Annotated in this window: 76 protein-coding genes, 1 tRNA gene, 1 other RNA gene and 25 pseudogenes (1 of these 103 running past the window's edge); 12 read left to right on the top strand and 91 right to left on the bottom strand. The window is 50.8% G+C overall.

The features are described 5' to 3' along the window. Positions 1-35: 35 nt before the first annotated feature. Genes JCM12539_RS01860 through JCM12539_RS01850 form a run of 3 tightly spaced genes read right to left on the bottom strand, consistent with a single transcriptional unit; the run spans position 36 to position 1809 of the window. Positions 36-371, bottom strand: a complete 336-nt coding sequence (locus JCM12539_RS01860; protein WP_054648811.1) for a hypothetical protein — start codon at positions 369-371, stop codon at positions 36-38. 11 nt (positions 372-382) lie between these two features. Beyond that, positions 383-805 carry a hypothetical protein gene (locus tag JCM12539_RS01855; protein WP_054648809.1) on the bottom strand — a complete coding sequence of 141 codons (423 nt, stop codon included), beginning with the start codon at positions 803-805 and terminating at the stop codon, positions 383-385. Then, on the bottom strand, positions 805-1809 hold the full coding sequence (locus JCM12539_RS01850) for a hypothetical protein (RefSeq protein ID WP_054648807.1): 1005 nt from the start codon (positions 1807-1809) through the stop codon (positions 805-807). The genes JCM12539_RS01855 and JCM12539_RS01850 overlap by 1 nt, the downstream gene beginning before the upstream one ends. A 506-nt stretch (positions 1810-2315) precedes the next feature. Here JCM12539_RS01850 and JCM12539_RS01845 point away from each other — a divergent pair. Then, positions 2316-2588 (top strand): hypothetical protein, encoded by a 273-nt coding sequence (locus JCM12539_RS01845; protein ID WP_054648805.1) that lies wholly within the window; start codon positions 2316-2318, stop codon positions 2586-2588. Positions 2589-2669: 81 nt separating this feature from the next. Next, positions 2670-3167: a universal stress protein gene (locus JCM12539_RS01840; protein WP_054648803.1), complete on the top strand. Its 498-nt coding sequence runs from the start codon at positions 2670-2672 to the stop codon at positions 3165-3167. A 143-nt stretch (positions 3168-3310) separates the two neighbouring features. On the opposite strand, the gene JCM12539_RS01835 is transcribed toward JCM12539_RS01840, so the two are convergent. The 25 genes and pseudogenes from JCM12539_RS01835 to JCM12539_RS01720 form a co-directional block, all read right to left on the bottom strand. Beyond that, positions 3311-4177: a helix-turn-helix domain-containing protein gene (locus JCM12539_RS01835; RefSeq protein WP_082405279.1), complete on the bottom strand. Its 867-nt coding sequence runs from the start codon at positions 4175-4177 to the stop codon at positions 3311-3313. Between the two features lie 243 nt (positions 4178-4420). After that, entirely contained in the window at positions 4421-5122 is a 702-nt protein-coding gene (locus JCM12539_RS01830) for a methionine ABC transporter permease (protein WP_305068934.1), read from the bottom strand. Further along, positions 5112-6175: pseudogene (locus JCM12539_RS01825) on the bottom strand (methionine ABC transporter ATP-binding protein). The gene JCM12539_RS01830 and the pseudogene JCM12539_RS01825 overlap by 11 nt, the downstream one beginning before the upstream one ends. Before the next feature lie 161 nt (positions 6176-6336). Then, positions 6337-7160: pseudogene (locus tag JCM12539_RS01820) on the bottom strand (MetQ/NlpA family ABC transporter substrate-binding protein). Between the two features lie 697 nt (positions 7161-7857). After that, a pseudogene (locus JCM12539_RS01815) lies at positions 7858-9019 on the bottom strand (FtsW/RodA/SpoVE family cell cycle protein). A gap of 97 nt (positions 9020-9116) precedes the next feature. Beyond that, positions 9117-9338, bottom strand: coding sequence for a DUF2969 family protein (locus JCM12539_RS01810; RefSeq protein WP_054648799.1), 222 nt, complete (start codon positions 9336-9338; stop codon positions 9117-9119). Beyond that, positions 9338-9607, bottom strand: a complete 270-nt coding sequence (gene yidD / locus JCM12539_RS01805; protein WP_054648798.1) for a membrane protein insertion efficiency factor YidD — start codon at positions 9605-9607, stop codon at positions 9338-9340. The genes JCM12539_RS01810 and yidD overlap by 1 nt, the downstream gene beginning before the upstream one ends. A gap of 23 nt (positions 9608-9630) precedes the next feature. Further along, positions 9631-9792: a DNA-directed RNA polymerase subunit beta gene (locus JCM12539_RS13005; protein WP_225350170.1), complete on the bottom strand. Its 162-nt coding sequence runs from the start codon at positions 9790-9792 to the stop codon at positions 9631-9633. A 15-nt stretch (positions 9793-9807) separates the two neighbouring features. Further along, complete coding sequence (locus tag JCM12539_RS01800; protein WP_054648796.1) at positions 9808-10797, bottom strand: rod shape-determining protein; 990 nt, start codon at positions 10795-10797, stop codon at positions 9808-9810. An 81-nt stretch (positions 10798-10878) separates the two neighbouring features. Next, a complete protein-coding gene (locus JCM12539_RS01795) occupies positions 10879-11094 on the bottom strand; it encodes a DUF1146 family protein (RefSeq protein ID WP_054648794.1) in 216 nt (71 codons plus the stop codon). A 1065-nt stretch (positions 11095-12159) separates the two neighbouring features. Next, entirely contained in the window at positions 12160-12600 is a 441-nt protein-coding gene (locus JCM12539_RS01790) for a F0F1 ATP synthase subunit epsilon (protein WP_054648792.1), read from the bottom strand. 11 nt (positions 12601-12611) lie between these two features. Continuing rightward, positions 12612-14036 (bottom strand): F0F1 ATP synthase subunit beta, encoded by a 1425-nt coding sequence (gene atpD, locus JCM12539_RS01785; RefSeq protein ID WP_054648790.1) that lies wholly within the window; start codon positions 14034-14036, stop codon positions 12612-12614. Positions 14037-14069: 33 nt separating this feature from the next. Beyond that, positions 14070-14987 (bottom strand): annotated as a pseudogene (locus tag JCM12539_RS01780) (F0F1 ATP synthase subunit gamma). A gap of 11 nt (positions 14988-14998) precedes the next feature. Next, positions 14999-16530 (bottom strand): annotated as a pseudogene (gene atpA / locus JCM12539_RS01775) (F0F1 ATP synthase subunit alpha). Between the two features lie 21 nt (positions 16531-16551). Then, the gene (gene atpH, locus JCM12539_RS01770; RefSeq protein ID WP_054648789.1) at positions 16552-17097 is read right to left on the bottom strand and encodes an ATP synthase F1 subunit delta; all 546 of its coding nucleotides are present in this window, start codon (positions 17095-17097) and stop codon (positions 16552-16554) included. Next, a pseudogene (gene atpF / locus JCM12539_RS01765) lies at positions 17098-17603 on the bottom strand (F0F1 ATP synthase subunit B). A gap of 36 nt (positions 17604-17639) precedes the next feature. Beyond that, positions 17640-17852: a F0F1 ATP synthase subunit C gene (atpE, locus tag JCM12539_RS01760; protein ID WP_054648787.1), complete on the bottom strand. Its 213-nt coding sequence runs from the start codon at positions 17850-17852 to the stop codon at positions 17640-17642. Between the two features lie 22 nt (positions 17853-17874). Further along, the gene (gene atpB, locus JCM12539_RS01755; RefSeq protein ID WP_054648785.1) at positions 17875-18594 is read right to left on the bottom strand and encodes a F0F1 ATP synthase subunit A; all 720 of its coding nucleotides are present in this window, start codon (positions 18592-18594) and stop codon (positions 17875-17877) included. A gap of 493 nt (positions 18595-19087) precedes the next feature. Beyond that, complete coding sequence (upp, locus tag JCM12539_RS01750; RefSeq protein WP_054648783.1) at positions 19088-19717, bottom strand: uracil phosphoribosyltransferase; 630 nt, start codon at positions 19715-19717, stop codon at positions 19088-19090. 83 nt (positions 19718-19800) lie between these two features. Continuing rightward, positions 19801-20817, bottom strand: a complete 1017-nt coding sequence (locus tag JCM12539_RS01745) for an L-threonylcarbamoyladenylate synthase (protein ID WP_054648781.1) — start codon at positions 20815-20817, stop codon at positions 19801-19803. A gap of 27 nt (positions 20818-20844) precedes the next feature. Next, positions 20845-21675, bottom strand: coding sequence for a peptide chain release factor N(5)-glutamine methyltransferase (prmC, locus tag JCM12539_RS01740; protein WP_054648778.1), 831 nt, complete (start codon positions 21673-21675; stop codon positions 20845-20847). Then, positions 21668-22746, bottom strand: a pseudogene (gene prfA / locus JCM12539_RS01735) (peptide chain release factor 1). The gene prmC and the pseudogene prfA overlap by 8 nt, the downstream one beginning before the upstream one ends. Positions 22747-22749: 3 nt before the next feature. Beyond that, positions 22750-23337: a thymidine kinase gene (locus JCM12539_RS01730; protein ID WP_082405278.1), complete on the bottom strand. Its 588-nt coding sequence runs from the start codon at positions 23335-23337 to the stop codon at positions 22750-22752. A gap of 1014 nt (positions 23338-24351) precedes the next feature. After that, positions 24352-25017 carry an ABC transporter ATP-binding protein gene (locus tag JCM12539_RS01725; RefSeq protein WP_054648774.1) on the bottom strand — a complete coding sequence of 222 codons (666 nt, stop codon included), beginning with the start codon at positions 25015-25017 and terminating at the stop codon, positions 24352-24354. Between the two features lie 12 nt (positions 25018-25029). After that, entirely contained in the window at positions 25030-26487 is a 1458-nt protein-coding gene (locus JCM12539_RS01720) for an ABC transporter permease (RefSeq protein ID WP_054648772.1), read from the bottom strand. Between the two features lie 284 nt (positions 26488-26771). Between JCM12539_RS01720 and JCM12539_RS01715 the strand changes: the two are divergent. Next, positions 26772-27751: pseudogene (locus JCM12539_RS01715) on the top strand (choloylglycine hydrolase family protein). Positions 27752-27899: 148 nt separating this feature from the next. After that, entirely contained in the window at positions 27900-28610 is a 711-nt protein-coding gene (locus JCM12539_RS01710; protein ID WP_054648770.1) for a hypothetical protein, read from the top strand. A gap of 210 nt (positions 28611-28820) precedes the next feature. Here JCM12539_RS01710 and ssrA read toward each other — a convergent pair. Continuing rightward, positions 28821-29185: a transfer-messenger RNA gene (gene ssrA / locus JCM12539_RS12485) on the bottom strand. Between the two features lie 202 nt (positions 29186-29387). Here ssrA and JCM12539_RS01705 point away from each other — a divergent pair. Further along, entirely contained in the window at positions 29388-30104 is a 717-nt protein-coding gene (locus JCM12539_RS01705; protein WP_054648768.1) for a response regulator transcription factor, read from the top strand. Further along, entirely contained in the window at positions 30101-31540 is a 1440-nt protein-coding gene (locus tag JCM12539_RS01700) for a sensor histidine kinase (RefSeq protein WP_054648766.1), read from the top strand. The genes JCM12539_RS01705 and JCM12539_RS01700 overlap by 4 nt, the downstream gene beginning before the upstream one ends. A 549-nt stretch (positions 31541-32089) precedes the next feature. Here JCM12539_RS01700 and JCM12539_RS01695 read toward each other — a convergent pair. The 4 genes from JCM12539_RS01695 to JCM12539_RS01680 form a co-directional block, all read right to left on the bottom strand. Further along, complete coding sequence (locus JCM12539_RS01695; RefSeq protein ID WP_082405277.1) at positions 32090-32824, bottom strand: GH25 family lysozyme; 735 nt, start codon at positions 32822-32824, stop codon at positions 32090-32092. Between the two features lie 14 nt (positions 32825-32838). Beyond that, positions 32839-33366 carry a GNAT family N-acetyltransferase gene (locus JCM12539_RS01690; protein ID WP_054648764.1) on the bottom strand — a complete coding sequence of 176 codons (528 nt, stop codon included), beginning with the start codon at positions 33364-33366 and terminating at the stop codon, positions 32839-32841. An 18-nt stretch (positions 33367-33384) separates the two neighbouring features. Then, positions 33385-34383: a DUF2325 domain-containing protein gene (locus tag JCM12539_RS01685; RefSeq protein WP_054648762.1), complete on the bottom strand. Its 999-nt coding sequence runs from the start codon at positions 34381-34383 to the stop codon at positions 33385-33387. 212 nt (positions 34384-34595) lie between these two features. Then, complete coding sequence (locus JCM12539_RS01680) at positions 34596-35030, bottom strand: MarR family winged helix-turn-helix transcriptional regulator (protein WP_054648760.1); 435 nt, start codon at positions 35028-35030, stop codon at positions 34596-34598. 131 nt (positions 35031-35161) lie between these two features. Between JCM12539_RS01680 and JCM12539_RS01675 the strand changes: the two genes are divergently transcribed. Further along, the gene (locus JCM12539_RS01675; RefSeq protein ID WP_054648758.1) at positions 35162-35473 is read left to right on the top strand and encodes a DUF2316 family protein; all 312 of its coding nucleotides are present in this window, start codon (positions 35162-35164) and stop codon (positions 35471-35473) included. A 78-nt stretch (positions 35474-35551) separates the two neighbouring features. Here the strand turns inward: JCM12539_RS01675 and JCM12539_RS01670 are convergent, their stop codons facing one another. The 3 genes from JCM12539_RS01670 to JCM12539_RS01660 are packed head-to-tail and all read right to left on the bottom strand — an operon-like array spanning position 35552 to position 37107. Next, the gene (locus tag JCM12539_RS01670) at positions 35552-36439 is read right to left on the bottom strand and encodes a PfkB family carbohydrate kinase (RefSeq protein ID WP_054648756.1); all 888 of its coding nucleotides are present in this window, start codon (positions 36437-36439) and stop codon (positions 35552-35554) included. Between the two features lie 34 nt (positions 36440-36473). Next, entirely contained in the window at positions 36474-36755 is a 282-nt protein-coding gene (locus JCM12539_RS01665; RefSeq protein WP_156301981.1) for a hypothetical protein, read from the bottom strand. After that, complete coding sequence (locus tag JCM12539_RS01660) at positions 36715-37107, bottom strand: TetR/AcrR family transcriptional regulator (protein WP_054648752.1); 393 nt, start codon at positions 37105-37107, stop codon at positions 36715-36717. The genes JCM12539_RS01665 and JCM12539_RS01660 overlap by 41 nt, the downstream gene beginning before the upstream one ends. Positions 37108-37324: 217 nt before the next feature. Here JCM12539_RS01660 and JCM12539_RS01655 point away from each other — a divergent pair, with 217 nt between their 5' ends. Together JCM12539_RS01655 and JCM12539_RS13740 are read left to right on the top strand one after the other, a co-directional pair. Continuing rightward, complete coding sequence (locus JCM12539_RS01655) at positions 37325-38497, top strand: DHA2 family efflux MFS transporter permease subunit (protein ID WP_225350169.1); 1173 nt, start codon at positions 37325-37327, stop codon at positions 38495-38497. A 47-nt stretch (positions 38498-38544) separates the two neighbouring features. Further along, positions 38545-38742 (top strand): hypothetical protein, encoded by a 198-nt coding sequence (locus JCM12539_RS13740; protein WP_225350168.1) that lies wholly within the window; start codon positions 38545-38547, stop codon positions 38740-38742. Positions 38743-38833: 91 nt separating this feature from the next. On the opposite strand, the gene JCM12539_RS01650 is transcribed toward JCM12539_RS13740, so the two are convergent. The 23 genes and pseudogenes from JCM12539_RS01650 to JCM12539_RS01545 all read right to left on the bottom strand — a co-directional run bounded on the left by JCM12539_RS01650 (position 38834) and on the right by JCM12539_RS01545 (position 60400). Continuing rightward, positions 38834-39130 carry a DUF1648 domain-containing protein gene (locus JCM12539_RS01650; protein WP_225350177.1) on the bottom strand — a complete coding sequence of 99 codons (297 nt, stop codon included), beginning with the start codon at positions 39128-39130 and terminating at the stop codon, positions 38834-38836. A gap of 121 nt (positions 39131-39251) precedes the next feature. Continuing rightward, positions 39252-40613, bottom strand: a pseudogene (gene rlmD, locus JCM12539_RS01645) (23S rRNA (uracil(1939)-C(5))-methyltransferase RlmD); the annotation flags it as partial. 182 nt (positions 40614-40795) lie between these two features. Next, positions 40796-41833 (bottom strand): diacylglycerol kinase, encoded by a 1038-nt coding sequence (locus tag JCM12539_RS01640; protein WP_054648748.1) that lies wholly within the window; start codon positions 41831-41833, stop codon positions 40796-40798. A 61-nt stretch (positions 41834-41894) separates the two neighbouring features. Beyond that, a complete protein-coding gene (locus tag JCM12539_RS14995) occupies positions 41895-42356 on the bottom strand; it encodes an Asp-tRNA(Asn)/Glu-tRNA(Gln) amidotransferase subunit GatB (RefSeq protein ID WP_369396036.1) in 462 nt (153 codons plus the stop codon). 168 nt (positions 42357-42524) lie between these two features. Then, positions 42525-43000: pseudogene (locus JCM12539_RS15665) on the bottom strand (Asp-tRNA(Asn)/Glu-tRNA(Gln) amidotransferase subunit GatB); the annotation flags it as partial. Continuing rightward, positions 42898-43262, bottom strand: a pseudogene (locus tag JCM12539_RS15660) (hypothetical protein). The pseudogenes JCM12539_RS15660 and JCM12539_RS15665, both read right to left, overlap by 103 nt. Before the next feature lie 59 nt (positions 43263-43321). Next, positions 43322-44779, bottom strand: a complete 1458-nt coding sequence (gene gatA, locus JCM12539_RS01630) for an Asp-tRNA(Asn)/Glu-tRNA(Gln) amidotransferase subunit GatA (RefSeq protein ID WP_054648746.1) — start codon at positions 44777-44779, stop codon at positions 43322-43324. Between the two features lie 3 nt (positions 44780-44782). After that, complete coding sequence (gene gatC, locus JCM12539_RS01625; protein ID WP_054648744.1) at positions 44783-45079, bottom strand: Asp-tRNA(Asn)/Glu-tRNA(Gln) amidotransferase subunit GatC; 297 nt, start codon at positions 45077-45079, stop codon at positions 44783-44785. A 175-nt stretch (positions 45080-45254) separates the two neighbouring features. Beyond that, the gene (locus tag JCM12539_RS01620) at positions 45255-46409 is read right to left on the bottom strand and encodes a CamS family sex pheromone protein (RefSeq protein ID WP_054648742.1); all 1155 of its coding nucleotides are present in this window, start codon (positions 46407-46409) and stop codon (positions 45255-45257) included. A gap of 7 nt (positions 46410-46416) precedes the next feature. Continuing rightward, positions 46417-48447 (bottom strand): annotated as a pseudogene (ligA, locus tag JCM12539_RS01615) (NAD-dependent DNA ligase LigA). Between the two features lie 515 nt (positions 48448-48962). Next, positions 48963-51262, bottom strand: a pseudogene (gene pcrA, locus JCM12539_RS13735) (DNA helicase PcrA). 486 nt (positions 51263-51748) lie between these two features. Further along, positions 51749-53046: pseudogene (gene purB, locus JCM12539_RS01605) on the bottom strand (adenylosuccinate lyase). Between the two features lie 161 nt (positions 53047-53207). Further along, entirely contained in the window at positions 53208-53675 is a 468-nt protein-coding gene (locus JCM12539_RS01600; protein ID WP_082405275.1) for an ATP-grasp domain-containing protein, read from the bottom strand. 332 nt (positions 53676-54007) lie between these two features. Further along, positions 54008-54280: pseudogene (locus JCM12539_RS15450) on the bottom strand (ATP-grasp domain-containing protein); the annotation flags it as partial. 88 nt (positions 54281-54368) lie between these two features. Continuing rightward, positions 54369-55660, bottom strand: a pseudogene (locus JCM12539_RS01590) (nucleobase:cation symporter-2 family protein). Between the two features lie 27 nt (positions 55661-55687). Beyond that, positions 55688-56276, bottom strand: a pseudogene (locus tag JCM12539_RS01585) (xanthine phosphoribosyltransferase). Between the two features lie 186 nt (positions 56277-56462). Beyond that, complete coding sequence (locus JCM12539_RS01580) at positions 56463-57125, bottom strand: glycoside hydrolase family 73 protein (protein ID WP_225350166.1); 663 nt, start codon at positions 57123-57125, stop codon at positions 56463-56465. 32 nt (positions 57126-57157) lie between these two features. Further along, a complete protein-coding gene (locus JCM12539_RS01575) occupies positions 57158-57571 on the bottom strand; it encodes a GNAT family N-acetyltransferase (protein WP_054648736.1) in 414 nt (137 codons plus the stop codon). A gap of 149 nt (positions 57572-57720) precedes the next feature. Then, complete coding sequence (locus JCM12539_RS01570; protein WP_054648734.1) at positions 57721-57921, bottom strand: cold-shock protein; 201 nt, start codon at positions 57919-57921, stop codon at positions 57721-57723. Between the two features lie 281 nt (positions 57922-58202). After that, the gene (locus JCM12539_RS01565) at positions 58203-58514 is read right to left on the bottom strand and encodes a hypothetical protein (protein WP_054648732.1); all 312 of its coding nucleotides are present in this window, start codon (positions 58512-58514) and stop codon (positions 58203-58205) included. Positions 58515-58626: 112 nt separating this feature from the next. After that, a complete protein-coding gene (locus tag JCM12539_RS01560) occupies positions 58627-59091 on the bottom strand; it encodes an aromatic acid exporter family protein (RefSeq protein WP_054648730.1) in 465 nt (154 codons plus the stop codon). An 85-nt stretch (positions 59092-59176) separates the two neighbouring features. Beyond that, positions 59177-59782 (bottom strand): ECF transporter S component, encoded by a 606-nt coding sequence (locus JCM12539_RS01555; protein ID WP_054648727.1) that lies wholly within the window; start codon positions 59780-59782, stop codon positions 59177-59179. Positions 59783-60316: 534 nt separating this feature from the next. Continuing rightward, positions 60317-60400: transfer RNA gene (locus JCM12539_RS01545), tRNA-Leu, on the bottom strand. Between the two features lie 133 nt (positions 60401-60533). Here JCM12539_RS01545 and JCM12539_RS01540 point away from each other — a divergent pair. Then, complete coding sequence (locus tag JCM12539_RS01540) at positions 60534-61001, top strand: GNAT family N-acetyltransferase (RefSeq protein ID WP_054648723.1); 468 nt, start codon at positions 60534-60536, stop codon at positions 60999-61001. Here JCM12539_RS01540 and JCM12539_RS01535 read toward each other — a convergent pair. The 8 genes and pseudogenes from JCM12539_RS01535 to JCM12539_RS01500 form a co-directional block, all read right to left on the bottom strand. Beyond that, on the bottom strand, positions 60990-61439 hold the full coding sequence (locus JCM12539_RS01535) for a SprT family protein (protein WP_054648721.1): 450 nt from the start codon (positions 61437-61439) through the stop codon (positions 60990-60992). The genes JCM12539_RS01540 and JCM12539_RS01535 overlap by 12 nt on opposite strands. Positions 61440-61534: 95 nt before the next feature. Next, a complete protein-coding gene (locus JCM12539_RS01530; protein ID WP_054648719.1) occupies positions 61535-62293 on the bottom strand; it encodes an ABC transporter ATP-binding protein in 759 nt (252 codons plus the stop codon). Next, positions 62286-63185, bottom strand: coding sequence for an ABC transporter permease (locus JCM12539_RS01525; protein WP_054648717.1), 900 nt, complete (start codon positions 63183-63185; stop codon positions 62286-62288). The genes JCM12539_RS01530 and JCM12539_RS01525 overlap by 8 nt, the downstream gene beginning before the upstream one ends. Beyond that, positions 63186-64200, bottom strand: a pseudogene (gene trpX, locus JCM12539_RS01520) (tryptophan ABC transporter substrate-binding protein). A gap of 316 nt (positions 64201-64516) precedes the next feature. Beyond that, a complete protein-coding gene (locus JCM12539_RS01515; RefSeq protein ID WP_054648715.1) occupies positions 64517-64951 on the bottom strand; it encodes a hypothetical protein in 435 nt (144 codons plus the stop codon). Between the two features lie 117 nt (positions 64952-65068). Then, positions 65069-67723: pseudogene (locus tag JCM12539_RS01510) on the bottom strand (cation-translocating P-type ATPase). 252 nt (positions 67724-67975) lie between these two features. Continuing rightward, on the bottom strand, positions 67976-68263 hold the full coding sequence (locus JCM12539_RS01505) for an SH3-like domain-containing protein (RefSeq protein ID WP_054648713.1): 288 nt from the start codon (positions 68261-68263) through the stop codon (positions 67976-67978). A gap of 16 nt (positions 68264-68279) precedes the next feature. Continuing rightward, complete coding sequence (locus JCM12539_RS01500; RefSeq protein WP_054648711.1) at positions 68280-70772, bottom strand: GW dipeptide domain-containing protein; 2493 nt, start codon at positions 70770-70772, stop codon at positions 68280-68282. Between the two features lie 439 nt (positions 70773-71211). Between JCM12539_RS01500 and JCM12539_RS01495 the strand changes: the two genes are divergently transcribed. Continuing rightward, positions 71212-71814 carry a hypothetical protein gene (locus tag JCM12539_RS01495; protein WP_054648709.1) on the top strand — a complete coding sequence of 201 codons (603 nt, stop codon included), beginning with the start codon at positions 71212-71214 and terminating at the stop codon, positions 71812-71814. 357 nt (positions 71815-72171) lie between these two features. On the opposite strand, the gene JCM12539_RS01490 is transcribed toward JCM12539_RS01495, so the two are convergent. The 9 genes and pseudogenes from JCM12539_RS01490 to JCM12539_RS01445 form a co-directional block, all read right to left on the bottom strand. Beyond that, entirely contained in the window at positions 72172-72972 is an 801-nt protein-coding gene (locus JCM12539_RS01490; protein WP_156301979.1) for a putative glycosyltransferase family protein, read from the bottom strand. Between the two features lie 774 nt (positions 72973-73746). Then, positions 73747-74574, bottom strand: coding sequence for an NAD(+) synthase (gene nadE / locus JCM12539_RS01480; protein WP_054648703.1), 828 nt, complete (start codon positions 74572-74574; stop codon positions 73747-73749). A 14-nt stretch (positions 74575-74588) separates the two neighbouring features. Next, positions 74589-76065: pseudogene (locus JCM12539_RS01475) on the bottom strand (nicotinate phosphoribosyltransferase). 436 nt (positions 76066-76501) lie between these two features. Then, on the bottom strand, positions 76502-76930 hold the full coding sequence (locus JCM12539_RS13730) for a sulfatase-like hydrolase/transferase (protein WP_225350176.1): 429 nt from the start codon (positions 76928-76930) through the stop codon (positions 76502-76504). Continuing rightward, a complete protein-coding gene (locus tag JCM12539_RS14985; RefSeq protein ID WP_225350164.1) occupies positions 76876-77322 on the bottom strand; it encodes a sulfatase-like hydrolase/transferase in 447 nt (148 codons plus the stop codon). The genes JCM12539_RS13730 and JCM12539_RS14985 overlap by 55 nt, the downstream gene beginning before the upstream one ends. A 41-nt stretch (positions 77323-77363) precedes the next feature. Then, complete coding sequence (locus JCM12539_RS13000) at positions 77364-77819, bottom strand: hypothetical protein (protein WP_156301978.1); 456 nt, start codon at positions 77817-77819, stop codon at positions 77364-77366. A 43-nt stretch (positions 77820-77862) separates the two neighbouring features. Then, entirely contained in the window at positions 77863-78351 is a 489-nt protein-coding gene (locus JCM12539_RS01455) for a hypothetical protein (protein ID WP_156301976.1), read from the bottom strand. Next, on the bottom strand, positions 78348-79040 hold the full coding sequence (locus tag JCM12539_RS01450; RefSeq protein ID WP_156301975.1) for a hypothetical protein: 693 nt from the start codon (positions 79038-79040) through the stop codon (positions 78348-78350). Before JCM12539_RS01450 ends, JCM12539_RS01455 begins: the two co-directional genes overlap by 4 nt. Positions 79041-79386: 346 nt before the next feature. Beyond that, positions 79387-80049 (bottom strand): sugar transferase, encoded by a 663-nt coding sequence (locus JCM12539_RS01445; RefSeq protein WP_054648691.1) that lies wholly within the window; start codon positions 80047-80049, stop codon positions 79387-79389. A 327-nt stretch (positions 80050-80376) separates the two neighbouring features. Between JCM12539_RS01445 and galE the strand changes: the two are divergent. Then, positions 80377-81372: pseudogene (gene galE / locus JCM12539_RS01440) on the top strand (UDP-glucose 4-epimerase GalE). Positions 81373-81446: 74 nt separating this feature from the next. On the opposite strand, the pseudogene JCM12539_RS01435 reads toward galE, so the two are convergent. The 15 genes and pseudogenes from JCM12539_RS01435 to JCM12539_RS01370 form a co-directional block, all read right to left on the bottom strand. Next, positions 81447-82372, bottom strand: a pseudogene (locus tag JCM12539_RS01435) (glycosyltransferase family 2 protein). A 27-nt stretch (positions 82373-82399) separates the two neighbouring features. Continuing rightward, positions 82400-83770: a YfhO family protein gene (locus JCM12539_RS14460; protein ID WP_082405272.1), complete on the bottom strand. Its 1371-nt coding sequence runs from the start codon at positions 83768-83770 to the stop codon at positions 82400-82402. Continuing rightward, a pseudogene (locus tag JCM12539_RS14455) lies at positions 83685-84828 on the bottom strand (YfhO family protein). The gene JCM12539_RS14460 and the pseudogene JCM12539_RS14455 overlap by 86 nt, the downstream one beginning before the upstream one ends. A 267-nt stretch (positions 84829-85095) precedes the next feature. Next, a pseudogene (locus tag JCM12539_RS12475) lies at positions 85096-85505 on the bottom strand (GtrA family protein). A gap of 112 nt (positions 85506-85617) precedes the next feature. Then, complete coding sequence (locus JCM12539_RS01420) at positions 85618-86367, bottom strand: beta-1,6-N-acetylglucosaminyltransferase (RefSeq protein ID WP_054648685.1); 750 nt, start codon at positions 86365-86367, stop codon at positions 85618-85620. Between the two features lie 197 nt (positions 86368-86564). Then, on the bottom strand, positions 86565-87779 hold the full coding sequence (locus JCM12539_RS01415) for an oligosaccharide flippase family protein (protein WP_369396034.1): 1215 nt from the start codon (positions 87777-87779) through the stop codon (positions 86565-86567). Continuing rightward, the gene (locus tag JCM12539_RS14975; protein WP_369396033.1) at positions 87739-87990 is read right to left on the bottom strand and encodes an oligosaccharide flippase family protein; all 252 of its coding nucleotides are present in this window, start codon (positions 87988-87990) and stop codon (positions 87739-87741) included. Before JCM12539_RS14975 ends, JCM12539_RS01415 begins: the two co-directional genes overlap by 41 nt. A gap of 4 nt (positions 87991-87994) precedes the next feature. Further along, positions 87995-89095: pseudogene (gene glf, locus JCM12539_RS01410) on the bottom strand (UDP-galactopyranose mutase); the annotation flags it as partial. 22 nt (positions 89096-89117) lie between these two features. Next, a complete protein-coding gene (locus JCM12539_RS01405) occupies positions 89118-90143 on the bottom strand; it encodes a glycosyltransferase (RefSeq protein WP_156301971.1) in 1026 nt (341 codons plus the stop codon). A 64-nt stretch (positions 90144-90207) separates the two neighbouring features. Further along, positions 90208-91239: a glycosyltransferase family 2 protein gene (locus tag JCM12539_RS01400; RefSeq protein WP_054648681.1), complete on the bottom strand. Its 1032-nt coding sequence runs from the start codon at positions 91237-91239 to the stop codon at positions 90208-90210. A gap of 74 nt (positions 91240-91313) precedes the next feature. Further along, positions 91314-91742, bottom strand: a complete 429-nt coding sequence (locus JCM12539_RS01395) for a hypothetical protein (RefSeq protein WP_162203982.1) — start codon at positions 91740-91742, stop codon at positions 91314-91316. A 67-nt stretch (positions 91743-91809) separates the two neighbouring features. Continuing rightward, positions 91810-92286, bottom strand: a complete 477-nt coding sequence (locus tag JCM12539_RS01390; RefSeq protein ID WP_054648677.1) for a hypothetical protein — start codon at positions 92284-92286, stop codon at positions 91810-91812. A gap of 427 nt (positions 92287-92713) precedes the next feature. Further along, entirely contained in the window at positions 92714-93607 is an 894-nt protein-coding gene (locus JCM12539_RS01380) for a glycosyltransferase (RefSeq protein WP_162203980.1), read from the bottom strand. A gap of 12 nt (positions 93608-93619) precedes the next feature. Further along, positions 93620-94411: a DUF4422 domain-containing protein gene (locus JCM12539_RS01375; RefSeq protein ID WP_054648673.1), complete on the bottom strand. Its 792-nt coding sequence runs from the start codon at positions 94409-94411 to the stop codon at positions 93620-93622. A 261-nt stretch (positions 94412-94672) separates the two neighbouring features. Next, a protein-coding gene (locus JCM12539_RS01370; RefSeq protein WP_054648672.1) for a hypothetical protein crosses the window boundary here: on the bottom strand, positions 94673-94780 show its final stretch. It continues 297 nt past the right edge of the window; only the last 108 of its 405 coding nucleotides appear in the window; its start codon lies beyond the right edge, outside the window; it ends in the stop codon at positions 94673-94675.

Raw genomic sequence — 94780 nt, 5'->3', positions numbered from 1 at the left:
ACGCCGCGTGTACTTGTACCCGTTTTTTCTGTGCATTATTTTGCCAAAGCCGCTGCTAATACTGCCGGCGCAAAGTCATTACCGTCCCCAATCGTAGGGCGTAAGAAACTCACCAAGTCCGGTGTCGCGTCCACACCGACCACTTGCGCCAACTCCGCCTGGTCCTCGCTGTAGGCGATAAAACCGTTGATGACGGCTAGGTCAACCGTACAATAACGTAACCCCAACGCCGTCGCGGCCTGAACGGCAACCACGTCATAACTCTGATCGAGACTTGCGCGATCATCCCAATATTCTCCGGCTACAAACGCCGCCGTATCCCGGCCGAGGTACACCTGGGTGCCCCGCGGAATCACGCTCGCCGACGTCACGTTTTGCCGTGCTAGCCTGCGGTGACCCCGGCATCCAGCGCCAAAGTCGGTTGACCAGCCGCTGCCCGTCGAGTGCGTTTAGCCGCCAACAGAGCAGCCACGTCATGGCGACCGTCACCCACGACGTACGCATAATCTCGCGCCTGCACGGCTAAAACTTTGCCATCCAGCACTAGGCAACGGTACAGGCTACCCGGGGCCAGCAGTTGCACCATGATATCGTCACCCAGTGCACGCACCACCTCGGCAAACCGCTCAGGGGTCGGTGGCACCGGCATGGCCACGCTGCCAGAACCGGGGCCCTGGGTATCGGTACCGCCAACAAAAATACTTTTGTGGCCAAAGCTACGGTCAAAATCCGCCACCGCCGCATCAGCGTTGCGGTAAGTATTACCGCGGGGTACGACCAACCCATGGGTGCCGAGGAAGCGCATCAGGCGTCCCGATTACGGGTCAACGCAACGGCCGCGTCTGGGTTCAGCCCCACCTGCTGCCCAGCAATAATGACGCTTTGCTGTTCCCCGTCCAAAGACCACAGCTCTGTGCCCAACGGCGTCACGCCCATCCCTGCAACCAGTCCTGCACGGAGGTAGATTTGTTGCGTCAAAGCTTCGTGCTCAAATCCGGGTAGAATCGTTCCTGCGGGCTGCCCGGCTTCCTGGGGCATCGCGGATAATCCGCTCCACCCATCGCCCTGGTCACCCGCCACATTCGCGAACCCTCGAGCCAATTCAGGCAAAGGCGCCGTTTCATCGTCGTTCACCGCCAACGTCAACCAGCACAGGTCGCGTAGGGCTGCCAGGTGAGCCGCGTCCGGGATACAATCAGCAGGCAGGTCAAGGTCAACCGTCAATACCCCGCGCTCGGTCAAACGGACGCCAGCCAACGTGACGGTACCGGGAACCGCACCAATTGTTGGTTCGCCCACCGTTTGTTGGTAACGCCGCAGATTAGTGAAATCCACCCCAGCCGGTGAAAATTCTGGTGCGGAGGGCCGCAACAACTGCGCGATGCCGGGCAATCGACGCTGCAGGCGTTGGGCCCAGCGCAAATACCAACCGTTACGGTAAGTAACATAGCCCTGAGCCTGTACCTCTTTGCCGGAATCCGTAAACAGGTCGGTAAAAATGGCCTCGGGCAACGCTAACTGCACGCGCACCCCCGCGTTGGTCGGCGTCCAAGCGCTCACCCCCACCATGTCTGGGGCGGTGTCCACGGCGGCGCGCCAACTCGACCAGGCCAAGTGGGTGTCGACCGTTTGCGCACCCATAATAATGGCCGCCGCGTCACTGATTGGGTAGAGGTACGGACTCATTCGTGAGTCGGCGGCGGTGGGTTGATTCCATCCACCGAGTCGCAAGATTCGTACCGGCAGATCGGTGCGGAGTGCGCCCATTCCGTGCGCGAATATTTGTTGCATGTCGTCCGTCATTTGCATGATTGTGATCCCCCATTTCTTTACCTACAATACCACGATAATGGGCAAAGACGCGAACGGACAACTGGTCAACATGACCCCGACGTTAAGCTTGAATAACGTCAGGCTCAGTTAACACCGCTTCAGCATCTTGCAAACGTTGTCAATGCCGCACTCCCGCGCTTTAGACAAATTTTACCAAGAACAAAGTATTGTATCTGGTGGTGGATAATGCTATATTATTGATGAAGCCACTAAGGTGTTCGCTCTTCCCTCTAATCAGTTGACCGAACATTCTCATTACATTGGGAATATGGGACTAGCACGACAATTGTGCTATATCACTTAGCACACACGAGCGCGCTGCATATATTCCCACCTGCTTTATCGCGGGTTCACAAGAATTGGGAAGCTACAACGGCACCATTTAGTCCTTCAAATCAAAAGACAACTTTTGGCTGGCCTCGCGCCAGTTTTTTTGTGGTTAAAATGAGCACGCAACTACGCTCACCCTTAAGGAGACAATAATGTTAATGATTCTAATGCTTCTGTACGCCGTTATTCTAGCCGCCATTGCTTGGTACCTACTTAGTCACCGGACCAAACCATTTCTCACCTTTACTCAACCCAGCACACCGCTAGCCCAAGCTATGGGTCTGACTGGGTACAGCCTCATAGTGGCGGCGGTTTTGTCGTTGGTGTCAGCTTTTGTGAACATTGTGAATCTAGCCCTAGTCGCACTCGTTCTGGGGGCAGCAATCATGGGTCTGTTTGCGCTATCATTTACGCGCTACCTATGATTCCAATCACGCTCTCATTGTCATTGAAAAAGCTTTCACAACATTGTATGCTTAAGGTAACCTAATGAAGGAGGTGGGCTTATGCTTCAACAATACAAACACATTTTGGTCGCCGTCGACGGTTCTTACGAGGCGGAGATTGCATTTAAGAAGGCCATCGCCGTTGCCCAGCGGAACGATGCGGAACTACTCTTGGTACACATTGTGGATACCAGGGCATTCCAAAACGTCTCCAGCTTTGACTCAGCAATGGTTGAACAGGTAACGGCGGCCGCCAAAAAGACCATGGCCGACTACGTGCAGACCGCGCAGGACGCCGGCTTGCAGGACGTTAGTTACACCATCGAGTATGGTGCGCCTAAGACTGTGATTGCCCGCGACATCCCGAAGGAACGCCAAATTGATTTGATCATGATTGGGGCCACTGGACTGAACGCGGTTGAGCGGCTACTGATTGGGTCTGTTACTGCTTACGTCACTCGTGAAGCACCTTGCGACGTACTCGTTGTCCGGACGGATTTGGCCAATAAACCAGTCCTGGCCACCACTAAGCAGCCATCACCAGATAATGAAGAATAGTGCACAAGCACACCACCTTTCCACATCGTGGTGTCTGTGTTCTGACAAAAATAACACCGACAGAGTAACGCTTGACGTTACGACCTGTCGGTGTCTTTTTTTACCCAAATCATTTATTGATAAATAACGTTGCAACTTTTGACTTAACTAGCTATTTCCGCTTGTAGACTCGCCGCTAAGTCGTGGTTTTGATTAACACTAGCCAGGGAGATTGCGACCGTATACGCCTCGGTGGTGTTCTCAGCGCGTAGTTGCACAAGGCAGCGTGCCCGTAGCGCGTAGAACTCATCGAGTAAGAACAAGCGTTCATTATCCACGGCTAGGTTAATTGCGTCCTCGGTACGCTCCAACACTTCTTTGTGGTCTCCCAGTTGGAACAGCGCTTTACAAATATACCACCTAATGAGTAGCGCGCTATCTAAGAACGTATCCCCTTCCCGGTGAATGTCCTGCAGCAAGGTTAGCGCCTCGGTAACATAGATTCGCGTCCGTTGTAGGTTATCCATGTCTGCGTACGCCAACGCTAATCCCAACACGGCCATGACCGCGTATACATCCGCATCCTCACCGGCAAAGAGTTGCAGGACCCGGTTGAAGTAGAAAATTGCTTCCTCGGGTTTGTGGTTACCGATGAGTTCGATCATTCCACGAACATAGTAGAAACGTTTGTGGTCGTCAACAGTCCGCAAATCAGTTTCATCTTCCAAAACCTCAAGCTCCTGTGCGGCTTGCTGTGGCTGACGCTGACGAATTGCACTAATGGCGCGGTTCAACGCTATTTGCACCGTGTTTTGTGGTTCAACCACCACATCAGTCATTTCTACCCCTAATCGTCTGACAATCCGTACAAGAATTTTCATACTCGGAACTTTGTTCCTCTTTTCAACGAGGCTAATCGTCGCCTGGGTACAAATGCCTTCCGCGAGCTTACTCTGTGACATCCCCCGGAGCTTACGAAAATAACGTACCCTGTCGCCTAAAATCCGTACTTCCTGTCCATCATTTACCATATACAGACACCCCTCTGGCGGTCACAATCGTGTCCACCAATTCTCTGGTACAAATACTGCCATACCAAGCAACAAACAACTATAGGTTAATTATATCCATAAAAAGAAAGCCCCTGCACTAAAATATTTTTAGCGCGGGGGCTTATAGTAGGATTAAATGACAGTCTCGATAAGCGGTTAGCTTGCTCAATCATTACACAAAGCAATAATTAACCGGCCGTACAACCGTAAATAGATATTCGTCTAATGGTGAGTCTTACGTGCAAGTAAATCGCCGATAAATTGCACAATGAAGACCATGACCAGAATGAAGATCAGGCTGACCCAGATGACGTCGTTTTCGTAGCGTAGGTAACCAGTGTTAATTGCCAAGTTACCCAAACCACCACCACCAATGGCACCGGCCATTGCCGTTAAACCAATGATACTGATAATCGTGAGTACGGAAACCCGAATCAACTCGGACAAGCCTTCGCGTAGATATACGCGGAAGATAATACCGACTGGCGATGTCCCCATCGCCTGGGCCGCTTCCACCACGCCTGCGTCAACGGTTAAAAGCGCATTCTGTACCTGCCGGGCGTAAAACGGTGCGGAACCCACAATTAACGGTACTAGGGCGGCGGTAGAGCCAATCCCGGTCCCCACAATCACGCGGGTAACCCCATTCAGGATGGCCAGCAGGATGACGAACGGAATGGAACGAAACACGTTGACCACTTTGTCCAGAACCGAATAAAATGGCCGGTTCTCCAAAATACCGTGTTCGTCAGTCACAAGTAGTATAATTCCCAGCAAGAGGCCGATAATGCCCGCTACTAAACTGGTCCAAAAGGTCATGTAGAGGGTTTGGTTAATCGCGTCAACCACCCCATCATCACCATTCCACAACGGGACAACGTTCGGGAAAAACTTTTCAAAAAAAATTGCATCATTAGTCCTCACCCCCAACTGCCTCCAGGTCCACATCCGTAACGGTGACATCGTTTTGCTTGAGGTACGTCAGCGCCGCCTCAACCTGGTCCGCTGCACCGGTGAGTACAACGATCAAGTTACCAAACGGTGTGTTCTGCAGGCTCTGAATGTCCCCAAAGAGGATGTTGGCGCTCACCCCGTATTCAGCGTATAGGGTCGCCACCAGTGCTGATCCGTGGTGTCGCCCACATACGTCAGGCGGACGAGCCGGTTACCCGGTCCGAGGTCCTGAACGGCCGGCTGGAGCTTCAAGGCAGTCAAAGTTGCATCCAACTGAATGGTTGTATCAATGAAGTCCTTGGTCAACTGCTTTTGCGGGTGGGCGAAGATATCCACCAACGAACCCCGTTCGATAATCTTCCCGGCATCCATCACGGCGACGCGTGTACATACCTGCTTCACGGCCTCCATTTGGTGGGTAATCAACACGATGGTCAGCCCCAATTTCTGGTTCAAACTCTTCAACAACGTCAAAATGGATGACGTCGTTTTGGGGTCCAACGCACTAGTTGCTTCATCAGAAATGAGGATTTCAGGGTCAGACGCGAGTGCGCGGGCAATACCAACCCGTTGCTTTTGGCCCCCAGATAGCTCGGCAGGATAGGCTTTAGCCCGTTCGGAGAGCCCGACCAACTCCAGTAGCTCATCGACTTTGCTCTTAATCTGATCCTTCGGCATGGTTCCACGTAACGGAAAGGCCACGTTGTCCGCAATCGTCCGGCTTGCCATCAGGTTGAAGTGTTGGAAAATCATGCCGATTTTGTGCCGTTTGTCGCGCAACTCCTTAGCCGATAACTTAGCCATATCGTCACCCAAAACGGTCACGGTCCCACTGGTTGGCCGCTGTAACCTGTTAATGAGCCGCACCAGGGTGGACTTACCGGCACCAGAGTAACCCACAATACCGTAGATTTCGCCCCGGTTAACCTCCAAGTCGACGTGATCCACCGCGTGGACCTCCTGCTTCTTTTCTTCGAATAACACGTCAACATCCTGCAACGTGATGATTGGTGCATCGCTCATCGCTGTTCCTCCTACTATCCTCACGGTTCATTTGAGTGCACTGGCCATATCCATATCGGACAAAAGCACCATCGCTTAAACCCAAAGCACGGGTTTGAGTAACGGTGCCCCTGCCGTCCCGCAATCATGCCGGGCGGTGATCCTCACTCAAGCAGTACTGGCTACTTAAAGGACAAGTCCCATGCAGCTCGGTAGAACCATTGTACACCTTCTTGATGACCTTCTTAGTGGCCTCATTCTGGTAAGCCTTCACAACCTTCTTGTAAACCTTGTTGTTCTTGTTTTTGTTGGTAGCCGCAACCACATTCACGAACGGCTTGCTGGCCTTAGTAATCTTTTCCACGTAGATAGCGCTACTTGGCTTGAGCTTAGCGTTCAGCGCGATATCGTTGTTAACCACGGCCGCGTCAACCGAGGTCAGTGAACGCGCCGTCTGGGATGCATCTACGGGCGTAATGTTCAGGTTCAACTTGTTGCTGGTGATGTCGCGGGTGGTTGGGAACGTCTTGTCTGGGTTCAACTTGATTAAACCCGCCTGCTGCAACAGTTCCAGGGCCCGAGCTTCGTTGGTCTGGTCGTTTGCAATCGCCACTTTGGCGTCCTTCTTCAACGCACTAAGCTTCTTAACCTTCTGTGAGTACAGACGAACCGGTCCGATGTACGTGTTACCGACATTCGCGATGTTCGACTTGTGTGCCTTGTTCCAGTTATCCAGGAATTGGATGGTCTGGAACGCGTTCAGGTCGATATCCCCGTCCAGCAAAGCCTGGTTAGGTTTGTTGTAGTCGGTAAACTCAACTAGCTTCAAGTTAATGTTTTGCTTCTTCAGGCGCTTAGCCACTGGCTTCCAAACGTCAGCGTCAGAACCAATCACACCAATCTTAACGGTGGTCGTCTTGGTGCTGGAACTACTACTACCACATGCGGCCAGGAAAACCGGCAAAGCAGCGACCAATGCTGTGAGTGCAACAAACTTCTTCTTCATGTGTAAAACCCTCCATAATTGAAATCGTATTTTTTTTATTTGCGGTTGGACGTACCACCAAACGTAAAAAAAACTCCACCCCTAACCAACTGTTAGAAGCGGAGTCCCGCGGTACCATTCTAAATCGCTCGTGCTGCAGTCACGAGCCTTACTAACGAGTCAAACAACCCGTGTGCAAGATAATGGATGCCAGCCATTGCCACCTAATCCCCATACGGGAACTCGGCGCACCGATCAGTGAGCCATTCTCTGGGCACCGTACCTCCCATTCGCACCATCCGGGGTCTCTGTTAGGTCGTATGCACCATCTCTCTCACGTCACTCGTTTACGTTTGATGATTTAAATATAGGGTACGCGGAAGCAGGGGTAATGTCAACCCTAGAATGAGTCGATTGTGAATTTTTGGTGTGAGTCGCTGTTATTGAACGACGCCTCAATTGGGTTGGTTGCAGCCCTATTCAGCAAGGCTGACCGCTATAAATGGGCTATGCTGACCAGAAGACGTTCTACTCCGTGCCCTACAAAAAGGGATTGTGACAGAAGCCTTTGGCACACGAACGATACATCGTGGTCGCGCGCCAAAAGGCAACTCCCTAACATACAAGACGGCATCAGCAGAAATCCTAAGTTCGAGATTTCCGCTGATGCCGCCTTGTATACCGGGAACTGACCGCCTTTTGGCACAGCCCTTCACCATTATTCATTGCGTTTGGGCGTTAATTGTACCTGACTGAAGTCTTCCCGATCGCGGCTGAACATGTAGCTCTGGTAGTGGTAGCGCATCGACAGCACCATCCCCACAGACAACATGTTCGCCAGTAGGAATGACCCCCCTGAACTAATGAACGGCAACGGAATCCCCGTTAGTGTAGTAACCCGATGTTCATCCCGACATTTTCAAAAACGTGGAAAATGATCATCATGATGACCCCAGTTGAGATGTACGCGTAAAACTCATTTTTGGTATCAAACGTCACGCGAATCATCTGGTAAATCAGCAGGAAGTACAACAGTATCAATACCCCAGACCCGAGGAACCCGGTCGTCTCGCCAATAACCGAAAAGATCATGTCGGAAGTCTGGACGGGCACCGTAACCTGCAAATTGCCTAACCCACTACCGGTCAGACCGCCAGAACCGATGGCCTTCATCGCTTGCCATAGCTGATAGCTATTCCCTGACGTAGCTCCAGACGGATCCAACCACGAGTCAATCCGCGCAAATTGTAGGCTTCAAACCCTACCCGCTCCAAAATCACGCGTCCCCAGGATTGGGTAACCAAGAGGATGGTCCCCCCGCCGACTACCACCGCAAAGATGGCCACCGGTAGGATAATCTTCCAGCTAATTCCCGATATGAGCACCACCCCGGCAAAGATGGCCAGGAATACCAACGTACTACCAAAGTCGTGCTGCAAAATCATCAGGACGACCACGGGTAGGGTCCAAATTAGCATCTGACCCAACAACCGAAAGTCGTTGCGCACTGAGTGACTAACCTGAGCATTGTGTAAAGTGACCACCCGCGCCAACATTAAAATGTAAGCTGGCTTCATCACTTCACTGGGCTGAAACGTAATCGGCCCAAACTTAAACCAGGACTTGGCCCCGTTAGCTAACGCCGTTTGCCGGTCGTACAGAAACAGGACGGCAATAAGTAGGAAGATGCCGACCCAATAAAGTACGGGGGCAATCCGCCATAACTGTTCGGTGTCAAACCGCATGACCACCGCGATACCAGCAGCCCCAATCGCATACCAAACTATTTGCATAATGACGGCTTTGATTGCCGCCCCCGTGCTACTGGCATTGGCAGTTGCCATAAAGATGGCTGCGCAACCGACCAACGCTAACAGCATGATGGTCAGGATGATCCCGTAGTCAATACGGTCCCCCTGCTGTTGTTGCTCTTTTTCGTTATCAGTGGCCACGCACTGACCCCCTTTAACTTAAAACCTAGTGCTGGTGCAGGTGAAACGTTGCAATTAGAAAGCTTACAGCGTCATCTTCGGTCTTAAACCGGTCTGTCTCTTCACTACCACTCACAACCGCCACGAACCGGTCACCATCAGTACGGATGTAGCCCAATTCCTGTCGGCCCATGTTTAAGACGGACACGGTCTGACCACCACGTTGTTCATCCGCCATGGTCAGTTTCACCTTTTGTTCTTTACTCATTACTTAACCCCACTTGCCTGATTGTCAGTTGTTGCCGGGTTACGGCGTAAACTAAAGTGGTCCGGTACATAATCAATACCACCGGGTACCAAAGGATTACACCGTAATATCCGCGCCGCCGCCATTAACGATCCACGGAGTGCACCGAAGCGGCCAATCGCGGTGATGGCATAGTGGCTACAGGTGGGGTAATATCGGCACGAAGCCGGTAGTAACGGCGAAATAAACCGCTGGTATCCCCGAATCAACTTTGTCAGTAACCACCGCATAACCAACACCTCACTCTAAAAACTTACCGATGTGCGTCCAGGTGCTGGGCAAAAAAAACGGCGAACGGATTACTACCGCCGATGGCAAAGCCGATCATGGTCCCCAATATTAACAAAATTATGCAGATACCGGCACCAATTAGCAGCCGCGCACCAAACCGTTTAATCGCATCAGTCTTTAACAAAGATAATCACCTAGATTAGTACTGCTTGTGGTGCTGGATGTTGTCCAACAACACACCCGTTCCCAAAGCCACGGCATCCAGCGGGTCTTCCGCTGTCAGCACCGGCACGTGTAGCTCGGACGCAAACAACTGCGAAATACCGTTCAGCAGCGCCCCACCACCGGTCAGCATAACTCCGCGGTCAATAATATCCGCAGACAGCTCTGGTGGCGTCATTTCGAGCACTTCCTTAGCTGCCGCAATGATGGAAGCCATCACGTCACTGAGCGCTTCCTGCAACTCTGTAGCGGTCACCTCGACCTCACGGGGCAGCCCGGTGGCGATATCGCGACCGCGTACCTGCATGGTCTGCTTTTCGTCAGCTTCGTAAACCGCACCAATGTTAATCTTTAGTTGCTCAGCGGTGTGTTCACCAATCAGCAACTTGTGCTTGTTTTTGACGTAACTCACGATAGCGGCATCCATCTTGTCACCGGCCAACCGTAAGGAGCGGCTCGTTACAATCTCACCCATGGAGAGAACGGCAACGTCGGAAGTACCACCACCGATATCAATAATCATGTTACCCTGAGGCTGGAAGATATCGAGACCGGCACCAACGGCAGCCACTTTGGGTTCAAATTCCAAGTATACCTTGCCACCACCGGACTTTTCAGCTGCCTCAATGATGGCCTTCTGTTCGATGGACGTAATGTTGGTGGGCGCGCAGATCAGAATACTAGGCTTGCTCATGAAGCCCTTAACGTTCAGTTTGTTGATAAAGTACTCCAGCATTGCCTCGGTAATGTCAAAGTCGGCAATGACGCCGTCCTTGAGCGGGCGAATGGAGCGGATGTTGCCGGGAGTCCGGCCAACCATCTTGTACGCCTCGGTACCGACCGCAACGACCTTACCGGATTGCGTGTCAACGGCGACCACGGATGGTTCGTTCAGGACAATGCCTTTGCCCTTGACGTTGATCAGGACGTTAGCCGTCCCCAAATCAATCCCAATGTCTCTTGCCATGAAAAATGTTCTCCCCTCAGATGTTTACTCGTCACATTATAACATAGGTTGCGTGGCGACTTTTATAGTAAGTAAAACAGGTTACGCGCCGCCTGGACTAGTGATAGAAAGCATGATGACACCAGGTATCCCAAAGCTACGGCGATAAAAAAACAACAGTAACCGCGATTCATTCACGCGGTTGGGTTTGAGAATTTTATCAAAACGCAACACAATCAGCAGTCGCCAAGACATGATGATAAACACTAGGTGTGACATGAACGTGAAAGCGGCGCTGAGACCTAAAGAAGTGTCCATTATAAAATCCTCCGCGTACCATAATACCAAAAACGGGACCAACACTAAAGCGTTGCACACCCCGATTGCATAAATATTCCGTTAAGTTACGAGGTGCATGCCTGCAAAGCAATGGTGGGGTTGCGGCAATAGTGGTTGCCGGCCGCGTTAGTCGGGTTGGCGAGCTACGGCTTACGTGGGGTGCTCCGCGGTAATCCACTGCTAGGGCGAAGCTCCAACCCGCCAAAACCCGGCGTGTTTCCGCCGCGATTTCAAGCCCGTCCGGAAACCCGCCGGCCGGTCTCGAAACTCGTCGCGTTCTAATGGCTAAAGCCATAAGAACGTTGCACCCCGGCAGTGGTTACCACTCCGACCCCACACGCCTACGCTCACCAACCCGACCGACGCGGCCTCACACTACTGTCGCCGCAACATCGTCTCCTGCCGGCTCGACGCCTCCACCAAACATTTGCCGGCATCAGCCAGTTCATGAACGGTAGTCCATCATGCATATAATCACCACACATTGGCCAACGAGAACATTCCTATGAGAAAAACTAGATATACTACGCTCAGCACCACATCTGTCCCCACAATTCGCTGTTAATAATCCACTGAGTCATAATTATCGCACGTATAACCACTACTCTAGCAACACAAAATAGAAGTTAAACAGTTAGCCGTCGGTTTACACCCTACGAACTATCGGGAACCCGCGGGTGGGCTTTGGGACGGAGGCGTCGTGCCCAGAGACGTAGTTGCTGCGACCCCGGAGCGCCGTAGGAACAGAGTGACGTACGGCGGCAAAGTTTATAGACCGAGTGATTTTCTCGGGCTAGAAACCTCGTGGGAGGCCGGTACGGGGAGCGTGCGGGTGTAGCAACCTCCGGCGTAGGGCACGTAAGCCGCAATCCCAAAGATCACCCGCGAGTTCGCAACCACAAGCAGTGGTTACCACGGACTACCCCACGAAAGCCGTAGCTCACCAGCCCGGCCTACGCTGCCGTCAACCACTATCTACAGCAACGTAACTAAAAAGCGCGCACCCACAAGGGGTACACGCTTTGAGACTACATTGACGTTGCGCTAATGCTGAGCGTCATGCTTGACGTTGATCCGGTTGATGGCCCGCCGCAATGCCACTTGGGCACGAGCAAGGTCGTCCTGGTTTTGCGTCTGCTTGGCGGTCTCAATCTTGTGTTCGGCACGCTCACGGGCGGCCTCAGCACGGCTGAGGTCGATGTCCCGCGCACGTTCTGCGGAATCAGCAACGATGGAAGCAACGTTATCCGCCACCTCCATGAAGCCGCCATTCACAGCAATCCGGTTCTCGTGGTCGGGTTCATCGAGTCTTTGCACCCGAACTTCCCCAATCTGTAATGGCGCCACGATTGGTTCGTGGTTAGCCATGATACCCAAATCACCATCAACGGCACGCACAACCACCAGTTTGGCCCGGTGATCGTACACAACGCCATCTGGGGTCACGATGTTAACGGTCAACACGTCCTGTTGCTCGTCAGCCATACGAATCCCCCCTAATCCTTACTGTCTGGGTCGTAACCCATTTCCTTAGCCTTCGCCTTCATGTCGTCAATGTTACCGACCAGACGGAACGCCTCTTCAGGATAATCGTCGTAACGACCTTCAAGGATTTCCTTGAAGCCCTCAACGGTTTCCTTAACCGGCACGTACTTCCCTGGCAAGCCAGTGAAACGTTCGGCAACGGAGAAGCTTTGACTCAGGAAGAACTGAATACGACGTGCACGGGCAACAACCGTCTTTTCCTCGTCGGACAGTTCGTCCATACCCAGGATTGAGATGATGTCCTGCAGTTCATTGTAGCGTTGCAGCACTTGCTGTACCTGCATGGCCACATCGTAGTGTTCCTGCCCAACAATGTCCGGCGTCAAAGCGCTAGACGTTGATGCCAGCGGGTCCACGGCTGGGTAGATACCCATCTGGGTGAGCCGCCGTTCCAAGTTGGTCGTAGCATCCAAGTGCGCGAAGGTCGTGGCTGGTGCAGGGTCGGTATAGTCATCGGCTGGCACGTAAACGGCCTGGATGGAGGTAACGGAACCCTTCTTCGTGGAAGTAATCCGTTCCTGCAACTGACCCATTTCAGTGGCCAAAGTTGGCTGGTAACCAACGGCACTAGGCAAACGACCAAGCAAAGCGGAAACTTCAGAACCCGCCTGGGTAAACCGGAAAATGTTGTCGATAAACAGCAACACGTCTTGACCCTTCACGTCACGGAAGTATTCGGCAATGGTCAAACCAGTCAGGGCCACACGCATACGGGCACCTGGTGATTCGTTCATCTGACCGAAAACCATCGCGGTGTTCTTCAAAACGCCGGATTCCTTCATTTCAAAGTAAAGGTCGTTACCCTCACGCGTACGCTCCCCAACACCAGTGAACACAGACAAGCCGCCGTGTTCTTCAGCGATGTTGTGGATCAGTTCCTGAATCAGCACCGTCTTACCAACACCGGCACCACCGAACAGTCCGACCTTACCACCCCGGAGGTATGGTTCGAGCAGGTCGATAACTTTGATCCCGGTTTCAAGAATTTCTGAACTAGTACTCAGTTCCTCAAAGGCTGGTGCGTCACGGTGGATGCTGTTCCGTTCGTGGTCAGCGCCGAATTCGTCGCCACCATCAATCGGTTCGCCCAAGACGTTAAACACGCGACCAAGGGTGTCCTGACCAACGGGTACGGAAATTGGTGCCGCGGTATCGCGCACCTCCATACCACGCTGCAAGCCATCCGTGCTGGCCATCGCAATGGTCCGCATTACGCCGTCACCTAACTCCACGGCGACTTCGACAACAATTGTCTGTCCCTGGGTGTTAGTGACTTCGAGTGCGTTGTTGATCTTTGGCAAGTCGCCATCGATGGGAAAGGCCACGTCGACGACAGGTCCGATCACTTGCACGATTTTACCTGTAGTATTACTCAATTATGCTGTCCTCCCCGCAATTATTTGTGGTTGTTACTCAATCGCGGCAGTTGCACCGGTGATTTCGGTCAACTCCGTGGTGATTGCTGCTTGTCGTGCACGGTTATACTGCAAAGACAAGCCGTCAATCAAATCTTTAGCGTTATCTGAAGCACTCTTCATCGCCGTGGTCGAAGCAGCATGTTCAGCCGTCTTGGCATCAATAATGGCACCAAAAATCAAGCTTTCCGCATACTGTGGGAGCACGACGTCGAGCACGGCGTCCACACTCGGTTCAGCATCATACTGAATCGGGCTGTCCGCCACTTCAGACGGATCAAGATCGCTGATTGGTAACATTTTTTTCCACCCGGAAGGCCGAGGTCAAAGAGTTAACGTGGTGGTTGTAGCACACGTACAACTCATCAAAGACCTCGTTGTCAAACATTGTTACCGCAGTCTTGACGATTTCGCGCACCTCGTTGAAGGTGGGAATATCAGAAACGCCCCGGTATTCGTAGGCGACGTTCATGCCCCGGGCCTTAAAGAAGTCCGCGCCGACACCACCAATTGCCATGATGGCGTAGTGGTCTTTGTCCTTGTGGTCCTCTTCAATTACTTGGAGCATCGACTTCAAGGCGTTGCTGTTGTAGCCACCGACTAAACCACGGTCACTGGTAATCACCAGGTAACCGGTCTTCTTAACAGTCCGTTCCTGCAACAGGTCCGCAACACGCAGCTGCTGACCATCGCCCTTGCCCGCATCCTGGTTGGCTTCCATGCTCAGCAACTGGCTTGCGCCAAGTGCGTGACGGTGGCACGAATCTTGTTCGCGTACACCTGGTAGGCAACCGCCTTTTTCTCAATCTTAGAGAGCTTGGCACCACTAACCATTTGCATGGCTACAGTGATTTGCCGCGTCTTCTTGGTTGAGGAGATGCGTCGCTTAATATCAATTAATGATTCAGCCATCTGCTCACCCCCTAATTAGTGGAAGCTGCAGTTTGAGCCTGCGCTGCGGTGAACCCGGCAGCGAACGCCTTCATCACCGTATCCATCTTGTCCGTATCCGGTAACTTACCAGTGTCCTTGATGGACTGCACCAGTTCGGCAGCATTAGTGTCGAAGTAGTCAAACAGTTCACTCTGGAAACGGTTGATATCGTCCACGGGCACATCGTCCATGAAGCCGTGAGTCAAAGCGTACAGAACCAAGACTTGTTTTTCAACGGTCAAAGGCTGGTGTACGGGCTGCTTCAGGACTTCAACGGTCCGGCGTCCACGGTTCAACTTGGCCTGCGTTGCCGCATCCAGGTCAGAACCGAACTGGCTAAATGCTTCCAATTCACGGAAACTGGCCAGGTCCAGACGCAACGTACCAGAAACCTTCTTCATGGCCTTCAACTGGGCATCACCACCGACACGGGAGACCGAAGTCCCGGCGTCAATGGCTGGACGCGTACCAGCGTAGAACAGGTCACTTTGCAGGAAGATTTGGCCGTCGGTGATACTGATAACGTTCGTTGGGATGTAAGCGGACACGTCGCCGGCCTGTGTTTCGATGATCGGCAAAGCCGTCATGGAACCGCCACCCAATGCATCACTCAACTTAGCACTACGCTCCAACAGACGGGAGTGAGTGTAGAAAATGTCACCAGGGTAAGCTTCACGTGCCGGTGGCCGACGGAGCAGCAGGGAAATTTCACGGTAAGCGGCGGCCTGCTTGGTCAGGTCATCGTACACAATCAAAACGTGCTTGCCGTTGTACATGAATTCCTCACCCATTGCGGTACCCGCGTATGGTGCCAGGTAGAGCATTGGTGCTGGTTCGGATGGACCAGCAGTCAGCACGATGGTGTAATCCATCGCACCGTACTTGCGTAACGTTTCGACTGAGCACGGACCGTGGAGTCCTTCTGCCCAATCGCAACGTAGATACAAATCATGTCCTGGTCTTTTTGGTTGATAATCGTATCGATGGCGATACTGGTCTTACCAGTTTTACGGTCACCGATAATCAATTCACGTTGGCCACGACCAATTGGCACGAGGGCGTCAACGGCTTTAAGACCGGTCTGCAACGGTTCCGTAACGGACTGACGCTGCATAACACCAGGTGCCTTCACTTCAACCGGACGGGTCTTATCGGTCTTGATGTCACCCTGGCCATCCACTGGCTGACCCAGAGTGTTCACGACGCGACCAATCAAGGATTCCCCAACGGGTACTTCCATAATGCGACCGGTACGCTTGACCGTGTCACCTTCACGAATACCGTCAAAGTCACCCAGGATGATAATCCCGACATCATTTGTTTCAAGGTTCTGCGCCATACCATATGAACCGTTTTCGAATTCCAACAGTTCACTGGCCATGGCGTTATCCAGCCCGTGAGCACGGGCGATACCATCACCAACGTAGGTGACAGTCCCGACCTCGGCAACATCGAGGTCGTCTTTGTAGTTTTCTAGCTGCTGTTTAATCAGCGTGCTAATTTCTTCTGCTTTGATAGCCATGACTTCACCTCTTCACTATTTCTAATGGGTGAGCAACTCTGCGCGAATCTGGTCGATCCGGTGTTGCACCGTACCGTCGATTACGTAGTTAGCTGCCTGCACCCGGACACCACCAATAACGCTAGCGTCCACAACATTGTTCAATTCGGCGTGCTCAACACCCAAGCGTCGCGCTACCGCAGCGGCAAGCTTGTCTGCCTGTGCACCTGACAACGGCACAGCCGTGGTGACCGTCCCCGTGATCTGACCGGCGTCCGCACTAATGCGTTCGTCGAAGTCAGCCACGATGGCAGGCAAAGCGGCAATGCGACCATAGTTAAAGGTCATTTGCACGAGTCGTGCAACCACTGGCGAAGCGCCAGTGGTTAGTTCCCCCACGATTTCCTGCTTGAGGTTCAGCTTCAGTTCGGGCCCAATCAGTGCAGCCATCAGGCCAGGATTGTCGTTAAACACCTGGTCGAGAGCGTGAAACTCTGACTGTACTTCCTGGGTCGTCCCCTCAGCAGCCGTAATTTCAAACAATGCTGCCCCATAACGGGGTGCCACAATCGCATTTGTCAGTGCCATCTAATCACCCAGCCCTTTGATGTAATCGTCAATGAGCGACTGCTGGTCTTCAGCCTTCAGCTCCTTGCCGATAATCTTGCTGGCAATAGTGATGGAGAGGTCCGCCACCTGATCACGGGCGCCGTTCAGGGCGTCCTGCTTGGACTGCGCAATCTCTGCGGCAGCCTTAGTTTTCAGGTCGGCAGCGTCCTTGTGTGCTGCGTCCACAATGGCCTTACTTTGCTTCTGGCCATTGGTCTTAGCGGTGTTCACAATGCTTACGGCTTCTGCCTGCGTATTTTGCAGTTCAGATTGGCGTTGAGCGAGCAGCTTGTCAGCGTCACTCTTAGCCTGATCCGCATAATCCAGGTCCCCGGTAATCTTTTCCTGGCGCTTAGCATCATTTTGGTGACTGGGCCCCAAGCAAATTTACCGACAAGAACCATCAACACGATGAACGTGGCCAGGTCGAACAGCATGTCGCCGACTTCAAGTCCAGCGGCGGCAAAAATCATTCCATGCAACATCTGTGCCACTTCCTTTCGTCTGCGTGCTTAATAATCCTATTGGAACAGCAGCAGGAAAGAAATAGCGATGGCGATGATTGGCACGGCTTCGATCAGACCAACACCGATAAACATCGTGCTACGGAACTGACCGGACAATTCTGGCTGACGTGCCATACTCTCGATAGTCTTGCTAATAACGTGACCGTTACCATATGATGCGGCCAAAGCGGCTAAGCCGGCGGCGATTGATGCAGCGATGTAGTTCATGTGAAAATTCCTCCTAAAAATACTATTCTTCAGACAAAACCTTGTTGGAAATGTATACGGATCCGAGCGTGACAAAAATGTATGCTTGGATACTACCAATGAATACTGAGAACCCTTGCCATGCCATTTCGGCCAAGAAGCCTAATGGGAATGACAAGATAGCAAACTTACCGGATAACGCCATGTTACGAATCAGCATGATTAGCACCTCGCCGGCAAAAATATTACCGTACAGACGGAGAGCCAAGGTCATGAAGTTCGTGAACTCTTCCAATAAGTTGATGGGCGCCAGCATCGGCATCGGGCTAACAAAGCCCTTCAGGTAACCCTTAAAGCCGTGGCGAGCAACCCCAACATAGTGAGCCAATACCAGTACCACCATGGCTAAAGTCATGGTAATTAACGGACTGGCCGTCGGGGAATGGAACCAGGTCACGCCACTGACGTTGACGTCAATGAACAGTCCCAACTGGTTGGCCATGAACACAAATAGGAACATGACGAAAATAAATAGTTGGAACATTGACCCTTCTTCACCCGGCATCGCACTACGCACAATCCCGTTGGTAAAGTCGATGAGCCATTCCAGCAAGTTCTGCCGGCCCTTCGGACGTAATGTCGGTTTACGGGACAAATAGAACACCAACGCAAAAACTACAATGGCCGAAATTAGCACTGGAATGTCGTTCGCGAGGTTGAAGCGTAAACCGCCAATCGATAGGTAGGGATACTTATCGTTCACAGAATTCACCTCCTCCTTCTTTATTTAGTTAACTGTCACACGTTGTCACAGGGTACAGCGTATGTATATATTGTATTTGCCAGCGCACAAGCACTCAAAATACACTGCTTACTCTATCACCTTCAGATAGAAAAGACAAAAGGAATTCCCCATCATGTCGGCTTTCACTCCATTTTGGAATGAAAGCGTCGCCTTTAGCTAAATGGCGGCTTTCATAAGTGTTACATCAAATGAAAAGCACCAATAAAGCGCAAATTGGGTATTAAAAAGTTGTGTGCGCAACGTTAATCGAGTCCGCTGCCGACTACAATATCCCCTTGTTTCATTGGCAAGAACACTGTCCACCCCATCATCTGCGATGATGACTGTAAGTTACTACGAATATGATGGCGATTAATCCGCGAGAATTTACGTCCGCAGACCGCCGACCCAATACCGTGTTGAAAATCAAAGGAGCACACCCACGGCGTACTCCTTGATAACTACTTCCTATTTACTTAGTACCAAACAAACGGTCACCAGCATCCCCCAAGCCAGGGAAGATGTAACCCGTCTCCGTCAGGTGGTCATCTAGGGCAGCAGCGTAAATTTCCACGTCCGGATGCTGTTCCTGGACCGCCTTAACGCCCTCAGGTGCAGCCACCAGGACGATGAGCTTCATGGCCTTGGCGCCCCGCTTCTTCAGCGCATCAATCGCCATGATGGCGGACCCGCCAGTTGCCAGCATTGGGTCCACAATCAGTAGTTCGCGCTGATCGATGTCGGTCGGCATCTTCACAAAGTACTCGTGTGGCTTCAACGTCTTTTCGTCACGATACATACCAATGTGGCCAACTTTGGCGGCCGGAATGAGTTCCAGGACCCCATCGACCATCCCGAGACCCGCACGCAAAATTGGTACAACCGCTAATTTCTTACCGGCAAGTTGCTTCTGGGTGGACTTGCCCATTGGGGTTTCAACCTCAACGTCCTCTAGCGGTAAGTCGCGTGTGATTTCATAAACCATCAACTCGGCAATTTCGTTCGCTACCTCACGAAATTCCTTAGTACCGACATTCTTGTCACGAATCAACGTCAATTTATGTTGAATCAGTGGATGATTTAAAACCGTAAACTTGCCCATCGTTATGTTCTCCTTTGCTTGTCGTGGCCCCACTCAGGCCATTATTCCGTTCATCAGTATAGCATAGACCACCGGCTTGCGGGTTACGATTCCGTTACCGGAAAATGTTCCCCACCAGCCGACTTGTTGATGCGATTCATGTACGCTGCGCCCAACCCCTCCTGGTCAAAGCCCTGCGCCAACACCAGTGACACATCGGGATGCAGATCAAAGTAGCGCAAGCCCGCAAACAGGTCGCGCGTCGCACTCGCTAAATCGCGGCCCAACGAGTACGTTTCCACACCTGCGGGCACCTGCGCCAACACTTGGTCGGTTGCGAGCACGCCAAAGTCGCGACCATCAGCCCGCGCCCACTCAATGGCCGCGGGAAAGTCGGCTAGGTGGTCCACAATCACTACCTGCGCGTCGGGAGCGTAGTGCTTATACTTCATCCCCGGTGCCTTTGGTGTCTCTTTGGCCCCAACATGGTGCTGATCGGTATTGACGGCACCCAAATCGGCCGTCAACATTTCTTCATCGACGAACCCCGGCCGCAATATGGCGGGCACGTTGCCGCTCATATCCAGTACGGTCGATTCTACGCCGACCCGCGCCGGGCCATCATCCAAAATGCCGGCGATGCGCCCATCCATATCGTGCAAAACGTGTTGCGCCGTAGTTGGACTTGGCTTACCAGACAGGTTGGCTGAGGGTCCGACAATGGGGTTACCCGCCAACCTGATTAACTCGCGCGTAGCCGCATTATCCGGGCAGCGAAATGCCGCTGTCTGCAAGCCGCCGGTCACCGTCGCGTCCAGGGCCCCCGGGATAATGTTCAGGATAATGGTGAGGGGGCCCGGCCAGTACTTGCGCATTAATTGCTCGGCGGCTGGTGTCACGTCCGCAAAGCGCCGCACCGTATCAATATCCGCCACCGTCACAATCAGCGGGTTATCACTCGGGCGCCCCTTGGCCGCGTAGACCTTCTTCACGGCGGTCACGTTCGTTGCATCCGCCCCCAAGCCGTAAACCGTCTCGGTCGGAAACGCGACCAACTCGCCTGCCCGCAACAAAGCGGCGGCGTCAGCAACCGTGTCCCGTGTAAAAACAGTTGTCTGCATAGTTTGCCTCCATAGTATTGTCCTACCTCAAAACTGTACTTTGAGCATGCGCGGGTGTCCCGCCATGTCGCGGCGAAATTCAGCCGTCGCCGCGGGCAGCATTACGCTCAACATGCGCTCAAGGGCCGGCTGCTGGTGGTAGCCAAACTCAAGGTACGCGGCCCCACCCGGATGCACGTGGTCGCCGACAGTCGCAAAGAAGCGGCGGAAGAGCGCCAGCCCGTGATCATCTGCAAACAGCGCCAGATGTGGTTCGTAATCTATCGTGCTGACATCCATCACCGACTCTTCATCGTGACTGATGTACGGAAGGTTCGTCACCACAAAGTCGAACCGTTGGGGCAACTCCGCGAAAAGGTCACTCTCCACCACTTCCACATTGGCACTAAGCGCATCCGCGTTACTCCGCGCCACCCGCAAAGCCGCGGCGGAGACGTCACTCAGCGTCATGTGCGTATTCGGCAGGTTCTGCGCCAGCGTAATCCCGATGGCGCCGCTACCGGTACCTAGGTCCAGGCCCGTCTTTGCAGCCTGCTGGTCGCTCAACACCCACGAAACCAACTCCTCAGTTTCAAACCGGGGAATCAGTACATCCGGGGTCACCCGGAACCAATCGTCGAAGAACGGCGCCCTACCCACCACGTACTGCGGCGGCACGTTGGCAATTAGTTGCTGCAGGTCGCGTTGCAACTGGTCATCAACGGCCGCGGGCATGACGTCCCGCGCATGCAGAATTAGGCGGCTACGCGTCCAGTTCAGCCGCGTGGTCAAAACGTAATCCGCGCCATCAGGTTCCAAGCCATGGCTCGATAAAAGGCGCTCCGCTTCGCGCAACGCCTCCCCGTAACTCCTAGACATCTAACTGCTCCAGCTTCTTGGCCTGATCCTGCACCACGAGGGCCGCAATAATCTCGTCCAAATCGCCGTTCATAATCTTGTCGAGCTTGTTCAGCGTCAAGCCAATGCGGTGATCGGTCACACGGTTTTGTGGGTAGTTATACGTACGAATACGCTCCGACCGGTCACCAGAACCAATGGCCGTCCGGCGCTTGGCCGCGTATTCCTCTTCATTTTGACTTTCGTAGTAATCGTACACACGACTCGTCAAAATCTGCATGGCCTTAACACGATTTTGTTGCTGGGAGCGCTGGTCCTGCATCGCCACCACGATCCCCGTGGGAATGTGCGTCATGCGGACAGCGGAACTGGTCTTGTTAATGTGTTGCCCACCAGCACCGCTGGAACGGTAAACGTCGGTCCGAATATCCTTCGGCTCCAGCTTGAAGTCCACCTCTTCGTACTCCGGCATTACACCGACCGTGGCAGTACTGGTGTGCACCCGGCCGGCACTTTCAGTTACGGGCACGCGTTGGACGCGGTGAGCCCCGTTTTCATACTTCAGCTTGGAGTATACGTTGTTTCCGGTAATCATGACCACGACTTCTTTGTAGCCACCCACTTCGGTTGGCGTGGAATCGATAATTTCCGTATTCCAGCCTGGTTTTCGGCATAACGCGTGTACATGTTAAGCAGGTCACCCGCAAAGAGGCTGGCCTCATCGCCACCGGCAGCACCACGAATTTCCATGATGATGTTTTTATCATCGTTGGGGTCCTTCGGTAACATCATGACCTTCATCTGCTCTTCCAGCTTGGCCTTCTGTTCACGGTCAGCGGCCAGTTCTTCTTTGGCCATATCCGCTAGTTCCTGGTCATCGCTGTCACGCATGATTTCGTCATTTTCGTCGATATCCTGCAGCAGTTGCTTGTACTGCTTGTATGCCGTCACCACCTCACGCATGGATCCTTCCTCTTTGGAAATTTCCATGAATCGCTTGGTGTCGGCGATGACCTCAGGATCGGCCATCATTTCCTCAATTTCCTCGTACCGGGCTAACACCCCGTCGAGTTGTTCAAAAATCTTATCCATAACCTATTCCTCTCCCCGTACATCCAGTGGCGGGTGAAAATAATGCTTGCGGCAAACCGGGTAGTACGACTCGTTACCGCCCATCATAATCTGCTCACCCTCGTACACCGGGTGACCGTTATTCACGCGCAGGTTCATGATGGCTTTCTTCGCGCAGAACCAGCAGATGGTTTTCATTTCTTCAATCTTATCGGCGTAAACCAGCAAGGCCTCACTACCTGCGAACAGGTGGTTTTGAAAGTCATTTTTCAACCCAAAGGCCATAACGGGAATGTGCAACTCGTCAACCACCCGGGCGCATTCAAACACCTGTTGTTGGGTCATAAACTGTGCTTCGTCGATCAACACACAGCTGGCGCCGTCGTCGATTTCTTGAACCATCGCAAAGACGTCACTATCCGGGAATACTGGATGAGCGTCACGTTCGAGGCCAATCCGGCTGGCAATATGACCCACCCCGGAGCGGGTATCGATACTACTATTCATGAGGATGACCCGCTTACCTTGTTCCTCGTAGTTGTGGGCCACCTTCAAAATTTCGATGCTTTTACCGCTGTTCATGGAACCGTAGCGGAAGAAAAGTTGTGCCATCTCGTGGCCTCCCCATGAATTTTCACTCCGTCTAGTATACAAAACTATCCGCAACATTTAAATAGGGCGTCGTTGCAGGTCGCCGGTTTCTGTGGCAGCCGTGGCTCCGGGATATGCCGGGGCTCATGGCCGGAGCTGCGCGCCTCACGCTCCCGCCCTGGCGGCTACCGCGAATTGCCGTAGCCCAAGCAAAACCCGCTCGGTCTAGCCAATTTGATTCTGTAAGTCATAACTGCCAGTACGTGCTAACGCACTACTGGCAGTAATTCCAACAGAACTACGGGCCTGCAGCCGCCACGATCCCCGGCCATATCCCCTCCACCACAACTGCCACAGAAACCTACATTTGCGTGTCACAATCCATGTGCCATTGTTCTTCTAACGACTCATGTGGGTTCAGTACCGATAATACCGATACCTCAGCATGATTTACTATGACGGGAAACAACAACCAATAAACCAACGTTATGCATCCTATATCCAACACAATTGTACGCCTAGCGATAACAATCAAAATTCCAAGAAGTACCGCTTACTTTCGTATTGGAGTATTGAACCAATATTAGCCTTGCACCCGCATTATTGCACTGGAATCCGAGATGTTCAGTATCATCAGAGGATGTTTCTCACCCAAATGGTATATGACCTACATAATTTGGCAACCTCGGTGGGTCTCATCAACGTAATGTTCATTCTGCACGGTAGGTGCCCATTGGCTTTACGGTGGAGAGATAATGGCGGGATGGTTGGCGGCTGTATGCCCGTAGTTCCGTTATGAGCGAAGCGAATTACGGAATCAAACGTTGGAACTCGAGCGTTTTTTTTGCTCGAGTTCCAACATTCGCGGTAGCCCGGGACGGGCGAGAGCGTGAGGCTCACAGCTCCGGCCAACCACCCCGCCATTATCTCGGAACCGTAAAGCCGATGGGCCCCGGCAATCCCTACACTACTTCCAGGATGAGACAACATAAAGAGGACGACATCACAGCGATGCCGTCCCAGTTTCATATACACTTATGCCGGTTGTTCAACCCGGAACGTCCGCTCCGCTAAACGAATGGCGACATCGCACCGCGCTGCCACCTCCGATTCGTGCGTGACGATAATGACACATTTGTGCTGCTCGTGTGCAATCTGTTGAAAGAGGTCGATCACCTCAACCGTGTTTTGTTCATCCAAGTTACCAGTCGGTTCATCCGCCACCACCAAAGGAGCGTCACAACAAATGGTGCGCGCTATCGCTACCCGCTGCTGCTGCCCACCTGACAGTTTCTGCACGTTCTTAACCATCTGCTCATCCGTCAGCCCTAGCTTGGCTAACATCTGCCGCGCAAATTCCTTATCACCTTTGTGCTGAGCACCTGTGATGGCCATCGCCGTCATCAGGTTTTCCAGTGCGGACATGTAGTTAAATAGGTTGTATGACTGGAAGACAATCGCAACGTCATGCTGGCGGTAATTTGTTAGTCCGACTTTGCTAATGTCCTGACCGTTGAATTCAATCACTCCAGCCTTGGGCACATCCAGTCCGGAAATCAACGACAGGAACGTCGTCTTCCCCGACCCCGACTGGCCAACAATCGCGTATGACTTGCCAGCGTCAAAGCTGAGCGTGACATTCTTAAAGAGTGCGTCGTCCTCATGACCATACCAATAGCCTAATTTCTTGGTTTCTAGCATTCAATCACCTTCCTACTCAATCAAAACCTTCTTCGGCTGTAGCCGTAAGATACCGCCGGCCGCCAGCATAATGGCCACCAGAATAATCATCAACCCCATACCGAAGAGCTGTAGCAAACTCCACACTGAAACCTGCGTGGAAATTTTTGCCTGTTGCTGTTTAGCCGTTGACATCATGTTGCCTGAACGACCCGGCATCTGCCCGCCGCCTTGGCTCGGACCACCGCCACCCATCTGGCCGCCTTGACCACCAGACTGGGAAGCAACCGTCATGGAGCTGGTACTTTGCGACTCCTGGCTAATCAGTTGCTGGCCAAGCTTATCACCAACGAACTTGCCACCGACAGCAGCAATCCCGACCGCCACAATGAGTACGGCGACCATTTCAGCGAAGAACTGGGCCACAACCTTCCAGCGGCGTTCGCCGAGGGATAGCAGCACACCAATTTCATACCGCCGCTCCCGGATCATCAAAATTACAATCAACGCAAGAATGATGGTCCCGGCGATGGCAACCAACCAGACAATCTTGTTGGCAAAGCTGGTGACGCTACTCATTGACGCCTTAACCTGCTTGTAACTACTATCATCGGTACTCAGGCTAAACTTGCTGGTATTAATCAGCTTCTTGCCCGCTGCCTTCACCGCACTCACTTTGGCCGGCTTGCTGACCGTGAAGACTACAGAATCTGCGGTACCCGCATACTTGGTCCCCTTAATCTTGTTGGCAAGCTGGTAACCCGTAAAGATGGTGTTCGCCGGATCGGATTGTCCCGGACCAGCGCTGGCAGTCGAGCTGCTCTTAGCTTTATAGATACCTACGACCTTGAGCGAATAAGTCTTCTTGGTCCCCGTTGTCGCCTTCACCTTGATAGTCGAACCAACTTTGAGGTTATTTTCACTCGCCAGCTCGCTTTCAATCACGACGTTGTTTGACCCCACGTCTTTGCTCGTCAGGCCCCGACCGGACTTAATCTTGTACGTCCCGTCGCTAAAGCTACTGTTACTGCTGGTACTCGAGACCCCACTCACGGTGACGCTACTCGTACTGCTAGAGTTGCTCATCCCCGGACCACCAGAGCCGTTGGAAGTCTGGATGGTATCAAAGCCAGATGCCTTCGCGGTTGTGGACACGCTGACGGCGTAGCTCTCAACGTTGTTCAGCCGGGCAATCTTTTGGGCCGTCTTCAACGACACCGGGGTCGTTGTAATGGTCGGTCGGCCTGACGGCTTACCACTGCTACTGCTCATGCTCCGCCGCATCTTTTTAAAGGCCGCGGAACGGTTAGCGGTCAGCGTCACCGTCGCGCCGACACTATCCTTGGCGTTCTCAGTCGCGGTGTTTGCGGCGTTGCGAATCAGTAACCCCGCCATGACGAACAACATGATTGCTGAAGTCACGAGAATTAATAATAATGTTCGGCCCTTCCTCGCGATGAGGTTGAGCCACGCACGTTTGACGAAGTTCATTTTTGCATCTCCTTGCTGCGCATTTGGACAGCGGCTGCGCGCCCCTGTGCCATAGCTAAGAAGATACTGAACAAAGATGACCAAAGTATGACCGATGTCAGACTAAACGCGGCAGTTTTTCCGCCTATTTGGCGGTGGCCGCGGGCAAATATGTGCACCCACCACTTTGGGGTGCACAATTTGGGGTTGGGGATCCACCCATCTCACGTGCAAAGATAAGTGCTAAAATAATTGCAGCAATCGATATATCTCACAACCGCATACTATAGAAAGAAGGCACAATTATGTGCACAAGCATGACCTACGCGACCAGTGACGGCCAATACTGGTTGGCTCGCACAATGGACTTTGGCTTTGAACTTGGCGGTAACCCCGTTGTTATTCCGCGTAAGTACAACTTTCAGAGTGTCACCGGACGGAGCTTCACGACCAAGTTTGGTTTTGTCGGTGCCGGCGCCAAACTTCAGGATTATATCGTTGTCGATGGCGTCAACGAGCACGGGCTCAGTGCCGCCACGCTGTACTTTAGTGATGAGGCGCACTACTCGGACCAGCCTGTTAGCGGAAAGCTCAACCTGGCATCATTTGAATTGGTGAACTGGATTTTGGGTGTCAACCAAAGCACCGCCGAGGTCCGCGCGCACTTGGACCAGATTAACGTCGTCAACTTTGCGCTCCCCCTACTCAAAGCCAACGTGCCACTACACTGGATAATTGCCGACCGGGCGGGTCATTGCGGTGTACTAGAGATGCAGGCGGAAGGTATTCACTGGTACGACAACCAGATCGGCGTAATGACTAACAGCCCCGACTTTGCCTGGCACCGGCAGAATCTGGCAACTACGTTCAGCTCGAAAACGGTGGCCAGCCTGACCGGCAATTCAATGGCTACACGGCCAAACAGATTGGGCCCGGCGCCGGTGCGTTAGGCTTACCCGGCGATTACACGTCGACCTCCCGGTTTGTCCGCGCCGCCTTCATGCGAGAATATGCTCCCGCTGTTCCTGACAAAGTGGCTATCAACACCGTCAACCACCTGCTCGAACCGTTCGACATTCCGCGCGGCGTCAAACTACAGGCCAACGGTAAGTTTGACTACACTCAGTATCGGGGTTACATGCAAATGAGTAACCCCACGTACTACTTTCAGCCATACCAAAGCAGCGATATTAGCGCCGTCCACCTCACCGAGGCGTTAATGAACAAAAGCACCGTCACTGATTTCCCGGTACCACGGGAACAACAGGTCACCGCGCTCAATTAATAAATTAACGGCCCAAAGTATCGCAATTGTGCGACGCTCTGGGCCGTTTGGGGTATTGGGATGGGTATGCAATTGCCCATCAAACATGCACGTGATACGCTTTCAGTACCAAATAAAGTCCACAACTTAAATACTGGGAGAGATATTTATGTCACGTCAAGATATGCGCCACCAACACCAACGAACTGGCTGGATTATCAGCGCCATCACTGCTGGGGTACTGTTGGCGATAACGATCATCGCGGTAATATTGGTCAACATGCGACCAGGAACACCCAACCAGGATAATCGTGTTGCCCAAAGCAGTAGTAGTGTGTTCACATCTAGCAGACAGTCAAAGGCGACTAATAACCAAGCTGGGGAAAGCACAAGTACTGCTCAAAGCGCACCGGATGCTGGCACCAAAACGGTTAGCGACCCGAGCAAGTATGATTATTTGAGTGGCATCTATGAAAATGGTGCAATCCCCACAATCAGCCTCGACTTTGGTAACCAAACATCATCTGGTGTCACGGCCTCCGGAGACGTTGCCGATTACTCATTCACCAAGGTGCTGCGACACCCAGATGGAACTTTGGTGGTCAATGTTTCCGGGTCATTTAAGTACAACGTTGACCCTAACAATAATTCCAGTAGTGAACAAACAGCCTACGTGCAACTAAGCTTTCTTATAGCTCCTCAGGGTGTTACCGTCACTAAGAACTGGCAAACGGGTAGTTCAATTACAGACAATTCCGATACGGATTCCACAAGATTTGCAATTGCTAATTCAAACGATGGCGGAAAAACGTTTAACATGTCCACCGCGTATGACAACTTTGAAAGCAATCAGAATCTGTACACATTACAGCAGTACTAAAGGTAATTGGTTATCTAACATCATTGCTCCTTTGCAGAAAATTCATAAACAATGGTTAGAATATCCATAAATTGAGGAGAAATAGGACGGTAAGCGGATAGAAAAATGTGCCAAGCTCCCAAGACGCCCCTATCCCGCTCCAAACAAAAAGACCAACAACACTGACTTAACAGCATTCCCGGTCTTGTCCGTACCACCCCAAAGTGGTCAAAATGGAGGTGAGGAGAATCGAACTCCTGTCCATTAACCCCGCCAACACATGGCTCTACACTCATAGTCGACCTATTTAAATCTCGCGAACGTGGCGCGCCGGCCAACCAGGCTAACCCACGAACGCATACCCACTATCTCTTGCGACAAGCTCGAGTAGCACCGGCCGCCGTAACCCAATGAGTTTGAGACCCGTATCTAGCCCTTGGGTGAAGCTAGGCGGATCACGCTTAAGCTACCTAGGCAGCGAGAGCGTAAGAGTTTTCGTTTTTAGCAGTTATATTAACTGTGCCGTTGATGACGGAGCCGAGCCCTCCGGAGTGCACCACATGCGCAGATGCCAATGTCGAGACCATTACACCCCCGATATTGCTATATTATTCTATCATCTCTGGCCGCTAAAATCAAAGCGGTGCCCCCGTGACGCCGGCTCGGCTAGCCCGTAACCCAGGTAAGGGAGCCGAGACCCACACCGCCTTTGCATCATGAACAAGTGTATACTGGTAGAAGGCATAACCAACACAAATAAAACTAATTAAACTAATTAATGAGGAAGGTTTACTGCTAATGAAAATTTTGATGATCGAAGACAACCAATCCGTTTCTGAAATGATGGATATGTTTTTCCAAAAGGAAGGTTGGGAATACGTGAACGCGTACGATGGCGAGGAAGGACTCGACCAGTTCAAGTCCAATCCCGACGACTTTGACCTCATTACCCTTGACCTCAACCTACCCAAACTGGACGGCATGGCTGTGGCCAAAGAAATTCGCGCCATCAGCTCCACCGTCCCGTTGATCATGCTGACCGCCCGCGACACTGAAAGTGATCAGGTTCTGGGTCTGGATATTGGCGCGGATGATTACGTGACCAAGCCATTTTCTCCAATCACCCTCATTGCGCGGATTAAGGCACTCCACCGTCGCGCGGAAATTGGCGGGGACAGTGAAACCACCACGGACAATGGGGATTACGATGTAACCACCAACCACTTCAAGCTCAGTACCAAGACCCGTGAGGCTTACCTCAACGACGTCGAAATCGAGGGTCTGACACCCAAAGAGTTCGATTTGTTACGCACCCTGGCCAGCAATCCGAAACAAGTATTCTCCCGTGATCAGCTACTGCAGCTGGTGTGGGAATATGAATATTTCGGTGATGAACGAACCGTGGATGCCCACATCAAGAAGTTACGGCAAAAGATTGAGAAGGTCGGCCCCCAGGTCATCCAAACTGTTTGGGGGGTGGGCTACAAGTTTGATGACTCGGGTCTCGATCAATGAAATTAATCTACCAACAAATGATTGGTATGTTGACCACCATCATCGTCTCGCTGCTGGTGGTGGCTGCTCTTTTCATTCATTCCACCACCACTGCGGCCTGGGAAGACAACTTTCGCCAACTGTCCAGTTACACCAGCAATCTGGAACAGAATGCGCTACTCAATAAGTCCACCATCAACAGTGAATTTATTCAAAGTAGCGAACGGATTCTGAGCGGTCAACACGTCAACTTTGTCATCTATAACTCGAAAAATCAGATGCGCTATCCGGGCGTGGCGGGCGGTAGTATTCAGTCGAAATATTGGCAACAACTGAAATCCGGTGACAGTGTAGCCGTCAAGGCGGCAACCACCAACCCGCGCAACGGCAAGACGCAAAACATCACAATCTTCTACCGCCCCGTATTCTATTCGGGAAAACTACTCTACGTTATCGCGGCATACGAACCCGTAGAGGCCATTCAAACGACCATTAGTAAGACCAAGCGGAGTGTCCTCATCGGGTTCATTATTTCTGCTACCGTGGCCGTGATTTTGAGCTACTTTATCGCCCGGTACACTAACCGCCGGATTGACCGGTTGCGTAACGCCACGCACGAAGTTGCTCAGGGCAACTATGACGTTGAGTTGGAAACCACGGGTCGTGATGAAATTAGCGAACTCGCCAGCGACTTTAGCAACATGACCGACTCACTCAAAGCAAGCGAAAAAGAAATTGAACGCCAGGAGGATCGGCGGCGTCAGTTCATGGCCGATGCGGCTCACGAAATGCGGACCCCACTGACCACGATTAACGGCCTGCTTGAGGGGCTAGCGTACGATGCCATTCCCGAAGAATCAAAGGCCAAGAGTATTGAGTTGATGCAAAACGAAACGAAGCGCCTCATCCGGATTGTGAACGAAAACCTGGATTACGAAAAGATTCGGACTAACCAAATCATCCTGCAACGGCAGACGTTTAAAGCCAAGCGCGACATTGACAACGTCACTTTGCAGCTCCATCAGAAAGCAGAAAGTGCCGGGGATGAGCTCATTGTCGACGTACCAGAGGACCTGATGGTGTACGCCGACCACGACCGCTTCGTGCAGATTATCTTCAACATCGTGCAAAACGCCATTCAATTTACCCAGAACGGCCACGTTCGAATCACCGGTCAACGAGGCTACCAGCAGGCCGAGTTCAGCATTAGTGATGATGGTATCGGGATGAGCGCAGACCAGGTGCAAAACATCTGGGAGCGGTACTACAAAGCTGACCCGTCGCGGAAGAACACCAAGTACGGTGAATCCGGCCTCGGCTTAGCCATTGTGCACCAGCTGGTGGCGCAACATGGTGGTACTATCGACGTTCAATCAGAGTTAGGAGCCGGGACCACGTTCCATATCACCTTCCCTGATGAACAAGAAACTAATGACGCACAACCAGCGGACGCATAATGAATAATAGGCCACACCTTCTGCATGGAGGGTGTGGCCTGTTTTGTGTGGGCCTGGATAGCTGTTGGTGTCCGCGGAAACGAGACGAGCTACGCGGCGACGCATAAGCTACTAACACCTAAATGCCAAGTGCATTGCCATTTCAATTCCGGTTGAATGCTACCCCGCTCCCGTATTACTCGTGCGTATGAAAACGAGCTGCGCCCCGCAGAAACCGACGTATAAGCAGCTCCAAACAAGAATCCAAGTGCGGGATTCTCGTTCGGAGCCACTTATACTCTGGTTTCTAACCGCGGGGCTCCGCTCTCTTCATCTAAACGAGCTGCGCAGGCCAGAAAGCGACGCATAAGCTACTAACACCAAAAGGCCAAGTGCATTGCCATTTCAATTCCGGTTGAATGCTACCCCGCTCCCGCATTACTTGTGCGTATGAAAACGAGCTGCGCCCCGCAGAAACCGACGTATAAGCAGCTCCAAACAAGAATCCAAGTGCGGGATTCTCGTTCGGAGCCACTTATACTCTGGTTTCTAACCGCGGGGCTCCGCTCTCTACCTCAACAATTCCCTATACCCCGCCCTCGTTCCGTTATAAACAATGGCCGTATACCTAGTCCCCGTTCCACCAGGCAACGGTGCGCCCGTCGTGTATTCCCAAAACGCGTGCGTGCCCACATCCCCATGCTGCGTGCTAATCACCATCCGTGGTGCCCCTTTGGCCACACTTTGTACCAACTTCAACACCGTTGGACTGCCCATGATCACCACTCGCCGCCCGGTATAATGCTGCGTCAACAAATTAACGAATTGCTGCAAGTTCTGGGACAACCGCTCCCGACTAGGCAACTCCGTGTACGCCGTCACGTATACACCAATCGGTAACGTCCCCGTATTACTCCCCACGTGCTTGAAAAAGGAGTCCGCCTGCGCAGTGGGCGTACTGTCAAAACTAAAGTAGTGGTACACACCAACGTCCACACTGGACGCGATTCCCGCACTATAGTTCGTGTTGAAATTATCATCAAAGTAACTGCTGCCCTGCGTCGCCTTGAGGTACGCAAAGGTCACCCCCTGTGTATGCAGAGAGGTGAAATTTTGCGTACCGTCGCTTTGGGTCAACTGCACCCCCAAAACCGGATATCGATGCACGCTTGGGCGCGGATTACGTAGCGCAAAGTAAGCCACCGTCGCAACAATAATCAATACGACCGCCACCGCCAGGCCGGTAATGCCCCAACGTCGGTGTTTGGCAAAGGTGTCTGCGTAAATTGGCTGTTTATTCCGCATAACGTTCCTCCGAATTACGATTTTACCAGCGGATCATAGAATTGATGGTATTCCTCCGCACTAATATCAGCGCCGTTAACCATCACCACAAACGGCACCCCGTACGTCCAGTATTGAATGGACGTCATTCGGTACCCATTACGAATGTAAAAATCCCGGCGGCGTACGCGCTCTGAGTAATTAGCCGCCTGTGGGTCCAGCACCTCAATCTCTAAAGCAATCCGCTGTTGCGGCATCATCCCCCGCATCAGCTGCAAAGCGGCACTACCATTACCTTGCCCGCGCAGTGCCGGCATCATGGCAAAGTAGCCTACCAGGGTCAGATCAGCACGAGTGATGGTAGTCATAAAACCACAGAACTCGTCGTTGCGCGTAAACACCCATAGCTTATCCGTGTAGCCATTAAGCGGGCTTTGCACTAACCGCTTGAATGGCACCCGCTCCGCCGCTGGAAATGCGTCCACGTATAGTTGTTCGACCTGCGGCAAAATTGGAGCGTGTCTACCAACTGCAGTAGCAACCAGTTCACTTGGTGTGTCCATGACAGTATCCCCCTTGCTTTAAACGGTTGGGTAGTCGAACGTTCCCGCCGTTGGCTCGTATGCGGGCATCCCAGTCACCGCGCGGTACAACGCACGCTCAATGCTGAACGGCGCGTCGCTGCTGGAAACGGCATACGGTACCTTCTGGCTCTTCGCAATTTTGACGCTCGTGTTGGTCGTCACGTGGTGCACCTCATCCGTAATCAGTACCATCAAATCCGCGTGCCCCACCTTGGTTTTAAGCTGGCTTCCCTTCGTGGCGTCGGTGGCGGTTACCTGACCACCGTTATGCGCAGCTACAACCAAAGCCATATCGTTGCTGTTGGCGGCGTTTCCGACAAACAATACCCGGCGGCCGTCCAAATCAAACGGTATTTTCACCGTGTAACCTTTGGGCGTGGCGTCCAGGTCCCCTTTGACCGTCTTCTTGGTCCCCCGCTTCTGCGCCATCGCCGCAAGGTCAGCGTCATCATCACCGTGAACCCAAGACACGACTGCGCGTTGCGGGCCCTCGGCGCTATACCACGAGAGGTCCACAATGTCGCCGGCTTGCAGGCCCAACCGCTCCACGTCGGCGGGGCGAATTAGAAATTTGAACGGTACATCGTCGTCCGTTGTTAATAATGGGTGCTGATTGAAGTTATTGGTGGCACTCAAAGTATAGTCTGCGGGCAACCGCTTATCCCGTTGCAAAACTGCAAACTGCACGCCATTAATTTGCGGGGTCGCCGTTGATTTGGATTTGGCTACAAGCCGGATGTTGGGTGCCTGGCCGGGCACCGCGTCGTCAGTGTCTAACTGCACGGTGTCCCCGTCATCCAGTCCCAACGTACGGACCTGCTTTTCGGAAACGTACTGGTCGCCAACCTCGGCGCCGATTAAGCGCCGCTCAACCCGAAAGATATCCGTAGGTGCGGCGGGCACCGGTTCGTCAGGGGCTGGTGCGTAATCGTAATTTGCGGCGCCACTGCTGGCAGCAGCCAACGACACGGCCGCAACACTGGGCGTGGTCGCCACTGGTTGCGCGAGGTGCGGTGGCCAGCATACTTGCTGACCAGCTCAATTGCCTTCATTACCACCGGCTGATTGGCGGGTGTCATGAGCGCGAGTAATTCCCGCACGTCATGCTGGTACTCTTCTGTTAACGTCATAATGATTATTCTTTCCTCCACGCGCACCCCATATACCTAGGCACACTTTGCCTTGATTTGCGTTCACGCCAATAGGCTTCACTGATTGGCCAATATTTGTTCAGTTACCCTGCGGACTGTGCTGAGTAGCGAGTCCAGTAACTGCGGATCAACCAACTGGGTTACCTGCTGGTCACGTTCCGCAAAGATGTTCTCCACTGCACTGAACTGCGAGCGTCCCTGAGCCGTCAGAAAAAGTTGCTTTTGCCGCCCGTTATCTTGGGGCACCCGTCGCTCAAGTAAGTGATTACGGACCATCACCTTGAGTATGTTGGTCACCGTCGCTGCGGGCTTACCCAGCACCGTGGTCAATGGTCGCTGGATGGTCCCAGGGTGAGCAGCCACGTAGTTCAGGATGCGGGCCTGATACATGGTGATTCCAAGGGCCTTCACCTGCTGTTCAAAATATAATTGATTCACCTGGTTAAATTCAAAGACGGCCTCAACCAGACCGCCACGACCGTTAACTCGCATTTTCCCGCCTCCATGCTGTCTCACTAACAGTTTAATTAACAACTGTTGCTTTGACAACCTACGTACAAAAAGGTACACTATTCGCGAAACACTTGTAATTACAACTTTAAGCAAATGATGGGGGTACACCTATGTCACTGACACAACAACAGGTTGAGGACACGAAGCGCGAGTTTGCCGCTAACTTTGAACTCACGGGCAAAACACCGGCAGCGGTTGCTGCTGACCTACACATTACTACCACCAAGCTAGAAAGGCTCATGACCCTCCAGCAACAATCACTGAATGATCCGTGGATATTGCGCAACTATCTGTTACAGGCCGTTACTGCAGCGGGCGAGACCCCAATACCCTTCACCGCCCTCAGCGGCGATTGGCATCGTCACTGGTTCCTAGACGCTGACGCGATTGATCGAGGACACATGACTGCGGGTGATTATTAGGACTATACAAAAACCGTTGCGCCGGCCAAAAACTTTGGCGATTGCGCAACGGTTTTTCTTGCATTTTTTGATCCGCACCTAACCCACTACCGGCAGCATGTTCGTCTGCATTCCGCAAACCTTCGCCGCCAGCCGGTTACCCAGGCCCACGGCGTCGCGCACCGATAGGCCCTGAGCCAAGCCTGCGAGCATCCCACCACAATGACTATCGCCCGCACCAACCGTGTTGACCACATCGACGTGTTCACCCGGCACGACACCTTTGTCAGTCTCACTAACGTAATAATACGTACCCTGAGCCCCCAGGGTTACGATGACCGGCTGATGTGTGAGGTTATGCAGATAGGCCACCCGTTCATCAAAGGTGTCCCCTTCGCCCACCTGCGGCAACTCAACCTCGTTGCAGTGCACCATCACGCCCGAGCGTAATAAATCCATGAGTAACGCGTGGTCCACGCTTTGAATACGCGCGGCCACATCAAATAAGACGGTTGAGTCCGGACGGCGGTGGCTATAGAAAGCCGCGACGTCCTGGGCCACCTGTGGGTTCGTCAGTTGAAAGCCACTCAGGTACAAATAGTCATACTGCGTCATGTCCAGTTGCTTCAGCCAATCAGCACGCATCAGTTGCTCCATCCCGGGCAACACGATGAAGGTACGCTCCCCATCCGGTTCGATCATGGCCACGGTCCAGCCGTTATCCGCCGTACCCGGGATAACGTGCGGCGTTTCACCAATTTTCCGAATGTGGTCACTAATATGGTCTGCGTTAGGACCGTGACCAACCGGTACAAACAAGTCGGCCTGGGCACCCGCATAGCGTAGTGCACAAAACGCATTAATGGCACAGCCTCCCACTTGGTACTCAGTAAAGTCGCCCAGCACGTTGCCCCCGCTAACCGGCACTCCGGGGATGTCCATCAGTGCGTCTACGAGCGCGGTGCCAAAAATCAAAGTCGAGTTCATCAAAGTTATCCTTCCGTTACGATCTCAGCATTAATTACAATTCTTGCGTATCGAGTATCCGCGCGTACACGGGCATCAATATCCGCTCTACCAACCCATGCAACTGCGCACGACTCGGGGCGTCCCGATGGCCGTAGAAAATCGACCCAGCCGTTAATACTGGTAATTCATACATCAAGTCATCCACATCATCAAGGTTGACGTGGCCCCGCTCGGCAGCACGGCCAAAGATCCGGCGCACAATTTGGGTGAGATAATTCCGCCCGGCAAACCGATCAAAAAAAATCCCCAATGCTGATACCGTGTAGCCGTTCACGTAACAGCCCCATAATGTTGCCGTAGTGCATTTGTTCCATGACGGTGAAAATTTCATCGTACATCGCCAATAAATCAGAGTGGACGGTACCAGTATCCGGCTCCTTAAATTGCTGAACTGGAATTCTTGACCGAATGGCCGCCAAAACAACATCTGTTTTGGAGGGCCAGCGACGGTACAACACGCTCTTGTTGGTGTGAGCGTGACGTGCAATCAGTTCCATGGTCAAATCTTCATACCGTGTAGTTTCCAGCAATGTGAGTGTACTAGCTAATATGTCTGCTTCCAGCGCCGCTCCACGTCGGCGCGTGCGCTTGGCTTGACCGTGATTTTGATCAGTTTGTTCAGTCATTCAACCGCCCCCCGTAATGATTCCAGATAATTTTACCATACGTTTCCACTCCTAGCGTTAGTTTCACCGTTCGCCATGTAACTGGCAGACTGCTCACCAATACCAACAAAGTAATCCCGACCTCAATTACGGTTGACTTTCTTTTAACGTAGGTTTAAGGTACTCGAGTACCCAATTTTAGAAACTAAAGTACCTTATTTGAGGAGGCCATTAACATATGACTGCAAGAACTACCAAAACAAACGCACTGCCACGATCAGTAGTGAATCAAGCATGGATTATTGTACTGGGGGCCATCGCTCCCTTATTAGATTCAACCATGGTCAACATTGCACTTGATCACCTGGCTCGTAGCTTCAACACCGGTCTCGACACCGTTCAGTGGGTCGTAACGGGTTACATGCTCGCCATGGTGGTGGCGGTCCCCTTCACTGGTTGGCTGAACGACCGGTTTGGTGGCAAAACCGTATTCTTGATTGCTGAAATTATCTTTGGTGTGATGTCACTGGGTGCGGCGCTGTCCTGGAACATCACCAGTTTAATTACATTCCGCTTATTTCAGGGCTTTGGTGCCGGACTCATCACCCCACTTCTAACTACACTACTAGTTGACGTCGCGGGATCAGGAGCTATGGGGCGGCTTATGGCCATTGTGGGGTTACCGATTATGCTCGGCCCAATCGTTGGTCCGGTGGTTGGTGGTCTGATTGTCCAGTACCTTAACTGGCGCTGGATCTTCTTTGTTAACATCCCCGTAGTAATAATTGCGGTCACCCTTATCTGGTTCCGTCTTCCCCAGATGACACCCAAAAACCCACACTCCCGGTTTGATTGGATCGGTGTTACGCTACTGTCGTTGATGTCCGCCAGCATTATCTACGGTATTGTCCAGGCAAGTCAAAAAGCTAACCTGACCAATAGCACAACCCTTACCTACGTGTTAATTGGGATCGCACTCGCGGCCGCGTACGTTATTTACGCGTGGTTACGACCAACTAGTGCAGTGGTTCCACTATCACTTTTTCACCACATCAACTTCTCAGCTTCAATGCTGGGATTATTCATTGCAGGTATCGTTACCAACGGCCCGATGCTCTTATTGCCACTATTCTTCCAAAACTTACGGGGAGAATCAGTCGCCATCGCCGGTCTATCATTACTGCCACAAGGGATCGGTATGCTCCTCGCCCGTCCAGTGGTTGGCCAATTGATCGACCGTATTGGTGCACGGTGGGTAGCAGTTGGTGGCCTAGCCATCACTATGGTCGGGTCTGTGCCCTTTATCTACTTTGACCAACACACCGCTTATTGGCTATTAACCATCGTCCTCTTCGTCCGGGGTATTGGTGCCGGCGCAATTCTCAGTCCCCTAATGACCGACGCTTTGTAGGGGCGGATCCAAAGCTTTCCGGGCAGGTATCCATTGCTACCCGGATAATGCAAAATGTTGGTGGCGCCTTTGGTTCCGCCGTCCTCGCCACGGTCGTGGTCAACTTTCAGAACCAACACAGCCGCACATTAAGCCACATCGCGGTGAGCTACCAGCAGGGGTTCCTATGGGCCGTCATCTTCACGGCAGTGCTCATGCTACCGTCACTGTTTCTCACCAACCGCTTAGGCAAAGCCGCAGCTTAACGTCGTCACAGCATCATTACCAAACAAAAAGTTCATTACTTCTGACCGCCATACGCAACGGATAGAAGCAATGAACTTTTTAATTACACCGTTAAAACAGGTGGAGCCCAACCTGTAGTGGCATGGTAATCAAACCAACCACGGTCAGCACAACAGCACCACCAACATAGCGCCATTCGTTAGCCAACATCACGTTAATGCCCTCAAGCCCGTCAACACGGCGGCGACGACGTGCGAGCCACAGGCTGACTTCGCCATATACAACCAAAACTACCGGAATGGTAAAGACCATGTACCGCGGTCCCGTGGCATCCACTACCCCATTACCGTTCCAGTGCGTCACGACCCGCCCGTGGCTAACCACCAGTAGCACCAGACCGACTATCACCAATACGGCATCCAGTCCGCGCATAATCCACACTAGTCGTTTCACAACAACCGCCCCCTAATAATTCAAGGTTGCTTACAGTAGACAGCGCCGTTTTAGCGTCGCTCCTGCCACCAACGAATCTACCCCGCGTCAACACCGTCACGCTTTCCACGTGGGTGGTTTGCGGGAACATGTCGACCGGCTGGGTTTCTTCGGCGTGATAACCAAAGTCCTGCAGCAAAGCAATGTCGCGGGCAAGTGTGGCCGGGTTACACGAAACGTAGACCACCTTCTTGGGCAGCATTACACCCACGGCATCAATAAAATCACCCGCCAAACCTTTGCGCGGTGGGTCAACCATCAACACGTCGGCGGCCAAACCGTTCTCACGCCACGTCTGCATTACGTCTTCGGCTTTGCCTAGTTCAAAGGTGACGTTGTCGATACCGTTAATTTCTGCGTTCACCCGCGCATCAGCAACTGCAGCCGGGACCACCTCAACACCATAGACGTGCTGCGCGTGACGGGCCATCGTTAGGCTAATCGTCCCGATACCAGAGTACGCATCAATGACAACTTCTTTGCCCGTTAAGCCAGCAGCGTCCACGGCCAGCTTGTAAAGGTTCTCGGTTTGTCGCGGATTGACCTGGTAAAAACTGGTCGCCGAAATACGGAACGTACTGCCCAGCAGTTGGTCTTCCAAGTAATCGTGGCCGTACAGGGTCCGGGAACGCCGACCCAAGATAACGTTCGTGGCATCCGGGTTCATGTTCAACACGATACTCGACACCTCAGGAATGGCGGCAGTAATGCCCGCCACAATTTCATCAGCGTGAGGTAGGTCGCGCGTCCGGGTAATTAGTACCACCATCGTCTGGTGGGTGTAATACCCGCGCCGCACCATCACGTGCCGAATCACACCCGTGTTGTGGGCCTCGTCGTACGCCGGCACGTTGTACTGACGTAATAGGTCACGCACAACCAGAACGGTTTGGTCAATGGCCGGATCTTGGATGTAGTAATCCTCGATGGGAATCAAAGTGTGACTGCGCCGCCGGTAGAAGCCGGTCTCCAGTTGTCCGTTAACCTCGCGGACCGGAATCTGCGCCTTGTTGCGGTAACCGGTCTGCATGGGTGCTGCCAAAGTCGGGGCTACGTGGATGTCCAGATGCGACTTCTTAAATAGTTGCTCAATCTGATTTTGCTTGAACTTCAACTGTGCAGGATAGGCCAGGTGCTGCAGTGGGGCAATGCCAGTCTGCGCGTACACGCGGTTAGACACTGCCACACGGTCGGGTGATTCCTTGTAAAACTGCTTCACGAAGGCAAAGCCATAGTTTTTGTTTGCCTTAGTGACGTGGATTAATACTTCCTCGCCCGGCAACGCGTTATCCACGAACAGCGGGTAACCGTCAACTTTGGCGACCCCCATCCCCTCGTACGATAGGTCACTGACGGTCACCTTAACTTCCTGGTTCTTCTTTACGGGTGTTTGCATTATTGAAATACCTCTTTCTACGGGCACTAACACCAATTGCTTACATACTGACTAAAGGAGCCGGAAATATCGCCCCGACTCCTTTATCAACTATTGATAATACTAACTGACTAAATTACCGGTGGCAACAACGCGGTTAACGTACTGCCACCGTCACCGCCATAATGCGGCCACAAACAACTAGCCTACTTGAACTCGTCGTCCGATCCGCCAATCGTACCGTCACCGTTGAGATCCTGTTCCGAGATGCGTTCCACCTCGTTCATCAGCTCCTCTTGTGAGAGCTGATTTTGCGGGGCAATGTTGGCGTCGGGAATATCATCCACGTTGGCGAACATCTCGATATGGCGGCTCAAGTTCAAGAACGTCATCGGCGTATCACCGCCATACTCACCGTCCAGGTTGATTTTCAACGGCTCCCCATCAGTGCGGGTGGCCTCAATTTTGGCCGTCTTTGCGTAGATGATATTGTCATCGTCCACGTGCTTACCACCGTTGAAGACCATGGCAATTAGCTTCAGAATTTCACCCAAGTTCGCGGTTTTAACCACAATCATGGTGAACTTACCGTCACCCAATTCAGCGTCAGGCACAATCTGCTCGAAACCACCAATTGAGTTGGTCAAGCCAATCAAAAACATGGACGCCTGCCCATCATACTCACCATCGTCAAACTTGATGTGCATCGGCACGTTTTTCATGGCGGGTAACATTTCGGCACCTTTGATTAGGTACGCGAGGTAGCCAAAGATGGACTTGAACTCGCTGGGCACCCCGTAGGTTAACTCGGTCAATGAACCACCACCAGCGATATTCATAAAGTACTTATCGTTGGCCTTCCCGATGTCCATGCGTAGCGTCTGACCGCGTGCAATCACCTTGGCGGCGGCAACCGGATCTTCCCGCGGGATGTGAAGCGCCCGCGCGTAATCGTTAGTGGTGCCGGCGGGAATGATACCCATCCGGGGACGGTGCTTGCACGGGGCAATCCCGTTCACCACTTCGTTGATGGTGCCATCCCCACCGGCGGCAACCACTAGGTCAAAGCCAGCCTTGCTCACGCGGGCGGCTTCATCCCGTGCCGACAGTGGTGCGGGTGTCGTCCGGTAAGCCGAAGCCTCGTAGCCGGCACTCTCCATCACGTCCAAAATGTCGGCAACGTATTTACCCATACCTTCGTTACCACTGGTCGGGTTATAAATTAATCGTGCACGCGGCTGCATGTGACTCCTCCTCAACAATTACTGCGGGTACCAACGCGGTTCCAATCGTAATCCACGTCGGCTAGCGCTTCTTAATCTCACTCATCAAAATCTGGTTAACGACCTTAGGGTTGGCCTTACCACGAGTCTGCTTCATGATCTGACCCACCAAGAACCCAATGGCACGGTCCTTACCGTTCTTGAAGTCCTCGATACTCTGTTCATTGGCATCCAGGATGTCCGTGATAATCGGTGTCAGCACGGCAGGATCGGATTCCTGCACCATGCCTTTAGCCTTCACCCATGCCTCTGGGTCGGTATCGTTCTTGATGATTTCCGCAATCACCTTCTTGGCAATCTTGCTAGAGATTGTCCCGTCGGTAATCAGCTTGATCATCGCTGCGAGGTGCTCTGGCGTCAACGCAATGTCGGGCAATTCCACCTGCTGATCGTTTAGGTAGGCGGATACGTCACCCATCAGGTAGTTGGACGCTTGCTTAGCGTCCGCACCAAGTGCCACGACCTGGTCAAAGAAATCTGACATTTCCTTGGTGTTAGTCAGCACACCAGCATCGTATTCGGGCAGTCCCAACTCTTGAACGTACCGCTGCCGGCGGACTTTGGGTGCCTCTGGTAATTTAGCGGCAACCTCATCCACCCAGTCTTGTGATACCACGACTGGCGGCAGATCAGGTTCAGGGAAGTAACGGTAATCATCCGCACCTTCCTTAACCCGCATCAGGATGGTTGATTGCTAGGTTCATCCCAACGCCGAGTCTCCGGACGAATCGTCTGGCCCGCCATCAGCAAGCCAATCTGACGCTTCTGTTCAAAGGCCAGCGCGCTCCGAACGTAGTTAAAACTGTTCACGTTCTTGATTTCGGTCTTGGTACCGTACTCCTTTTGCCCAATCGGCCGGACCGACAAGTTAGAGTCGGCACGCATGGAACCTTCCTCCATCTTCACGTCGGAAGCCCCGGTAAACTGCACGATTTGACGGAGTGTTTCAAGGTACTGGTACGCCTCTTCGGGTGATTCGATGTCCGGTTTCGACACGATTTCAATCAAAGGTGTCCCCTGCCGGTTCAAGTCAACGTAGGAATAACCGTCGTCAGCATGCGTGTTCTTACCCGCATCCTCTTCGACGTGCAGCTCCTCAATCCCAATCTTCTTAGTCTTGCCATCCACTCAATCTCCACGTAACCATTGGTGGCTAACGGGGTTTCGGACTGGGTGATTTGGTAGGCTTTGGGGTTATCGGCGTAGAAATAGTTCTTCCGGTCAAAGTGGGTAAAGCGGGTAACGTCGGCGTGCAGGGCCAACGCAACCATGATTCCTAGTGAGTACGCCCCGCGGTTTGCGGACGGTAGTACCCTGGGTACCCCCAGTCAATGACATTTGTAGCGGTGTTAGGGTCCGCACCGTACGTTACCGGTGACGGTGAGTACATCTTACTCTTGGTCTTCAACTCAATGTGGACCTCGAGCCCAATGGTGGTTTCAAAGTTCATTAGTTCTGCCCCCCTGGAGTCTGGTCCTTGTAGTCGTTAGCATCCTCAAACGCAGCCGCTGCCTGGTAAATCGTGGCCTCATCAAAGGCCTTACCAATCAGTTGCAGGCCAATTGGCATACCGTCGACAAAACCACCGTTAATCGACGCAGCTGGTAGGCCAGCCAAGTTGACGGGAATCGTCAAGATGTCGTTCATGTACATCGTCAGCGGGTCCGTCACCTTCGAGCCAACTTCAAAAGCTGGCGTCGGTGTGGTTGGGCCCATCACCAGGTCGTAATCCTTGAAGACATCCTCAAAGTCGCGGCTAATTAGGGTCCGCACCTGTGCGGCCTTCTTAAAGTACGCATCGTAGAACCCAGCACTCAGACTGAAGGTCCCGAGCATAATCCGCCGCTTGACCTCGTCGCCAAAGCCTTCGGAGCGGGAACGCACGTAAACCGACTCGAGTGACTGCACGTCTTTGGCCCGGAAACCGTAACGGATCCCGTCAAAACGCTGCAAGTTCGAGCTAGCTTCTGAACTAGCGATGATGTAGTAAGTCGGCACCGCGTACTGTGTATGTGGCAGGCTGACCGTCTCAACAGTTGCACCCATTGCCCGAAACTGTTCAGCAGCAGCTTCGATGCGCTCGCGCACGCCGGCATCGACCCCTTCACCCAGGTACTCCTTCGGCAAAGCAATCTTCATGCCCTTAATGGACTGACCAATCTTCGCACCCAGGTCTTCCTGCGCACGGGGAACGGTCGTCGTATCGCGTTCGTCCGCGCCAACGATGGCGTTCATCACGTGCGCGGAATCACGCACGGAACGCGTCAACGTCCCAATGGCATCCAGGCTGGAGCCAAAGGCGATCAGGCCCCAGCGCGACACGCGACCGTACGTTGGCTTAAAACCAACAATACCGTTGAACGCGGCTGGCTGGCGAATTGAGCCACCAGTATCGGAACCCAAAGCGACCAAAACTTCGCCGGAAGCGACAGCCGCAGCGGAGCCACCGGAAGAACCACCTGGTACCTTGGTGTGGTCCCACGCGTTCTTAGTGGTTTTGAAGGCGGAATTTTCCGTTGAAGAACCCATGGCAAATTCATCCATGTTGGTCTTACCAACAACAATCATCCCCGCCTGACGCAGCCGTTCAATTACCGTTGCATCGTAAATGGGTACAAAGTTGGCCAGCATCTTGGAAGCAGCCGTTGTCGTCAGGTCCTTCGTGACAATGTTGTCCTTGATGGCAACCGGGATCCCGGCCAAAGTCGCGTCAGCGGCAATGCCCTGGGCGTCCTGGTCTTGGGCATCCTTAGTGGCCGTTTCTTCATTCAACGCCAAAAAGGCCTGGACGTCGTCGTCCTTGGCCGCAATGGCTTTGAACGTGGCATCGGTCAGGTCAGCACTGGTCGTTTTACCAGCCACCAAGTCGGAGTGTAACTGCTCAATATCGGTCTTATAGTAATCCACGCGCTAGTCCTCCTCCTTGTCAATGATGGCCGGCACCTGAATGAGGCCGTCCTTTTCGGTTGGTACGTTACGCATCAATTCTGCTCGCGGCGTCACCATTGTCGCTTCATCCGCACGCAAAACGTTTTCGAGCACCACGTTTTGGGTGGTGACCGGCACGTCTTCAGTGTCAACTTCGCTGAGCTGGTCAACCATGTTCAGAATTTCGTCCAGTTGACCGGTAAAGTGTTGCAGTTCCTCATCAGTGAACTGCAACTTGGCTAATCCGGCTACGTGGGCTACAGATTCCTTTGTAATCATGCACCTATTACCTACTTCCCATTTATTCATCCATATTACTAACTAGCTAATTCTACCACAGGCACCACGGTTATACCCGTTTGAATGTGCCTCGGCGGCCGGTTGACGTGATGGGTGTGCCTCCACCACGCCAACCTAAATATTTAGAGAAAAACCGTACTTTAAGGTATCCCCATTAATAACTACTAAACACGTGCGTGTAGAACGACTTGGAGCCCGATTTCCGTTCCGCAAATGCTTCCATCTGTTGTACCGACTTGATGTTAATCTGGATCTCCGCGTCGGACGGCAGGTACTTGCTTGCGGCCGTGACCACGTACTGCGTGAAGCTATTGATTTCCGTCTGCCCGTAGAACTGGGTCGTCACGTCAATATTGAGGCCCTGCAGTTGCCCCTTCTCGTAGTGCGCCTGGGCCGTAACCCCGGCCAGCTTCGGGAAGAACGACTTAACCTTGCTCTCAAAGGTGTTGAAATCATTCGATACCGTTGAATTAATCGGCGTCTTGTTGTTCACCACCGGCAACGTCTCGTTCTTTTCGTTCACATCGTTCCAGCTGGCAATCGAGTTACCGGACTTGCTGACCGCGTACGTGACGAACGTGCCGCCAACCAGCGCATCCTGCGTGTTGCCCTTATAGATAGCAATTAAAATCGGCGTACTGTTGCCCACACTGCTCTTCTGCCGTAACCGGGCGACAACCTTGGAAGCCATCTCTTTGCCCTTAGCCGTCAAAGTAGCCGTGGGAATCGTTGTCGAATACTGGGCACCGTAACTCTCCTTGGTGTAGTAATCAACGGAGTTCATCCCCAACGCAACGGATACACCCCCCAGCTTGAGCTTACTACCACTTTGCAACATGTAATCCTGTTCCAAAACGGTCTGTAGGTACATCGGGTTCCGGTCATTCTCACCCGTCTTGCCGTTGTCCTCTGGGTTTAACCCTAGCTTATTACTGCTGCTGTAACGCCCCAGCCAATTTTCCAGCGTGCTCGTACTCAGTAACTGACCCTCCTCAAACAGATACTTCGTCGTGGAAAACTGCTTCTTGGACAAATCCACCAAGCCATTTTCCATACTCCGCACGTTGTAGGTGTTGTCGTTCTGGGTGTTCTCCGTCAGCTGCAGTCCGCGCGACTTGGAAACCTTGTACTTACCGCCCTCGATGACACTTTGGTACGTGTCGTCGCTAGCCGTCCCCGTCGTCGTGTAACTGGAAGTCTTGGTTGAACTGGTCGAGCCACTACTATTCGTATCAAAGCTGAGGTTGCCACACGCTGCCAACAGCAAAGCGGCGGCACAGGCACCCACAACAGTTACAAGCTTTTTCATAATTGCCTCAATTCTCATCTAATGACTGCATCAATTCATTTTCGTCCATCACCCGGACACCCAGGTTTTGGGCCTTAGTCAGCTTACTACCGGCATCCGCACCCGCAACCAGCAGGTCCGTCTTGCCAGAAACCGAACCCGTCACTTTGGCGCCCAACGCCTTGAGCCGCTTGGTCAACTCAGGCCGCGAAAAACGCCTCAAACTTACCGGTGATCACGACCGTCTGGCCGCTCACAAAGCTGTCCGCAGCCGGGGTCGGTACTGAGGTAGTGTAACGCAGGTTCACGCCCGCGTCCGCCAGTTTGGTGAACAAAGCCGCGGACTCTGGCTGGGCACAATACTGCACCACTGCGTCCGCAATAATTGGACCTACACCAGGAACGGCGGCAATGGCATCCGCGTCGGCTGCCATCATGGTATCGACATCGCCAAACGCCTCCGCAATCAGCGCCGCAGCTTTGCCCCCCACGTGGCGAATCCCTAGGCCGGTGAGTAAACGTTCAACTGAATTATGACGGCTATTGTCGATGGCCTGCAAGAGGTTCGCAATTGATTTTTCTTTAAACTTATCCAACTGGCCCAAACTGTCGGCCGTCAACGTGTACAAATCCGCGACGTCGTGGACCAAACCGCGGTCGAGTAATTGTGCGATGATCTTGGGGCCCAAGCCATCAATATTCATGGCGCCACGACTGGCAAAGTGAGTCAGCCGCGCCTGCATCTGTGCCGGGCAAGCCGGATTGATACAGCGTAATGCGACCTCGTCTTCAATGTGGACCAGCTCCGCGCCACAGGATGGACAACGCGTCGGCACCGCGTACGGTGCGCTATCGGCCGGGCGCCGTTGTAGGTCAACCCGCGAAACTTCGGGGATGATGTCCCCAGCTTTGTGCAGGTACACTGTGTCGCCCACCCGAATGTCTTTGGCCGCGATGAAGTCGGGGTTATGCAAAGTCGCGCGGCTAACCTGCGTGCCGGCCAGGGTCACCGTATCCATAACGGCTGTTGGTGTAACCACCCGGTGCGCCCAACCGTCCACTCGATGTCTCGAACCACGGTTGCCGCCTCCTCGGGCGGAAACTTGTAGGCAATCTCCCAACGGGGCACCTTCACCGTGTTGCCCATGGCTTGCTGGAGGGCCAGGTCGTTCACTTTGAGCACGATCCCGTCGATGCCGTAGCTGAGACCGTCACGTTGAGCCGTATACCGTTCAATGTAGTCGGCCAGGGTGGTAACGTCGTGGTGCACTTCGGAACTCGGGTTCGTGGCGAAGCCGAGGTCAGCCATGAACGCAATGGCCTCGTCCTGCCGGGTGACACCAAATTGGTCGACATCCATCAACGTGTAGATGAAGGTCGCCAATTGCCGGCGTTTCGTGACTTGGGGATCCAACTGACGCAGTGAACCAGCGGCCGCGTTACGGGGGTTGGCAAAGTTGTCCAGCCCCTGCGCTTCACGCTCAGCGTTCAGCTCGGCAAACGCTGCTTTGGGCATATAACACTCGCCCCGAACTTCCAGCGTCAACGGTCGGCTCAGCTTTTGCGGGATATCGGCAATTTGGCGGGCGTTAACCGTCACGTCTTCACCCACCTGCCCGTTGCCCCGGGTGGAGGCCTGAGTCAGCTCACCATCTGTGTAAACCAGGGACAGCGACAGGCCGTCGATCTTCAGTTCAACGTTGTAATCAAAGTCCTGGTCAGTAGTCTTACGGAGCCGGGCGTCAAACTCACCAAGTTCTTCCAGCGAAAAGACGTCGCCCATGGACAGCATCGGTACCGCGTGCGGAACTTTGGTAAAGTCCGGTGAGACCACATCCCCGACTTGTTGGGTTGGGGAGTCGGGGACCACGAGTTCAGGAAAGCGCCCCTCGATTGCTAACAGACGCTGATAACGCTGGTCGTATTCTGCATCGGTCACACTGGGTGCATCTTCCGTGTAGTACTCACGCCGCCACTGGTTCAACTGGTCGCGTAACGCCGCCGCCTCATTGGTCGCATCGGCCAACGTTAACGTTGCAATATCTGGTTCTGTAGCCATGTTGGGGGCCTCCTTTTTGTGTATGTAATGGTGGCCGGGATGGGCCACCGGGTTAGGGTTGTGATGCAAGGTGTAGTTGCTGTAGAACTCTCTGGTTTAATTTGATGTGAGGAATTACTGAAGTAGAGGCTGATTGTGTGTGAGCCGCTCTCAGTAAAAGGTCAAGTGCCGGCATTCATTAATTGGTGGGTAAATGCTGCCCTGTTTACGCGTTAGTGCGAGGTATGGAAACGAGCTCCACCCCGCAGAAACCGACGTATAAGCAGTTACGATCAAGAATCTAAGTGCGGGATTCTCGCTCGTAACTACTTATACTCTGGTTTCTAACCGCGGGGCTGCACTCTCTAAAACGAGCTCCGCAAGGCAGAAAACTGCGCGTAACCCGCTCTCACCAAAAGGCCAAGTGCGGGCTCATTAATTGGTGGTTAAATGCTGCGCTGTTTACGCGTTAGTGTGAGGTATGGAAACGAGCTCCGCAGGCCAGAAGACGCCGCATAAACGGCCTGCTGCGCTCTCTACTCTTTCTTAATCGGAGCAAACGCCGCCAACAACCGCTTAATTCCTTGCTCTGGGAAGGCAATATCCAGTTCCTGGTCCTCACCAGTCCCCTCAACCTTCACCACGGTGCCCTCACCCCACTTGCGGTGAGTCACCTTATCGCCTGCTGCCCAACTAACAGCGCCTGCACCCGTCGTTGGCGCCCCCGCGACCACCTTTGCGTGATCACTATGCTGTCCGTACGCCGTACTCTGTGCCCGGGCATCACGTTCCTTGCCCCACTTGGCCGCGGCACCCGTACTGCCAGTACCACCCGTACGGCCGTAATCCCGCCTGTTGATGAACGGAATATCACTTGTCGGCGCCGCCGCATTCGCCACGTCCAACAAACTATCATCAATTTCATCAATGAACCGGCTCGCCGGGTTGTTCTGGTGCTGGCCGTGGAACATCCGCGAGTACGCGTTCGTCAGGAATAACTTCCGCTTTGCCCGCGTGATTCCCACGTAGGCTAACCGCCGTTCTTCCTCGAGCTCGCTCTCGTCGGCCGCCGCACGGGACAACGGGAATAGTCCCTCTTCCATCCCAATCAGGAAGACAACCGGGAATTCCAAACCTTTGGCTGCGTGGAGCGTCATCAAAGTGACTTCCTGCGCCTCCTCCTCAACGTCGTCCTGATCGGACACTAGGGCCAACTCGGCCAGGAAGTCGACGAAGATGTCGCTCTCCTCGTCCTCCGGTTCGTAATGGGCATCAAAGTTTTGCGTCACCGTCAGGAGTTCCTGCAAGTTATCAATCCGCGCGTCCGCCTCAATCGTATGCTCATTGCGCAGCGCATCTAGGTAACCGGAGTCCTCCAGTACAGCTCCATGAGGTCGCTAATGGTGCCGTCCAACCGCTTCTTGCGCAACTCCGTCACCATCTGGGCAAACTCCGCAAACTGCTTGCGCGGGCGGGCCGGTAACGGCGACAACTCCACGTTCTCCGCGGCGTCGAGTAGCGACCAGCCGTGCTCGTCAGCAAATGCCGTCAGCTTGGCAATACTACCGGGACCAATCCCCCGCTTGGGCGAGTTCACCACCCGTTCAAAGCTCAGGTTATCCGCCCCGTTAACCACCAGGCTAAAGTACCCGAGGGCATCGCGAATTTCCTTCCGGTCGTAGAACTTGTGACCCCCAACAATCTTGTACGGAATCGAACTCTTGAGGAACGCCTCTTCGACGGAACGGGACTGCGCGTTGGTACGGTACAAAATGGCAAAGTCGCCATACTTATAGTGGTCTGACCGTACCAACTTCTCAATCTGCCGGATGATAAAGTACGCCTCATCACGCTCGCTTTGAGCCCGATAATACGTAATTTTGTCGCCGGTACCGTTTTCGGTCCATAAATGCTTCACTTGCCGCTTCACGTTATTCTTAATCACCGAGTTGGCGGCGTCCAGGATGTTTTGGGTACTTCGGTAGTTCTGCTCCAGCAGGATCACCTGCGCCTGCGGATAGTCCTTCTGGAAGTCCAGGATATTCTGCATGTTGGCACCACGCCAGCCATAAATACTTTGGTCAGCATCCCCCACCACACACAGGTTGTGATAACCGTCTGCCAGCAGGCGAACTAGCTGGTACTGCGCCTCGTTGGTATCCTGGTATTCATCAACGTGGACGTAATGGAACTTGCGCTGGTAGTAGGCCAGCGTGTCGGCGTCCTGCCGGAACAGGAGGATGGTCTGCATAATGAGGTCATCAAAGTCGAGTGCGGAGTCACCACGCAATCGGTGCTGATACTCCTTGTACACGTCCGCGGTAATCTTCTCAAAGGGGTTAGCGGCCTGCTCAGCGTAATCCTTCGGTGTCAGCAGGTCGTTCTTAGCCGAACTAATGGCCCCCAGCACGGCCTTGGGGTCAAACTGCTTCGTGTCGATATTCTGGTCGCGCATTACGTGCTTAATCAACGTTAGCTGCTCGGACGAATCCGCGATGGTGAACGCGCGGTTGTAACCCAACTTTTCGATATCACGCCGCAGAATACGCACGCACAGGGCATGGAAGGTCGAGACCCACACGTCGCGGGCCAGCTCCGGATCGAGTAGGCCACCGACACGTTCGCGCATTTCCCGCGCTGCTTTGTTAGTAAAAGTAATTGCTAGTATGTTCCATGGATTGACGTTTCGTTCTTCAATCAGGTAAGCAATACGGTGCGTCAGGACACGCGTCTTACCGGAGCCAGCGCCCGCCATGATGAGCACGGGGCCCTCGGTGGTTAGGACGGCCTCACTTTGCTTGTCGTTCATGCCTTTAAGTATCGTTTGTGCTGCCATTGATGAAGTGCCCCCGTGTTCTTTCTACGTCTGTAAACAACACTTAATGGTACCAAAAAAAACGGGCTCGACAAAAGGTGGCGGGTGAATTGTCGACCAGCTAGCGTGGTGGTTATGACTCCGGCTGGTGGGTGGTGTACGCGGCCGGGCTACCAGTCTCACGCTCACGCTAGTACCGAGCTACCGCGAGTTTTCTAGCCCGGCAAAACCCGCCGGTCTATAAAACTTGATTCTGCACGTCGCTGCGCTCCTACAGAACTTCGGACTCGCAGCGGCCGCGTCCCCCCCACCAGCCTCCGCCATAACCACCACACAAGCTTAGATTGATTCCCGTTCCACATTAACCCAGTACACCTAAAGGGCTTTAGGTTTCGCTCCAGCACTGGTTGGCCACGGAGCGTTGAATGAAATCCGTGCCCCAACGCAAAAAAAACGGCGCGCGTAATCCCCACCGGGACCACGCGTGCCGCCACAATCAGTATTCAGTTACTCTAACCCGAGCCGCGCGAAGATATCATCCACGTGCTTCAGGTGGTAGTGGTAATCAAAGGCGTCAGCAATTTGCTCCGCCGTCAGCGTCTCACTAATCACCGGGTCCGCCTCCACCAAACTGCGGAAATCCTGGCCGTTGTCCCACGCTTGTGCCGTCAACGGCTGTACGCGGTCGTAAGCAGCTTCACGACTCAGGCCACCGACCTCAATCAACGCCAACAATAACCGCTGGCTGTAAATCAAACCGTGGGTGGCGTTCATGTTTTGCAACATCCGTTCCGGGAACACGTCCAACTGGTCGATAATGCTCGTGAACCGGTGCAAGATGTAGTCCAATAACCCCGTTGCGTCTGGTAGCATGATGCGTTCGGCCGAACTGTGGCTAATATCGCGTTCATGCCACAGGTTCACGTCTTCTAACGCCGGCGTCGCATACCCGCGAATAATCCGCGCCAATCCAGAGACGTTCTCGGAGCCAATTGGGTTCCGCTTGTGCGGCATCGCCGAACTCCCCTTTTGCCCCGGACGGAAATGTTCCTCAACCTCGTGGACTTCGCTACGCTGCAGGTGCCGCACCTCGGTCGCAAACCGCTCAATGGAGGTCGCAATTAACCCCAGGGTTTGTATGTAATGTGCGTGCAGGTCCCGCGGCAACACCTGCGTCGCCACGTCCTGCGCCCGAATGCTAGGTGATCGGTCACGTATGCCTCAACTGCTGGTGGTGTATTCGCAAAGGTGCCGACCGCGCCACTAATCTTCCCCGCCTCAACGTCACTCGCGGCATCATCAAAGCGCTTTTGGTCACGCAGTAACTCTGCGTACCAGTTAGCAAGGACCAGCCCAAAGGTAGTCGGCTCCGCGTGCACACCGTGCGTGCGGCCCATCATCACCGTGTCCTTGAACTCTAGGGCCCGGCGCTTCACCACGGCAACTAAATCGGCTAAATCCTGCCGTAAAATGGCGTCAGCTGCTTCAGCAAGTAACCTTGAGCGGTATCCACAACGTCAGTACTGGTTAGTCCGTAGTGCACCCACTTTTTTTTCGTCCCCGAGCGTTTCTGAAACCGCGCGGGTAAAGGCCACCACGTCATGACGCGTCTCCAGTTCCAGGCGCGCAACCTCGTCAGCATCCACGCTCGCGTGTGCACGAACGGCGGCGGCATCAGCCTGCGGCACCACGCCAATCTGGGCGTGCGCCTCAACGGCTAGTATCTCGACTTCCAACCACGCAGCGTACTTGTTCTGTTCCGACCACACTTCGGCCATTGCGGAACGGCTGTAGCGATCAATCATCTGTCCTATCCCCCTTGTCTTACCCTCTAACTCAACAACAACGTTCTTAGTGTTAACTTGAAGCTATAGATTTAGTTTAGGCCAGTGCAAAGCCGGGTAGCGAGCGTTCCTACTCAGCGGCAGTCATGTCTAACGCCAGGTCACCCGTTGCGTTCAACGCCTCAATTACCTTGGCCGGGCCCGAGGACGGTGAGCTCACCGTAGAGATGACTGCCTTCTGGGAAGAACCGCCAATGCCAATCAGGCTTAATCTGAATTTGCACGCTCACCGCGCCGAGTTGTTCTGGACGTAACGGCTTCATCACGGCGCCGTCCATCACGCGGACTTCGGCAACGGGCCAGCCACAAACAGCCCGCATGTGCAAAGTGTATTGGGAAGTGGTGGTCGCCGTCGTGTATACATCCGCACTTTGGTGGGGACCAGGCGACAACCGCTTAACGTAGAGGTTACCCTCATTGGTCAGGAAAAACTCCACCGTGAACAACCCAATTTGGGTGATTTGCTCCCCAACTTTGCGCGTAATCCGTTCCATTTCGTCGGCCACCGTACTATCAACCTGCGCCGGCAAAATTGTGTACTGGAGTTCATGCTGCGCCACCTTGTTTTCGACGGCAGGGAGCACCTGCATACCATCCGCAGTGCGAATGGCGTGATGGCAAACTCGCGCGGCTGATCGAGCCAAGCTTCAACGATGTACGGCCGCTTTTCCAACAGCCCCTTTGCCCGCCAGATATCGGCGTCGTTAGTTAAGGCCAGCTGCTGATCCTGCCCAATGCCCTTCTGAATGGGTTTGAGGATGCTCGGGAACCCCACCGCGTTGACGGCCTTATCAATGTCGTCCGCCGTCACCACCTGAGCGTACGGCAATACGTTCATGTTGAGGTCTTCCAGGAACACCTTTTCCAAGTACCGGTCTTGCGTCATCGCCAGGAAATCCGTCCCGCCGGGCACCTTGTCCGCCGGCACGAGGTCATCAATGGTCGTCGCGTCGGCCACAGACTCGTCAATGTAGGTAATAACGCTAGACAAGTCGCGCAACTGTTGGAGCGCGTCGACGTCGGTACTCCGACCAACAAGCGGAAATTCTGCTTCGGTCAACGCAGCGTCACCGTTGGTCCGCGCCAAAACTGCCGCGTGCATTCCCAAATTGTGGGCGGCACGCACGAGTTGCAAAGCCGCGGCACCTCCGCCGATAATACCCACGGTCGCACCTGGTTCAATAAAGTTAGTCATGAGCTTCCACTCCTATCCGTCTACAATCGGCGTACGGCGCATCGTGCTGGCCGTTATCGCCCGATATTAATACCGTTATTGTAGCAGATTAGGCCTGTTTATGGCCGAGACCAAACAACCAATTAAGTAAAACAGCAGAAACGCTGGCCATCAAGATACCTGACGAGGCAAACATCTGAACCGTCTTGGGCAACCACTGCACGATGTCAGGCTGCACGGTCACACCTAAACCTAGGCCGATGGAAATTGCCGCCACCAGCAGGTTATGGTCATTATGGAAATCGACCTCACCCAGCATCCGGATACCCTGAACGGCAACCATCCCAAACATCACGACCATGGCCCCACCCAAAACGGGCGACGGGATAATGGTCGCTAACGCACCAATTTAGGTAAAAGCCCCAACAGGATCAGGAAGAAGGCCGAATAGATGACGGGCTTGCGGCTCTTGATTCCCGACAACTGCACCAAACCTACATTCTGACTAAACGTGGTGTACGGGAAAGTATTGAAAATACCGCCTAGCATCACCGCCAGACCCTCGGCACGGTAACCCCGCTTCAAGTCGTCACTCTTGATTTCGCGACCCACGATGTCACCGAGGGCAAAGAAGACCCCGGTACTCTCGACCATGGACACCATCGAAATCAGAATCATCGTCACGATGGACGACCATTCAAAGTGTGGTACGCCGAAGTAAAACGGCGTGGGTACGTGGAACCAGCTAGCTTCGGCCACCGGGGCCAAGCTGACCATCCCCATGGCACCGGCCAACAACGTCCCGCCGACCAAACCAATCAGGATGGCAATTGAACGAACAAAGCCTTTACCCCACGCATTAATAACCAGGATGACCAGTAGCGTGAAGACACCAACCAGTAGGTTTTGCATGTCGCCATAGTTCTTAGCGGTCGTAGTGCCCCCGCCTAGATTCTGAAAGGCCACCGGAATTAACGACAAACCAATGACGGTGATGACGGTACCCGTAACCAGTGGCGGGAAGAGGTTGCGAATTTTAGCAAAGAGACCGGCAATCAAGAACACAAAGATACCGGCGGCAATGATGGCCCCGTACATCGTTGGGAAATCGAACTTTTTCCCAATCAGAATTAGTGGCGCAACCGCCTGGACGGCACAGCCCAGAATTACGGGCAGTCCAATCCCAAAAAACTTGTTTGCAAAGATTTGTAGGGCGGTAGCGACCCCACACATGAAAATATCGATAGAAACTAAGTAGGTCATCTGTTCAGATGAGAAGTGTAACGACGCCCCAATTAGAATGGGCACCAAAATGGAGCCAGAATACATTGCCAGCAAGTGTTGGATGCCCAACACCGCTGCTTCAGGTTCAGTGAGCCGCTGGGTTGAATCTTGTGCCATGATGACCTCCTCTATTCCCCGGATTAACTATTCAGCGTCTTGTTCGTCGGCAAAGACTACTTGGCCATCTTCAAAGGCCGAGATACGCGCCAAAGACACCACACGCACCCCCTGTTCGTCCAACATCTGCCGTCCCTTCTGGAACGTCTTTTCAATGACGATACCTGCACCGACCAAAGTTGCGCCAGCAGCCGCAATGATTTCGGTTAAGCCCTTCACGGCCTGACCGTTAGCCAAGAAATCATCGATGATCAGTACACGGTCATCAGCGTTCAGGAACTTGTGTGCAATGGAGATGGTGTTGCTAGTTTGCTTGGTGAATGAGTACACGTCGGCCGTAAACATGTCGTCCTTCAACGTCAGCGACTTGTGCTTACGGGCGAACACCATCGGCACGTGGAATTCCATGGCGGTAGCCAAAGCCGGAGCAATCCCCGAACTTTCAACCGTTAAAATTTTAGTGATTTTCGCGTCCTGAAACTGACGGTAAAACTCGGCACCCATCGCTTGCATTAGATCCGGATCCACTTGGTGGTTCAAAAAAATTATCCACCTTTAGGACGTCAGCCCCCAACACTACACCATCACGCCGGATACGATCTTCAAGCAATTTCACCGTTAATTTCCTCCCAATTTTCAAAAAAAAGTGTTTTAAGATGTTGATAACTTTAACACAAAACCTGCCATCAGACAACCGAATGAAAAGGTAATCAAAAATATCAATGTTCGTAAATTACGGAACGTTACCACCTCTTTGCACCGATTATTCAACAAAACGGCGACCGCTACTGGTCGCCGTTAACTAATTGCTGCTATTGTTGGTCTGTTGATCGTACCGGTACAAACGGTATTGCCGAATAATCCGGATTAACTTGTCCGCATACGTGGGGTCGGTTGCGTAGCCACTACTTTGCAATGCCTGTGCAGCCTCCTGATAAGTAGCCGCGTTAATCACCGACTGGTACTGTTGGGCATTCCAACTTGTTCCGTGCTGAAGCAGCTCCGCATGTTCACGCATGGATGCATAATCGCTCGCGTACACCCGGAAACGCGCCGTGACGGTGACCCACTTACCGTCCTGATATTCTTGGGTGTCCAGCTCCTTGCCTGCCTGATCCGCATCGGCCTTCACACCAAAGAGGTTGTGGTACTTACTGGCCAACGTGCTGGTACCCCAGTCGCTTTCCAGAATGGCCTGGCCAAGACTAATACTTGCCCGGACCCCCGAGTTCACCTGCAACGTCTGTGCGTATCCGGCCAGGTGGGTGATAAACTTCTGGTGCTCGGTAGCCGCTGACGAAACTTGGTTGGTAGGCTGTGCCTGCTGCTGAAATGCGCGCACCCCAATGACGGTGACCCCGACTACAATCACCGCAAGCGTCGCAATTAACCCCGTGGGCAGGCGGTGTTTGCGCACCCACCGGTCCCACTGCCGACGAAACTTAGATTTGCGTTTACGAGCCACCGGTTCACCCCCTAGCGATTGAATACCATCCATTATACCTTATTGCGGGAGGAAACATTATCTACCGCCGGGCCTAGATCTCGACGTAAATACACCATGTCTCGCAATGGCAGGCCATTCACCACAATCGGATGATCATACTGGGCAAAGATGTCCGGGACACGCCCCACCACTCGAAAACCGTTCTGCTCGTAGAAACTGATGTTAGCAAAGTCGGCATCGCCCGTCCCCACCATTATCCACGGTACCCGGCCGGAGTACTGCGCGCAAATTGCACTTACCAGCCGCGAACCCAGGCCATGGTGCTGGTACTCTGGGGCTACCGCAATGTTTTTAAGCTCGACGCCATCCTCTATGGGCACCACAATCGCCTCGGCAACGATAGTATCATCCTCTTCATCGAACATCGCCAGCATGTCACCCAGCTCGGCGTACCGTCCCAGCATTTGCTCGTCCTCATCAGCCAGAAGCAGCAAATCGTACGCCGAATCACGCGCCCTGGTAATAGATGTTTAATGTACACGCGTAATCACCTCAAAATAATGGTACTAAAAAAAAGCCGTCCGGCAAGCCGGGCGACTCTTTAAGCAATTAATTAGTCCTTGTTGACGTTAACCGCCTGGGGACCACGATCGCTGTTTTCAACTTCGAAAGTTACGGCTTGGCCTTCTTCAAGGGTCTTGTAGCCGTCGCCCTGGATAGCGGAGAAGTGAACAAATACGTCACTGCCATCTTCGCGAGTAATAAAACCGTAACCCTTTTCAGCGTTGAACCACTTTACAGTACCATTTTCCATCAGAAAAATCCTCCTTGCACCTAATCAGTGCGTTTTAAAATAATGTGTGCATTTCTTGTTTGGTGCAAAAGGAGATATTCTGACGAACAATCGAACCCTTGACCATTCAAAAAGTACATTGTTATAGTACCATGCTCCCCACACACATGCAAGCTTTTGAAACCCTTTTCTTAGTTTATTTCTGGGCATTGACGACTAACGCGAATTGGCGCTTGGTGTTGAGCAGTTCCCCTAGACTCCGCGCGAACAGCAATGTTTCGTTGCGCATCACCAACCCATCATTAGATGACGCTAACGGATTTTGTAACAAATTGCGCTTTATTTTTTTTCACCGCGGTCATCAAAGTCGCGGACGGCGTTTCCTCGCCCAGAAGCTTGGCCGTGGCCGCGATAATGTCGTGCAGGGCCTCCCGTTCTTCCAACTGACCGTTACCTTCATCTAGGCAAGTTTGCATGGTCCTTAACAGCTCGTACTGGTGGTTACGCATTTCAAAATACGCCCGATAATAATCGTTTTCCGCCAGTATTTGATTGTCATAATGTTGGAAAGTCCATCGGCGGCCATGATCAATCGCCTCTTTAGCCTGTGCCAACTGCACCCACACCCGGTCGCAGCCGTACTGCCATTACCATCGGTCGCTTGTGCATCGACGCCGTCGCCGAGTTCTTCCTGCATACTTTGCAATGCGGCAATCATCACACTCGTCACGCTGTCTGGTGAGTTTGAATCTTATCGTCCACGTTGGGCATGAACAAGTTGAGAAACACGCCCACTGCCGAGCTGACCAAAACGATGATTAATAAACCAGTCAACTGGGTCCGGTTGACCAACCCGTTTGTCAGAATGACCGTAGCAACAATTGCTCCTTCCACAATGCCCTCGGTCATCCGTAATGCCACCATGACTGGGAAAAAGAACAGTAAGCACAGTCCGTAAGCCCAGGGGTTGAACCCGACCAACAGGTAGAAGACGGACGCCATGGCTCCGGCCACAATGGCGGCAATAATCCGGTGCAAAGCCAAGCGGAAGCTAACCCGCGTTGTGCCCCGCACCGCCAGAACGGTGAGCACCCCGGCAACCCACCAGTTGGCAATTCCCAGCGCCTGAACGATGAACATAGCCACCGCGGCACCTACCGCTGTTTTAACGGTTCGTAGGCCAATACGCATAGTTGTCTCCCCCTCTAACTAATCCACGTTACGCAAAATAAAGGCGCCGCCAGCGCGACGCCAACACTACTTTGATGTTACCACATTACCGGCGTCGAAAACGAATTAGTGCCTGCCCCAGTATGGGCGTGACCACGCCGGCCATGATGACCTCAGCCACGGCATTCACACCCAACATGACGAGCATGACGAACCCAAAGTTGCTGGTGTTCGCGCCGTGCCCGATCATTGTCGCGGCTTTGCTGGCATAAAAGATCCAGGTAAAACCGACCACTAGGAGTGTGTTGGTCAAAGCGGCGCAGATACCCGCCAGCGACATCTTAATACTGCCGCCGAGTCCCGTCCGCACCTTTGGCAGTAGCTGGTTGAACAGCAGCCCTGCCACTAACCCCGCTAAAATTCGCGGCACGAACGCAATGATGGGATTGCGGAACAACAGTATCGTCAGCACGTCTGATGGGCGCACAAACGCCATAATGAAACTGGACAGACCCCAGACGGCGCCCAAGGCCGTACCGTAACCAGTACCAAGTACCACGGCGCCAGTGATCACGGTCAGGTGCAACGTGGTGATTGAAATGCCGCCCAATGAAATGTAACCGACCATGGGTAATGATGACTGCAATATAATCAGCGCCACCAGCAGTGACATAATGCTGAGGCGGTAAGCTGAGCTTCGACGTTGACGCATGGGGTGGGACCTCCTTGTTATTCAATACCATCATTTTACACTAACGCAAGGGTGGCTGGGTGCTGGTCGTGCTGGGCTGGCGGCTACGGTTGAGCGGGTGGTGACCGCGACCGGTGCTGCTGGCCTCACGCTCTCGCCCGTACCGGGCTACCGCGAATTGGGTAGCCCGAGCAAAACCACCTCGGTCTACCCAATTTGATTCCGTAATTCGCTTCGCTCATAACGGAACTACGGGCCTGCAGCCGTCGCGGTCACCACCCGCTCAACCTCCACCACCAGCCCAACACGACCAACATAGTGGATTACCGCCTAAACCACCTACCAGCTAACAATAATTCAGTAACCTTATTGCCGTAAAGGTTACCCCTGTCAAGCATTCAATCAGTAGGTTGCTTCGTCACCCATTATGGCATCATTTTATCTGTCCTAACTACACACAATTCACGTCCAATTGCCGTATGGAGCACGCCGGTTTACTCTTGCGTACCCAATTGTCGATAAAAAAAAGAACACCATCCCTGGTGTCCCAACGAGTGCGGGCGAGAAGACTCGAACTTCCATGGCCCGAAAGCCACAAGATCCTTAATCTTGCGCGTCTACCAATTCCGCCACGCCCGCATTTCTGCTATGCTGTGCTCATAAGCACAAGAACTATTATGCCGTGAACCAGGAACGATGTCAACGGAAAAATGCCAATCTCACCATCGTTTTTCTCAAACAAAGTTTAAATCACACTAAGGAGTGACCCTCCATGTCCATTCGCACCGCTACCCTCACCGACGCCCCCGGAATCGCCCGCCTACACCAACAACTTATCGGCGAGCTCGCCCAACTCAACCCCACCATGTTTCAGCCGCTTGATCAACCCGACCTCCAGGCTGTAGCACAGTACATCGTCGGCGACTCCGCCACCGCCTTTGTCCACGGCCATGCGCCCGACGACGCCTTTGCCACCGTCACCACCGCTACTACCGGTAAGGGGCCCGGCATCATCCCCCACCGTTTTGCCTACCTCGTCGACATTTACGTTGCACCGTCCGTTCGCCGCCAGGGGGTCGCAACCGAACTGCTCACGGCCGTTCGCCAGTGGGCCCGTGACCAGTCGCTTGATTTCATACAACTCAACGTCGCCGCCCAAAACGACGCTGCCACCGCACTTTACCACCAGCTAGGTTACAAGCCGCAATACACCACGCTCCAACAACCACTAACCGACTAGGGCCAACCGCCCCCGGCAACGGCTGCATACGTACCTGTCTGTATTGATGTGCCGCCGCCGTGGGTACTCGGTCCCGCAACGGGTACAGCGATACAGCAAAGTGGCCGTGGGGGTCCGCGGCGTCAATGACGGTGCGTAACGCAGACCACTCACCTGCTGCAGCATGATCCGAAAGTCACGGTCACCATGCTTAAAGCCGCGGTGCTCCCGGTACAGGTGGTAGTGGGTCAACTCATGCCGAATAATACCCACCCGCGTCGTCTGGTCAACTGCCGCGAACATGCGGGTATTAAATTCCAGGTGCATATCCCGTGGGAAAAACCGCCCACCAGTGGTGCGCAAACGGCCGTTAAACACCGCCTGATCCGTAAACGGACGGCCAAAGTCGCGTGCGCTCACCTCTTCGACTAAACTTTGTAATTCGTTGGTATCCACCATCGGTACCCCCATTCATTAATAATGCCACCAATTGTACTACACACAAAGGCGGCGGGCACCCCCACCCGGGGTCATGCTCGCCGCCTTTGCTTGCGTTAGGCAAAGTATTGTAGCAAGTCCGCACGTGAGAGACCTTGCTTCTCTTCACCACTATAATCCGCCACGATATGGCCCGCATCAACCACAATCAGGCGGTTGCCGTAATTCAGGGCGTCATCCATTTGGTGGGTGACCATCAAGCAGGTTAGGTGGTTGTCCGCCACAATCTGCTCGGTCAGCTCCATCACCGCGGCACTCGTGTGTGGGTCCAGCGCCGCCGTGTGTTCGTCCAGCATTAACAATTCAGGGTTCCGCATCGTCGCCATCAGGAGCGATAACGCCTGTCGCTGGCCACCTGACAGCTCCTCGGTCGGTTTGTTCAAGGCCTCATCAAGACCGTTCGGTGCCAAGCCGGCAATGTCCTTGAAATGGCCCATCTGGGCGCGCAACGCACGGGACTGCAGCCCCAAGCGTTCACCCCGGTGCGATGCTAGCGCCAAGTTCTCGGCGACCGTCATCCGGGGGGCGGTACCCATCTTGGGGTCCTGGAACACCCGTGCAATCAGGCGGGCCCGCTTCTCGGGTGACTCGCGGTCAACCCGCTCACCGGCCAGCTCAATCGTCCCGTGGGTAATCTCGAGATCCCCCGCAATGGCATTAAACATCGTCGACTTGCCGGCACCGTTTGTGCCAATGACGGTAGCAAAGTCGCCCTGGTTCAACGTCAGGTTAATGTGTTCCAACAGATTTTTCACTTCGTGTCCGGCGACCACGTTCACCGCCACGTCTTTGAGTTCTAGTTGTGTCTTAGTCATCACTTTGCACCCCTTTGCGTAACGTGCGCTTCAACCGGAAACGGTCATTGAGCTGTGGCAGAATAATCGACAGTGCAAGCACCACTGCGGACACCAGCTTGAGGTCGTCGGCCGAGAAGCCCAGGTCCAAAACGATGACAATCACAAAGCGGTACACGATACTGCCTAGGACAACGGCTATCAGACGCTGGCTGAGGGTCAGCTCGCCAAACAGCACTTCGCCAATGATGATGGCGGCCAGGCCAATGACGATGACGCCGACACCCATGGACACGTCGGCGTAACCATCGCTTTGAGCTACCAAGCCACCAGAGAGACCAATCAGGCCATTGCCGACCACGAGGCCCAGCACCTGCATGTGGTCAGGGTTAATCCCGAGGGAACGCGCCATGTTGCGGTTATCACCAGCCGCGATGAAGCCCTGGCCCAACCGTGTGTTGAGAAAGACCATGAGTAGCGCCACCACGATGGTCACGACGACAAAACCAAAGACGACGCTGCCAATGTACGGCGGCATACTGCTCATCCACTTGCCGTTGAACAGGTTCTTCATCCCCAACAACGAGAGGTTGGACTGCCCCATAATCCGCAAGTTAACTGAGTACAACGCGGTCATCACCAGAATACCCGCCAACAGCAACGGCATGTGCCCCTTGGTGGCGAGCAATCCCGTCACGAGCCCTGCCAGCATACCGGCCACGGCGGCCAGAATGGTGGCAATGATGGGGTTAATTCCGTGTGCAATCGCAGCCACGGCTACGGCGGCACCAAACGGGAACGTACCTTCGACGGTCATGTCGGGGAAATCGAGGATCCGGAAGGTGAGAAACAAACCGATGCCCATGATACCAAAGAGTAGCCCCTGACTAATTGCTGAAATCCATACACCCATTTATTTCACGACCTTTCCTGAAGTCTTGGCTTCATCTAATAATTTAGCGGGAATCTTAATTCCCAGTTCGTCAGCAACTTTCTGGTTGATAATCAAGTCGCCTTTGGTCATAAACTCAACCGGCATGGTCGCGGTCTTGTCACCCTTCAGAATACGGGCGACCATTTTACCGGTCTTCACGCCCAAATCATACTGGTTCAGGCCCACCGTGGCGAGCCCACCATCTCAACCATCGTATCCACGGTTGGGAAGATGGGTTTCTTAGCGCCGTTAGCCACGTTGGCGAGCGTCGGCATGGCACTGGCAATAGTGTTATCAGTGGGTACAAAGATGGCATCGACCTGCGTCACCATCTGCTGAGCGACCTGCTGGAGGTCGTTCGTTGAGTTGATGGAGAACGTTTTGATGGTAAAGCCGTACTTGTGGGCCTTTTGCTGGACCAACTTGACCTGGGCTTGTGACGAGTCATCCGAGCTGGTGTAGATGACCCCCAAGGTCTTAGCGGACGGCACAATCTTGCGAATCAACTGCAACTGGGCGTCAATTGGTGCCTGGTCAGACACCCCAGTGACGTTACCGCCAGGTTTCTTCACGCTGCTAACCAACTTGGCAGAAACCGGGTCGGTGATGGCCCCCATCACCACCGGAATCTTGCTGGTGGCGTTAGCCAATGCCTGAGCGGACGGCGTGGCAATTCCGACGGTGCGTCCTCCTTTTCGTTAACGAAGCGCGTCGCCATGGACTTCAAGTTACTTTGGTCGTTCTGCGCATTCTGAAAATCAATCTTGAGGTTCTTGCCCACGGTGTAGCCCTCATCTTTGAGGCCGGCCACAATTCCTTTGTGGATGGCGTTCAGGGCCGGGTGCGACATCAGCTGCAGAATGCCGACCTTCTTCACAACTTGATGCTGGCGGGGCTTGTTCGCACTCGCAGTATGTTTGGGCATAACGTCAGCGATGTAACAGCCACCGACGAAGAGCACCAAGGCGGTGATAAATGCAATCATTCGTTTCATAAAATCGTTCTCCCTCTCCCATTATGACTACGTTTGACCCAGGCAAAGAAAAAGACCCCCACAAAGTTAATTGCGGAAGTCTGATAATGCCCCCGCATAGGATATCCTTTGTGGATGCCTATGCGGTCAAAGTGAAGAAAACCAACATAGACACAACCTGCGTCTTGGCAGCTTGCGTCTACGCAACCCACCCCATGTTAGTTTTGCCACCAACCATTGAGCTTAGTACTTGGGTTAAACATGTCGGTTCCTCCTCTGAACGTTTCATTAGTATGTGATGAGTGTACTCGTTTGGGCGGGGGGATGTCAATGGGTTTTAGACCAGTAAAGAAATCTTCTGAATGTACTTCGTGATTTTATCGGTCTCCGCATCCTGCGCCTGTTCGGCGGCATCAAACTTGGCTACGTCAATCTTACCGCCATCCTGCAAACTATCGGTCATTTCCTGACAACCCTGCACAAAGCGGTCGAAGGCCCCCACCAACAGCTTGTGGTTACCCAAAAGTCTTGCCGGCGCAGAGGCAGCATTCAGCTTTTCCGCTAATGTCCGATACTCCGCGGTACCGTTGGCAAAGCTGCTTTGAATGTCCGCAAAATCGTCTGCGGCTACATCCGCCAGCTTGTCGTCATCGATAGCGGTACGCAGCGTCTGAAACTGCGGACTCATCCGGTCCTGTAACTTTTCGACATCCGACATCACGTCGTTAATCAAACGACCGTAGTTGTACATCCGTTGTTGGTTCTTATTCATCAAAAAGTCCTCCAAGTTGAATTAACGATTAATTCTGTTTTTTTAATAGAGCAAGTTATAGCCTACTCTATCCGCAAAAAGCGGCGCTCACATGAGCGCCGCTTTTAGTCTCACAGACTATATTTTAACCTTTAACACGCGCCGTTGGAAGAACTTCACGATTTCCACCACCAGAATCATCAAGATTCCGGCACCGGCAACCATCCCCCACTGCAGTGCGTTCAATGTGGTTACGTGGAACAAGCCGTTGAACCCTGGCACTACCACCGTTACGGCTAGTGCGAGCGCCGCCACACCAATTGCCCAGTTGAAGGCCTTGTTATTCCAAACGTGCATGGAGAACAATGAGCCGTGGAGTGACTTCACGTTGAACGCATGGAACAGCTGAATCAGCCCCAAAGTTACGTAAGCCATGGTTAACGCGTCCGCATGCATCGCCGCCGAACTGGTATGCACTGGGAACGTGATCGCTAGCCAGTACACACCCAGCGTCAGTGCTCCTTCAAGCAGACCTTGCCAAATAATCGCCGTACCAACACCGCCGGAAAGGAAACTGGAATTTCGCCCGCGTGGTTTCTGCTGCATAATCCCACGTTCAGTGTGCTCCACCCCCAAAGCGATTGCTGGTAACGTATCCGTCACTAGGTTAATCCACAAAATGTGTACGGGTGCGAGGATGTCCCAGCCAATCATGGTCATCATGAACAGCGTCAACACCTCACCCAAGTTCGCCGATAGCAGGTACTGAATCGACTTTGTGATGTTAGCAAAGACTTTTCGTCCGGCGCGGACTGCATCCACGATGGTGCTAAAGTTGTCATCCGCTAAAATCATGTCTGAAGCGCTTGGCCACTTCGGTCCCAGTCACACCCATGGCAATACCGATATCCGCCGCCTTCAAAGCCGGCGCATCGTTCACGCCGTCACCGGTCATCGCCACCACTTTGCCCTGGCCCTGCCATGCATTCACAATCCGAACCTTGTGTTCTGGTGCCACACGGGCATATACGGAGTAGTCCTGCACGGAGTTCGCAAAGTCTTCATCGCTAATTTGGTCTAGCTCGCGCCCGGTAATAACGGCGTGGTCCTCACCCGGGGTGATGATACCCAACCGTTCCGAAATGGCCTGGGCTGTATCGCGGTGGTCACCCGTAATCATCAACGGCCGGATGCCAGCACGCTTGGCCTCCTCCACGGACTGCCGTACCTCTGGCCGCTCTGGGTCAATCATGGCAACCAGACCGGCAAAGGTTAATTCCTGCTCAACGCTCATTGGATTCACATCGACTGGCACTTGGTCCACAATCTGGTACGCCATCCCCAAAACACGCAGGGCTTGCGTCGCCAGCTGATGGTTTGTGCCCAGAATGTTATCACGGTCGCTTTCCGTCAGGTCGCGCACCGTGCCGTGCTGGTCAATCTTACTCGACACCCGCAGCAATTCGTCCGGTGCACCCTTCGTGGCAACCAAGAACTGACCGTTACCCAAGTCGTGAATGGTCGACATCAGCTTCCGTTCCGAGTCGAACGGTACTTCGGCCACCCGTGGCGTTTGCTGGAGCTCGGCAAGGTAGTCAAAATCGTGCAGCTTAGCAAAAGCCACCAGCGCAGTTTCGGTGGGGTCACCCAAGAGTGTACCGTCATCCTGCTCGTTGGTATCGTTGGCAAAACTCATAATTTGGAGTAACCGGCTATCATCAGCCACGCCCTCAGTTGCGGGGTGCAACTCGCCGTCGTAGTAGGTCTGCTCAACGGTCATTTTGTTCTGCGTGAGCGTCCCCGTTTTATCGGAGGCGATGATTTCCGTACTACCCAAAGTTTCCACGGCAGGTAACCGGCGCACTAAGGCGTTCTGCTTGGCCATCTTTTGCGTACCCAACGCCAAAATGATGGTCACAATCGCCGGCAGGCCCTCCGGAATAGCCGCCACGGCCAAAGAAATCGCCGTCAGGAACATGTTGGCCGGATCCTCTGATCCCTTCGCCAGACCAACCACGAAGACAATCGCCGCAATTACCAGAATCAATACGGTTAGTGCACGCCCCAACTTTGCTAGGTTAGCCTGTAGCGGCGTCTGCATTTCCTTTTGGTTGTCCAACATAGAGGCGATGTGTCCCACCTCAGTCTGCATCCCCGTGCCAGTCACAACGCCGAGGCCACGGCCGTACGTAACGTTAGTACTCATAAACGCCATGTTGGTCCGGTCACCGATGCCGGCTTCTTCATCAATTGTGTCAATCTGCTTGTTGACCGGCACACTCTCACCCGTCAAAGCCGATTCTTCAATCTGCAAATTGGCAGACTCAATGAGCCGCAAGTCGGCGGGCACCACATCCCCCGCCTCCAGCAAAATGATATCACCTGGCACCACTTCTGAACTGGGTACCACTACCACTTTGCCATCACGCCGTACGTTGGCATTAGGCTGGTCATCGCCTGAAGTGATTCAATCGCTTGTTCCGCCTTGCTTTCTTGGAACACCCCAAACACGGCGTTCAAGAGCACAACGGCCAAAATAATGGCCGCATCGGCCCACTCGTGCACAACTACCCCCGCAACCAAAGCGGCCACAAGTAGCACAATGATCATGAAGTCCTTGAATTGGTCGAGGAACCGCCCCAGCAGTGTCTTCTTTTTCTTTGCGGCCAAAGCGTTGGGGCCATACTGATTAAGACGGTCTTGTGCCTCCTGGCTAGAAAGACCATCCGCTGTGGTCTTTTGGTCCTGCATCACTGATTGAGTATCACGTTGGTAACTAGGCTTGTTGGCCAATTTTGTTGCCCCCTTGTATTTAGTCTGGGAATAAAAAAAAGACTTATGCACTCAAAGCCGCGTTCGGCTCAAGTCCATAAGTCTCACCTGTTTAAGGTAGTACCAGGATTTATCCTTGGTGGCACTACCGCCGGCACGAATGCCGGCTGGTTACTCCCTTATCTTTAAGGTTAGTATACATGAATACATAGATGCGGCGCAAGGGAATATTCGCGTAAATATATCGTCCGCAGAACCATCGCAAAACTTCAATTACTGCTTTGTCACGCCGTTTTTATCCATCCACCAGCTCGAACCGTCAGCAAACTTAACTAATACCCACGTTGCCGTTGGCGTTGTAGCTTCTGCTGTTACCACTGCAGACTGACCATTATATTGCTTAGCAGTTTTATTGGCCACATTCTTGGTTGCAAGACTGGTATAGTACGGGCCCGTCTGATAAAGCCCATCGTTGCGATTGTCTTGATTTACTTTGACTTGATAGTTGACGGAGGTCTGATTTGTAATTGGATAAAATGCGGAAATACCGCGCTTATCCATCCACCAGGTTTCTCCATTAGCAAAGCGAATCTGTACCAGGTACCTTAGCGGTTGTCTCTTCCTTTAAAACTGTGGCTGATTGACCATTAAACTGCTTGGCGTTCTTGGCCGCAACCGCTCTAGTCGTCGCACCAGTCATGTACGGCCCATCCTGATATAGTCCATCAGTACGATTGGATTGATTAACCTGCGCATTGTAAGTCACATTTGTCGATGAAAGTACCTTGTCATAGGCAAATGCAGCTACGCCCTGCTTATCCATCCACCACGTTGAACCATCACCGAACTGGACGTGGACCCAGGTAGCGCGCTTAGTGGTGGCTTCGCCCAGTACCGTAGCGTCTTGACCGTTATACTTTTTAGCGGTTTTGGCGGCGACGTTCTTGGTGTCACTGCTAGTGTAATACGGACCTGTTTGGTACAGACCGTCATTGCGGCCATTTTGATTAACGGTGGCCTTATACGTGGTGTTCGTTTGATTAGTAATGGTGTCAAACGCAGAAATACCGCGCTTATCCATCCACCACGTTTCGCCATTGGCAAAGCGGACCTGTACCCATGTCCCCTTAACGGTAGTTTCTTCCTTCAAAACATTAGCAGTTTGTCCATTAAATGGCTTAGCGGTTTTTGCTGCAACCGCAAGTGTGGTGGCACCAGTCATGAACGGCCCATCTTGGTATAAACCGTCAGACCGACCAGACTGATTAATTTGCGCACTGTATGTGACATTGTTGGTTGATAACACTTTGTCATAATCAAACGGTGCCACGCCCGCCTTGTCCATCCACCACGTTGAACCATCACTGAACTTAATGTGAACCCACGTTGCACGCTTAGTTGTCTCTTCACCTAGCACGGTAGCCCGCTGACCATTATATTTCTTAGCCGATTTCCAAGCGACGGTATAGGTTGAATTGCTCGTCATGTATGGGCCAGTTTCATATAGTCCGTCATTCCGATTATCCTGCTTAACGGTCACAACGGATGAATTAGAATTTTTAGACAGAATTGGATCAAAGAAGGTAATTCCGCGTTCATCAACCCACCAAGTGGAACCATCACCAAGCTTCAACTGTACCCACGTCCCTAAAGCCGTGCTTTCTTGTTGAAGCGCAGTAGCAGTCTGCCCGTTGAATTTCTTCAGAGACTTCGCAGCGGGACGCACAGTATCTGCACTCGTGTGGTATGGCCCGCTCGCATACATGCCATCATTCCGACTGTCCTGGGTAATGCGAACCGTAGTGTTGTTGAGTGACTTCTGATTGGTAACCGTATCGTAACTCTTGATACCTTGCTTATCCATCCACCAAGTGTCGCCGTTACTCAACCGAATTTGTACCCAAGTTCCAGTTCTCGTAACTTCTTCGGCCAGTACAGTGATTGGTTCGTTGCTAAAACCAGATGCATGTTTGGACGCGTACACGAACGTGGAGGCACCTGTCATGTAGGGCCCATCCTTGTACAGACCATAGCTGCTAGATGACTGGTCCAAGTATGCCCCATAGTTGACCTTTTTAGACGAAATAATTGGATCGTAATTAACCTTAACGCCCTGCTTATCCATCCACCAAGTTTGGCCGTCAGCTGTCTTGATTTGCACCCACGTTCCTAGCTTCGTCACTGCCTCGCGCAGTACTTGGACTGTTTGGCCGCTTAATGATTTGGCAGTGACCGCCGCCACCGCCTTAGTCTCATCACTTGTGTTGTATGGACCAGTTGCATACAAGCCATCATTCCGGTTATCCTGCGTAATCGTCGCGTTATACGTCTTGGCAACGTTAGAGGTAATCGTGTCATAAAAACCGCCGTACTGATAATATGCTTTGGCCAAATCGAGGAACTGAGTGGTGTTATAGCCCCAGCTATTCAGGTAAGCAATCGGATCGGTGTGGTCCGTCCCGCCTAGGTAGTGCGTCACATCATAGTGTGTCCACAAGGTGCCGCTACCATTATTTTGTGAGGCCAAGGTCAAATTCCAACCGTATTCGTGCGCCAAGTACGCAACGTACCACGCAGCATTACTAATTGACCGTGCAAATTCATCGCGATTGCGCGCAGTTACCAGCTCAAACTGAACAAACTTTTTGTTTCCGTTTGGTCCGGATCCCCAGCAGCCAAAATTGGTGTCATGGATGTTCAGGATTGTGCCCGCGTCAACAAAAGTATGCACAAAGGCGTTCTCCCACCCACCATTAATCTCGTAGTTAGCTTCGTTCCGAGCGCTGTAGTTAGTAGCGTTATCGGTGTAGTGGAACACAACACCTTCTGGCTTCTGGCCTGACGTGCTGTAATTAAACATGTCAAACGTATGTAGTTCCTTAGTTATACCAACCGGCTGAATTTTGTGGTCGGCAATATAGCTATTGATTGACGAACTGGTATGTAACTCACTGGGAGTAATCACCGCCGCATCGACATTATGTATGCCGTCTCCAGCATACCCCGCAAGAACAGCAGCGGACATCAAGGTCACAATGCTAACAGTGGCCGACTTTGCTAATTTATTCATATTTCATCACCCATTACCCAATAATCATTCCAAAACTACCCAACAACCTTTCATAACGTTATTATACAAAACTTTCTTAAATCTTTCATTACGTATTTGTTGCAATCATCAGATTGAGGGGTTGCGTTTTGTCACAACTTTATCCATTATGATTAGTGTTATGGTTCGTCAATAATACTGGGGGTTGGAAAAATGAAAAAGAAGGGTTTATTAGTAGCAACCACGACGGTCTTGGCGCTGTCTTTTTTTCGCTGCTGCATGTGGCAATAACGATAATAACGTATCAAAGGATGCCGTTAGTTCTGGTAACACAAACATCATTAAGGGCGACTACTCGGCCGCGGCTACATACTACAAGGTTGCCAGCAAATATAGCAGTGATAGCAAGACAAAGGGGTACTACTCCAAGGCTTCAAAGCTGGACAACGCTAATCAAAAGATGGACGATTACCAACTAACATCCGCACTGAGCGAAGCAAAGTCCGTTAAGGGCGGAACCAGGGCGATTATCTCCGCCCGGAAAAAGTTGGTTCGCAAGATCACCGTACGGAAACAAACTGCTCAGGCGTTTAACCACGAAATTGAGCTCGCCCAGCAATCCGCAAAGTCCGGCAACACAGCGTCAGCCTTGGGAACAATCAACGATTTACTAGGCGACAAAGATATTCAATCTAAGCCCTACTACCAAATTCAAATTAAGGCCTTAGAATTGAAGGCGTCACTGCTAAACGGGGCATCAGCCACAACGCCGACAAACACTTCGTCCACCGACGATAACGGCGCAGCGGCAAGCAGCTCGTCGGCAAGTTCCAGCGACACTAGTAGTTCAAGTTCATCAGCATCTGCTTCTACGAGTGCTGAAAATAGCTCTGTATCCGGCGTCACTAGTGCAGAAATTAGCCAAGCGCGTGCTGACTTAAAATCCGAGGGCGTAGATACATCCTCTTGGAGTAACTCGGATATTGCCAAAGCTGTACTTAACGCAAAGAAAAATGGACACAAGAAAGTAACCGAATCCGACATGGAAAACTATCAAAAGTAAACACCTAAAAAAATCCCGTTTCGTCAGACACTGACGAAACGGGATTCTTTTAGTAGCCCTCAATTGACCATTGCAATTAGAATATTCTTTTTAAACCGAATTTCTTGTGTGCCCATAAAAATGCGAAGGAAATCGCCACCAAAACAGAGACTACATTTGCCAAAATATCAATGATGCTGTTAGTTCTTTCAACCACAATCGATTTAACCGGTTTGTTGCTCGTAATTAGAACCGTTCCCCGGTGACTAGTGGTCACCTTTAGGCCATTAGGCACCTTAAGCCCATCGCCGTATGACAAAAGCGGTAAATCGACCTGATCACCCTTTTTAAGGGATACATGGTAGGAGAGACCATTTTTCACCGGTGTCGGGGACAATCGCACTTTTTTTTACCATTGATTGCTCCAACGTGCCTGATAATATCCTGACCGAATTTAATACTTTGTTGAGGCCAATAATCGAACTGCCCGGCCATCAAAAATCTTTCGCTGAATATGTGCTTTGCAGCATTTTCATTGAATTTATTGGACGGCTGCGCGAGGACATTGATAGATGGCGTCCGTAATTGATCATTTGTATCAAGATGACTGGAAAGCTCAGTCGCAGACGAAAAAGCCGTCAGGATCAGGCCCAAAGCTAAACCGCTGGTAGTCAAAGTTTTAAATCTATATTCTTTAGTCGACAACATCTGGGACAATACATCAGCGGCAACAAATGCCAGTCCCACCATGGCTACGCTTAAAAACCGCACCGGATATTGAATGAAACTACCAAGATATTTTTGAACGTGAATCCACGGGAATAGTGAACTAGATAAAAACAAGCACAAAATCGAACCGGCCAATGCCGAACCATCTAACAAATCAAATTTATTTTTCTGCGTGAGTAATACGATTAAGACCAACAGAATTATAGCGCCAATATTTCCTGTAACCGATGTATTATTAAGCGAATCCGTGAAAATGGTTCCTGGCTTTAAAGCGTAGAACGATGAATCTATTTTGTTCACTCCGCTAATCGTGTTTGTTAAGTAAATGCGCACAAACTTAATCCAAAAGAAGGCTGTGCATCCCATAGCTACCAGGCCACCAAGAATAAACTTTCTGAGGTAGAAGTAAAAATCAGAACGATAGAAAGCAATTATAACTGTAACTACCACGAGGCCAGACAATACTACAAAAAAAAGCTAACTATGTGGCTAAGCAGGAGCGCAGCTATCCCAATGACAAAGTCAGTGACCGTTGCGCTACGATGAGCAAATATTTGCACGAATCCCGATAAAACTAACGGAATAAAAATCAGTGCCCACAACCACCCCATGTCGAACCACACGAAACAAACATTCAAAAATATGGTAGACCCAATGTATAGGCTGGAAAAAAAATGGCCGCAGTCAGGTGGCCCTTCTTCAATCTCATTATGGCGTAATGGCTAATTAATAGCCCCAGGAAGACAGTAACAAAAACCGCCATGTAAGTGCTCAAGACAAGATTGCTAAACAACAACTGGAATATGGCCAATACCAAAACACTAAGACTGGGGTAAAACACACCCACTGCCTGGCCAACATCGTTGAAGCTATTCATCGCATAGCTGTATCCAAAATGACCTGCTTTAAAAGCAGTTGCGAGCTCGTGTGCTCGAGATAGATGGAATACCTGGTCATAGCCATTAAACAAAAACCCTGTCTTGTATAATGGATAAACCATTACCAAAGACAGTGCCAAATAATAAACAACAGTTATGGGGATTCTATACCTAGCCTTCATCTAGAGCACAGCCCCCACAGACGTACTAATAGTGGTTTGACCACTTGTGCCCAGCGACTTTGCACCAAAACGCAAAATCCGGCTGTTAAATCTTGACCGCCGCTTAGGTTCTAACCCAGTAAAAGAGCCTAAAGACATGGTGTTCCTCCATTCATACCGTGTAGCTATTTCCAAAACTCATCAAATACCGTCGCCGGTAGGTGCCGCTTGTGCTCGGTCTTCAGGTACCAAGCCTCAATCTTCTCCGCCACGGCGTCATCCACTTCTTTGCCTTCGAGGTAATCGTCAATGTTGCGGTAGGTGACCCCTAACGCAACCTCATCTGCTAGTGCAGGACGGTTATCTTCCAAATCAGCAGTGGGCGCCTTTTCGTAGAGGTGCGCTGGTGCACCCAGAGCTTTCAACATGGACGCCCCCTGACTCTTGTTGAGCCCAGTAAGCGGGGTTAAGTCCGCCCCGCCATCACCAAACTTCGTGTAGAAGCCAGTAACGGCCTCGGCGGCATGGTCAGTACCAATCACGACACCGTGGGTTTGACCCGCAATCGCATATTGGGCAATCATCCGCGCGCGCGCCTTGATGTTACCCTTGTTGAAGTCAGAAATTTCAATGCCGTTAGCCACGACTGCCTGCTCCATCGCGTCGACGCTAGACTTAATGTTAACGCGCATGGTTTGGTCGGCCTGCATGAATTCTATGGACTGCATAGCGTCGGCCTCGTCAGCCTGCTCACCGTATGGCAGCCGGACAGCAATGAACTGGTACGAATCGTCACCAGTCTCTGCGCGTAGTTCGGTAACAGCGTGTTCCGCTAACGTCCCCGCCAGACTGGAATCCTGACCGCCTGAGATTCCTAAGACATAAGTCTTCAAAAACGAGTTAGCTTTCATATAGTCCTTGAGAAAGTCGACGCGAGTCCGGATTTCTTTCTCTGGATCAATACTAGGCACTGCATGTAAGGCCGTAATAATTTTCTTCTGTAATGTTCGCATCCGTAGTTCCCCCACTAATTAAGTTCATCAATCGACTTGGCTACCGCTGCACGGACTTGCTGAATGTAGTCCATCTTGTGGTCATACAACTTTTGCGAAAGGTCAACCGGGTATTCCTGTGGGTTGAGATCCCGCTTGTATTCGTCCCAAAGCGAGTCCATGTTGCTGGCCGCGTAAGCACGAATCGCGTGCAAATTTGGTAATTCATACACCAGCTCGCCGTGGTCAAAGATATCCTGTAGTACTGGGCGTGCAGTAAAGTTGTGCAACGTCTTATTGATATAAGTGTAGTTAGGGTGGAACATGTACAGCTCAGATTGTGCAGCCGGATTTTCATGCTAACAGCGACGTAATCCCCTTCCGACTTGCCATCCTTCGTATCCGTAATCCGCCACACTTGCTTTTTACCAGGTGTCGATACCTTTTCGGCGTTGCTCGATAGCTTAATGGTATCAACCATGCTACCATCATCACTCTCAATTGACACCAGCTTGTATACAGCGCCTAAAGCTGGCTGGTCGTAAGCCGTAATGACACGTGTACCCACACCCCAGACGTCAATCTTCGCACCTTGCATCTTCAGGTTCTGAATGGTTTTTTTCATCCAGGTCGTTAGACGCATAGATCTTAGCCTGATCGAAGCCAGCTTCGTCTAGTTGCTGCCGGACCCGCTTACTAATGTAGGCCATGTCACCACTGTCGATACGCACGCCCTGGAAGCTAATCTTGTCGCCCATTTCTTTGGCAACACGAATCGCGCTAGGAACCCCACTACGCAAGGTATCATACGTATCAACCAGGAATACACAGTCATGGTGCGTGCGTGCATAGGCCATCATACCTTCGTAATCATTACGGTAGGTTTGAATAAGCGAATGTGCGTGCGTCCCACTAGCCGGAATGTCAAAAATCTTCGCTGCGCGGACATTACTAGTGGCATCAAAACCACCAATATAAGCAGCCCGCGTTCCCCACAGAGCCGCGTCCATCTCTTGGGCGCGCCGGGAGCCAAACTCCAGCAGCGGGTCACTGCCTGCTGCGGAACGAATCCGAGCAGCCTTGGTCGCAATTAGAATTTGGTAGTTAATGATGTTCAAGATGGCGGTTTCGACTAGCTGACCCTGAACCAATGGGCCCTCAATCTGCATAACGGGTTCATTGTTAAAAACCAAGTCCCCTTCAACTGCAGAACGAATGCTTAGCCCCAATCGCATATCTTTGAGGTACTGCAAAAAAATCCTCATCGTAATCCTGCGTCTCCCGCAGATACGCGATATCCGTGTCGCTAAACCGTAAACCTTGTAAATACTGCACAACCCGTTCTAGGCCGGCAAACACGGCGTATCCGTTGCCATACGGAATCGTACGGAAATACGATTCAAAGACGGCATTACGCTCAGCAATGCCTTCCCGCCAGTACGTATACATCATGTTAATTTCGTACAAATCCGTATGTAGCGCTAAGCTATCATCGGGAAATGTCGTTGTCATTATAATTCTCCTCGTAGTTACGTGATGCCCAAAGAGTACACCACCATATTTACTGAAAAAGCCGTCACGGGTATTTTACCCCGTAGACGGCTTTAACACCAGTTATGGATAACAAACTATCAGTTATTTGATGATTTTGGTAAAGAAATCATCTCCCAGATAGTGTTTACCAGACACCGTATCGTACTGAATTAGTTTATAATCGCGCAACAATTTTTTTTCTGTTTTGCGGACAAACTGGATGCGTTAACCTGCTTGCCCTGCTCGTTAACCATCAGTGCTCGGTTGGTATCTGATTCAGTTGCATTAAGGTTGACTGACATAGCCGGTAACTTTTTGGTGACATCGTTCATCATGGCGTAGTATGCCGACACCTTAGAATTGGTTTGCATCATCGCCAGCGAAGTGAATTGACTCGGATCAGTCACCGAATAATTCAGTTTCTTGGCCGCCCCCTCGTGCTCGCGGGCGTACTTATTGGAATAAATGAAGTATCAGTCTCGTGCAGGGCTACGTTGTTCTTCGTCACGTCGAGTCCATCATAAATGCCGCCTGGAAGGTGATCACCGTACCAGATAAAGGTAATTGGCTTGTTGATGTTGTCTATTTCCTTGATGAACTTTTTGACTGCGGTATCCGTGTACGATAATCCAGTAGCAAACTGTTCTACTTCATCAGTATCAGTATTACTACTCAGGGCGGATCCGGATGCCTCAAACCCTTTGTTGGTGTAGTAATGATCGCTGTAAGGATAATGGTTCTGCATAGTAACCAGGTTAATAAACTGTCCCGACTGCGTACTATTAATCCTTAGTTCAGCGTTATCGTACGCCGTCTCATCGGAAAGATATGGACTGTTCTCAATTTTCTTCTGATGCTTAATTTTGTACTTGCTACCAAGATAATAAAATTTTTTTTAATTCCTAACTTTGGGTAATCGTGGATTCGACGATAATACAGGGCAGTATTGGGATGAATTCCACTAGTATCGGTAAATAGTTTGGCAATCGAGGGACCGTACGAATTCGTGAATGGTAACTGCGTAAAGGGTGTTGATAAGGACGGTGCAAATGCCGCTAAATCCAAACTGGTCAATGAAGCGTACTCCATGTTGGCCGTTCCCCCACCATACCCGGAACTCATCATTACCCCTGCCGTAGTTTGTCTTTTTAGTGATCGAATGTACGGAATCGGGTCCTTATTCAGACTAAGATTGGGAACGCGGGTAGGATCCGCAAAACTTTCACTTAAATTCAAAATAATCGTTTGTTTGGCAAAATCATTCGCCCTGGTTTTGTTCAGTTTTTTTTGGCCTCAGCAACGTACTCGCTTTTAATCCGCATCATCGCTGCTTTAGAGTAACCTTGGGGTTCGTTCATTGCGGTCATGTCCACATTGTTCAAGAACTGCATGACAGCACCATTATTTTCCGCTCCAGCCAATTGGTTGTAGAACCGCGGCCCATCGCCCATACCGATTGCAATGGTAGAGGAGACACCACCAGTATGGTTCATGCGTGATACAAACCCTGTCATCAATAACGGAAGTACCAACGCCAAAACCCGTAACTTCCATGTTCCCATATGGACCGGATGCGCCCGTTCCAACCATACAGTTAACAATACAACCAATACCATAACGATAACAGTAGCTACTATGAACGGTATACTTACCATACCCAATAGACTCGGGAACGCCTTAATCATGGATAAATCGGACGGTAATAGTGGTTCTTGTCTGGCCGCCGACTTCAATCGGTTAACAACCACGAAGCCGACAACAATAATAGTAGTTAAATTAACACTGACCCAATAGCGTGTAGTAACTGCCAGTATCACAAAAAAATATTGATAAGACTACTAGGAAAGTTAAAAGTATGATTGAAAACCGGTCAAATAGAACGTACAAAATCAGGTTTTCACTTTTTGCAGTCGGCACTATTTGCCAGGAAAAGTTTGACCCAATAATCGACAAGGCTGACAACAATAACATCCATATCAACATCGAGAATAAGGCCAGTCTACTCCTCACAACTTTAAGTCCATGTTTAACCCCTGATAAAATGAACTTAATCGCCTCACTCAGAGAGCCAAAGGACCAAATCTTAAATTCGGTCAAACGGGAGTATAACCTTTCAGAAGCTGTCGCAGTAGCCACACCTATCAAAAGAAGCCCCGCAGCCAATAATAGGGCAATTACGGCCGTTGCTTTGGTGCCCACCACATTAAAGCTATTAATGATGCCCAGAGAACCAGTCGCAAGCCAGTCGCCCGTACCAATCATCAAACCAACGAATCCAATTGTGAGGTCCCATGAAATGTTGCGTGTTCGTCGATCGGCACCAACAGTAAAAAAAATTGGACCGCGCTAATTGCAGTTAAAACAGAAAAGATTGAGCTGTAACTGACAAACCTAACACTTGCCGACATATCGTCATAATTAACGCTGGATATATGCGTCATCAAAACAGTTGCCAACGCGCCCATGAGTATCATGAGTGTGGTCTGAAGTCCTGTGTAGATTAAACCGCGCCGCTGGTGATACTCGAAGAGACCCACACCAATAATAAAACAGTAAAAACCAAACCACAGGCTATTACCGCCGTTGAACAAAAATACATCCTTATTGAAAACAGCCGGCACAACAAGCACTAATATAGTGGCCCCATAAAACGCACGTTTGCCCATATCAGCCACAAATCTCTTAATTGCCGGCAGAAAGACTGCACCTATGGCCACACCCGTTACAGGGGCGTATGTGTTTCGAAGTACAGGCATAACCGCATCGTAAATGAAGGAAATATTGAATACCTTGTATACAACAACCATCACCACGGCCAATAGCAGGCCCGTCGTGACCGACACCATCCACAAAAGTCTAATTCGAACACCATCGTAATTGGCAAAAATATATCCGAGTGCAATCAGTATGAACGGAATTGCTACGCCGGTGAACTGCTTCAAAATGATTGCCAATTCATACTTAGCGCTAATTGTCTGAGCGCTGAGCACCTCCGGACTAGTTTTCCAAAAAAAATTGCAAACCATCCTGCCACCACGGCAGCAGCAATCAGTGATAACCTAAACCAAATACTACTATTTTCCCTATTGTTTGAATCCATAAAATTCTCCCCGATATGTAAACGAAACCTGTACCTAAAACCAGTTCATGGTATTAATCATATCCCAACCAGTATCTAATAACCAACATTTACATAAAAATTGTAGAAACCATTAGCTTTGCCCAAATAAAAAAAGCGAGTAATCGTTTGTAAATTACAAACCGACTACTCGCTATGCTTTGATATTTAATGAAGAAATTCTAATAAGCTCCAGTATCTTTAGGGTCAAACATTTGGAAAAAGGTTTTGACGATAATCCTAACGTCACAGCTGATTGAACGCTGACCAATGTATTGCAAGTCTAAATCAACCATCTGCGCAAAGGTTAATTTACTTCGGCCACTCACTTGCCAAAGTCCGGTTAACCCAGGGATTACTTGTAGACGCTCCTTGTCCCGCTCACTATACTCAGCAACCTCTTTAGGTAATGCTGGTCGCGGCCCAACAAGACTCATATCGCCCTTAAGAATATTGACAAACTGAGGGACCTCATCCAACGAATGATGGCGGATAAACTTACCAGTCTTAGTAATTCGTGGATCATCCTTCATCTTGAACATCGGCCCGTCTTCAATCTCGTTTTGATCAGCCAACTCGCCCTTGATTTTATCGGCACCTTGGACCATCGAGCGGAACTTCCACAATTCAAATTCCTGACCGTCCTTACCAACACGCGTTTGTTTATATAAAACCGGCCCGCGATCCTCAAGTTTAATGGCAATAACAATATATAAAATTATCGGTGAAAAGAGGACTAATGCGATACAACTGCCGACGATATCCATCAAGCGCTTCGTCACCTTGTATAATATTGTGCTGGCACGCATAAGTTCAACTCCAGTAGTTCTACTACTTGCTTTCATGATTTTATACTCTCCTAAAATATTGTCGCCAGAACACAGACACTTGGGAGTGGCATTATCTCCGGTTCAAACATTTAGCGTAAACTCACTGATGGTGAATTTACCACAAACCCTAACATACGTCTATATTACCACGCTCACCCCTACGTCCAGGACAGAAGGAGGTTTGTCAGGTAGATTATTAAGTAATCCTTATACAATCAGGCATGCGCTACACTACACAAACACGCACGAGTAGAATCATACCATGAAACCACGTACAGTATGCTACACTGAGCCTATACTGTAACAAGAATTTCACAATTCACCATTTTGGAGGTAACTGTTATGACTGTTTTGGTTTTGGGTGGCGCCGGCTACATCGGCTCCCATATGGTCGATCGGCTGGTCGACCAACAAACGGATGTGGCCGTCGTAGATAACCTGGTCAAAGGGCACCGTGCTGCTGTACGCCCCGAGGCCCGCTTTTATGAGGGTGACGTACGCGACAAGGAATTCATGCGTTCAGTCTTTAAAAAAAGAAAACATCGATGCAGTGGTCCACTTTGCGGCCTTTTCTATCGTACCGGAAAGTATGGAGAAGCCACTGGACTACTTTGACAACAACACCGCTGGTCTAATTAACGTGCTTGAAGTAATGAACGAATTTGACGTTAAGCAGATCGTCTTCAGTTCAACCGCCGCTACATATGGCACTCCCGAAAGTGTGCCAATCAAGGAAACTGATAAACAGGAGCCCATCAACCCTTACGGTGAAAGCAAGCTGATGATGGAAAAAAAATCATGCACTGGTCCGACCTGGCATACGGCATTAAGTTCGTCGCACTCCGTTACTTTAACGTTGCGGGTGCTAAGGCAGATGGTTCAATCGGTGAAGACCACGGTCCCGAAACACACCTAGTACCAATCGTTCTGCAGGTGGCGAATGGTCAGCGCGACACTTTGAAGATTTTTGGTACGGACTACGATACTCCGGATGGCACCAATGTCCGCGACTACGTCCACGTTGTAGACTTGGCTGATGCCCACATTCTTGCCCTCAAGTATCTGGCCGAGGGTAACGAAAGTAACGCCTTCAACCTTGGCTCAGCAACCGGCTTCTCAAACCGCCAGATTCTTGAAGCGGCCCGCAAGGCTACTGGTAAAGAAATTCCAGCAGAGGACGCACCACGCCGCCCTGGCGATCCTGACACTTTGGTAGCTGACTCTTCCAAGGCGCGCGATATCCTTGGCTGGAAGCCACAGTACGACGATATTGAGAAGATTATCGCCACTGCCTGGAAGTGGCACTCAACGCATCCAAACGGCTATAACGATAAATAAGCACGAATAGCTGCAAAAAAAATTCCCGCTACGGGTCGCATCGTTCATTGCGATCTCGTAACGGGAATTTTTGATTACTCTATTTTGCGAGCAATATATATTGGCCGGTTTTTTTACCTCTAAGAAAATTCTGCCAATATACCTACCCACAATACCGATAGCAAGCAGTTGGAGGCCACCCATCATAAGCATAATTGATACCATTGATGGCCATCCTGCGGTAGGATCACCATAAATTGCCGCTCTGATAACGATAAAAATTAACGCTATGGTCGCACCGATAAAGCTGACCAATCCGAGTCCTGATACTAATGTGAGCGGGGCGTCGGAGTAGTCTACTAGGCCGTCAAGTGAATAATTGAGCAGACTCATGAAGTTCCAGCTCGTCTTACCATGCTGCCGTTCAACATTTTTATATGGCAGGTACTTAGTTTTGAAACCCACCCAGCTAAACAGGCCCTTGCTGAACCGCTGGCTTTCTGAGAGCGACAATACTGCCTGAACGACCTGCTTGGTCATTACACGAAAGTCCCTTGCCCCCGGAATAATTGGGGTTGAGCTGACAGCATTAATAATCTTGTAGAACATGTTGGCAAAAAAAAGAGCGGATTGGTGGTTCACCTTCCCTATTGGTACGGGCCGCGCCAACCACATCGAAACCGTCATCGATTCCTTTCAACATCTCAGGAATCATGGACGGCGGATCCTGCAGGTCAGCATCCAAAATACAATATAAGTCTGCCTTAGCAGTTGATAAGCCCGCGTACATACCAGCTTCTTTGCCAAACGCACGTGACATGTCGATGTAATGCACATCCGAATTTTCAGACTGTAGCAATTTGATGGCCATCAACGTTTTGTCTGTGGACCCATCGTTTATGAACCACGTGATTAATCTGTAGTCAGGTAATTTAGCAAATGTCTTTTTGAGCTCAGCGTATATCAGCGGGACATTTTCTTCCTCGTTATGACAAGGAATAATAGCTGCAAAATCAGTCAATATCTTGTTCTCCTCCCACAAACTAGTTTATTTGTGATTGTTTTCCCGATGTCTACGATACATCGAAATCGATTCGAATCCAACAATGAGAGCGAGACCTACAATAGCCATAGCAATACCTAATTTTAACCCAGGGACATTATATCTTAGCACAATCCGGTGTGCCCCTTGACTAACATTAACTGCCATTAGCTCACCTAACGCCCTACTCGTGGTAACTTTTTTCCCATCAACATATGCTGCCCAGTGCGAATCATACGGTACCGTGATAACGACATTGCCCTTTACAAAGTGAGCATCCGTGGAAAAAGTGATTTGGGCGTCCTTAACCTGTTGCTTGCTAACGCCCGCAGATGCCATCAATCTGTATGCTCGTTCATATACCGTGTTGTTCTCAGTAACAACAATTGGCGTGTTTTCAACATTGCCGCCCTTGTCCGTCTTGGAACCATGATTGCCAAAGGAAACATTAACCCGCTGGCCCTTGTCAAAATGTCCGAGATAAACAATACCGTTCTCGGTATCATTTACAAATAGTTGACTGACCTTTTTACCATTGACATATACGTCAACAGATTTAGGATCAATGCCTCGAGTGGTAGGAATATACATGTAGGCATTGCCCGAAGAAGATACTAATACCGAATACACACCTTTGCTGTCCGTTTGTTGAACTAGTTGGTGCTGGAACATCAACGAATCGGGATACAACCTGTTCCACAAATTATTTTGTACTGAAAACGGATCATGCATTGTATCGTAATTTGCGACTAAACTGCCCGCAATATTCGTTCCGTTCACACGAAATGCAACGGGAAAAGCCTCTTTGTCCTTGGTGATATACCCCTTGCCTTGTTTGACCACAGAGATACCTGTAGCCACAGGAACATTTAAAATATTATTATCTCCACCCATAGAGGCATTTATACGATTAATCTGACTTGAATACTCACCGGATGTGTTGCCATAAGAATACTTAACACCTAACAGCCGGTCCATTGATAGCGTAGAGCCGTTGTTGTAATTGGACCACCGCTTCCAAGTATGCTTCTGATAATACCCCAAAGTGGATAAGAAGTCTGTAACCTCCGTTGGCTGTTGCGAGACGTAATTAGAAAGACCTGCGTACCCAAAAAGTAATGGGTCGTTGTCATTGGCCTGATAACGATTGCCAATGCGATATACGCCTGTATCGCCAGAAGTCCCTTTAGCAATTAAGCTAGTCGTTGTCTGGTCAAATTTACTGTACTCGGAATATTTCATGCTATAACCAGCAATTGTTGACTGTAGTTTAAAATCCACCACAAACAAACTACACAGACTGATCACGAGAACAAAGACCGGAACTACCGCAATTCTTCTTGCTGGAGAAAATCCCACAATGACATACGTTATCATGGCTAAGACAATTGCTATAAAAACATACTTGAGTGCCGCATCCGATGTAGCAATCCCACTGATAAATAAAAAAAACGAAGAAAGCTGATATTGCCGATCTATGTCTGGTTTCTTTACCTGCCGACAAAATACTAACTAGGCCTATGAAGCCAATGATGCACAACACAAACGGTATCAAAAAGGCTTCTCTTTGTACATAACCGTTGGGCCAGGCCATAACGTGCCAAACCAAATAGAGAATATCCAACCATGAAGAAACAAACATGAATATCAGTCCAGCCGCGACAATCATTTTGTCCGTCAGACGAATCTTGCTATTGACGAAAAATAAAATCACACATGCCACTACAACCGCCCCGGCAAAAACAAGTGGAGTATTATTCACACCCGGGTTGGTCTGGAATAATTGAACAATAACATTAGCAGCACTGTAAACCGGTCGGTATGAATGGCTTGAATTCTTTGCTATTCCTAGCGTGGATAAAAAACTGGGTACAATGACAAAAGCTGTTAACAGCAAACTAACGATATTGGCAAAAGCATATAGTGCAATAACCTTAATAACTCCACGCTTCTTGGCGTACAGACTGTACAATATCCATCCGAGCACGCAGAGTCCAGAGAAGAGGCCAATGATATAACCAAAATAGTAATTTGTTATCACGGCCAAAGAAAAACACACGATGTAAAAGCTGATTTTACCGCGTAAAATTATTCTCTCGATACTCAGAAGCATCAATGGTAAAAGAATAATCGCATCCAGCCACATGATGCACTCTTTATAGGCTATTACGTACCCCATTAGTGCAAACGCAGAGGAAAAGATTAACGCTGACCTTGCAATAAGCTTGGCAGAAGCGCCTTTACGGAACCGTTGCAAAATCTGCGCACGAACAAGATAAGTATACATTGTAAGACCAATGCACGAGATTTTGAGTAAAGTCGTCAGCGTAGCAAAGAGAGGAAACTGATTCCTCGAGAAAAAAAACAACCAGTAAATTAAACGGACTCAACAAATAGTAAGTTAAAACACCAAATGCATTGCCACCTAATCCCATGGATAAAGAATATAGGCCACTGTCGCGGCCAGTAAGAACATTCTTCAGGTAGGAAAAAAAAGTGCCAGATACTGATTATTAAAATCACCCGACACAACGGTATTATTACCAAACGGATATGTATGTAATCCCACGAAAATACCAATCATAAAAAAACAATGGGATGATGAATGCTAAAACATAATATCCGTCACGTCTTGTTTTTGGTTTTAAATTAGTGAACTTCACACCCAGAACGCTCCAATCCGTATTAACTCAGCGTTAACTTCATCGAGATCTAAAGACAAACAGCTTGCTAAACACATAGTTGGCAAGCACAACAACAACATTGTCTATAATCTTAACCACAAGAACATCCCAGTGCAGTATTGAAATACCTAACCATGTAATTACGATATCAATAACTAAGGTTAGCAATCGCGCACCAAAAAAAAGAGAGCATCTCTCTCAAAGTGTCGGCCACACCAGTATAGTGGCTATTGAACACCCAAACCTTATTGCTAAAAAAAACGCAACCAGAACTGATAAAAACCACGCAAGTACAGTACCTACTTGATAATTACCACCCGCATGGTACCACAGCATAAATACGCCAATATTTACTAATGTCGTAACTACGCCCCAAAAAAAAGGTACGCAATGATGCTATTGTATTTCTTCCATAAACGTAATATCATACTTAACCTCAAATCACTGCGTCACCAACAGATATATATTTAGCAATTATACATGTCGTCTCTCGCCTTTATTTGCCCCGGCTGAACTCTACACCTGGATTGTTCGGAAAAATTACTTGTTCAAGCTAAGCTGTACTACACTTTGTACGATATCTGCATCAATATTTTCATCAAATTTACGGGAAAACAAGTGCCCCATTCTCTTCGCTCTAATGAGAGTGTCAAAGTCCTTTTCACGCCAGGTGTATGGCTTTCCATCCCACCAGTTGATGTACCGCAGATTACCCTGAAATTCGCGCGGGAGATCATTGACCGGTTGACTGTAGTATACCGTATCCCTAAATCCTAAATCGTTGAGTTCAAAGGGTACTAACAACTCGTCCACGAGATACCCCTTTGAAAACTTTGATCGGATACGCTTCAGGTTGTCCGGATTAACCATACACTGTACAAAATCATCACTAAGACTAACCCAGTTGGATCCATATTCAATTTTATCGACGCTAGTCTTAGCCGCAGCAGTTATGCTGAGCGCTTTATTCTCCATGCGTCTATACAATCTAGCAATCAAACTTAGAAATCCGTCTGACTGTTCACGAAAATGATGCCTAAAAGTGTGTGGCATCATTCTAACGCGTAATTGAACATCGGTCTGTTGCGCAGAAAAGGTAACAAATTGCTGACCATAATGTTGACTAAAGAAATCATGAATTTCATCTTGATTGGCGAGTGGCAAATCAAGCCCTGACATCAAATGATAAAAGTCATAGTGTTGCACAGCGGCTGCAGAGAATAAATTCAATTCTGCCTGTATCTGAGAATAGTCACCCCAGTAGATCGGAATTTCATCAAGAATTTTCAATACGGATTTTTTTTAGTTTCAATAGCAACTCTATGTTCTCGACTAGTTCTATCTATCTGGATGTAGATATCATTTCTTTCATCATCAAGAACTTTAACGAGTTGTGCCAATTGCTCAAAATTACGATTGGCTATGATTAAGTATGCGTGCTTACTCATATCAGTTTTCCCACCAATTCTTCATCCCTCTGTAGCTCCTTATCGCCGAATTTTCTCCCTCAGGATTCCCAGATACCGAACAGGAGCTGGACGTGTAATTAACATCATAATTCCATATACAATCATCCCTACAATAATTTGCAGAGCAAATTGTTTAAATCCGGCGTTAAGCCTTACGTTCATGGTATAAACAACTGCATACATTACTGCCCCTGATAAAAGGTACTTCCACAGGCCAGAAAACAGGCGGCTGTATTCAACTTTTGAACGAACAAAGAAAACTTGAATGGCCGTAACCACAATTTCCGACAAAACGGTAGAAATAATTGCCCCATACACACCAAGCCAGATAATCAAAGGCACATTGAGCACCAAGTTGGCCACTGCCCCACCGGTCACTGAAATGGTGTATTCCTTGTTCTTACCAATCGGCAATAAGTACTGCGTCCCCAAAGCACTACTCCAGGCAATCATCACGATAATAATTGACTCAATAGGAATCAACTTGCCCGTGATGGCAAAATCTTGCCCCATAAACCAGGGGGCAAACTTAGGTGCAACCGCGGCCGTACCAAAGGCCATCGGAACCGAAAGCAACGTGACAAAGTCGAATGAACGGTATAGGTACTCGTTCAACTTTTTGAAGTCTTTTTTGGCAAACGTGTTCGCCATACGGGGCAACATGACCGTCCCGGTGGCGGTAACCACTGCCAGGACCAGCTTTACAATCCGGTCAGCGTATTCGTAATAACCCGAACTGTCCACGCCATCCATTGATCCCAGCATGGTCTTGTTCAAAACTAGGTAGATTTGCGTGGCAATTTGTGGCACAAACAGCGCCAAGGATGGACGCAGGTGCCGCCAGATGTGCAGATTGCTCCAGTCGGGTTTACGCACATACCGACGCATGTATGGCCACAGCGTCAGATTACCGAACAGCGTCGAGAGCGTCAGGATCAGAATGTACAGGTTAATATCCCCTGCATTCTTGACGAACATAAAAATCATGACCACGGAGACAATTTTAACCGCAAAGTTACGGAGTACCGTCTTACCGAAATCTTCTAACCCCATAAAGAACCAGGAAATATCCAGCGCGGCAGCCAAAATCTGCCACGACTGCGCAAGATAAAACTCCTGGTACTTATCGGTCAACATGAAAAAAATACCGAACGCGACGTACGCACCAATGATGGTGATAAACCGCATAAAGTTAATTTCCCAAAACGACTGACTGCGTTTTTTTGAAATCATCACGTTCATATGCAATCGTACGGTTACCATAAAGCGTCACGCCGATGCTCCCAAAGAGAACAAAGTATGTGACGACAGAATTTGTGTACGCGTTAACCCCAACACCATAGCTACCAAGCACACGGCTAATATACGGTGTGGTCAGTAGCGGCACTATCAAAATAAAGACTTGATAGCCCACGTTGTAGAGGTAATTTTTGACAATTTTCATCTATTTCAACTCTTTTTTTCGCCGCGTATAGTGCCGCCCCGATTACTTGGTCCATGTTGAAGTACTTGTACATCCCCAAACGGCCACCAAACAGCACGCGATCGTTGTCCTGACGGGCCAATTCGTAATACTTACGGTAGAGTGCGCTGTTCTTGTCATCGTTGACCGGGTAATATGGCTCATCACCTTTGTGCCACGTTTGTGGGTACTCGTGCGTAATAATCGTCTTTGCGGTGTCAGCACCTTCAAAATGCTTGTGTTCAATAATCCGGGTGAAGGCATGATCCTTATCAGTGTAGTTAGCTACCGCGTTGCCTTGGTAATTAGGGGTGTCCAATTCTTCGGTCTCAAACCGCAGTGACCGGTATTCCAGTTCACCAAACTTGTAATCGTAGAATTGATCAATCATGCCAGTGTACACGATCTTGTCGGCCATTGCATTGTACTTATCCCGATTGGCAAAGTAGTCAGCATTGAGTTCAACTTCGATATTAGGGTGGTCGAGCAGCTTTTCTACAATTTGCGTATAACCACCAACAGGGATTCCTTGATACTTGTCGTTGAAGTAGTTGTTGTCGTAAGTAAAGCGAACTGGCAGACGTTTAATGATGAAGGCTGGCAACTCAGTTGTTGGCCGGCCCCACTGCTTTTCGGTATATTCCTTGACTAACTTCTCGTAGATATCCGTACCAACAAGCGAAATGGCCTGCTCTTCCAGATTCTCAGGCTCTTTGCCACCCAACACTTGGCGCTGTTCGTCAATCTTCGCCTTTGCTTCGTCTGGTGTAACCACACCCCACAACTTGTTGAACGTGTTCATGTTGAAGGGCATGTTGTAAATTTCGCCGTGGTAATTAGCAATTGGCTGGTTCGTATACCGGTTAAAGGTAGCAAACTGGTTCACGTAGTCCCAAATCCGGTCCTCAGAGGTATGGAAAATGTGGGCACCGTACATATGTACCTGAATACCATCAACTTCTTTGGTGTAAATGTTACCCGCAATGTGATCACGTTTTTCAATCACCTTGACGGTTTTACCGGCCTTAGCAGCCTCATTTGCAAAAACGGCCCCGTACAGACCTGAACCTACGATTAAATAATCCATTTTGTAATTTCCCCTTTTCTACTTAGACTGCACTCAAAATTGCACTAACTCGTTCAAAGTACTTACCGGTTTCAAATTTTTCAACTGAATCTCGGACAACCTCTGGCTTAAAGGTATCACGTGTAGCCAGAGCATTACCTAAAGTTTCCACCAAATCTTGCTGGCTGTCATTTGTGAACAGGAATCCGTTGTCATCAACGACAATATCATCCGGACCAGTGGGACAGTCGCTCGATATTAATGGCAGTCCCAAACCGGCTGCTTCAATTAAGACCATTGGGAACCCTTCGTATTTGGACGTTAAGATGAGGTAATCAGCAGGCAAGGCATGTTCAAAAGGGCTGTCGCTCCAACCACGCACAAAAACCTTGTCCTCCAACTCATGTCCACTAACAAAACTTTTAAGGGTATCAATATCAGACTGCTGACCCGTCCCAAAAATCTCTAGGCGCCAGTCCGCCTTAAATTCCACAAGTGCAGATAAGAGTAATTTAAGGTTCTTCTGACCCGCCCACACAATTCTGCCAACGTATAGGAGCCGGAGTGGTTGAGCGGCAAGAGTATCTTCACGCTTAGCAACTACAGTGTCCGGTATTGTTGCCGGGTTATAGACGACTTCAATACTATCGCTGGACACCCCTCGGGCAATCAACTGTTGCTTGATTCCTGAACTAATGGCCAAATTGATATCGGCCAACAGAAGGTCGCCGTTACTCGAAACCGGCAATGTATCAATTGAAAAATGAAACCACGATATTATTTTGAACTGCTTGTGTAACACCCTTCTAACGAGATGAGCTAATTTCATTAATGGAATGCTGGTGCAGACGACAAAATCAAAATCATGCCGTGCCAGGTAATCAAAGGTTAACCAAGTTCCCCAGGCCTTCCCCAGCGCGTGCGGTCGCACCAGTTGGGCAATTTTAACTTCATCACCCAGACCATCGAATCGGCTTTGATCCTCAAGCCCCTGTGGTGCAAAGAATTTCATGTTAATGTCGTCTACTCGTTGATAGTGTTTAATCCAGCTGACGATTACAGTTTCCATCCCACCAATACCGCGCAGCCGGGGTACCAACACTAGTCCTTTTTTTGTTCATCTGTGTCTCGCCCTACTTTCGCTTTCCAATTGTATTGACTAAAACCACCAGTCCAAGATCCAACTTGAGCCTTAAGAGGCCTCTGACAATGGCATCTGCAGTTGTTGTCATCTTAGGAACTAAATTGAGGTACTTGAGCAACTGCTGAAAATAGTTGTCCCTGCGCGAACGACTCCATGCTCTCGCTGCAGTCAAAAGTGAGGAATTATTGCCAATCTCTAACTGTATTGTTGCTACAACGAGCCTCAGAATCACCCTTGCCTGTAATGCGTTAGGTGGGAACCCCCATACATCGGTTAATAACCACATGCACTTATCACATCGAATGCGTAAATTGTCGGCAAACCGTTGTAAATCCCGGCGCGAATGCGTAATTGACGCGCTATTGTTGACGTACTGGTAGAGATAATAATCCAAAAATTCAATTCTGCGGGAATGTGCGTACAAATCAAACAGGAAAACGGCATCCTCTTCCGTGTTGATAGCCGGAAATTTGATACCCCATTCGCGAATTTTATCCGCTCGGAAAACCTTATTCCACAAATAGCCAAAACCCAGATCAGCAGAATTATGAACGTAATATTCGCCAAATTGTTTTGCGTCCATCGAAATTGATTTTGACTCGGAGACACCGATGGTTTCAAAGGTTGACGGATCATACTTTTCTACATTGCGGTAATTAAAGTACACAAAGTCAGCCATGCTGCGATCAAGGCTTTGAACACATAATGAAAGTAGTTCTGGATGCATGAAGTCATCCGCATCCGCGAAGTAGATGTATTTTCCCTTCGCAACCTCAAGTCCAGTTTGCCTGGAGGATCCAGGCCCAACATGATGATTCTTAATTAACTCAATCCGTAGGCCATCTCTGTTGTTACGGGCAATTGTATCCTCAACGACTTCGATTGTGTTATCCGAAGAACCGTCATCAATCATAATTAACTCAATATCCCGTAATCTTTGATGGCTAATCATTGCAATAAACTGCTTAACCAACCCCGAAGCATTATAAATTGGCGTAATTATTGAAACGGTGGGTGTCATCTCAGAACCTCCATCAAGATTATGCCAAACAAATTTGGCATCAATTAGGCATTTAACCACGGGCCATTAATAGACTAGCCACGCCCATATTCCCTTGAGCTCTTAGCCATGAAGTTCTTGGGACCCGAATCCCACAAACGATTGCGCACGAATCGTTCTTTGTCGGAATCATTTTCAAGCGCAAATGGTACGGCGAAGATAAACAACATCATAATGGTCGTGTACTGCATAATGGATAAAAACATCATCGCAAAGATAAACAGCGTCAGTACACGCCAACTACCGCCTAGACGAAATAGCGAGCCCAGGCCCACAAGGTAGGTGCCCATGAATAGCAGTCCACCGTTGGCAATCAAAGGAGTCCAGGCGTTCGCTACCCCCTTATTGAAGGTCAGTTCACCGTTGTTGTAATATTCGCGAATGTTCATATTCATAAATTTATACAAGGCTTTATTGTTGTTGAAACCCTCACCAATGATTGGATGCTTAATCCATGCCTTCACTCCGGTTATATAGTCATCAACACGTACTGAGCCTGAAAATCCGTTTAACTTCGAGTTCATAAACTTGCTAAAAACAAACATCGCGGGTACAGATACAACCAGCAATACCATCAGCACGAGTACCAACCGGTACCACGGTGAAAAAAACATTTGTGGCGCGCCATAAATAGTAAGTAGCCAACCCAACTAGTATTAAAATTGCAGTCGATGTTAAGGTCGACGCCATGGAAATAATTAAGATTGTCACGAAAACTGGGCGCCTCTTTGGCAACACGAATAATTGTGTTAGCAGTGCAAACATTAGCGACATGGTATACATCGGTGCTTCAGGCCAAATCGCACTATTTCTAACCACAACATGTCCAGCAATGGTTTTAAACTGCGTCTCAAAATATACCCCATAATATGAAGCAACCTGATTGTTTCCACCCCAACCAATGGTGAAATAACTGGTGGGTGCAAATAATCCCATAATGGAACCCAAGCCCCAGAAAAGCAGTGCAACCACGGCAATCATCACCATGAGTTTGACGTACTTGTCCAAGAGGCCGCGATATCCAAAAACCCCCACATACAACCACAGCGCGGGGGTAAAAAGGACAAACAGTCCCAGATAATTAGCCAGTTGTCCAAAGTTTTTCGCCCAAAAAAAACGTTTTGAGCGAATAAATAAAATACCACTACGAACAAAAAGATAAACAGCGCCATCAAGCTGTTGGAATTAATACGCACTCGATTACCGCCACTCGCTTCAATCATGAACCGCAAAAACACCAAACCAGCCGCCAATAAACCTAAAGCTAGCGTGACATACTTACTAAAGCTAAAAGAAGCGTAAATCGAATTAGACCCCAGGATAATGTCCAGCGCCAACATGTATTCTAATAATATGCTTGTTTTAGTCATCCTATTAAACATAGAGTATGCAAACGCCTTTCACTAATCGCTACTGCCCGTTAGATTTGTGGAAATCAATCCTTGGATTGAAAAACAGCCCAGCAAAAAAATCCACGAATTGTCACCGCAATCTTCTTACCAGTAAATCCAGTGCCCATAACCTTGAAAACTTGTGCCAAGTCTTTAGAAACAACCCGCATCAGCTCGGATTTAGTACCTAGTTCCCTAACGGTATGTAATTCATTCCGCACGGCAAAGTAGTACCGTGAGACCCGGTTTTTATTCTTCTCTTCCAAAATGTTGGCACCGACGTTTGCATCCATGTGGTGAACAGCAATGCTATCCTGGACAAAGAAACTGGGAAAACTAGTTGATATTCGGCGAGAATATTCAACATCGTCACCCCAAATAAAGTACGCGTCGATGGGTAAACCAACTTTGTTGATGGCCTCAGTATTAATTAACAACGAGACGAAAGAGGCCCACGTCAGCTTAACTAGCCCTGGACGGACTTCATAACTCCAATCTTCGGCAACACCCGGAATGTTCATTTTTGCTGGAGCCATATCGGTCCAACGAACATTGCTACTTAGAAAACCCGGATTGATACCGTCAGACTGTAGGGTGCTGTTGGCCTCCATCATTGCTGACAACGCGGATAAATCCGGTACCGTGTCATCGTCCATGACCCACAAAAAGTCCGCAGAATGGTCCATACCGGCATTAATACCAAACTTGAAGCCCCCAGCCCCGCCCAGGTTTTCACCCGTCAGAACATGGCTAATCTTGTCATCCGCTAATTGTTCAATTACTTTACGGGTATCCTCAAGTCCCCCGTTATCAATCACTAGCACGCGGTTGACGGGATACGTCTGGTTGAGAATGGCCGACACACAAAGTTGTAGTAGTTGAGGCTTGTTGTATGTTACTACCACTGCAACAACATTGGTTTGTTTCGTATCACTCAAGTTCAATTACCTCTACTTTGTATTACTGGATCCGCGAAGCTTACGCATAATGAATGAGCTTCCCTTCTTCACCCAGCTTTGTTTCTCCATAAACATTACCGGTAGCTCAGCAGGAACAATCTTGTTGGTGTCCAACCAAGCATCCAACATCAGCTCGCTAACATATCCGTAAACTCGGGCCTCCTGCCGATCATATCCGGATATATCAATCCGTTGTTCCAACTCAAAAAGAATGCGAAACATCCATTCTGCGTATTGATCAAACAAATCCGCCTTCATAATGTACATGTTAAACATGTGCGCCGAGGTTCCCTTCAGCACCTTCTCAAAACTATCCGCATACTCAGGCGTCAGCTCACGTATGATTTCAACGGTTGTGTCCAAGTCGCGAATGTTGTGCGAATGCTCATAGTGCGAGTACAGGGTCTCGATACGGTAGTTGCGCGGTTCGGGAACTACTACATTGGCTTTTTCAAGCGCGTGCATCAGCGTACTAGTATCAAGCACATCACCAAAACGTCCCTGTTTAAACTGACTAAACTTCGCCAACTTCGAAAAATGCCGCCGATAGTGGACCAAGCCCTTGTAATCAGCGCCTTGCACGTTCTTCCAAAGCCAGTATGTTGCCGTCAGTTCTGAATAGTAGGGGTTCTTTTGAGAAATATTGTCCCCTTCGTCATCGCGCTGGTAATCATCAATCGAAGCTTTCCCGGCCGCACCAACTTGAATGGGCAAATACATCTCATCGGTCGGCATCTCATACTGTTTGTGTGCTGCAATTCCAACAACAATTTTTGAAGACATTATTCATTCCTTTTATACTGAGCAACAATCGACAAAGTAACTACGGCCCATTTATTCAACGGTAACGTACCCAATAACGTTGGTGTGTAGAGCGTTAAGTACTGTCAAACCATTTTTTTAAATTTCGAGCACGTGTTTGGCGCCTGTGAATAATCAAAATTGCGTTCTTTACGGTTCCCAGAACTGCCTTTGCATCTCCCAATGGCATCAATGCAGGCGTGGAAACAACAACGAAGTTCCGCCCAGCCTCCATAGACCGAATCAAGCCGAAAAGCCATCACTTTCAAGCGTAGCGATAGGATTGGGCACACTATCCGCAGGGGAAACAATCACGTTAGTCGTGTCATCGTCTACCTGGCCAGAATCAAG

This window comes from Lacticaseibacillus pantheris DSM 15945 = JCM 12539 = NBRC 106106, from assembly GCF_001311175.1.
Taxonomy (GTDB): Bacteria; Bacillota; Bacilli; order Lactobacillales; family Lactobacillaceae; genus Lacticaseibacillus; species Lacticaseibacillus pantheris.
This window is presented reverse-complemented; position numbering and strand designations above follow the sequence as displayed.

Bases quoted from the DNA above. Each gene is read 5' to 3' on its own strand.
- JCM12539_RS01525 (WP_054648717.1), bottom strand. From the start codon at position 63,185: ATGGGTGTATGGATTTCAGCAATTAGTCAGGGGCTACTCTTTGGTATC.
- atpH (WP_054648789.1), bottom strand. From the start codon at position 17,097: ATGGCACTGACAAATGCGATTGTGGCACCCCGTTATGGGGCAGCATTG.
- JCM12539_RS01695 (WP_082405277.1), bottom strand. From the start codon at position 32,824: ATGCGGAATAAACAGCCAATTTACGCAGACACCTTTGCCAAACACCGA.
- JCM12539_RS01675 (WP_054648758.1), top strand. From the start codon at position 35,162: ATGTCACTGACACAACAACAGGTTGAGGACACGAAGCGCGAGTTTGCC.
- JCM12539_RS01415 (WP_369396034.1), bottom strand. From the start codon at position 87,779: ATGATTTCAAAAAAACGCAGTCAGTCGTTTTGGGAAATTAACTTTATG.
- JCM12539_RS01795 (WP_054648794.1), bottom strand. From the start codon at position 11,094: ATGGACACTTCTTTAGGTCTCAGCGCCGCTTTCACGTTCATGTCACAC.
- JCM12539_RS01375 (WP_054648673.1), bottom strand. From the start codon at position 94,411: ATGTCTTCAAAAATTGTTGTTGGAATTGCAGCACACAAACAGTATGAG.
- JCM12539_RS01400 (WP_054648681.1), bottom strand. From the start codon at position 91,239: ATGACACCCACCGTTTCAATAATTACGCCAATTTATAATGCTTCGGGG.
- upp (WP_054648783.1), bottom strand. From the start codon at position 19,717: ATGGGCAAGTTTACGGTTTTAAATCATCCACTGATTCAACATAAATTG.
- JCM12539_RS01600 (WP_082405275.1), bottom strand. From the start codon at position 53,675: ATGCAGGTGCTCCCTGCCGTCGAAAACAAGGTGGCGCAGCATGAACTC.
- JCM12539_RS01530 (WP_054648719.1), bottom strand. From the start codon at position 62,293: ATGACTAAGACACAACTAGAACTCAAAGACGTGGCGGTGAACGTGGTC.
- JCM12539_RS01495 (WP_054648709.1), top strand. From the start codon at position 71,212: ATGGACGATTACCAACTAACATCCGCACTGAGCGAAGCAAAGTCCGTT.
- JCM12539_RS01690 (WP_054648764.1), bottom strand. From the start codon at position 33,366: ATGGACACACCAAGTGAACTGGTTGCTACTGCAGTTGGTAGACACGCT.
- JCM12539_RS01660 (WP_054648752.1), bottom strand. From the start codon at position 37,107: ATGACTGAACAAACTGATCAAAATCACGGTCAAGCCAAGCGCACGCGC.
- JCM12539_RS01570 (WP_054648734.1), bottom strand. From the start codon at position 57,921: ATGGAAAATGGTACTGTAAAGTGGTTCAACGCTGAAAAGGGTTACGGT.
- JCM12539_RS01705 (WP_054648768.1), top strand. From the start codon at position 29,388: ATGAAAATTTTGATGATCGAAGACAACCAATCCGTTTCTGAAATGATG.
- JCM12539_RS01555 (WP_054648727.1), bottom strand. From the start codon at position 59,782: ATGCGTCAACGTCGAAGCTCAGCTTACCGCCTCAGCATTATGTCACTG.
- JCM12539_RS01745 (WP_054648781.1), bottom strand. From the start codon at position 20,817: ATGCAGACAACTGTTTTTACACGGGACACGGTTGCTGACGCCGCCGCT.
- JCM12539_RS14995 (WP_369396036.1), bottom strand. From the start codon at position 42,356: ATGTCAGATTTCTTTGACCAGGTCGTGGCACTTGGTGCGGACGCTAAG.
- nadE (WP_054648703.1), bottom strand. From the start codon at position 74,574: ATGCGAACATTACAGAAGAAAATTATTACGGCCTTACATGCAGTGCCT.
- JCM12539_RS01845 (WP_054648805.1), top strand. From the start codon at position 2,316: ATGTTAATGATTCTAATGCTTCTGTACGCCGTTATTCTAGCCGCCATT.
- JCM12539_RS01670 (WP_054648756.1), bottom strand. From the start codon at position 36,439: ATGAACTCGACTTTGATTTTTGGCACCGCGCTCGTAGACGCACTGATG.
- JCM12539_RS01835 (WP_082405279.1), bottom strand. From the start codon at position 4,177: ATGGTAAATGATGGACAGGAAGTACGGATTTTAGGCGACAGGGTACGT.
- JCM12539_RS01855 (WP_054648809.1), bottom strand. From the start codon at position 805: ATGCGCTTCCTCGGCACCCATGGGTTGGTCGTACCCCGCGGTAATACT.
- JCM12539_RS01840 (WP_054648803.1), top strand. From the start codon at position 2,670: ATGCTTCAACAATACAAACACATTTTGGTCGCCGTCGACGGTTCTTAC.
- JCM12539_RS14975 (WP_369396033.1), bottom strand. From the start codon at position 87,990: ATGAAAATTGTCAAAAATTACCTCTACAACGTGGGCTATCAAGTCTTT.
- JCM12539_RS13740 (WP_225350168.1), top strand. From the start codon at position 38,545: ATGCAAAATGTTGGTGGCGCCTTTGGTTCCGCCGTCCTCGCCACGGTC.
- atpE (WP_054648787.1), bottom strand. From the start codon at position 17,852: ATGAACTACATCGCTGCATCAATCGCCGCCGGCTTAGCCGCTTTGGCC.
- JCM12539_RS01720 (WP_054648772.1), bottom strand. From the start codon at position 26,487: ATGAACTTCGTCAAACGTGCGTGGCTCAACCTCATCGCGAGGAAGGGC.
- JCM12539_RS01640 (WP_054648748.1), bottom strand. From the start codon at position 41,833: ATGCAGCCGCGTGCACGATTAATTTATAACCCGACCAGTGGTAACGAA.
- JCM12539_RS01790 (WP_054648792.1), bottom strand. From the start codon at position 12,600: ATGGCTGACGAGCAACAGGACGTGTTGACCGTTAACATCGTGACCCCA.
- JCM12539_RS01680 (WP_054648760.1), bottom strand. From the start codon at position 35,030: ATGCGAGTTAACGGTCGTGGCGGTCTGGTTGAGGCCGTCTTTGAATTT.
- JCM12539_RS01725 (WP_054648774.1), bottom strand. From the start codon at position 25,017: ATGCTAGAAACCAAGAAATTAGGCTATTGGTATGGTCATGAGGACGAC.
- yidD (WP_054648798.1), bottom strand. From the start codon at position 9,607: ATGCGGTGGTTACTGACAAAGTTGATTCGGGGATACCAGCGGTTTATT.
- JCM12539_RS01540 (WP_054648723.1), top strand. From the start codon at position 60,534: ATGTCCATTCGCACCGCTACCCTCACCGACGCCCCCGGAATCGCCCGC.
- JCM12539_RS01535 (WP_054648721.1), bottom strand. From the start codon at position 61,439: ATGGTGGATACCAACGAATTACAAAGTTTAGTCGAAGAGGTGAGCGCA.
- JCM12539_RS01730 (WP_082405278.1), bottom strand. From the start codon at position 23,337: ATGGCACAACTTTTCTTCCGCTACGGTTCCATGAACAGCGGTAAAAGC.
- JCM12539_RS01560 (WP_054648730.1), bottom strand. From the start codon at position 59,091: ATGCGTATTGGCCTACGAACCGTTAAAACAGCGGTAGGTGCCGCGGTG.
- gatC (WP_054648744.1), bottom strand. From the start codon at position 45,079: ATGATTACAAAGGAATCTGTAGCCCACGTAGCCGGATTAGCCAAGTTG.
- prmC (WP_054648778.1), bottom strand. From the start codon at position 21,675: ATGTCTAGGAGTTACGGGGAGGCGTTGCGCGAAGCGGAGCGCCTTTTA.
- JCM12539_RS01500 (WP_054648711.1), bottom strand. From the start codon at position 70,772: ATGAATAAATTAGCAAAGTCGGCCACTGTTAGCATTGTGACCTTGATG.
- JCM12539_RS01405 (WP_156301971.1), bottom strand. From the start codon at position 90,143: ATGGAAACTGTAATCGTCAGCTGGATTAAACACTATCAACGAGTAGAC.
- JCM12539_RS01445 (WP_054648691.1), bottom strand. From the start codon at position 80,049: ATGAAAGCAAGTAGTAGAACTACTGGAGTTGAACTTATGCGTGCCAGC.
- JCM12539_RS01515 (WP_054648715.1), bottom strand. From the start codon at position 64,951: ATGAATAAGAACCAACAACGGATGTACAACTACGGTCGTTTGATTAAC.
- JCM12539_RS01575 (WP_054648736.1), bottom strand. From the start codon at position 57,571: ATGCTGGGACGGTACGCCGAGCTGGGTGACATGCTGGCGATGTTCGAT.
- JCM12539_RS01620 (WP_054648742.1), bottom strand. From the start codon at position 46,409: ATGAAAAAGCTTGTAACTGTTGTGGGTGCCTGTGCCGCCGCTTTGCTG.
- JCM12539_RS01710 (WP_054648770.1), top strand. From the start codon at position 27,900: ATGTCACGTCAAGATATGCGCCACCAACACCAACGAACTGGCTGGATT.
- JCM12539_RS01505 (WP_054648713.1), bottom strand. From the start codon at position 68,263: ATGGATAAGCGCGGTATTTCCGCATTTTATCCAATTACAAATCAGACC.
- JCM12539_RS01655 (WP_225350169.1), top strand. From the start codon at position 37,325: ATGACTGCAAGAACTACCAAAACAAACGCACTGCCACGATCAGTAGTG.
- JCM12539_RS01800 (WP_054648796.1), bottom strand. From the start codon at position 10,797: ATGGCAAGAGACATTGGGATTGATTTGGGGACGGCTAACGTCCTGATC.
- JCM12539_RS01700 (WP_054648766.1), top strand. From the start codon at position 30,101: ATGAAATTAATCTACCAACAAATGATTGGTATGTTGACCACCATCATC.
- JCM12539_RS01810 (WP_054648799.1), bottom strand. From the start codon at position 9,338: ATGAGTAAAGAACAAAAGGTGAAACTGACCATGGCGGATGAACAACGT.
- JCM12539_RS14460 (WP_082405272.1), bottom strand. From the start codon at position 83,770: ATGATAACGTATGTCATTGTGGGATTTTCTCCAGCAAGAAGAATTGCG.
- JCM12539_RS01850 (WP_054648807.1), bottom strand. From the start codon at position 1,809: ATGCAAATGACGGACGACATGCAACAAATATTCGCGCACGGAATGGGC.